We start from the raw sequence: 115343 nt of genomic DNA, 5'->3' as shown, positions 1-115343 counted from the left end.
CAGGAAGAAAGCCGCACTTTGAGTGCGGGAACCTTTAAAGGCGGTCTTGCCGATCACAGCGAGATTACAACCAAATATCACACGGCTACGCATCTTTTGCAGCAGGCCCTCGTCGAAGTTTTAGGCAATCACATTGCCCAAAGGGGCTCGAATATTACGGCGGAACGCATGAGGTTCGATTTTGTTCAGCCGCGGCCGATGACGCAGGAAGAAATTAAAAGGGTTGAAGACATCGTAAACGAAAAGATTAAAGAAGATCTCCCTGTAACTATGGAAGTGATGGATATTGAAGACGCAAAAAAATACGGTGCTAGGGCGCTTTTCGGTGAAAAGTACGACAGCCAGGTAAAAGTTTATTCCATAGGAAATTTCAGCAAGGAAGTTTGCGGCGGCCCGCACGTACAGCACACTGGACAGATAGGCCGGTTTAAAATCGTAAAAGAGCAGTCGTCTTCCGCCGGAGTGCGCCGTATTCGCGCCGTAATCGAAGATTCTGCGCCGTAAAAAAATTGTAACAAATATGAAAAAAAAATGTTTAATTTAAAATGGTCGTGCGTTCTCTTCTTAAAGAAGCCGCCGATGTCTTAAAAATTGAAGTTTACTGCGGCGTTATTTTCCCGCAGCCGGAAAAATTCCCGGGAGATTATATAAAATTGAGAACCTCTAAAAACTGAAGTTTTTAGAGGTAACATTGAAATTTATGAATAAAGGGAGCTTGCTATGAAACGCATTGCTGCTGGCGTTGTTCTTGTTTTGATGACTCTTGCGGGGCTTGCCGCTCAGTCGGATTTGCAGGTACTTGCCGTTGTAAAATTGAATAAAAATGAGACCGTCACTTTAAAAGAACTCAGAAACCGCGTCGAAATTTATCAAAAGCAGAACAACAAGGTTCTTGACATGGAGCAACGAAGAGCGGTGCTTGAAGCGCTTGTTAATGAAAAACTCATTCTTCAAGCGGCTCAAAAAGCTAACGTGACCGTTACGGACAGTCAGGTGGACCAGTCTTTTTTGCAATATATTTCACAACAGCTGGGACAAGCGGTAACGGAGCAGCAGTTTGCCGATTTTATCCGTAAACAGGAAAATCTTTCTTTGGACGATTTTTTTGAAAGACAGTTCGGACTTACGCTTGCCGGGTATAAGGCTCATCTTAAGACGCAGCTCATCGTGCAGCGGTATATTTTAAGCCAAAAACGCGACGAACTTCAGTCCGTAATGCCTACGGACAAGGAGATCCGCTCTTTTTATGAAATGAATAAGGCCACCTTTGTGCAAAGCGATATTCTTAGGATGTTTTTGGCCATGGTGCCGAAAGGGCAGGACAGCGCCGCCGCAAAAAACAAGGCGGAAGGGCTTTTAAACGATTATAAGAATAAAACTCAAACTTTGGATCAGCTTTCAGTCAGATCGAGAATCGAAAATTCGGGTTTTCAGGCGGGAGAACTGACCGTAAGCAAAACCCAGCAGCACGCCCATCAGTTGGGGCTTTCTTATAACGATCTGCTTACGCTTTTTTCAAGAGATCCCGGTTACGTTTCCGACATAACAGAAACGGATAAAGATTTTCAATTCTATGTGATTCAGGAAAAATTTCCGGCTAAAATGCTTGAACTGAGCGACGTCGTTCAGCCGGGAACAACCATAACGGTTTATGATTATATTAAACAAAATCTTACGCAGCAAAAACAAAGCCAGTTCATGTTGAAAGCCGCGCAGGATATTTCGGCTTCTCTTAATACGGATGAAAACGTAGAATGGAAAAAGGCGGGCCCCTCGCTTGACAAATTGCTCGCATGGGAAGGAAAAAACTAGGTGTCAAGGCGAAAAGGGCGCGTCCTTGCTTTTCAGGCGCTTTATTCATGGGACGTAGGTGGAATACCTAAAGATTCTCTTATGTCCTTTTCATGGGCTGAAGCGCAGGGCAAATCCGGCATAGATGAAAGTACCAAAACTTTTGCAGCCTTTATCATAGCGGGAACTCTTGAACACATTGAAGAGATAGATAAGCGCATTAAGGCCAATCTTTCCAAAAATTGGGATTTTTCGCGTTTGGACCGCGTTGCGCTTGCCATATTGCGTATGAGCGTATATTCATTGCTGTTTCAAAACGACATTCCGCCTACCATCGTTATGGATGAAGCGGTCGGTATCGCAAAGGAATTCGGCTCCGACGATTCATACAAATTTATAAACGCCATGCTTGATTCCGTCAGTAAAAACCCCGGATCCGTTGTATAAGGATTGTTTAAAATCCACCGCTGAATGGGCGCGGCGGATTTTAACTGCGAGTTTCCCTCGGAAACTCTTTTATAACTGTGCGCAAGAAGCGCACTAATTGTACTCGGTCGAAAATTGAAATTTTCTCCCTCGTGCAATTTTATAGGATTGTTTAAATTGAACGTCTGAAATAGCGCCGTTCAATTTAGCTTTAAGTTTTCCTTCGGAAAACTTATTTATTGAACTGTGCGCAAAGTGCGCACTAATTGCACTCGGTCGAAAATTGAAATTTTCTCCCTCGTGCAATTTTAAGGAATCTTAAAATGATCTTTCGCCGGCATAATTTTACGGTAGTTTTTATTTTCGCTCTCGTATCGCTTATCGTACCGGCCGTCTCCTGTTCGCTTTATTCCGATGACAAGGCCTTTGTTTCCGAACTTGACGTAGTGGACGCTCTGATCGCGCAAGGCGACGTTAACGGGGCGTTGAAGGGGCTTTCGCTCGCGGAAAAAAAAGCGTTTAATTCTTTTTCGTATTTGGGAATATACCGGCGTTACAGGCAGCTCGGAGAATATAAAAATGCTGAGCGTCTTATTTTAAAGGCTCTTAAAAAAGAACCTTCAAACGCAGAATTGAACGCCGTACGTGCCCACGCTTTACTTCGCGAAGGAAAATTGGAAGACTCTTTTCCGTTCGCATTAAAACTTTTAAGCACCCGCTATGAATCCCTTTATTCCGAAGCCCTCTTGCAAAAAAGAATTTCCGAGTTGCCGGCTCCAACCCCAAATGATTTTATTAACGCGTCATATATTCCCGTGTTTCGCGCTGCATACGAAACTTCAAAAAACACATTATGGCTTAAAAATTGCGCCGTAGCGCTTATTCATGACAATAAGATAAAAGACGCGGCTCTGCTTCAACCGTCACAGATCTATACGGCGGAAGACGCTTTGTTTTGGGGGCTAGTCCAGTATGATTCGTCAAGGTTCATGCAGGCGGCTCAAAATTTTACTCTTGCGCAAAATCTGTTTTTTGCCGCTAGCCGTAAAAATCCGGAAATTTCCCGTGCAAGAATTTCAGCTCTAAAGTCGGATGCCCTGGTCTGTTTGGGGGACTATTTTTCTGCCCAGCAGGAAAGAGAATTTTTGCTCGAGACCGTCGGCTTTGACGCAGAATCCGGCGCCGGCAATAAAACCGATGATTTTATCGCCGTCACCTATGTAAACAGCGCTTTTTGGGCGGCGCAAAACGGCGACGATCGATTATGTTACGATATGCTTTTTAGCGCGGTGAGGGATTTTCCGGATTATATTCCGGGACTCGCAGCTTACGGCAGGTTTGCATATAAAAGCAGTCAGCCTCCTAAAGAAAATTTTTATGAAAACGCACTGCGCAGCTCTGGGGTGAGGACACTCCGCATGCAAAGATACGACGCCTCCCCTAGAGTGAGCGTTTCCGATGCGCTTTACAGGATGGACGAATCCGTAAGGCGGACTCATGATCCGCTTTTGGAAGTTATACGCAGCGATTTGAGGCATCGCGTGGAAAAGACGCCTGAAAATTTGTGCATAGCCGAAGCGTGGCAGATGCTTGAAAATTCGTCACGTGAAAATGCTCTTTGGCCGCCTGTGATAGTCCGTTATGCCGTGCACATTCTTTTGTCTGCAGCAAAGATCAGCGACGCGGAGAATCTGTTTTTTGATTATGAAGAAAAACGCTATTCGTTTGATCCTTCGGAAAATTCTTATTTGCAGCTTTTGTCGCATAAAGATGATTTGGATGCGTGGGAATGCGAATACGGAGCATATTTTGCCATAAATAAAAAGTTCGTGGACATTGCAAGGACATTGTATGAATACGTGGTTTCGGCACGCCCTGAATACCGGACGGAAGAACTTGGAGACGCGAGTTTTTCCGCTGCGATAAATCTTGCCGTGATCTACAGCTCTACGGGGGCAAAACAAAAGGCGCTTGATCTATACGGAAAAAAGGCCGGAGCGGCGGTGGATAATGTAAAAAAGGCCGACATTCTTTACAGGATTGCCTGTATTCAAGACAAGCAAAAGAAAAATGCGGAAGCGCTCCGCACTCTCAGTTATTGTATTTCTCTCGATCCTTTAAATGAAAAAGCGCGGCTTCTTTTATTGCAGCTGCGCACGGCAAAATAAAGGAAAACACGCCGCAACGGCGAGTTTCGGGCAAGCCGAAACATCGCATGGGTGTAGGAATTTTATTTTTCTATTACAGCTATGATGTCGCTGTTTTTTAAAATCAGATAATCTTCTTTGTTTATTTTTATTGCGGTTCCTGCATATTTATCATACATGATGCAATCGCCGGCTTTAACGGTGATTTTTTCGTCATCGGTGCCCGGCCCTACGGCTTCTACGATTGCGGTCTGTGTTTTTTCCTGCGCCGCTTCCGGGATAATTATGCCGGATGCCGTTTTTTCTTCCGCTTTTTCGGGTTTTGCAAGTACTCTGTCTGCCAAAGGTTTGATCTTCATATAAGAACTCCTCAAAATCAAAATGGGTATTTAGTAATTAGAAGTAGAATGCTTCTTTCTCAAATATACGAATTCTAAGGCACTATAGTCAATAAAAAAACGTATTTTATGATACATGTTTTAATATAAGAATAAAAATTGTGTCAAAAACACCCGGTTTGCGTTTTTGGAGGTTTATATGTGTCAAAAAGGATCATTGTTTTTAATAAAAAATCAAATCCGTAAAATTTATTAAAGAAAAAAGTTTTTTTAATAATATACTTACATTCGGTGTTAAAGTTAAATTTTCGTTTAAATTATCGGGGCGCTTTCCCCGTAAAAATCGCTTTGCAAGCTAAATCATTGTATTACTTGTAATTACGCGGATAAAGGAGTTCGAAAATCAAAACGTTCGGCCAAAATTTCCCGCGGTTATGGCGGAATTTATTTTGCCGTAAAGCTGTTCCGTAGAAATTCCAAAAAAATTCCTAATAAAAATGCCGCAAAGGCAAGCGAGTATAAAAGTTGGCATAAAAATTGCTAGTTATTATGTATCAACATAACGGTACAGGATTGCCGTGGGGAGTGCTTGAGATGATTAATGATGAGAATGTTTTATCGCTTTATTTAAAAGATATAAATAAAATCCCGCTTTTAAGCCGTGAAGAAGAGATAGAGCTTGCAAACAGGGCGAAAACCGGCGACAAGCTCGCTAAGGACAAGATCGCCAGGGCAAATCTGCGTTTTGTTGTGAACATTGCAAAGAAATATCAGAATCACGGCCTTGATCTTGTAGATCTCATAAGCGAGGGCAACATAGGACTCATGACGGCGATAGACCGTTTTGACATTGATAAGGGGTTTCATTTTATCTCTTACGCCGTCTGGTGGATCAGACAAGCCATTTTAAAAGCCATCTGTGAAAAGAGCCGTGCGATCCGTCTGCCTTTAAACCGTTCCAATGAATTGGTGAGCATCGAACGGGCAAGCAAGGCTGTGACAGGGGATAAAACGGAAGAGCAGAAGATAACCGAAATTGCGCAGATGCTAGGTATGCAGTCCCGCCATGTGCGCGAAATGCTTGCCATTTCACGTGAAATGATCTCTTTGGATACGCAAGTTCACAATTCCAAGGATGACAGCGCGGTTTTCGGCGATTTTATAGAAGACGACCGCTACGAAGATCCCGATGCGGCTGTAATAAGAGAGTCTATGCACAAGGACATAAACAACGTGCTCGGAACCCTTAAACCCAGCGAAGCCAAGGTTCTGCGTCTGCGCTACGGTTTGAGCGGAGCCAAGCCGATGTCGCTGAAAGAAGTAGGAAATATCTGCAATCTTACAAAGGAGCGCATACGCCAGATTGAAAAAAGCGCGATCATCCGTATGCAGCATCCGGCAAGACTTAACCGCCTTGCAGCTTACGTCGCATAAGGTCAAATGCATCCGCTCGCGCTTGTTCGAGAATTTGACGGTCGCGGACGAGATCCGATATTCCTAATGAAAGGATTCCCGACTGAGCGGTTCCCGTGAGTTCGCCGGGGCCGCGCAGTTTAAGATCTTCTTCCGCGATTATAAATCCGTCGGTATTTTCGCGCAGAGCCTTCATTCTGGCTATTCCCGATTCCGTTATGTTTTTGCCGTATACTAAAAAGCAGTAAGACTGCTCGCTTCCGCGGCCAACCCGTCCCCTTAATTGATGCAGCTGCGCCAACCCGAATCTGTCGGCCTGCTCTATGACCATGCAAGTTGCTGAAGGCACGTCGACGCCGACTTCCACTACCGTAGTCGCAATGAGTATCTTTATCTTTCCGTCCCGGAATTCTTTTAAAACCCTTATCTGCGTATCTTCATCTATTTTAGAGTGGAGCAGGGCACACTTATATTCGGGAAATATTTTTGACGATAAAAGAGAGAACGCTTTTTCAGCCGATGTGTTTTGTTTATCGGACTCTTCGACGGATCCTTCTATTGCCGGATAAATAAAATACGCCTGATGCCCGGCTTTAAGTTCTTTAAGAACTGCGCCGTATACGTTTTTTTCATTTCCTTCGCGTACCAGATAAGTTATTACCGGTTTACGGCCGCTCGGCATTGTCTTTATTACGGAAACATCCAGATCGCCGAAAACCGTGAGCGCCAGCGTCTGAGGAATGGGCGTTGCACTCATCATAAGAAAATGCGGCGAAACGTACCGGTGCGAAGCCAGCTGCAAACCTTTGCCTATAATCGCATTTCTTTGCATTACGCCGAATCTGTGCTGCTCGTCTATCACTACCGTTTGAAGATCTTTGTATACGACCGCGCTTGAAAAAAGAGCGTGCGTCCCGATAACGATATCGATATTGCCTTCTTTAAGCGCTTTCAAAAGCTGTTTCCGCCCGGATGCGTGTACCGACGCGGTTAAAAACGCAATCCGTATTCCCATAAAGCCGAGTAAGCGATCCGCATTTTCCGCGTGCTGACGGGCAAGAATTTCCGTCGGCGCCATGATCGCGCATTGGCCGCCCCAGTTTACGGTGCGAAGGCAGGCAAAGAACGCGACGAGGGTTTTCCCGGATCCTACGTCGCCTTGCAAAAGCCTTGCCATAGTGTATACGGGTTTGTCGACTTTTCCTTCTGCAGTGCCTTTGAGCAATGCGCTTCTTTCCTTGTAACCGCGGTCTATGTCTTCGTTCATCTGCCTTATGACGTTTATTTGGTCGTCCGTAAGCTGAAACGGCAGCCGCTCGAAAAGTTTTTTTTGAAGCGGAGAAAGGTCTTCCCGAAAATCATACGCTTCTGCGGAGTTTACGGACGTCCGCATTGCGCCGCCGCTTATATGATCTGAGACATCTTTCGTGTTTTCAACGTCGGGAAGGCATCCCTTGTGCTCGTAGGCGCGTTCCGCCATAGAATACTGAAAACGGAAAAGCTCTTCATATATAAGATTTCGCCGCGCTTTTTCTATGTCCGAATATTGTGTCGGCTGATGAATGAGGCGGACGGCGTCTTTTTTTGAAAGCAGCTGCCTTTTGTCGATGATCTGCTGAGGAAGCTCGTCGTCGATGCCTGCGCAGCATTGTTTAAGCGCCGCGTTAACCGCCTTTTGCACTGATTTCAGGCTGAGTCCTTCGGTTAACGGGTAGATAGGAATCACGCCGGAATCGGGAAGCGGCTTGCCTTCGTAATCGGCAATGCTTTGGTCGTCCTTTAAGCCATCCGAAAGTTTTATTATTTCAAATGAAGAGCTCTGCAAAGAGTTGTATTTTATAAAAAAACTTCCGCTTACGACTATAATTGAACCGACCGGAAGCATTTTTTCAAAAAAAGGTCTGTTAAAGGCGACGAGTTGAGCTTCCGCGGTCTTATCGTTTATGTAGATTTTAAGCGTTCTCATACGACCGTAGCCGAACCAGTCGTGCGCGGTAACTTCCGCTACGGTATGTACCTTAGCTTTATTGAATTGCGACAGCGTGACGATCTTTGTTCTGTCGTCATAATCTCTCGGATACAATGTAAGCAGATCGGCGACGGTAAATACGTTGAGGTTTGCAAAAAGTTTTACGGCTGCGGGCCCTACGCCGGGAAGAGAACCTACAGGTATCCGTATTTCTTCAAGTTTCATCGATACCGGACACTAAACTAAAACGGAAGGCGGGTTAAAAGCGAAAACAAAATGTTTGCAATATATCGTACTCCGAGGTTAAACGCCAGCAGTGTAAAAATTGAAATGATAAGAGAATTTTTATAGCTTATGGGTCTTCCACCTGAAAACAGGCTTGATATTTTAAAGACCAGAGGATTGATCGAATAATCTATTTGCGACCATATGGATGAGTATGAATCTCTGCGTATTAGAAGGATAATAAGCCGTATGACAAGAAAAAATATAAAAAAAGTTATCAGGGAATTGATAATCTGTAAGAGCATGTTCAGCGCCAAAACTAAAAACAGACCGAACGTGATCGACCTCGACATGGCGAGGTTTCCGAAAATACTTGACGCCACCATGAGCACGCCGAAAGAAATGAGAGGCGAAAAATCAAAAGCGCCGAAGCGTAAGGGCAGTCGTCGGAAAAGATTTAAATACGGATCGCACAGGGACGAAAGTATTTGCGCAAAGCGGCTGTAGGCGAGTCCGGGAAACCATGTGAGCATGATGCGTATGAAGCACAAAAAAGAGTATATACTGATCATGGAAGTAAGAAGTTTAAATATCGATGTCATAAAATCCCCCGGTAAAAATTAGGCCGTCCACACTTCGGACACTCCCGCTTTGGATTCAAGGCTTTGAATAAATTCAGCCGTCGACGGCGCCGTGATTTGGCCGTTTGCTTTTATAATATACGGACCGTTTTCCGTATCTATATGAAAATATACACAACATGAACCCGCAGCGCCAAATAAAAAATCACGTAAATTTTGAATGTGAGATTCAGTGCAAGCGGCCGATTCAAGCTGAATATGAACTTCGCTTATTGCGCGGACTTTTAGACTGTCCGGATCTTCCATGCTGTCCACGATAAACGAAGGAGTATCTCTTGAGCCGTCCACCTTGCCTTTAAATGCATAAATTTTATCCGTTTCTATAGAGCCGCGCACCGATTGCCACGTTTTAGGAAAAAAAGTTATATCGATTGAACCGTTAAAATCCTGTAATTTTGCAAACGCCATCTGTTCGCCTTTTTTAGTATTTATAGTGCGAAGCTCCATAAGCAAACCCATCGCCGTATGAGTTTTGCCCATATTGCGCATCTGCCATGGATTTCCTCCCGACGCGCTTGAGGCATAAGCTTCTTTTTCCGCCATGGATTCCTTCGCTTCGCGTTCTATGTTTTGTGAAGTGACGGTTACGCATTCTTTTATAGCCTTTTTATAATCGTCCAGCGGATGGCCCGAAACGTAACAGCCTATTAGTTCTTTTTCCTGGTTCAGTTTTTCCATCTTTGTAAGATCTTCGCTTTCTTCAAAGATAAAAGGAACGAATTCCTCTTCGCTGTTTTCCCCGAAAAGGCTCGCCTGGCCGTTGTCGGTTCCGCGTTTTTTGCCTTCGGCGTAGGCTACCGCTTTTTCCATGTTCTGCATGAGGGTCGGACGGTTCTGTCCCAGATTGTCAAAAGCGCCCGTTTTTATGAGCACTTCAAGAGCCCTCTTATTTACCGACTTAAGATCTACGCGGTCAAGAAAATCCAAAAAATTTTTGTAATGTCCGTTTTTGGCGCGCTCTTCGACGATTACTTCCGCAGCTTTTTGCCCAAGGCCTTTTATCCCCATAAGACCGAAAACGATCTTTCCGTCCACGACGTCGAAGACCGTGTCGGAGCGGTTTATGTCGGGAGGATCGATCGTAAGCCCCATTGAATTTCCTTCGGCAATGTACATAGGAAGTTTGTCCGTGCTGGTTATTTCGTTTGTCAAGTTCGCCGCAATGAATTCCGCCGGATAATTTGCCTTTAGGTATGCCGTGCGGTATGCCACAACGGAATATGCGGCCGCGTGACTTTTGTTAAAGCCGTAGCCGGCAAACGGAACCATGATTTCAAAAATTTCATCGGCATGCTGTTCGGAAAATCCGTTTTTTATTGCGCCGTCTATGAATTCTTTCTTTTTTTCCATGAGGACGTCTTTTTTCTTTTTCCCCATGGCGCGCCTCAGCATGTCGGCCGCACCCAGTGAAAAGCCCGCAATGCGCTGGGCTACTTGCATTACCTGTTCCTGGTAGACCATAACGCCGTAAGTTTCTTTTAATATATCTTCAAGGCAGGGATCCGGATAGTGAATGGTTTCGGGGTGCCATTTTCCGTCTATGTACTGTTGTATAAATTCCATCGGCCCCGGACGGTAAAGCGCATTCATAGCTACGAGTTCTTCTATGGAATGAGGTTTAAGCTGCTTCATCCATTTTTGCATTCCCGGGCTTTCAAATTGAAATACCGCGACTGTATCTCCGCGGCAGAACAGATCGAAGGTTTTGGAGTCCTCTTCCGAAATTTGATCCGCTTTAAAATTCTCCAAACCGGGACGTTTCCGTATTATATGTTCGGCATGCTTTATTAATGTGAGCGTTTTAAGTCCCAGATAATCCATCTTTACAAGGCCGCACGGCTCGATTATGTCCATAGTGTATTGAACGGCCACCTTTTCGGTTTTTGAATCTTTAAATACGGGAACCCAATCCGACAGCGGCGATTTGCCTATGACAATCCCGGACGCATGCAAGCCCGTATTTCTGTTTATGTTTTCAAGCTTGTAAGCCAGGCGGAAAAGTTGCTGGTACTTAGGATCGTCTTTATATTGTATAAGTTGCCCGTTATCGGAATGTTCCGGCGTCGGCGGAGTAAATGCGTCTTTGAGCGTCGCCTTGGGATCTCCAGGAATACATTTTTTCAGCATGTTTACTTCGGCCAGCGGTATGTCAAGCACTCGGCCCACGTCGGCGATAACTTGTTTTGCCTTTAGAGTACCGAAGGTTACTATGTGTCCTACCTGAGGATCTCCGTAGTGATCGCGCGTATATTGAATTATGTCAGGTCTTCCTTCGAAGCACATGTCGACGTCAAAGTCCGGCATGCTCACGCGTTCGGGGTTTAAAAACCGCTCGAAAATAAGTTTAAAACGGAAAGGGTCTATGTCGGTTATGGACATTGCGTAGGCCACAAGAGAACCGGCGCCCGACCCTCTACCGGGGCCTATGGGAATGTCGTGTTTTTTTGCCCAATCGATAAAATTCCAGACTATCAAAAAATATCCTGAAAATCCCATCTGAAATATTATCTTAAGTTCGTATTCTTTTCGCTGTTCTATTTCAGGTGAAATCACCGCATAACGTTTTTTCAAACCTTCTTCAACTATGTGCCGCATGTAATCGTCTTGCGAATTGAATCCTTCCGGAACCTGGAAGACGGGAAGGCAGTCTTTTAACTGCTGCGTGGAGTACTGGGGAATAGTGAGATTGCACATCGACGCGACTTTTAATGTGTTTGTAAGAAGTTCCGGATGTCCGGGAAAAATCTCGGCCATTTCAGCTTCGCTTTTAAGATAGAATTGGTCGGTCTCGAATTTCATCCTGTTTTTATCGCTGAGAAGAGTTTTCGTTCCTATACAGAGCAGCGCGTCTTGGGCTTCGGCGTCTTCTTTGCGGCAATAGTGAACGTCGTTTGTCGCGACCATGGTTATGCCGAACTTTTGCGCTATTTGCATTAAAAGAGGTTCTATGCGTTTTTGTTCTTCAATGCCGTGGTTTTGAAATTCTATGTAATAGTGATCTTTCCCAAACAGATTTAAATAACGCTGTGCGATTTTTTCGGCTTTAGGTACGTCGCCTGCGATCAAGGCTTGCGGAAGTTCCCCGGCAAGGCAGGAAGACAGACAGATGATTCCCGAATGATATTTTTCAAGCAGCGGCCAGTCTATGCGCGGCTTGTAATAAATTCCTTCCGTATAGGCTATGGAGGATAGGACGGCGAGGTTTTTGTAGCCTTCTACATTGCACGCGATTAAAACGAGATGATAATAGTTTGCTCCGTAAGGAGTTTTGTTTTTTTCAAGGCGGCTCCCTTCCGCCAGATAAAATTCTTCGCCGACAAGGGGATTTATCCCGTTTGCGCGGCACATGTGCTCGAAATTCAAAACTCCGAACATGTTGCCGTGGTCTGTCAGTGCGAGAGCTTTCATGTTCAATTCTTTGGCGCGCGCAATGAGGGTGCCGATTTTGGAAGCTCCGTCAAGCAGAGAATAGTCTGAATGCACGTGAAGGTGAACGAAATTCGATTCGGGCGTATCTTTGTCCGGTTCAGGGAAAATCTTTATGTCTGCCATATAAAGATATTTTATAGGGTTTGTAGTACGACTTCAAGCGGAATTTTAAGACCTCTTTTGTTGAGACGATGTTGAGGCGGCTGCCGTATGAGCCGATAATTCTTATATATGAAAAAGATTTATACGGCGGCTCTCGTAGGTTGCGGCAGAATAGGTTTTTCCCTCGGATTTGACAAAAAAAGAGAACAGCCGGCTTCCCACACTATGGCCTTAAAAAAGAATAAGAGAATTAAACTTGTAGCCGGATGCGACACGGATCCCGTAAAGCTTGAAAGTTGGAAACGTTTTGTAAGATGCGACAAAATATATACCGATGTTTCGGATATGCTGCGCTCCTGTAAGACGGATATTATCGCCGTCGCGGTAAACGAAGAATTTCACCTCTCAGTAACGCTGGACGTAATAAGATCCCGCCCGCGCTTGGTAATACTTGAAAAGCCCGTCGCGCTGAATACCGGCGACGCAAAAAAAATTTACAGGACTGCTAAGGAATTTAACGTTCCCGTGCTGGTAAACCATGAAAGAAGGTTCGCTTTGGATTATAGCGCCGCTGCAAATTATTTGAGCGAAATCGGCGATATTCAGAGTATAAGAGGCGTTTTATGTTCCGGGCTGCGGGTATATTCGCCCGAAGACGAAAAGACCGGAGCTTACAGTCTTTTGCATGACGGTACGCATTTGATAGATATAATACTTTACTTTCTTGAAAAACTTTCCGGAAAAGAAAAAAAATGGTTGCTTTATCGCCCCTCTCTTTCAGGCGTTTATTATGACATGGAAAAACCTGTCGTAGTCAGAAATCTTTGCGCCAATTACAAAACGGACGTCTGTCCCGATGTTTCCGTAACTATTTCAGGACGAAGTAAATTTTTTGCTTTCGAGGTAGAGATCACAGGTACTCAGGGACGCATATGCATAGGCAACGGCTACATGCATTTTTATAAAAGCCGACAATCCAAGCTGTATACGGGGTTTTATTCTTTGGAAGAAGACCGTTTTGTCCGCCGGCCTAAAAGAACGCTTTATTTTTCGAATATGGTACAGAATGCGGTCGATTTTTTAGACGGTAAGGCGCCTTTAGGATCGTCTTTAGAAGACGGAATAAATGTGATGGCCGTGATAGACGAAATAAAAGAAGGGCTTAAAAAAGAAAACGGCACCCTCGGAAATTGAAATTTCCTTGCATGCCGTTTTTCTTAGGAGTTTATTTTATATACGCCAGAGCCGAGTCTGCCGCCATCTTTCCGAAAACTTCAATGTCGGCGATTGCATTGCCGCCCAAGCGGTTACCGCCGTGAACGCCTCCGGTAACTTCTCCCGCTGCAAAGACGCCGGGAATCGGCTGCCCTTTTGTATTTAAAACTTCCGCTTTTGCGTCTATTTTAAGACCGCCCATCGTGTGGTGTACTGCAGGACCTACTTCAACCGCATAATACGGAGCTTTTTCCAAAGGAAGAGGCATTTCGGACGCTTTTCGGCCGATCGGATCCTTACCCGATTTTTGTATTGCCGCATAATCCGAAAGTGTTTTTACCAATGCGTTTTCCGGTATGCCGAGCTTTTTCGCGAGTTCGGCGACTGTCGGAGCTTCGGTCAGGAGACCTTTTTTTGCATAGCCTTCGATTGCCTTAAGCGACTCTCGTACCGCTTGGTCGAATACAAGGAATGCGGTTCCGCCTTTTTGCTCGAGGATGGCTTTTGACATAACATCGCGGGTAGACATTTCGGAACAAAAACGATTGCCGTCGCGGTTTACTATGATGGCGCCGTTGCCGCGTACGGCTTCGGTGATCATTATGCCCTTACCCGGAACTACCGTAGGATGGGTTTGAATTTGATCCATGTCTACAAAGTCTGCGCCGATCGCTTTGCCCCATTCGATTGCGTCGCCGGTAGCGCCGTTGTGATTAGTCGTGCCAAATCCCTTTAACGAAGGAACATAAGAGACGACCAGGTCGGGATTTGCACCAAAGCCTCCCGTAGCGATTATTACAGCTTTAGCCGAAATTTTATAATCGCCCGCTTCGGACGAAACCGTTACTCCTACGGCCTTTCCGTCCTGCATTATAATACCCGTACATTTCGAGTTAAGGCGTAAGTCTACGCCGGCGCTCTCAATTGCCGCGCTTAGCACTTTTACAAGATGCGGGCCTACCGCGGCTCCGCCTTGCGGACGGTGAGTGCGTTTGTTTGTCGAACCTGCCATCTTTCCCACGTCGGTAAGATCGGCTCCTATGTCTATGAGATAATCTACGATAGCGGCGGAATTATTTACCATAGTGCGTACAAGGGTGGGATCGTTTTTATTGTAACCGCCTTTCATGGTATCTTGGAAATACTGTTCGTTGGAATCTTCAATGCCCAGTTTTTTTTGTATTACCGTTTCGCTTGCGTTAAGACCGCCCGTCGCGGAATTGGTATTTCCGCCGACTACGCCTTTTTTCTCAAGAAGGATGACATTTGCCCCTTGCGTTTTGGCTCTGTAAGCGGCTGTCATTCCGGCTCCGCCCGCTCCGATCACTACGATGTCGCAGGATGTGTCTTCCGCCTTTTCGGTTTTGGCAACGGCTCCCTTCGATGCGGCAAGAGCTTGACGTATCGCCTGCGCAGTTCCCTTTGACGTTACCGTCGCTCCTGAAACGATGTCCAAATTATCCGCATTGCCGTTTTTTACGGCCTGCGCCATCACTTTTGCGGCTGCAGGTTTTGCAAAGTCCGTTTCCTGTTCGGAAACGACTTTTCCGTCCACTATTTTTCCGTTATTGACTGTGATTGAAACTTCAATCTTTCCGTTGTTGCCTTCGCCGATGCCGGTAAAGGTTTCTCCTGCCGGTTTTTTCGTGCAGGACAGGACAATCGCTATCGCCATAGCGGAAACTGCCAGAAAAATACAGGATGCAACTGCATTTATCTTTTTGAAATTCATAAGAATTCCCTCCTTGAAATTTAGCAGCCTAATAAAATATCGATTTTTAGAGGCTGTAGAATTCGCGTGTATAACTGTTATTGTATAAGTATAATCTGTCGGGCGGAACCTTGGCAAGGTCTGCCCGACAGACTTTGCAAGACGTTCTTTGCGAGTGCGGCCTGCGAGCCCTTAGTCTTATTCTGCGTGTATGGACGTATTTTTTACTATTACGTCATGAGCGGAACCTTCGCTTATGGACGCCTGTGATATCAGGGTCAGCTTAGCCTTTTCCTGAAGTTCGGGAATGGAAAGGGCGCCGCAGTTGCACATAGTGTGTATTATCTTGCTGGTGGTAATTCCTACGCCGTCATGCAAGCGTCCCGCATAGGGAACATAGCTGTCGACGCCTTCTTCAAATGCAAGTTCTCTTGTCCCGCCCAGATCATAGCGCTGCCAGTTGCGAGCTCTGTTGGATCCTTCTCCCCAATATTCTTTTACGTAGTTTCCATTTACCATAAGTTTGCTCGTAGGGCTTTCGTCAAAACGCGCAAAGTAGCGGCCGAGCATCACAAAGTCGGCTCCCATGGCGAGCGCCAATGTAATATGGTAATCATGAACTATGCCGCCGTCGGAGCATACGGGAATATATTCTCCTGTGCGCCTGTACCATTCATCGCGAGCCTTCGCTACTTCGATGATCGCCGTCGCTTGCCCCCGGCCTATTCCTTTTTGTTCTCTAGTTATGCAGATGGAGCCGCCGCCTATTCCTACTTTTATAAAATCGGCTCCGGCCTCAGCTAAAAAATTAAAACCTTCGGCGTCGACCACGTTTCCGGCTCCGATCTTTATTTTATCGCCGTATTTTTTATGCAGATCACGCAATGCCCTTTTTTGCCATTCGGAAAATCCTTCCGAAGAATCAAGACAAAAGACGTCTGCTCCGGCTTTTATAAGATCGGGAACTCTTTCCATATAGTCGCGCGTATTTATTCCCGCTCCTACAAGATAACGATGTTTTTTGTCCAGAAGTTCCAAAGGATGTTGTTCGTGTGAGGAATAATCTTTTCTGAAAACCAGATATTGCAAGTTTCCTTTTTTATCTATTACCGGCAGTTGGTTTATTTTGTGCTTCCATATAAGATCGTTTGCGTCGCTCAAAGAAATTCCTTCTTCCGCCGTGATCATGTCCTTAAAAGGCGTCATGTAGTCGAGAACTTTCGCATCCGGCGGACAATAATTTATGCGGTAATCGCGGTCGGTGATGATTCCTGCGAGTTTTCCGTTTGACGTTCCGTCTTCGGTGACTGCCACTGTCGAATGGCCCGTGCGTTTTGTCAATTCTTCAAGCTCTTTTAGCGACTGCTCGGGGCGTATGTTTGAATCGGATTTTACAAAACCCGCTTTGTAAGATTTTACTTTCGCAACCATTTCCGCTTGACGCTCGATTGTTTGCGATCCGAATATGAACGAAAGTCCGCCTTCGCGTGCAAGCGCTACGGCCATATTATCGTCCGAAACGGACTGCATTATTGCGGATACCATGGGAATATTCAAATAGAGAGGGCTTTTTTCGCCGGATTTTTTATTGAATTTTACCAAAGGAGTTTGAAGCGAAACGTTTCCGGGAATACAGTCGGCGGAAGAGTACCCGGGAACCAAAAGATATTCGCCGAAGGTGTGGGAAGGTTCTTCAAAATAATGTGCCATGACGTATCCTCCATTATTTAAGCTACAGTATATATTATTCATTTTCTTTTGAAAAGGATCGGAATTTCCGTGTTAGCGCTGTTTTAAACGACATTCATATGGAAAACATATTTGTATTTTTTGATTATGCCGCAGAATTACAGCTGTAGATTTTTTAGATCCGTGTTATAGTTGTGATCGAGGTCACTGTGGAACAAACAATCGATTCGGGAATTTCGGCGGCCGCTCAAGTTTTGGAAAAATTTCTTAAAAGCGTGAAAAATTCCAACGGCGAAGCTTGTAGCGGCAAAGCTTGCTGCAAAAAAAATCCGTCTAACCTTGAGAGCCCTGAAAATTCAGGACATTCAGGTGGGCTTGGCAAGTCCCGCCGGAAGCGTATCTTTTTAGCCGGAGACTCTACCGTAGGTCCATTTAAAGACCCGTTTTTTATTCCGCGTAACGGATACGGGATGAAGATGCAGGACATGATAGACGCTGAAAAAGCGGAGGTCGTAAATTTTGCGATTTCAGGCAGAAGCTCGAAAAGTTTTTTGATTGAAAAAAATTATTCCGCATTGATTAAATATATCGGAAGCGGCGACTACTTATTGATCTGTTTCGGTCATAATGACGAAAAACCGGACAAAGAAAGGTATTCGAATGCCGAGGGGGCTAAAGAAGACGAAGGTTCTTTTAAATATTTTTTATATGAAAAATATATATTGCCCGCCCTCTCTGCTGGTGCGGAGCCCGTTTTGTGCACGCCGATCGTGCGCCGCTCGCCGGAGGGAATTTACGCGGGTGAGAAAATTCATATCACACAAGGCGCGCAAGGTTTTCCCGGCGGAGATTATCCTAAAGCGATCCGTGAACTTGCAGCTCAGACGGGCGTGACACTCATCGACAATACGGCAATGACAAAGTGCCTTTATGAAAGGATCGGCGCCGAGCAGAGCGCAAAATTTCACGCGCAGGAAACCGAAAGTTTTGATACGTTGGATAATACGCATTTGAATTCTTACGGGGCAAAAATTATCGCACGCATGGTAGTAGAGGATCTCGCCCGTAGGGACTCGGTTTTTGCAAATCTTGTGCTCCCGCGAAATTTTACACCTTTTAATTGAATTAATCGGCTTGTTTTGTTATTATTCCTCATAAACTTTTACCGGTGGGCGACCGGAACGTTCGATACCATACCGGATCTTTGGGGGAGGAAATATGCCTACACCTATTGAAAAATATCTTACTTTATGCAAAGGCAAGCCTAATCCTGCAATGCTTGCCTATGTGGCTAACCTTCAGCAGGTTGCCGCCGTCGGGCCTGAAATTGCGTCCGACATCGTAAAAGAGCTTTGCACTCAGCGCGCTCATTTAAAACTTATTGCGAGCGAAAATTATTGTTCTCTTAACGTTCAATCTGCGATGGGAAACGTTTTAACGGATAAATACGCCGAAGGCTACCCCGAACATCGATATTACGGGGGATGCGAAAACGTCGATTCCGTCGAAAGCACCGCTGCGGACGAAGCGGCCGCCTTGTTCAACGCCGATTACGCCTATGTTCAACCCCATTCGGGTTGCGACGCAAATCTTGTCGCTTTTTGGGCTGTTTTAACGCAGAAAATCGAAATGCCCACCCTTGAAACTCTTAAGCTTAAGAGTGTTTCCGAAATGACGGCAAAGCAATGGGAAACCCTGCGTAAAAAACTCGGCAATCAGCGCATAATGGGACTCGATTATTATTCCGGGGGACATTTAACGCACGGTTACCGCATGAATGTTTCAGCCAAAATGTTTGAAAGTCATCCTTACACGGTAGACCCTAAGACGGGATTGCTTGATTACGATGCGATAGAAAAACAGGCAATGGAAGTTAAACCGCTTATACTTCTGGCGGGATTTTCAGCCTATCCCCGCGCTATAAATTTTCACCGTTTCAGAGAAATAGCGGACAAGTGCGGAGCGGTTCTCATGGTGGATATGGCGCACTTTGCGGGGCTCGTCGCCGGAAAAGTATTTACGGGGAATTTCGATCCTGTAAAATGGGCTGATATAGTAACTTCCACGAACCACAAAACCCTTCGCGGTCCGAGAGGCGCTTTTATACTTTGCAAAAAAGAATTTGCCGACGCCGTCAACAAAGGCTGCCCCATGGTTTTGGGAGGCCCCCTTTCCAACATTATGGCTGCGAAGGCCATCGCCTTTAAGGAAGCGCGCACGCCTGCTTACAAAGAATATGCGCATAATGTGAGAAACAACGCGGCCGCCTTGGCTGAAGAATGCAAAAAACTCGGTATGGTTTTACAGACGGGCGGAACGGATAATCATCTTATGCTTATCGATACTACGACGTACGGATTGACGGGAAAACAGGCGGAAGCCGCGCTGTTTAAGTGCGGTGTTACTCTTAACGCCAACGCCTTACCGTTTGATAAAAACGGTCCGTGGTGGACAAGCGGAATACGAGTCGGAACGCCTGCAGTAACAACCTTGGGCATGAAATACACCGACATGAAGGAAATTGCGGCGATAATCGACTTGGTACTTAAAGGAACCAAACCCGGAGTTACAAAAGACGGAAAGCCGGCTAAAGGCAAGATCGTTATTGACGCAAAAGTTGAAGCCGAAGGCAAAAAGCGCGTAAAAAAATTGCTTTCAAAGCATGTCCTGTATCCCGAATTGGATTTGGATTTTTTGATCAAAGAATTTGTCGTATAAGGCGTGCCGCGTCCAGTGGGCAAGTGGACACAATATTTGCTGTCGCGTATAAGGCGTGCCGCCCGGCGTAAACGATATTTGCCTCCGGGGCTGTTTAAAAACTTCACTTTTCGAACGCACCGCGCTTGAAAAAGCTTCGCGCTTAACGGGAAAGCTTATATGAATAGTCGGCAAGTACATGACAAGTGCGACATTTAAATCGACAAAAATTTTACACTGTGGTATTATTGATGTAGTATGCACGGTTCGGGCGGCAAAGCTCGAGCTGTGCCGTTGCCATTATATATGCGCCTAAAAAAGCGCCGATTTTACCAGGAGAGACATTATGACGGAATTACCTGAAATTTTTAAAAAAATTCGCGATATCGGTATTATGCCGGTAATCAAATTGGACAAAGCGGAAGACGCCGTTCCTCTTGCCAAAGCATTGAGCAAAGGCGGCATTCCTATGGCGGAAGTTACGTACCGTTCTTCGGCTGCGGAGGCTTCGATTAAAGCTATGGTAAAGGAATGCCCCGATATGCTCGTAGGAGCCGGTACTGTAACTACAGTGGATCAGGCTAAAAGCGCTATCGCCGCCGGAGCGAAGTTTGTCCTTGCGCCGGGTTTCGATCCTGCCGTAGTGGACTATTGCCTTTCAAAGAAGGTGCCTATGATTCCCGGCATTTCGGACGCATCTCAAGTTGAAGCGGCTATAGCGAAAGGTCTCAAAGTTGTAAAACTTTTTCCCGCTTCCGTCGTAGGCGGAACTAGTATGCTTAAAGCTCTTGCGGGTCCCTTTGCTGATATGATGTTTGTTCCCACCGGAGGAATAAATACCGAAAACGTAGTTGAATATGCGAAGCAGCCCAATGTTCTGGCCGTAGGCGGATCATGGATGGTAAAAACGGACATGATAAATGAAGGTAAATGGGATGAAATTACTGCCGACTGTAAAGAGGCCGTAAAAGTAATGCAGGGATTTAAATTTGCTCATATGGGCATGAACGCTACGGATGAAAATCCTGCGGAAGCCATTTCCGAAAAGATCGCCGTTTTCGGCCTGCCTTCCAAACCGGGCAACAGTTCGATTTTCAACGCTGCCGATATTGAAATAATGCGGAAAAACGGCCGAGGAGTTCACGGCCATGTGGGGATCAGGTGTGCTAACGTAGACCGCTCAGTGGCTTACCTTGCCCAGTTCGGTTTCAAACCTGTCGAAGAAACGATGACGCATATTTCCAAAGACGATCCGAACTCTCCTCTAAAATTCTGCTATCTTTTGCCTGAAATTAACGGATTTGCCTTTCATCTGGTAAGATACTAGACTTTTAATACGTTTGAGCGCGGATTTTGACAGAAGTCTTACAGCACGGCCTATAAGGCTGTGCTGAAAGATTTTAGGGCGGAAAGAAGCTTTTATTCTCCGTGATAGTTTATAAGTGTCGTGACTTTCATGGGCGACAAGATCCTTTCATAGTTAAGGTCCGGAAGGCCTATTACGCCGAAGCATTCGACTACGGAGCCGCCGCCTTGCTCGATAATTTTTTTTGCGGCTTTAAAAGTTCCGCCGGTCGCGATGAGATCGTCGACTAAAAGATATCTTTTTCCGCTTGAAATGTCGGCTACATGGACTTCAATTTCGGCGGTTCCGTATTCCAGTTCGTATTTGCAAGAATATACTTTACCAGGAAGTTTACCTTTTTTGCGGATGAGCACAAGAGGAATGCCCAGCCGCTGTGCAAAAGGCGCCGCAAAGATAAATCCGCGCGATTCGACGGCGGCGACAGCATCAACCTTTGCATTTTTATACAAGTCAACCATCCGGTCGATGCAGAATGAAAATGCGGCGGGATTTACTAAAATGCCGGTTATGTCATAAAACAAAATGCCGGGTTTAGGGAAGTCGGGCACGCGGCGAACGGCTTTGTCCAGATCGTTAATCGAAAACATACTTTAAAATGATACAAAACCTATACGGTACTGTCAATACAAGACATGGCGAGTCGTTTTGAGCGGACGCGGCTGAGTATATTTTCAATCTTATTTCCGTCTCCTTTTTCAATCGCATCTTTTAGATTCGAAAGAGATTTTTCAAAAGCAGTTATGTGGTTTAAAAGCTCTCTCTTATTTGAAAGAAAAAGTTCAGTCCACAAAGGAGCGTTGATCATTGCGATGCGCGTAAGATCTTCATAGCTTCCACCGCCGAAGGCTGTGATTTTGTCGTCTTCCGCACTGTCCACAAGCGACGAGGCGATAATATGGCATAGCTGCGATGTAAAGGCTATTTTATGATCGTGGATAATGTGATCCGTCTCTATTATGTGTTTAAATCCCATAGCGCGGATAAGTTTTCTTATGAGCTCCAGATTTTCAGAACGGTTTTCTTTTTGGGGCATGAGGATGTAGTTGCGGTTTTGAAAAAATGCGCCTGACGAATTGGAAAAGCCTTCTTTTTCACCGCCGGCCATGGGATGCCCCGGAATAAAATCCGTATCGCTTCGTACAAAATCGGCCTTATTTTCAAGTATGAAGGATTTTACTCCGCTTATGTCGGTTATTACGGTTCCCGGTTTAAAATCGTTTTTATGTGTTTTTAAAAAATCAAGGGTTGCGTGCGGATAAAGGCATATGTATACCAAATCGCAGCTTTCAAGCATAGTATCTGCGGCGGATATGTCATACCCCTTGTCTATGATTTTATCCTGCACGGCCAGGTTAAGGGAACCGCTGTTTATGTCTGCGGCGAAGATTTTTCCGTTTGCGTTCGGAACGTTCAGTATTTTTTCCCGCACGGCCTTTGCGAGAGAGCCGCCCATAAGTCCGAGCCCTATAAATCCGTAATTAAGATCTTTAAGTTTTTTCATTTCACACTCCCGTCGAAGCTGGATTGAACGGCGCGCTTTGCGCACAGTTATGATCAGCGATGTTTCGGCTTTATCCGAAACTCGTCGTTTAACGAGACCGCGATGTCTCAGCGGTCGAAGTTAAACCTTCCTATTTTCTATCGCCGCATATTTTTGCAGTTTTTTCATCATATCGTCAAATGCGTCCGGCAAAAGCGCCTGCTCGCCGTCGCTTAACGCCTTGTCTGGATGATTGTGAACTTCAATTTCAAGGCCGTCGCAGCCTGCCGCTACGGCGGTTTGTGAAAGCGTCGGGATCATCCAGCGCGTTCCGCATGCGTGACTGGGGTCTATCACTACGGGAAGATGAGTTACGTGTTTTAAATACGGAATTATGGAAATATCCAGACAGTTGCGCGTGTAGTTGTCGAACGTGCGTATTCCGCGTTCGCATAAGATTATGTTTTCATTTCCGCTGGCCATGATGTATTCCGCCGACATGAGAAACTCTTTTACGGTTGCGCAGAGTCCGCGTTTTAATAAGATCGGTTTATCCGTCTTTCCAAGTTCTTTTAAAAGGTCGAAATTCTGCATGTTGCGCGCCCCGATTTGTATTATGTCTACGTCGTCAAAATACTGAAGCTGGCGTGCATCCATCAATTCCGTAACGACGGGAAGACCCGTTTCCTTTTTTGCGTTTATTAAAAATTCTATTCCCTGTTTGCCGAGTCCCTGAAAGCTGTAAGGCGAAGTTCTCGGTTTAAATGCGCCGCCGCGCAAAAGACGCGCTCCTGATTTTTTTACTTCTTTTGCGATCTCCACGATCTGGTCTTCCGATTCCACCGAGCAGGGACCTGCGATTACGCTTATGATATCGCCGCCTATGGAGCAGGGATCAATTCCTTTTTGTCCGCTGCCAACCTCGATTACGGTATTTTGGGGATGAAAAGAACGGCTTGCCATCTTGTACGGGGCGCTTACCCGCTGTACGGTTTCTACTACGTCGTTTGCGGCGACGGTTTCGGCCTCGATCTTTGAAGTGTCGCCGAGCAAGCCGACTATCGTAGTGCTTTCTCCTTTGGAAAGGTGAATCCCGAAACCCCTGTCCTTCCATGACTGAATAAAGTCGTCAACTTTTTTTTGCGGAACATCTTTTTTTAGTATGATTATCATAATTCCTCCTGATAAAAATTTTTACGGCGATTTTAGCGGCGGCCGTTTAGGCTGCGCCTGGCGCACGCTCCTTTTTTAAACAAAAAAAAGGAACTCCGCAGAGTTCCTTTTACGCATTAAAACGTTCATTTTAAGCATTACGTAGGCGAACCCGCAGCGTTTTTGTAAAGATGGGTATAATAATAGTTAAAATAGGAGTATACCGACATTGTGCCGCGGTTGATTTTAAGAGCTGAAAAAAATTTACGTGTTTTGTCCGTAATGTTCGTCATGGGTAAAACATATACATAAAAGCTAAGACGTGTCAATAGTTTAGTTTTTATCGCTATATAACGCCCCGCACGGCATACGCCTTGCCAACTCGCACTGTATGCCGTATACTTTTTCTCATGATGAGAGAACGCATATTACATCTTTGCTCCTCTTCCCGCGTATGTACGGGTGTCCGCCTGCAAAAACTTTGCGGCAGGTCTCGCAGCAGGGTACTTGACACGCCTGAGCGGGCCGGTGCAAGCTTCTCCGCTTCTCCGCTTCTCCGCTTCTCCGCTTCTCCGCTTCTCCGCTTCTCCGCTTCTCCGCTTCTCCGCTAAGGGCGTTTTCCGCTCATCCGCCGCACACTAGTCCGTTCATAAGGAACATACAATATAAACTCCGCACAATACGCACGAAGGCCGCAGTGTCCCCCGTGCGTTTTTTTATTTTCTCACAGTTTGCCTGTATGGCCGAGTTTGCCGTGCGGCAAACATCGCGGAAATAAAAGTACGCGAGTTTTCGACAGAAAACTCGATGCTCAAGAATGTACAAGGACGTACATTCTTGAGAGGGATTCTTAAGGAATTGCAAGCAAGGCGTAGCAATTCGGAGCCCTTAAGCGTTATTTGGAAGATGGGTTGGGTTTTAGGGAAGGGAGAAACCGGACAGGATGTCCGCCTGAATAAGACCTGCGAGTTTTCGACAGAAAACTCGGGATAAAAAGCATACACGGACGTATGCTTTTTATCGGGTGTCTTTCTCCCTCCCAAAGGAGATCAGTTGAAGCTCACGGCTCAAATAGCGCCGCTCGCTTCAACGCCGAGTTTTAGGCCTCAGCCTAAAACGTCGCATTATCGGTCTGCACTTTCTCAACTAACGTTTGCGAAAGTGCGTAAAAATTGTTTCTCGGCTTTTGATAAAGTCTGCGAAACAATTTTTAGGAGGTCTTTATGCTAAAGTACTCTCTTCGTGAAAACTTACTGACGGCTGCGCCGGACGACTTTATGGCGCAGGCACAGGATGTGCGCTCGTACACGCTTGACGAGATTATCGACTTGATGATGCAAAAAGGTTCCACGCTTACGAGAGCCGACGTCGCGGCGGTGCTGCAAATCTACGGTGAAGTGTGCGCCTCGCTCATTGCCGACGGCTCTGCCTTAAACACGCCGCTCGTGAACACATCTTTGAGCATATCGGGCGTGTTCAACGGAGCAAACGACTCTTTCGATAAAAAGCGGCACACGGTCAATTTGAACATGACGGCGGGAACGGCGCTCAAAGCCGCAGCCGGCAAAATCAGGTGCGAAAAGACCGGAACGGCAAGCACCGACCCGTACATTACCGAAGTAAAAGACGTGGTATCCGGCAAGGTGAACGAGGTTTTGACCAAAGGCGGCGTTGTGCAGATTACGGGAAGCAGGCTCAAGTTCGACCACAAGGACGCGGCGCAGGGCATCTTCTTTGTGCCGGAAACGGGGAATCCCGTGCGGGCAGCGGTTATCGCCGAAAACAAACCCGCGCGTCTTATGGCAATCATTCCTGCCGATTTGGAAGCGGGGACGTACTACATCGAAGTGCGCACGAAGATGGATACCAAAGGAAAAGCTCTTAAAACATTGAAAACGGGCAAATTCAACAAACCGCTTACCGTTACATAACGGGGCACTCCGCCCCGACGGAATGGGGGACAGCGCCTCACGGTAACGGGGGACGCTCCCCCTGCATAATGGGGGACATTGCCCCACAGTAATGGGGCGTCCTCCCCCGCCGTAATCGGTCTATCACCGGCTTAGTGCCGGAATTGATAAAGGATTTTATTTATGAGGAGGTTTTTATGAAACACAAAGTAAAAACATTTTTGTTTATCGGTTTAGCGCTTATTGCGCTCTTTGGCATGACCGCCTGCCCGAACAACGCGGGCGGGAACGGGGGCACCCCGCCCGCTCCCACGCCCAAGCACACCGTAACATTCAGCGTTGAAGGCTCACCGGCGAACGGCACGCTTAAAGCAAAGGCGGACGGCATTGCGGAAACGGCAACAAGCCCCATAAACGTCGAACAAGGCAAAACCGTAACTTTTACCGCGGCGCCTGATTCGGGCTATCGGGTAAAGGGCTGGACGCTTGACGGTACGGCTGTAAACGGCACGAACGATTCTTATATGCTGAGCATTACCAAAGCGGTAAACGTGAAAGTGAGCTTTGAAAGAAATACCACACCGCCGCCCGTGCCCGTATCGTACAGCATAACGTTCAGCGTAGAAGGCGGAAACGGCACGCTTAAAGCAAAGGCGGACGGCATTGCGGAAACGGAGACGAGCCCCATAAACGTCGAGCAGGGCAAAACCGTAACCTTTACGGCAAATCCCGACTCCGGTTACAAAGTAAAGGAGTGGCAGATATTCGGCACGGGAATGGTGTTTGAAGCGGGTACGGGAACTGCGGGAAACAACACGGCGCAGGTAAATCTTCAAGCCGATCTTACCGTAAAGGTGAGCTTTGAAGTGCTTCCGCCCGGCGAAGCTTCGTATACGGTAAAGCACTATCAAGAAGGAACGGACGGGAACTATCCTGCAGAGCCGACGGAAAGCGAAAATAAAAGCGGCACATCGGGAGACCCCGTCGTATACACGCCGAAAATCGGCGGAGCCTACGATGGCTTTACCTACAAATCGAACCTCACCGAAATAAACGGAACCGTACAGGAAAACGGCACGATAGCCGCCGACGGCAGTACCGTTGTAAAACTCTATTACGAGCGCAATACGGTGAACGTAACCTTTAAACTTGCAGGCGGTAACATTGCAGGCAATGCGACCGATGTCGTAAAATCCGGCAAATACGGCACAGCTTTGGAAGTTCCCGCCGATCCCGTAAAAGCGGATTCCGTTTTTAAAGGATGGACACCCGCACTGCCTGCAACTCCGGTCTTCCCCGCTGCAAATGCGGAATATACCGCAAACTGGGCGCTGCTTTATACTATCGATTTCGGCGTGGACGGTGCGAACGGCACACTTACGGCAAAAGTTGACGGCAGCGGAATCGGTTCGGGCAATAAAGTGGAACAGGGCAAAACCGTCGAGTTTACCGCAAAGCCTGGTGCCAATTTTGCCGTAGACAAGTGGACAAACGGCGGCAGCGACATACCCGAAGCGGGAGCGAACGAAACGTACAACCACACGGTAACGGCGAATGCGAACATCAAAGTAAAGTTCAAATATGCGGGAGCAGACCTCACGCTGGACAAGCGGGACGTTACCAAAAATAAGGGGGAAACTTTTCTTTACAGACTGGTAACGGCAGGCTCGGGCAGTTACACGGCTGTTCCCGAACAGGCGGACATCATCTCGCTCGATACGTCGAATTTGAACAGTCACGGCAACATCAAAATAACTTTCAGCAAAGTCGGTACAACGCGCATAAAGGTAACCGACACGCTAAGCGGACAGACCGACTTTTCGGGTACCATTACCGTAAAGCCTTCCGCCTTTATACCCGACTACTTTGCAGAAGCCGGCGTGCGCTACCATGTAACGGATAGAACCGCTCTAAAGGTGAGCGTAACCGCCAATACTGATTCAGGGAATTCTACGGAGTACACGGGAACAACGCTTGCCATACCGAAAGAGGTTATCCACGACGGCGAAACCTACACGGTAACGGATATAGAAGCTCCCTACAGATGGGGAGATACGCTGCAAGAGGTAACGGTCGCAGCCGATAACACCTACCTTTCTTCAGTAGACGGCGTTATCTTTAACGGCGATAAAAGCATACTGCGCTGGTATCCGAAGGGTAAACCGGGCACCGTTTACACCGTTCCTTTAAGCGTAAAGACATTGGCAACCGATTCTTTTAGAAATGTTTCCGCACTGCAAACCATAAGTCTGCCTGACGGCTTAAAGCGTATTGAAGAAAAAGCGATTTTCTACTGCAGAAACGTGCAAAATCTTACGCTGCCTGATTCACTTGAATATCTGGGATTTAACGCGTTGAAAGGTATAGCAATCACTTCGCTTACCGTACCGCAAGGGATAACGGAGATTTCAGGGATTCAGAACTGTTCTCAGCTGCAGACGGTAGATTTGCCGTCACAGCTTACTAAGTTGGGCTGGGCATGCTTTGCCAGCTGTGGTGCCCTGACAACGGTAACGTGCAGAGCGGCAACCCCGCCGACTATTGAGGCACGCGACCACGTGTTTAATAACACGCCCATCAGTTCCGCAACGCTTAAAGTGCCCGCCGGCACCGAAGGCGATTATCGAACCGCAGAAGGCTGGAAAGACTTCGGCACGATTGTGGCAATAACGCCGTAAGGAATTGGTAAAATGTTTGAAAACGGCTCAAAATCCGCAATAGGATTTTGAAAAGCGAGTTTTGGCGGGTTTTTGCCCGTCAAAATATCGCGTACGTCCGTGCGCTCTTTGCGTACCGTTTCATAGGTCTTTCCTTGAACTTATGGATAAAAGACTTTACACTTTATATAAATGCAAAGATCGAATGAAGATGAAATACGGCGCATAAAACACAAAAAGATGACGCAGACGCCGGTTCCTAAACTTGTACTTAAGATGGCCGTTCCGACGATTATAAGCATGATGGTGTCGTCGATATACAATATGGCCGATACGTTTTTTATGGGCAGGATAAGCGCCAGCGCAACGGCGGCCGTAGGTATCATTTTTTCTTTGATGGCCATAATACAGGGAGCCGCTTTTTTTTTCGGACACGGCAGCGGGAATTATATTTCGCGCCGTCTCGGCGCTAAAGATCCTGAAAACGCTTCTAAAATGGCTGCGGACGGCGTTTACTTAGGCATGGTCTTCGGCGTTGTGATATGCGTCGTCGGGTTATGCTTGCTTAAACCGCTGGCGCTTTTTTTCGGAGCGACTCAAACCGTTTTGCCGTATGCGATGGACTATATGGGCATAATTCTCATAGGTTCGCCTTTTATCATAAGCGGCTTTATTTTGAACAATCAGCTGCGTTTTCAGGGGAGCGCTTTTTTTGCGATGCTCGGCATTGCCTCCGGCGCCGTTTTAAATATCGTTTTGGATCCTATTTTTATCTTTGTTTTTAATCTCGGCATCCGTGGAGCCGCATTGGCGACTATAATAAGCCAGTTCATAAGTTTTTGCATACTTGTATTGGGAACCGTAAAAAAATCTTCCGTTTCCATAAGTGTAAAATATTTTTCGCTTTCAAAAGAAAAAATCTTTGCCATGTTTCAAGGGGGCACGCCGAGTCTTGCGCGGAACATCCTTGCAAGCGTTTCAATGATCGTATTGAACCGGGCGGTAAGTGTCTACGGAGATGAAGCCTTAGCCGCCATGTCCATAGTTCAGCGTTTTTCTTTTATGATGCTCGCCGTTGTTTTGGGACTGGGACAGGGTTTTCAGCCCGTATGCGGTTTTAACTACGGCGCGTCTCTTTATTCCCGCGTAAGGCAGGCTTTTTTATTCTGTGTGGGCGTGGGGACCGCTTTTTATGGGGTTGTCTTGATTACGGGTTTTACCGCTGCCGATCTGATTGTAGGGGTGTTTTGCAATAACGATCCGGGAGTTTTGCAACTCGGCGTTAAAATCATGCACATATATTGGAGCACGTGCCTTCTCATACCTTTTGTAGTGATTTCAAGTATGCTGCTTGAAAATATAAATCACTATAAATCGGCTACGTTTGCGGCAATGTCGCGGCAGGGGCTTTTTATGATTCCATGTCTGATGATTTTTCCCCGTTTATTCGGTTTTACGGGAATTATTGTTTGCCAGCCGATTTCGGACATACTGTGTTTTGCAGCGATTTTGTTTTTGGTCGCTCCCGTCCTAAAAAAGTTCAAAGAGACTTAAACCGGTAAAAAGTTACCGCTTGTAAAAGTTCGGCCACGGCATATGCCGGTGAGCGCAACGAACGGTGTTCGGAGTCGCCGTAAAATCTGAAATTTTCAAGAGGATAGTTCACATTCGGCGGCATTCAGGTTTGTCATTTCTTTCAATTTTTCCTATAATTGTAAACATGAATTTTGAGAATGAGCCTTATCTTTCGCGTCTGCCGGAAGACAAGACTCTCTGCGTATATAATTCATCCTCTCTTATTTTTTCAAACAGCGGAAAATGGCTTATGCCGCTTTTCGAACTGGAGAAGTTTTTAAAAATTTATTTAGGGCCAAAGGACAATCTTTGCGCTCACGATACCGCCGTCGGAAAGGCGGCGGCAGTCCTTATGGCACGCATGGGAATTAAAAAAATACATGCGGACATAGGCAGCAGGCTTGCCGAACGGTATATTGCAGAATTGAACGACGGAGTTGATGAAAAAGAAAAAATAAGTTTTTCCTGCGGAATTAAAGTAGATCGGCTTTTATGTGCGACGGAGGATCTGTTTGAAAGTCTGTATGACAGCGACGAAATATACATGCAGCTTCGCCGGAGGGCGAGGCTTGTGCAGGGCGTTGAAGCGCGTGTTGAAAATATTTCATCGAATTACGGTTTTATAAACGATTTGTCGTTTACGGTTCCTGCAGGAGGCCGCCTAATGGTTGCCGGTGAAAACGGAGCGGGAAAGACAACCCTTTTAAAAATTTTGTGCGGCCTCATCCGTCCTAAATCGGGGGAAGTTTTTATTGACGGAAAAACACCTTCGCTTTTACCCAAACGCACGATAGGATATATTCCGCAACAGACGGACAATACGGAATTCAGTCTAAGCGTTGAAGAAGTCGTATCTTTAGGGATCGGCCGCGCTTCCGTGAAAAACCGTGAAGCCGTAATCCGAAGATCGCTTGAAAGAACAGGAGCTTTAGGCCTTATTAATCGAAGCTATTCCAGTTTAAGCGGCGGAGAAAAACAAAAGGTTTCCCTTGCGCGCTGTTTGGCGCAGGACGCGAAATTGCTTTTGCTGGACGAACCTACCGCCGCCTTGGACGCGGAAAACCGTAAAATGGTTACGGACATACTCCATTCGCTTTCCGTCTCCGAAATTCCTACGATAATAATCGTAACGCATGACAAAGAGCTTTTAAAAATGCACGGATGGCAAACTCTCGTGCTGGAGAGGCCCGGAGACTGAGTTCCGGCTGAAACCGTCTGTAAGGTTAGGCCAGCGCTTGCGGATGTGCGCTGACGGCGATAAAATAAGGTGAGATATGAATAAACTGATGCTTTTTTTACTTCCGCCCGTTTTCAGAGGATTTATCGCATTGATAGTTTCAGGTGCGGTATTTCCGCTGTGCGGAGTAACGATCATTCGTCTTAATCTTATTCCGCTCCGCTACATGCTTATGCACGGGGTTATCCTCGGCGGCGCCATAGCCTTGGCTTTTTCTCTTCCGCTTGTGCCGGTTACGATAGCTGTAAATACCATACTTGTGCTTGTGATGATAAAATTCACAAGAAACAGCTCTTTCGGCTTCGGTAGTTCCAGCGCAGCCGTCATGGTATTGGGAATGGCTTTCGCTTCGCTTTTGACGCACATTGCAGACGTTCCGGCAAAGGATACTTTAGATCTTTTATGGGGAAGCCCTTTCGCTCTGACAAACAAAGATTTTGCAGTCCTTTTCATTCTCGCCGTTATTATTGCGGTTTATTTGGCGATCAATTTAAAAAACGTTTTGGCGTTGTTTTATAACGCGGAGGTTGCAAGTTCTTTAGGCATAAACGTGCGTTTTCATTACACGTTGATGGTTTTAATAATCGCTTTTACCGTAGCGCTTGCGATAAAGCTTTTAGGTGCCTTTTTGATCGATGCGCTTTTGATCTTGCCCGTTCTTTTTGCGGCGTCGCTTTTAAAAAAGTCGCACGGAATAAAAAGGCTTTTTGCCTTCAGCAGTGTTTCAGGCCTTGCTTTTGCCGTTGCGGGATATTTTCTTGCAGTCGTACTGGATCTTCCTCCGGGGGCAACGATAGCCGTGATTGCAAGCCTTGCATACGCCGTCAGTTTGACCGTAAAATAAATTGCAGGTCGGCCGAAAACATTGCGCGCCGGCCGTCGCAGTTCTGCGACAAGGAGACTTTATGAAAAAAATTATGCTGATCGCAAGCTTTGTCACAGCCATGTTTTGTGTTTTCGCGGAAGTGAAAACTTCTCAAAATACCCGCACTGCCGTCCCGCGAGTGGTCGCTTCCACATCGTGGACGGCGGCCTTTGCCGATATCGCGGGAGCGGATAACGTTGAAATCATCGCTCCGGCGAACTTGCGCCATCCGCCGGAATACGAAGTTACGGTGAGCGACATTCAAAAGATTTTAGACTGTGATTTTTTTATCTATGCCGGATTTGAAAGAATGATGAAAACGCTCGGCGGCGTAACGGAAAGTTCTAAGATGATAAAAATTTTAAGCGACAATTCCGTTTCGACGGTTACAAGCGAAACAAAAAAGATCGCGGAAATTTTACATACCGAAGGCGAAAATGAAAAACGCCTTAAAGCCTATGTAAAGACGATCGAAGACGGAAAAGCGGAAGTCCAAAAAAAAGATTTGAATAAATTAAAGGTGCTGTGCAATAAACATCAAATTTATCTTGCACGGGAACTCGGATTTGAAGTGGATGATGTGTTCGGCCCCGGCCCGGTAACCGCGATGCAGATTGCAAAGGCAAAGGACGGCGGTTACGCGCTGATAATCGACAATATACATAATCCGCAGGGGAAGGCGCTTGTCGAGGTTTTGCCTAACGCCAAATATGTCGTCTGGCGGAATTTTCCCGAACGGGTAGAAAGAAATGCGCTCCTTAACGTTGTGCAAAAAAACATCGATTCGCTTTTAAAAGCGTTCAAATAGCGCCGCTCAGTTCCAGTCGCGCTTTATATAAGTCGCTTTGGGACGGGCGGTTATGTCGACTCTGCGGTTTTGGGCTCGGCCTTCCGGCGTGGAATTGTCTGCTATGGGCTGAGTGCTTCCGTATCCCTGAAAGCTGAACAGATCTTTCCTAAGTCCGAAATTTAGAAGCGATTCGATCACCGATTTTGCTCTCTCTATGGAAAGCTGCATTTCTCCCAATGGGCGTCCTATGCCCGCAGCGTGGCCTTCCACAAGGATCGTAAATTCGTTGTTTTTGGTTATGTCGCCGAGCATCTGCGCTACCTTTGCGATGCGCTCTTTTTCTTCAGGCAAGAGAACGGGAGAGTCGGGATAAAATTTCAAATCGATTTGAAATAAAATTCCCTTGTAGGTGTCGTAAATTTCAACGTCGGGCACCTTGTCCACGTAAAGAAGCTTTCGAACGGTGTTTAAAGCCGTATAATACAGTTCGTCCTTTACGGGAGCTTTTACGTCGTAGATAAGATTGTCCTTGTCAAGAAGGATCACAACCCTTCCTTCTTCAAGCAGTTTTAGATTTTCCGGAACTGTGAGAATTTTAAGCGCGTCGTTATATGAAATAACGGGATCCGTACGGTTTTGTCCGTAGACCTTTCTGGCGAGTATCCTAAGAGGATCGACCCCGATCCTATCCCTGTAGATTTTTTCATCGTCGGAATAGTTATATGCGACGATACTGTTCTTTTTTGCATTTGAACTGTTCGTCATGTTCCTTTCGTAGACGAGATCCATTTTGTCGTTCCATATTCTTGGGAAAAAACAGGGATGTACGCTGCTTTTTACAAATTCACCGTGGACGGGCAGTTGGCCTCGCGCGTCTATTATTATTCCCGTAAATGCGCGCGACGGAACTTGTACTATGGGCTCTTGCGCAGTGTACGGAATTTTATGGTGTACCATGAGAGAGGATATGGAACGCAAGTCCATAAGGTGATTTGTTCTTATGACGGAAGACGAATCCGTAAAAACGCCCGGAGTTCTTTTTCCGTCTTCGATGATCCTTGTGAGCTGTTCAAGCGTGATATCTTCGTTTAAAACCGTATCTCCCAACTGCAGATAAGAATCCACAAAAATCGATAAGAGCTGATCCTTTATGAGCTTGGGCATTTCCAAGGCTATGCGGTAAAGGGCGGAATTTTTACCCGACGGCATATTTATTCCGGCTTTTTCAACGTTGAACAATACCTGTGAAGAAAATTCTTGTTTAGTCCAGTCTATTGAACAGCTTGAAGAGATGAGAGCGGCGTTTTGCGCTTTAAGAGATAATCCTGCCGATATATATAAAATCAATGCCGAAAAGACAGCCTTAAAAATGCGGTTTTGTTTCATTATTATATTTTCCCTGATTTAATATCGGATAAAAACCCCGTCGAATTCAGCGTTATTTAGCCCGCCCCTTAAGTTTCTCTAATTTTAGGGCGGCCTTTTGCATGTTTTGTTTCGCCTGTGGGCGATTCCATTACATCGCCGGTTTTACGGCTTAGCTTTAGACAAGGCGTTTACGGCGTGTTCTGCAGCCGTTTTCATTCCTGCGGGCAGTCGGATGATGTAGCTTGTTTTCGGAGGTGTAACTCCGTGCAGCAAGGCGGGGTTTAGATTTTTTAAAAGATCTTCGCTCATGCGGAGCTCCGCCGCCAAGGCGCTCAGGTAAATTTGTTTCTGCACCGTTATATAATCGAATTCCCCTGCGCGAGGATTTACGGGCCTGTTGTCTTTCCCGTTTGCGTCGGGTAAATTTATGCCGTAATATTTACTGTTTTGCGCCAGATCCGCAACGGCAAGCAGTTTAGGCACGTAGCGCGCCGTGTGTTCGGGAATGAGCGAATTTTCTGCAACAAACCAAAAAGTCTTTTTTTGAGCTTTTGCGAGAGCGCGGCTCATTGCACCGGCGCCGCAATTATATGCGCCTATAGCCAATGCCCAGTCTTTAAAAACCTTGTAGTTGTCCTGCAATTTTGTTAAGGCGGCGCCGGTGGATTTCCAAGGATCAAGGCGCTCGTCCACCCATTCGTTTACAGTCATAAAAGGCTCAACGCTGTTGAGCATGAATTGCCACATTCCCACGCCGTTTCCGTCTTTTGATCTGGCGGAAGGATTATAGCCGGATTCGATTACCGGAAGATATTCCAAAATCGACGGCATTCCTCTTTTTTTCAGTTCCGAACGGACATAAAGCCTGTAAGGTTCGGCGTCGTCAAGTATTTGAAAGAGTTTTTTTTGCCCGAAAGGCGTCAGGTATTCGTTTCTGAACGCTTGAGTTTCTTTTCGCTCGGCGCCTTCTATGTCGAGTTTTTTATAGACGGCGATTTCAAAGCGCTTTACCGGAGAATTTTGCCGCGAGGCCGTGGAATTGTGCGCGGACGGCGATGTAACCGTAGAGGTCGGCGGAATTGCGGTTGGCAATTCAGCGAGTGGCGATGCCGCCGACATCGATGCGGCCGTACTTTTACATGCGCCCCAAAGTATGAAAAGAAGGAGCGGATAAAACGGTGCGTTCTTTTTTTTCATTACAGTCTTTCACCGAAGTAGATTCCCGCCCATTCCCAGCGCCCGTGAATTTCAGGATCCGCAGGAAAATTGACCTTTCTGAAGCACAGATACCAAACGGAAATATACTGGCTCCATCCTGTAGTCCAAAGGTACGCTTCGTTAGGATTTGAACCGTCATCCAAATTTTCATTATAGCGTATTCTGTTTCCGCGCATAAAATTGCGCATTGAAAAAACTTCCTGAGCGTTGCTTGCGGAGCGGTCCTGATTCCAGTTCATCGTAAAAAAATTCACCTTTGATTTGTATTGATCCAATAAGCGCCAGTCGTAGCGGGAAATCGCTTTTTTTATCGCTTCTTCAAGAGCCGCCAGGCTTTCAAACGTCCAATCTTTAGGAGAATTGTTAAAGTCTACGAGCTGCCGTGCGTTTGCGTAAGCGTCGGGTACGCCCGCTATTTGGATAGTCTGTGCGTCTGGCTGTTCAAGAAACTGGGAATAAGCGCGCATCGCAAGTTCCCATTCGCCTTCCTTTTCATATTCGAGCGCGAGGCGTTCGTATAATTCGGTAATGCTCACATTCATCGGAAATTTTGAAATAAGTTCGTTAAAATATTTTATTCTGTTTGCAGGCGTCGTGCTGATCTTTATGAGCTGCCTTAGGCATTGAAAATGTATGGACTGTCCCTTTACCGTAATATCAGGATAATTTTTTAATATGCGGTCAAAATAGTATTCCGCTATGGGGGCGGCGTTGTTTTGCATGTATACGCTTGCGGTAATAAAAAGCCAGTACGTGTTGTAAATGTCGTCGGAGTGCCGCTCCGTCCAGTCTGTTAAAAACAGTACAAGTCTGTTGTAGTCTTTTTGCGCAAAGAATATGTTTGAAATGCTGTTGATAACCGAATATCGGTTTTGCGTTTCAAGCGACGGATCTTCAAGCAGCTTTAAAAGCTGTTTTTGCATTGTCTGGTTTTTTAAGGAAAAAGAGTCGGCGCTATTGTTTTTATCGCAGGCGAATAAAAGAGCGCAGCACAGGATGACAGCTAGGGTTTTCGAAAAGTGTAAAAACATTTTCAGCTTCATAGCGCAAATTTAACATAGTGATAAGTGATTGGCAAGACGGCCGATGTTGGTGTATTCTATAAAAGAGTTTGCGAACGGATCGATCTTTAACGGCGGCTTTGAAAATCTTATTTTAAAAACCCGTGAGGATATTTTTATCGTCCGGGCTTTGGAGAAAATATGGGTAAAAAACCGACTCCTTTATTATATATATCGCTTGCCTTGGGAATTATTTTTATCCTGCTGGGGCTTGTTTTGTTGATCGTTTTTTTTGCGGAACCGGAAGAGCTTGTTTTTTCCCGTTCTGCGCTGGGGCTGCTCGTTTTCGGGGCGGTTTTTATCTATGTTTCGATAGCGGTCAATCACAGGGCGTTCTTTTTGTACGTAGGATTGAATTTATGTTTTTTCGGAATGCTCGCGCTGGTTTTGACGTTCAATATTTTCAGGCTTTCGCTCGGACAAATTTGGCCGCTGGGCATGGTTTTTTGCGGAATTTCATTGATTCCCGCCGGCTATTACCGTTTTAGACGCTTGCAAACGGTTTATATTTTCCCCTCGTTCGTCTTGATCCTTTTAGGAATTTTTTTCGGACTGTTTTCTTTTGATATTTTATCTGTTTCGTTCTCGTCGTTCGTTTCCGTATGGTGGCCTACGGTTTTTATTATCTTAGGCATTGTCCTGATCGGCATTTTCCAATATCAGCGGAACAACCGGTTTTCTTTTCCGTATATGACCGGTGATGAAACCGACGACGACGAAACAGGAGAGGAATCGTGACCGGTTTTTTTAAAAACAGGTATGTCTTATCAGCGTTTACGATTCTTTCTCTTTTTTTTCTTTCCTGCGCCGGAACGAAGGCCGCCAAAGATTCTGCAGAGCCGGCAGAAATTTCTTCCGATGATCAAAAAGATGATCAAAAATATATTGACGCTTCTTCCGTGCGGCTGACCGTCCTCGGAAAACATGAAATTTCGTTTTTTTATGAGATTCCCAAAGATATAGTTGACGACGTATGCATGGGCACTCCTCAATCCCTTGAACGCGCGGTAGGACGCTTGCGCAGTTTGGGAAGGGAAAATACGGATAAAGAAAAAATCCTTATTTTCGTCGCTTCCGCTATCATGCGCATAGTGTGGCCGCAGGAAAAAATATCTTGGGATACTCCCGGCGTCCCTCAGAATAACGCCTACGTAGGTGTGATAAATTCCGTAGAGCAGGGCGTGTACGATTCCAGCTCCGGCGGAGACGATTTTTTGACGCTTGTTTTACCGTCGTTGGTGCTGCTCACAAACAGATCCAGAAGCGATTATTTTAGCGGATCGCATGCTGCGCTGTCGGAAGCTTTAAAAATCAAGAGCGATTCGGTTTTGGCCGATTATCTTTTCGGCGTTTTGTGCCGCAGGCAATCCCAATACGGCGACGCCGTGATTTATTTTAGAAAAGCCTCCGACGGATCCGCGGGAAATTTTCAAACCTCTTATGCGTTGGCGGACGCCCTTATGAAGAACGGTCAAATTCAAGAAGCGTCGGAAATAGCAAAAGATCTTGTTTTGTCTTATCCTAACGATACGGAACTGCTTAAATTATGCGCTCAGACTTTTTTTGCACTTAAAAATTATAAGGAATCGGAACTGTATGCTGCCCGCGTCTTACAGCAAAACCCTGCGGATGCAGAATATATCTTGTTCCGTGCGCGCATTTTACTCGAAGAAGGTGATTACATAAGGGCAGTTTCATTTTTGGACGTTTACGCCCGTAATGATACTGTTTCCCGCGATTATCTTATGCTGCGCTCCCGTGTACAGCGCGAATGGAATAAGAATTTACGGGGAGCGGTAGAAACGATAGAGCAGGCGATGGCCCGTTATCCCGACGATCCTGAAGTTACGCTCGCCGCCGCCAAACTTGCCTCTTCTACCGGCGAAAGAGTCGCCGGAAAAACCGCCGGAGAACTCGCTTCTGCCGTGCTTTCCACGGACGCCGACAATACCGAAGCTCTTGACGTTTTTATAAAGGATTTGATTTCCCGTAAACTCTGGAACGACGCCTACGTCGTAAGCCTTCGTCTGATAAACAAGCAGGACGTTTCTTTAGAAATGCAGCATACTCATATTGAGATCTGCCTTGCTCTTAACCGCACTAACGAGGCATGGAACATCGCCGAGTCCCTTTACGAAAAATTCCCTAAAGAAGAAATTGCCCTTCGCTCGTACCTCGAAGTTTTGTACGCTTTAGGGCGCCGCACGGAATCGATCGATCTTATCGATAAGCTTTTGCCTTCCGCTTCTTCAAGATTAAAAAGTTTTTTGTATTACAGGCGCAGTTTTTTAGCTTCCGGAGAGACGGCCGTCCTTGCGGATTTGCGTGCAAGCCTCATTTCCAATTCGCGCAACGAAGACGCTTTGTATAAGCTGTATTCCATATATTATGAAAAAAAAGACTACAGGCGTGCTCAATATTACTTAAAACAGGTTGTTGCTCTCCATCCTTCGAACGAAGAATTTTTGCGAAAAAACGAAGAACTTGAAAGTCTCCTCAGACAGTGATTAGTTTAAAATTATGCCGATATAAGGTGCGGATATAGAAGTGCGGCAAAAGACCAAGGGACGGCAAAAGGCTCCGCGTATCAAGCCTGACAGTTAATCGCTCCTTGACGCAACCGATGTTCTTGACTAATATTATTCCATGTTCGTTTATAAGAAGGTAAGAGCGGCTCTTTTTTTTTGTGTTTCACTTTTCGGCGTTTTAAACACAGCGTCTTCCCAATCGATCAAGACTGCGGGCGATTTTTTTAAAGAAGTTTCGGATCAATATGCCGCGTTGACGACCTATGAAGCTCAGATGGAAATCTTGACGGACAAGACTGAAATGAGAGGCAGGGTGTCTTTTAAAAAACCGGATCTGCTTAGAATAGATTTTTCCAATCCGCAGGAACAAGTGATAGTTTTTAACGGAGAACTGTTGACCATATATATTCCCGGGTCTGACGCTATTTTGCAGCAATCCGTGCAGAATTCACCCGGTTCTGCGGGGACGGCGCTCGCCACCCCCCAGGGACTTTCGCTTATGACGCGCTATTATACGATTGCGTACGAAAGCGGCCAGGATCCCGCTCCGCTTGAAAGCGATTCCACGGAGAACGTCGTAAAACTTTTGCTCACGCGCCGCAATTCTTCCGAATCGTTTAGGACGATAAAACTTGCAATTTCGCCGGAGACAAAGCTTATCCGCAGGGTTGAGGCCGTCACTACAAGAGGAGAAACCATTACCTTTAATTTTTCAGATTATGTTTTGAACAGGGCGATCCCGGATCAGCGTTTCATATACGATCCACCGTCTTCCGCAAATAATTACAATAACTTTTTGTTTTCGGAGTAGATCGCATGGAAAGTTACGGGCAGATATTGAAGAACAAGCGTGAAGAAAAAAAACTTGATATCGATAAAATCGCTCATGATATCACCATTTCCAGGCAGTATCTTAAGGCTCTTGAAGATGAAGACGAAAGCGCTTTTCCCGGCGAGCCGTATTTATACGGATTTTTAAAAAGCTACGCCGAATATTTAGGACTCAATCCCGATTCCGTAACCGTTCTGTATAAAAATAAAAAAATTCAGGAAAGCGACATTCCCGAAGGTTTGTTATTTAAAAGAAAAAGGTATCTTTCTTTGCCTCTTATTCTTTGCGGATTGTTAATCCTTTTAGCATTGACAGGATCCGTCGTCTTTTTTACCGTTTTTAGAAAAAATATCAATAAAAATACGGAAACGGTCGCCGTAGGTGAAAAATTTCAAAGCCGAGAGTATGATCTGACGGACGGCGGTTTTTCAAAGAGACTTTACAAGGGCGATAAAATAATTGTTCCTTCGGAGGAAGGCAATGTGATCCTCATGGTTGCAGGAACGCTCGGTTCTCTTAAATTGGACACGCCTGCAGGGCGTCAGAAAATCGATCTGGCGGAAGAATTATTGATCGATATTGCGGGCAATGCAAAGTCCGAATTGGTCGTTTACGTTTCGGATATTTCCGCAAGGGATGAATCGCGCGGGGCTGAAGTTTCCATGATATTAAGAAAAACTTCCGGCGAAATTCCCTCTACCGACGTTTCTTCCGTAGAAGAGACAAAACTTGCGGACACTATGAAGGTGCTGCTCTCAGATACCCGCGCTTATCCTTTTACGATAAATGCCACTTTCCACGGTGCTTGCGTTTTCCGTTCCGTAGTTGACGGCGGAGAGGCTTCCGAAGCTTATTACACAAGAGGCGAAATAGTTACTATGACGCCCAAAAACGGAGTAAGGCTCTGGATGTCTAACGGTAACACGGTTCATCTTCAAATGATCGCGAACGGGCAGACGACGAATCTCGACATAGGTAAGGCGGGAAAAGTTGCCGTACAGGATATTAAGTGGATCAAAGATACCGACGGGCTTTATAAAGTGGTTGTAAGTGAAGTTGACTGATCCTGAGAAACGTTTTTTTTTAGATCAGCACGGATGCGCCAAAAACAAGGTTGACGGCGAGCTTTTGATAGACAGGCTTTGCGCCATGGGCTTTGCACAGAGTTTTGATCCTTCAAAAGCCGATCTCATAATAGTTAATTCCTGCGGATTTATCGAAAGCGCAAAAAAAGAATCTCTTGAAGCGCTGTATTCCGCGCGGAGCCGCTTTCCTGAAGCGAAGATCCTGCTCGCGGGCTGTCTTGCGGAGCGTTATGCGAAGATTTTCGATTCGGAGCTTCCCGAAGCCGACGGCATATTCGGTAACGGCGATCTTTCCAAAATCGACGACACGGTCATAAAAATGTTTTCGGGCGCAAGGCCGGTTATGACGCCCGCTCAAAAAGGCGTATGCTGCGGGGATCGTTCGATGCTTCTTACGTTCCGCGGTTCGGCCTATGTTAAAATCACGGAAGGGTGCGATAACCGCTGTTCTTTTTGCGCCATACCTCTGATCCGCGGAAACCTCAGAAGCCGTCCTGCCGTCGACATAATAAGCGAGATAAAGCGGCTCATCTCAAAAGGCGTGTATGAAATAAATCTTATAGGGCAGGATTCCGCCGCATGGGGTACGGGCGAAGAAGACGACGTATTCGGCAACGGCCCTGAAAATCTTTTCATCGGCGCCGCGTTTGAAAAGCCTGCGTCCGATAAAACCGCATTCTTCGAACAGGGATCTTCTCTTTCCCGCCTTTTAAGAATGATATCTGCGCTTGAAGGGAACTTCCGCCTTAGATTGCTTTACATTCATCCCGATCATTTTAACCGCAACATTTTACCGGTGATCAGGAGCGACAAGAGGATTCTCCCTTATTTTGACATTCCGTTTCAGTCGGGCGACGATGAAATTATACGCTCGATGAACCGGACGGGAAATGCAAAGTCGTATAAAAGACTTATAGAGGATATCCGCCGCGTTTTGCCGGACGCGGTTGTGCGCACGACTTTTTTGACGGGATTCCCCGGCGAAACCGATGAAAAATTTGAAAATACGTGCAAATTCCTAAAAGACATACGCCCGGACTGGTCGGGTTGTTTTTCGTACAGCAGAGAAGAAGACACCCCTTCTTACGGTTATAAAGGACGGGTTTCAAAGAAGATTGCAGAAAAGAGGGCAAAAGACCTTTCGGACATTCAAAAAAAAATTACGGCAGAGTCCCTTTTACGGCGGGTAAACAAAGATTATGACGTTATGGTCGAAGAAGTTTTGGATGCGGCGGACGGCGAGAACTTGGGATTTGCGATAGGGCGGGCGTGGTTTCAGGCTCCCGAAGTGGACGGTTCCGTCGTCATCCGCTATGACAGAAACGACTCCTCCGCCTTAAAAGCTTTGAAGCCCGGACGATTGGTTCGCGTGCGCGCGGTCGCTGCAGGAGATGTAGATCTGGACGCGGTATTTACGGCAGACTCACCCGAAAACAAGGGCATACGGGAACAGAGCAAAACTCTGCTTTTTGCTCCGGAAATAGATGATGAGTCAAAATAACTTTGCGGAGTAAACGGCTATGTCTTTTGAAACTTATCTTTCCGTCTTAAATCCCCAGCAGCGGGAAGCTGTAGAACATTCGGGTTCTCCTCTTTTGATCTTGGCGGGAGCCGGCTCTGGTAAGACTCGCGTGATAACCACAAAGATCGCCTATCTTATCTCTCAAAAAAACATTAACGCGCGCAATATTCTGGCCGTCACTTTTACAAAAAAAGCCGCGCGAGAAATGGCGGAAAGAGCCGTGCGCCTTGAGCCCCTTGCCGCCGACGCTCAGATCAGGACGTTTCACTCGTTCGGGGCGTGGTTTTTACGGAGGTTTGCCGACAGAGCCGGGGTGGACAAGAATTTTACAGTATACGATGACGACGATATGGTCACCCTTGTGTCCAAGGCCGTGCCCAAGCTTAACAGGCAAAGCGCGGCAAAAGCCGCTCATAAGATAGCGCTCGCAAAAGATTATTGCCTTACACCCGACAGCAAAGAGTTAATAGATGTGGAAAGTTCTGCAGAATTCCCTGAGATTTACGCGGCCTACGAAGGGCGCCTTCGGTCTACGGGGAACGTCGACTTTGGCGATCTTATAATGCTGCCTGTCCTGATTTTGCAAAATGACGAAAATATCCGGCGCCAAATTCAGTACAGGTTTAAAGTCATAATGGTAGACGAATATCAGGACTCGAATGTCGCTCAATTTAAATTTCTGGAAGCGCTTTCGGGCATACAAGACAATAATCCAGCCTATCTCTGCGTAGTGGGCGACGACGATCAGTCGATATACCGCTTCCGCGGCGCGGAAGTGCAAAACATTTTGAATTTTCAAGATCATTTTCCCGGAACAAAACTTATACGTCTTGAACAAAATTACCGCTCTACGGTACAAATTTTGGCCGTCGCCGACAAGGTTGTAAAAAAGAATGAGAGCCGATTGGGAAAAACGCTCAAAGCCGACCGCGGTGAAGGATCGAAGCCGATTTTAGTCTTTTGTCCTACGCAGGATGAAGAAACGCAATTCTGCGCAAATCTTATAAAAGAAGCCAAAAAGAAGGGCTGCCCCTACAGCGAATGGGCGGTTTTATACAGAACTAACGCGCAATCGCTCGGCTTTGAAAGCGAATTTTTACGGCAAAAAATCCCTTACGTAGTGGTAGGCTCTCTCAAATTTTACGAGAGGGAAGAAATAAAGGACATACTGGCCTTTTTAGCCTTAACTGCAAATCCCAGGGATGAAATTGCTTTTCGCCGCGTAGTAAACAAACCGTCGCGCGGAATAGGCGAAAAATCCCAAGAGACAATCATAGCCTGTGCGCACGCAAAGGCCGCCGTGTCGCAGGTCGCTTCGGTTCCGGGCGACGACGCTCTTTCAAGCGATACGGGCGAGTCTTCTGCAACAGGCTTAGTCGAAGCCGCCCGCGAGATTGTAAACGGAAAAGACGGTTTTGAAGGCATAAGCAAAAAGGCGAAAGAAGGACTTTCGGACTTTGTAAAGATGATGGATCTTTTTTCGGATTTTGCAGGCATGAATGATGTCGATTCCGAGCCGGATAAAGAAGGCCGTGAAGACGGAACAAAAGGAAATGCTTCGGATGACGCCGAAAAAGAAACCGACGCCGCTTCAAAAAGAATTGCCGCTTCGTCAAACAACGTTCCGCCGTGGAAGAAAAAAGCTGAAAAACTTTCGTCGCTTATTGAAAAGATCGCCGAAATGTCCGGAATCCTCGACTATCATAAAGATCATGATGAAATTTCAGGAACTCAGAGAGCCGCAAACATTCAGGAACTTATAAACAACGCCGTCTTATACCCCTGTTCCCGTAAGGGACTTCTGGATTTTTTGGATACGATAGAACTCGATCGATCCCTTGACGAAGCTTCGAATTCGAATATAGAACAGACGGACTGTGTTACGCTTATAACGCTTCATAATACCAAGGGACTGGAATTTCACCGCGTGATCATTACCGGCCTTGAAAACGGCATTTTCCCGCGCGAAGACAAGACGGGCGCGGATTTGGAAGAAGAAAGACGCTTGTTTTACGTGGGCATAACGCGGGCGCAGGATCAGCTGTACATTACTTCTTGTTCCGTGCGGCGTCTTTACGGAAGAGTGGAGTACATGCAGCCAAGCCGTTTTTTACTTGAAGCGGGAAGCTCTTTGTTTCAGGTTTTGGGCGACGTTCCGCCTTCCTACGCCGCAGCCGTGCGCTCTCAAGACGATGTTTCTTCTTTATCGGGTTTACCGGACGAAGAAAAATTTACCGAAACGGAAAAAGGCGGCGCCTTTTCGGATTGGAAAAAGGGCTCTAAAATTTATCATGACGATTACGGATACGGACAGATCATAAATGCGTTTTCGCGGTCGGGAGAATATGTGATTACGGTTATGTTTGAAGGCGGCGGAATAAAACAGTTCATCCCCAAATACCAAAGCCACAATATGATGATCGTAAAAGACTGAGTTTGCCGTAATATGAAACTTTTCGAGCCGTAAAAACTGCTTGCTCGCTGCCGCAGCGTATTTGATTTCATTTGCAAATAAAGGGTTCCTGCAAACTCATTTTATCCTTTTACAGGCTCCGCGTATCAACCTTGTCATTGAATTTTTATCATAATTATGCTAAATTTTGTGTAAGAGGTCTTCATGAAAACAATACGTCCTGTTTCTGATTTGCGCAATAATTTTACCGATATTTCGGAAATCATACATAAAACGCAGCAGCCGGTATTTCTTACAAAAAACGGTTATGCCGATATGGTTGTGATGAGTATGGAACTTTTTGAGGATATGCAATTTGAAAGTGAAATTTATTATAAATTACAAGAGGCTGAAAAGCAAGCCTCGTTGACAGGAAAACGGTTTTCCTCAAAAGAAGTACTGAAGGAACTGCGAAACGTAATCGTAAAATAATGTACAAAATTGAATATTTGCCGTGCGCTTTGGACGATTTAAAAGAAATAGCCGGTTATATTATGGACAAATTAGATAATCCCATTGCTGCTGAAAATTTAGTAAAAGAAATCGTTGAAAAAGTTGACTTACTTTCCGATTTTCCTTATTCAGCGCCGTGTTACATGCCTATAAAATCGCTGACGCACGAATATCGTAAACTGCTGGTTAAGAATTATTTTATATTTTACAAGGTCAATGAAACTGAAAAAACAGTGACTGTCGCCCGTATAATATACGCGCGAAGAAATATAGGGACTTTGTTGGAGAACACTTGAGCCGGCTCGGTCACTCATTTACTATGCATCTGCTGGAATCCGGCTACGATATACCTAATTTCCTCAAGTAAAAATCTAAGTCAAATGCGGTCTCTGACTTGACATACCGATTTGTGATATACTGTTCCATAAAAGAAAACTGTAAGAAAACTGCAAACTAGGAGCATTTTATGGAAAAGGCGAAGGTTTATTTTACCGATTTTAGAACAAAGGGCAGCGAAGACCTGCTTAAAAAACTTCAGCGGCTCATAAAAACTGCGGGAATAGGCAATATAGATTTTAGCGGAAAATTTACGGCGATAAAGATTCATTTCGGAGAGCCGGGGAATATTTCTTATCTTCGTCCCAATTACGCGAAGGCCGTTGCCGACTCGATCAAGGATTTGGGCGGCGTTCCTTTTTTAACGGACTGCAATACTCTTTATGTAGGACAGCGGAAAAACGCCATAGATCACTTGGAAGCCGCCTATTTGAACGGTTTTAGCCCTTTTTCGACCGGATGTCATGTGATCATTGCCGACGGACTTAAAGGAACCGACGAAGCCTACGTGCCGTTTCCCGAAGGCGAATACGTAAAAGAAGCCAAAGTGGGACGAGCCTTGATGGACGCCGACGTTCTTGTTTCGCTCACGCATTTTAAACTGCATGAACTTACAGGTATCGGAGGCGCAATTAAAAACATAGGAATGGGAGGCGGAAGCCGCGCCGGTAAGATGGAACAGCATAACGCCGGCAAACCTCTTGTAAACGAAGAACTTTGCATAGGCTGCGGGCAGTGCGCAAAAGGCTGCGCTCACGGAGCGATAACTTTTTTCGATTCCGCAGGAGTTGAAGGCAAGGCGGGACGGGGAATGGTAGCGCGCATAAACCATGTGCTTTGCGCCGGTTGCGGACGCTGCATAGGCAATTGCAATCAGGATGCGATATATCCTTCCGAGGATAATTCCATGGAAACGCTCAGCTGTAAAATGGCCGAATACGCGGCTGCGATCGTAAAGAACAGGCCTCAATTTCATATTTCGCTCATAGTCGACGTATCGCCGTACTGTGATTGCCACAGCCAAAATGACGCGCCCGTGATTGCGGACGTGGGAATGTTCGCTTCGTTCGACGCCGTTGCGCTTGACCAAGCCTGCTGCGACGCGATGCTGAGACAGCCGCCGCTTCCCAATACAGTAATGGACAATATAAAGATCATAAATCATGACGTCTCGCGCTCGTTTCATCCTACTACGGATTGGCGCGTCCAACTGCTCCATGCCGAAAAAATAGGCATGGGTACAAGAGAATACGATTTGATAAAAGTGTAAGACTTCGAATGGCCGCTCGGCGGTTTTATGCAGTTTTTACGCCATAGTCTTTGATAAGGCCAATGTGTCAAGAATTTTTTCCATGACGGTAAAACTTTCGGGTGTAAGACTTTCGATGGAATCGTACTCGGTGTGAAAGAGTTTCCAAGTGTCGGGGAGTTTGCTTCTTATTTCAAATTCCTTAAGCAAAACGGAATCTTCATAGTCTGCGGCAAAAGACTTTGGTTTTAAATCCTGAGCGGCTCCTATGTGACGGCGCAGAACGAAATTCTTTAATTCCTTCGATTTTAACAGGTTTTTCATATAGCTTACGGCTTCGTCTTCCGGCAGCATGGTGATCACAAGGGCGGGAATTTGGCATGCCAAAAAGGCTGCGTTGTCGCTGTACGAAATGGGCAGCGTAAGAAATTGCGGAGATACCGAGCGTATGAGCGCCTTTGTGCGATTTTCAAGGTCTGAAAACTGTCTTTTTAATGATTGAGGCGTTCCTTCAGGCAAATCGGTTTCGCCTAAAATCGGGACGGTTCCGCGTCCCGTACAGTCAAAAACGTATACGTCGTCATTTTTAAGTCCCAGTTTTTTTAAATGATTTACGAGAGCGTAAGATCCTATCTGCCTTACGCTTGCCGCCCGCTTTGAAAAAATCTCCTCGTCCGCTGCTTCCCTGAGGCTGCCATTTTTCGACGCATTCTGCCGCTCGGCGTTATTTTGAATTGCTTCAGCGGCCCCGATTTCATGTTCGGTTATTTTTTGGGAAAATTCTTCGCCGTCCGTAAAAAATATCCTTACGTTGTGGACGCCTCCCATTTTTGAAAGCCGCGCTGCAAGGTTCATAACGCTTATGACGGACGAAGAGTTGTCGTTTGCGCCGGGACTTCCGGGCGTTCTGTCGTAATGCGCTATTATCGTTTTTATGCGGAAGAGCGGGCTGTACGCCGTTGATGAAAAACTTACGTGAATGTGTCGTCTTTCGTCGATCGGGATTACGGAACTGTCTACGCCGCGCGATGCAAGGTATTCGCGGATAAAGGCGCAGCGATCGCAATCCATGGCTGTAAATTGCTTGTATGCGTTAAGAAAATCGGTAGAAAATTTTTCCATTTTGTAAATTTAAAATCATCACCGCCGAACTGCCGATTTGAAATTTCCGGTAATGATCGAACGACCTGATAAAGACAAATAAAAAGCCCGCCGCAGACGTTTTGCAGCAGGCTTTTTTTACATCAGAAATGTCCGCCGTCGTCGTGATTAAAACGCGGCTTGCGCGGTTTTTCTTCCGCAACGTTTACGCGTACGCGGCGCCCGTCAACTTCCTTGCCGTTGAGCGTTGCAATCGCAGCGTCTGCGGCGTTTTCATCGGCCATTTCAATAAAGCCGAAGCCCTTTGACTGCTGTGTGTTGCGGTCTTTGATAACAGTAGCGGAAACTACTTCTCCGTACTGAGCAAAAAGATTGCTCAGCGTGTCTTCTGTTGTTGCGTAATTCAGATTACCAACATAAATTTTTTTGGACATAATGTTCCTTTCGCCTTTGTCAGGCCCTCTCTTTTTTTTGCTGTATGCCAGCTGCAAATCATCGTTTTCTTAATACTGTAATCTGAATTAACCACACAACCGCAAGGAAATATAAGTTTTCAGCACCGTCTTAAAGAACACGGATCTAAAAAAAAAATACTATAACCGTAGTTTGCTGTCAAGAGGCCAACACGTTAATTGAAAATATCGAATTTTTATGATAATATTTTTTTGTTTGGCTGAATAAATCTGCGTTTAGCGTCGGAGGCGGTAAATGAACGTTGTTGTTATGGGCGCGCAATGGGGCGACGAAGGAAAGGGCAAGATAGTTGATTTTTTAGCGGAAAAGGCAAAATACGTCGTTCGCTATGCCGGCGGAGCGAATGCAGGGCATACCATAGTTGTGGACGGCAAAAAATATGCTTTGCACCAAATTCCTTCAGGAATTTTGCATCCTCAAAAATCGGTTTTTTTGGGTTCCGGCATGGTTATAGATCCGGAAGCTCTGTTTAAAGAACTGCAAATGCTAAGCGATAACGGCATAAAATGGGAAGGACGCGTGTTTATTTCCGACCGCGCTCATATAGTTCTTCCCTGTTACAGAAAGATGGATAAAGATCGCGACGCTGCGAGAAAACGTCCGATCGGTACAACCGGCCGCGGAATAGGGACGACATATTCGATGAAATCCGAACGCGACGGAATTCGCCTTGCGGATATGGATTGGGACGAAAGAATTGCCGATCTGGACAAGGACGACAGGGATTTCCTTGCGCCGTATACGGAAAGACTTCTTGCCATGCGGGTGGATATCGCCGCAAAGATGTGGGAATACCGTAATGAAAATATATTGTTCGAAGGCGCGCAGGGCGCAATGCTCGATCTTGACAGCGGTACTTACCCCTATGTTTCATCCGGAGCTTCGTGCGCTTCGGGCGCTTCAAGCGGCGCGGGCGTAGGCCCCAGAAGGCTTGACAGAATATTGGGCGTTTTTAAGGCTTATCAAACACGCGTAGGGAACGGCCCTATGCCGACGGAATTTAACGCGTCTACTGAGAGCGAGCTTTGCGAATTTATACGAAATACAGGAAATGAATTCGGCGTTACTACGGGGCGCCCGCGCCGCTGCGGTTATCTTGACCTTGTGGCTCTGCGCTATGCCTGCCATGTGAACTCAATAGATTCCCTTGTTTTGACGCATCTTGACATTTACGACTCGATGGATGAGATCGAAGCCTGTATCGCTTATGAAATTGACGGAAAAATAGTTACCGATTTTCCTGCAAGCATTCCCGCTTTAAACAAAGTGAAGCCCGTCCTTCAAAAATTCAAAGGCTGGAAAACTCCGCTCAGTTCGTCGTCTTCATACAAAAAAATGCCTAAAGAAGCGAAAGATTACGTGGAATTTATCGAATCGTTTACGGGAACGCCTGTGGGGATAGTTTCGGTAGGGGCGGAACGCAGCGCGACTTATTGTCGCATAGATCCTTGGGGAAATAAAATATAGGCTAGGCCTAGCTCTGACGGCATCTAAAAGAAGCGGCTTTGTTTCTGGCTCGGTGCCGCCATTTCAGCGGCCGCTGCGTCTCGTCAATCGGCGCACTATTGCGATCAGCATATTTCGGGCAACCGTCATATTGTTGCAGCCGATGCGTCGCGGTTTTATGTCGCTCGTTTTTCCTGAATATCCAATAAGTTTCCCATAGTCTTTCTGGCAAAAGAGAGCCGCTCTTTCCAGTCTGCTTCTCCCAGGTACCAGAATTCCGTAACATAACGCCGCACGCCCATTTCCCACGCGGTTTTTATGGCTGAAGGAAAGTCTACGATTCCTTGGCCGTACATCATGTCGCGGAATTTCCCGGGCACGGTTTCTTTAAGATGCAATCCCACTATGTGACCTTGCGCTTTCTTAAGGTCATCCAGTACGTCATTTCCGTAAGTTATCGCGGCGTTGTTTATATTTCCTATGTCGGGATAAACCGAAAGAAAGGCGCTGTTTATTTTATTCACGTAGTTCATCGCCTTTTCGGTTGTGTTCATAAAAGGAGTTTCCATTGTTTCGAACGCCAAAATTATTCCGCTGCGGCTGGCCATCTCGACGCATTTTTCAAGGTTGCGGCCGAATCGTAAAACCGTCTCTTCTGTGGAAGTTTCGTAATAAACGTCGTAGCCTGCAAGCATTATCACCCGCACGCCTATTTTCGCCGAAAATTCCAAGGATTTTTCCATGATCTCAAGGCTTTTTGCCTCGATCTTCGGATCGTTACTTCCCAAGGGATATTTCCTATGGGCGGAAAGGCACAGGGATCGTATGGGGAGCTCCGTTTCAAACTGGGCGTCTATTATCCGTCTAAGTTCCGTTTTCGTCATATCCAGCCGGGAAAGTTTTTCATCGGTTTCGTCTATGCTGACTTCCATAAAGTCGTATCTCGCGTCTTTTGCCGCGGTAAGTTTTTCTTTCCATGAAAGATCCGCAGGGACCGCTTTTTCATACATACCGAGCGCATACTTGTGTTTCATAGATGTTCCTCTTGTTTTTTTAGCGCCGCCTGACGGAGCTTTGTGTCCTGACCGAAAATGCCGTGAGCGGCGGTTTCGCTTCATTTGTCAGTTTTTATGATAAAATTATAGCTGTTGCCGTTATAATGTAAAGGGTTTATGAGAATTTTCTTTTAATCTTTTCATAAAACACACGCAAACCGACCGTAAAATGATAAATTCCATACGGTTTCGGCAGAAATTGAGCGGCTGGGGGCGCGGCATGAAAGTAAAATATTTTTTTTGGCTGTTTTTTTTAACTTCTCAATGTTTTACGCTCACAGGTGAAAATCCGCCCGCGTTAAAGCATAATCCGTGGTCGCTCATAATATACAGACCTGAAAATTCCGGCGGTATGAACGACGTGCGCTGCTGGCTTAGGCTGGAAGACGCCGAAACGGGAGAAGATGTTACGTACGTTAAAGCTAGAGCAAACTATGCTTGGATAAACCGCAGCAAGGGAGGCATACCTTACGAGAGAGCATATTATCTTTCAGGCGGAATGGCTATGCATCTTCTAATAAAGCCGGGAAAATATAAGATCGGTTTTTATACGCCGATTGACAGGCAGAATGACTTTTACGTTGAAAACAAAAAGCAGTGGGAATCAAACCTTTTTTATTATAATACGGAAAATCCTATAAAGGTCTTATTTGTGAGCCCTACTTCCGATGAAAACGGATTTTACAACGGCGGCTGGTTTATAGATTATAAAGCGCCGAAGTATTTTAAATTCACGAAGCCTAAACGAAATTAATCAAATCAAGAAAAACCGCACTTTATGAGTTTTTTGTCGAGAGCTTTTTATTGCCTGGCGCACAGTGTTTAAGTAAAAATCTTTTTTACTTCCGTCATAAATTTTTCGCCGCGGTCGAATTCGTTTACAAACATTCCGAAAGATGTCGCTCCCGGTGAAAACACGATGGGAATAAAACCGTATTTTTCATCGCTGTCGTGTCGGGCGCAAGGATCTTCAAGATCCGCTTTCAAAGTTTTAAGCAAATCCGAAAGGGAATCGAAGGGCCCCTTATATTTTGTGCCGTCCGGATAAAGCCGTTTTATGAGTTTGTCGGTGCCGCTTCCTGATAAAAGGTAAAGCGCTCTCACGGGAACGGCCGTTTTTTTCTTTTGCGACAGAACTTTTGAAAGAGCGGAAAAATCAAGATCCTTATCCGTTCCGCCTGCGATTAAAATAATCGGGCGATCGAACGATTGCGTCGCGGCGGCCGCAGCCTCCGGAACCGTAGCGCAGGAATCGTTGTAAAAGCGGTAAGTAAACTTTTGCCCCTCGTCTTTCCGGCCGCCCGCGCCTGAGGCGTTTCGCTTCCATTCATAAAAAAATTGCAGACGATGCGGAATTCCCGGCCAATCTTTGAGTATTTGAGCGGTGCGCTCGCTTGAAATTCCGAAAAGCCTTAGTACCAATGCCGCGTTAAGGACATTCGCTTTCATGTGCGGCCCGGGAACGGAAAGTTCTTTTAGAATGATCTCTTCGCTTACCGAACCGTTAAGCGGAAGTCTCGACTTTCCCGAAAAATTCTTGCCGTATCCTTCCTGCCACACTCCCAAAACGCCTTTAGGCAGAGGAGCTTTGCCGTAGCGCAAAACGGTTCCCTTTGTTTCCGATGCGAATAGATCGCCCCATGTTCCGCCCGTCTTGGGCGCCGCTTCCGGCTCGTCGGCGCCCGCGTCTATGACGGTAAAATCTTCGGACGTCTGATTTTCATAGATCAAACGCTTATCTGCAACATAGCTTTCCATACTGCCGTACCAGTTTTGGTGGTCGGGAACTATCTTTGTTATTATTGCGATTTCAGGTTTAAGAGTTCCCCGTCCGCGCAAATCAGCCAACTGCCAACTTGAAAGTTCCAATACGACGGGAGTTTTTTCCGATGTTTCGTCTAAAAATGTGAGAGGGCTGACGGTAATATTTCCTCCTAAAAAAGCATTAAAACCCGCCCTGCAAAGTCCGTAATGAATTGCGCTTGCCGTCGAAGATTTTCCCTTGCTTCCGGTAACGGCAATTACGGGAGCTTTTGAAAAATACAAAAATATGCTTATGTCGGTTTCAATCGCTCTTGCCGCCGCAAGAAATTTGTTTCCGACTATCTTTACGCCCGGATTTTTTATGACGCAGTCCGCCGATGAAAAATCTTCGATCCTGTGTTCGCCCAGCCGGTAAGTAAGATGCGATTTGTCTATCGACGGATCTTTTTCAAGGCGCTCGACGGAAGGCTTAAGCTCGTCTTCGGTTTTCATATCGGTTACGGTTACGAACGCGCCTTTTTGTAAAAAAAAGCGCACCGAAGCTTCTCCTCCTCCGTTAAGACCGAGCCCCATGACCGTAATGTGCTTACCTTTTATGTTTTTAAGCGTTTTAAAAACGCAGCCTTTCGGATATGAAAAAAAATTTTCAGACATAAAAACTCCGGGAAAAACCTGTTCCGTTGATCGGCTTTGACTATCTTGAAGTTTTCAAAGAGGCCTTTATTTTATACAGACGCAAAGCCTCTTGGATTAACAGTTCCGTAAGATCTTTAAACGGCAAGCCCGCAGCTTCGCACATTTTGGGAAACATGCTTATGCTTGTAAAGCCGGGGATGGAATTCACTTCATTTAAATAAAGTTTGTTTGTGTCTTTGTCAATAAAAAAGTCTATGCGGCTTAAACCCGAAAGATCAAGGGCCTTGTATGCGTTGACTGCGATTTTACGGATCTTTTCTATGTTTTCTTCTTTTAAATCCGCCGGAATAAGCAATGAGGCGCCCGATGGATCGTTGTATTTTGCGTCATAGTCGTAAAACTGATGAGAAGGCAGAATTTCTCCGGGCATGTAAGCCGTTACGGATTCAATGTCGTCTCCTTCCGGTGCGGTTACGGAATTTCCTGTAACGCTGCATTCGATTTCCCTTGCGTTTATTGCTTTTTCGATCAGTACCTTATTGTCCCAATTAAAGGCATCCATGAGCGCTACTGAAAGCTGCTTTTCATTTTCGGCCTTTGAAGCTCCGTCGGAAGATCCGGCGTTGCAGGGTTTTACAAAAAGCGGAAAACCGAATTCTTGTATTATTTGCTTTATGGTCGCGTCGTAACGATCAGAATTCATTAAATCCGAGCGCCTTAAGCATACAAAGGGTACGGTTTTTATTCCTGCCTGCTCAAGAATGAGTTTTGTCTTTTCTTTGTCCATCGTGACGGCGCTCGCCAACACTCCGCATCCGACATAGGGAATATCGGCCATTTCGAAAAGCCCTTGAACCGTTCCATCTTCTCCGAAAGTGCCGTGAAGCACGGGGAATACTACATCGATTTTTAAAGCTTTTCCGTTCACAAAAAACGCCTGTGTTTTTGCGCCCGGAACGACGCTTATCCGGTTGGAATCCTTTTCAGCTATGGAAAGTTTTGCGCTTTCATCGGCGCATATTCTTTTGTATTCGTTTTCGTCCTGCAAAAACCAAAGGCCGTCTTTGTTTATCCCGATAAGGATAATTTTGTGATTCGTTATGTTTCTTGCGACGGCGGCGGCGGAAACGAGAGACACTTCATGTTCTCCTGATCTTCCTCCGTATAAAACAGCTACGGTCATCGTACCTCCAATAAAACGGCGTCAGGTGTTAAAACCCATTTCCGAAAGCGCATTTATTGCTTCTTGAATTTCGTCATACGGCATGACGCGGTCTTTATAGATTATGGAATTTTCATGCGATTTTCCCAACAGCAAAACAATATCGCCCTCTTTTGCCATGGAAAAAGCCTGCCTGATAGCACGGGGTCTGTCAGGCGTAATGAACATATCCTTTCCCGGTATCTTGCCTTCCTCTTTCGCGCCTTCTGCGATCATCTGTAAAAGCTCAACCGGATCTTCGCCGCGAGGATCTTCGTCCGTTAAAATTATGACGTCCGAGAATTTTGCGGCGATTTTTCCCTGCAGGGGGCGTTTTTTTAAATCGCGTTCCCCGCCGCTTCCGAAAAGCGCGAATATTCTTTTTTCACAGCGTTTTCTTATGGGCGGAAAGACGGTTTCAAAGGATGAAGGAGTATGCGCATAGTCTACGATAACTTCAAAGGGCTGCCCCTTTTCTATTGTAGTCATTCTGCCCGTGATGGGAACGAGATCGCTCATTTTCGAACATATTTGTTCAAAGCCCAATCCCGTTAAACCGTTTACCGCAACTGCGGCCGCCATAAGGTTGTATGCGTTGAACGCGCCGGGGAGCCTTGTTTTTACGTGAATAATTTCACCTTCGCCTGAGAAGTTTTTACAGTCGATGTCAAACGACAGAGCGTTTCGCGCAGAAACGATGTTTTTTGCAGCGATGTAGGAAACGCCGGCCGGTATGGGCGGAAGGTTAAAATTGTTTTTTTTTGCGCCGGCTTTTCCTGCAAATCCCGCCGACGTAAAGCCGTAGACAGTCTGTTCTGTGGCGCTTATAAAGTATTTTGCGGAAGGGTCTTCCAAATTCACGATTCCGAATGCGGGAACCTGCGTCGTTTTGCCGTTTATTGTCTTTACGTGATCGTGTTCGTCTAGGCTTCTGAATAAATTTGCCTTGTCGAAGCGGTATTGCTCAAAGGTTTTGTGAAATTCCAAATGTTCGAGAGCGACGTTCATAAAAATACCGCAATCGAACAAAATATTTCCTGTACGGTTAAGCTTTTTTGAAAGTCCGTGCGAAGAAGATTCTATAACTGCGTATTCGCAGCCGTTTTCTACCATCTTGTACAAGGACTCTTGGATTATGGGCGCTTCGGGCGTAGTCTGGTGCTGAGGGTTGTTTACGGCTTCTTCTCCGAGTGAAAACTGTACGGTGGAAATAAATCCCGCTTTTTTTCCGCACAAGCGTAAAAGCTGCCATATGAATGCGACTGTGGAACTTTTTCCTTCGGTGCCCGTTACGCCTATTACAATGAGTTTTTTTGAAGGATGATCGTAAAAAGCGTCGGCTACGGGAGCCATTGCAAAACGGCTGTCGGGAACCTTACAAAAAACGGGAGCGTTCTTTGCTCCCCGTTTTGAAACGGCGTCTTCGATTTTAATTTGCAGATCTTTTTCAAAGTCGCCCTGAAATATTATGACGTTTGCGCCTTTTTCGACGGCCGCCGGAATAAATTCATTTCCGTTTACGTGAGTTCCGGGAAGCGCAAAAAAAAGAGAACCGGGCGCGACGTCGCGTGAATCGAAAAACAGGCCGTCGATCGTGACCGAAAGATCGGATTTGCACGGAGTGAACCCGTCGCTCTTTGTAAAACTGTTTTCAAACGCAGAGATTATATTTGATAATTTTTTTATCATTCAATGATTTTACTGCGAAACGCTTGCAATATACAAGGCGACAAAAAAATACTAAACTCTTTATATGTTTGAAATAAGAGTGGAAACGGACTTTGCGGCGGCACATTTTTTGTGCGATTACCACGGAAAGTGCGAAAATCTGCACGGACACAATTACAAGGTTTTTTCATACGTCCGCGGCGTAGAACTCGGTCAAGGCGGCATGCTTATAGATTTCAGCCTTCTTAAAAAAATTCTTAAGACGGTGATAGACAAACTTGATCATACTAATCTCAACGATATGGAAATTTTTTGCGGGAATCCGAGCGCCGAGCGAATTGCAAAATTTATTTTTGACTCGGTTCTCGTCGAAGCAAAGGCTTTAGGATGTGATTTGGACTACTTTAGCGGAAAAAAAGAACCGTTTTTGTATGCCGTCGATGTTTTTGAAACCGATAGGAACCGCGCCAGATATTGTCCTGATTTATAAAAAGCTCATTTATAAAACAGTTCGCTCTCAAAGCAGACGTTATGATCGGCTTTTCCCGCAACCGTAATCTTTTTTGCTTCGTCATCGAAATGTGCGAACATCGTAAGCGTCTGACCTCTTACGGCCTCTTTTGAATAATTTATTCTAAAATCCGTAAAATCTTTTTTCTGATATTCTTCCGGCAGACAATCTACGGTAAAAGCTCCGTATCGCGAATTGTTCGTATGCCCGTTGCTGTCTATGTCGGTAAAACAAATAGGGCGCCGGTTTAATTCCTGCATGTTTTCAGGCAAAATTATCTTTCCCGTCGGAATTCCCTCGTACGGCACAAGATAATTCGGGACAGGCGACCGGAGGTTAAAATCCTTAGTGCGTATTATTTTCCTTGTGTCGGGGTTTACCAAGAGCCATGTGCTGTGACCTGTGATCAGAACATCTTCCGCGTCCGACAGGATCTTATAACGGCGAACCAGCTGCAAGGGTTCGGGCGTTTCTTCCCACGTCACTATACGAATCCTCTCGTCCGATTGAGGTCTTTTAAAAAAACGAAAGGATTGCCTTGAAAGAAGAATTATAACTTGATTTTCCCAAAGCATTTTCCACGAAAACCCGCGCAGATTGTAATCTTCCGTTGCAGAGTCGGAGCACAGTTTTAAAAGTTCGTAAAGATTCAACTTATTGTCGGCGCTGCATTGGCTGAAATATATCTTAGCTTCTCTATTAAAAATCGGGATTTCGTTTCCGTTATTGTCTTTTACATAGTCAAACCATTCTTTAAATTCTTCCATTTCTTTCTCGCCGTATTTTTAAGGATTTTCAGAGATAACTTTACAATGCCGCTTGTAAAACCTCATATTCTCATAGGAATACCGCATTTTGCAAGTTCCTTTTTTATTTTCGGAACCGTATATTCTCCCGAATGGACCATAGTTGCAATAAGAGCGGCGGCGGCTTTTCCCTCTGTTAGAACTTCTTTAATGTGGTCTACGGCGCCGCCGCCGCCCGAAGCTATTACCGGAACTTCGACGCTTTCCGCAATCATCCGCGTGAGATTTACCTCGTAGCCGGCCTTTGTTCCGTCGGCATCTATGGAATTCAGAACTATTTCACCCGCTCCGAGCGAAACCGCTTTTTGCGCCCATTCGCGCGCGTCAAGTTCCGTTGCGATTCGTCCTCCGTTTATGTATATGCGGTAACCCGAAGGCATCGAGTCGTCTTTTGCGGCGTCCATGCCCAGCGCTATACATTGATTGCCGAAAACGCGGGCGCCTTCTTTTATAAGCGAAGGATTTTTTACCGCCTGTGAATTAAGGCTTACTTTTTCGGCCCCTGCAAGTATGGTGGAGCGAATATCGTCGATCGTGCCTATTCCGCCTCCTACGCAAAAAGGAATAAAAACCTGCGCGGCAACCTTTTCGATCAGTTTAAGGATCGGACCTCGTCCGTGTGCAGACGCCATTATGTCGTAAAAAACAAGTTCGTCTACTCCCTGCCGGTAATATTCCGCCGCCATTTCCACAGGATCGCCTATATCCTTATTGTTTTGGAATTTTATTCCTTTTGTGGTTCGTCCATCTTTTACGTCAAGGCATATGATTATGCGTTTTTTTAACATATTTTACCGCCTTCCAAATCGCATTCGCCGACTAAAAACCGATCTCCGCTGCGGCAAGACGGGCAATCTTTTTTTACGTAATTTTTAAGGATCGCTAATCCCTGCGCGCCTGATTTTTCAGGATGAAATTGGAATGCGGAAATATTACCGCTTTCAATGCATGCGGGAACCGGAAAACCGTAGTCCGATACGGCTTTTATGACGGATTTGTCTTCAGGCTGCATCACATATGAATGCACAAAGTAAAAGTCGCTTTTAGGAGGGATTCCTTCCAAAAGTTTTGAAGATCCGTTTACGGTGTCTATATCGTTCCAGCCCATGTGGGGAACTTTCAGATTTTCGCCTACATTTGCGTTTAATTCCTTCCGGACCGAAGCGAAATGCCGCACGGAACCTTTTACCAGTCCCAGACATTCGGTATTATCTTCTTCCGAATATTCAAATATTATCTGAGCGCCGAGGCAGATCCCCATGAGAAGCTTACCCGATTTAGCCCAGTCTTTAAGAAAGCGGTCAAAGCCCGTGATCCTAAGCTGCTCCATGGCATAAGAGGCGTTGCCCACCCCGGGAAAGATCAGCCTTTCGCAGTTTTCCAGCGCCGAGGGACTTTTTGAAAGGATGAACGGCGCATTTAACGCTGAAAGAGCCCTCTCCACGCTGCTGATATTTCCCGCATTGTAATCGACTATTCCTGTCATAATGATAAAATTTTAGCGAATGAACGGAACAAGGTCAACAACCCGCCGCAGCACAAACGCCCTTTTGCCGCATTCTTTGCACCGTTGCGTGCCCTGAGCTGCCTAGTCCGCGCCGCCTGTGGGACTTTGGAGATCATTGTTTTGTTATTAGGCGCTATTCATCGCTGTTCAACGCTTATTCAACACTATTCAGCGGCGGGGCTTATGCGCCGATAAATAAAGTATGAGTTTTTCAAAAGCACTGCCGATACTTTTACGCGTTATCACCGACAAAAATGTCATTATAATCGTGGTCTCCGTAATCCTGTATTTGAATTTTGTAAGTTATGTGCAGCATTATCATAAAAGACCGCCGCCGGTCAGAAGATCTTTAAAAAGAACCGTCCAAGCGGAAAAATCCGATTCCGCTGCTTCGGAAAACGAAGGCGGGAACGGGAATGCTGATCAGAACGGAAACGGCGACGGTTCCAATGATACAGGCGGGACGGATGCTTCTTCAGAAAATTCCGACCATTAAGGATAACCATGGCGGATGTGTGCGCGGGGCTCTTTGCCGTTCAATGAAATGATGCGTTTTTATTTTGCGGAGGATGAGGGTCATATCCGCGTGATTTTTTAAGTTTTAGGCTTAAAAAATCTTTGATTGTAGAAGTTTTTCAGTGTAAAACATAAAAAGTTACTGTTATATAAAACCTTTTCAGTTAAAAACTTAAAAACTTATTGAAAAATCAAACTTTTTCAGTTATAATCCGAAGCATGGGCGATAAAAAAAATTCGGAAGTTTTCAGAACTTTATTTATAGAAAATCTCAAACGATTTAAAGACGAGCAGCTCATAAAAATACTGTGCGGCATTCGTCGCAGCGGCAAATCTACCATTCTTAAAAGCTATAAAAAAGAATTGCTTTCTCTCGGCATAAAAAATCGGAATATTGCGGATCGGTTATATACTTCGATGGAATTTGAAAAAGGTTTCGATTCAGTAAAAATGCATGCCGAACTTAAAGAATTTATCTCAAAAGCGGATAAAAATCAAAAAGTTTATCTGCTTTTGGATGAAGTGCAGGAAATACAAGGCTGGGAAAAGTGCGTTAATTCGCTTTTTGAAAGCGAAAATGTCGATATATATGTTACGGGTTCCAATTCCAAACTGCTTTCGAGCGAAATTTCGACTTATCTTACCGGACGCTTCGTTCAGATTCCCGTTTACACGCTTTCTTTTGCGGAATTCATTGAGTTTAAAAAATTCTATTGTCCGGTAAAAACCGAACCGCCGTCAGAATCGTATTTCGAACAATACCTTCGATGCGGCGGATTTCCGTTTATCGCAAAAACAAATCACACGCAGGAAGAAAATTATCAAATCATCGACGGAATTTTTTCTACCGTCGTTACGCGGGATATATCCAAGCGACACAATATTTCCAATCTTGAAATGTTCAATCGCGTCGTCAGGTTCATTCTCGAAAATCTCGGCAAGAATTTCAGCGCAAAAACGATCTTCGACTTTTTTAAAAGCCAACACCGCTCAGTCGCTATCGAAACGATTTACAATTATCTTGCATGGCTGGAAGACGCTTTTATCATATACCGCTGCAACCGATATGCAATTCAGGGAAAAGAAGTCTTAAAAACGCAGGAAAAATATTACCTTTCCGATATCGGCTTTAAATACAGTCAACTCGGCTATGAGCCGAAAGCGATTGCATCTGTTTTGGAAAACATCGTATATCTTGAATTGCGACGCCGGGGGTTTACCGTTTACATCGGAAAGTACGGCAACAAGGAAATCGATTTTGTCGCCGTCAAACAGACGCAAAGGTTTTACGCACAGGTTTGCAGAACATTACCCGAAAATTCCGATCGCGAGACGGGCAATTTGAAAGCGATAAAAGACAACTATCCCAAATACGTTATTACCATGGATTCGTCCGTGTGCGGAACTGACGACGGCATACAAATCGTCCACATAAAAGATTTCCTGCTGCAAAAAGAATGGTAGGGTTAGCCGATTTAAACTGCATTGCGACCGTTTCGAACTTGACACTGTAAAGATTCCGCATTATAATCTAGACATTATAAAGATGAGAGGAGGGGTATCTATGTGTAAATCGAATCTGCCGTACCACCGCGAGGGGTTAAAAAATCTTCTAATCGAAAAAGGCATCGAAATCGTCAACACCGACGGCGTACAATCTTTTTCGCTGAGAAAAGCGGCGGCAGCTTGTAAAGTCAGTCACGCAGCTCCGTACAGTCATTTTCGCAACAAAGAGGAATTACTGAACGCGATGCAGCTGCACATCACCGAGCGTTTTTCGAAAACGCTTGAATCGGCTATCGGCGAAAATAAGGAGCCTCGCGAATTGTTAAAAAATTTGGGCATAGCCTATGTTTCTTTTTTTATTGACAATCCCGCCTATTTTCAATTTTTGTATTCCTCGTCCGATATAAAGGTCGATTTAACCTTATCTATACCGGATGAGAAAAATTACAAACCCTATATTCTGTATAAAAATAGCGTCCTTTCATTGTTCAAGAAAAATAAATATTCGAAAGAAAAAGAAAACGATATTTTAATAACGATATGGTCTTTTATACACGGACTTACGGCGTTGGCGACAATGAAAAATGTTCACTACGACAAAAATTGGAAAGAAAAAATTACCGATTTTATGGACTTGCTCGAGCCGTCATTTTTTAAGTAAGGGCGCATGGATTATTGCAGGAGACGATATGAACGGAATTTATTTCAGCGGAACGGGAAACACAAAATACTGTACGGAAGCGCTCGCAAAAGCGACCGGCGGCAGAGCTTGCAGCACGGAATCACGCGAAGCGCTTGAAGTTTTACGCGCGTCGGATGAAATCGCGCTCGGCTACCCGATTTATTTCAGCGACATCCCGCGTATCGTAAAAGCGTTCATTACGGAACACGCCGCTATGTTCCGCGGAAAACGCGTTTTTATTATCGCGACGATGGGGCTTTTCAGCGGAGACGGCGCGGGGCTTGCGGCCCGACTGCTTCGAAAATGCGGAGCTGCCGTTACGGGAGGCTTACACCTGCGTATGCCGGACTGTATTTCCGATGTAAAGCTCTTGAAAAAAACGCCGGAAGAAAACGGGGCGCTCATAGCTGCGGCACAAAAGAAGATTGTACAGGCAGCGGATGCCATAAAGCGGGGAACCTATCCGAAAGACGGCTTATCTTTTTTACATCGAATTGCAGGTTTGTTCGGACAGCGTCTGTGGTTTAAAATGCATGCGAAAAAATTGAGAGAACGGCTTAAAATCCGAACGGAACGCTGCATCGGCTGCGGCATATGCGCGGCAAACTGTCCTTCAAAATCATTATATATCGAAAACAATAAAGCCGTATTCCATCCCGGAAACTGCACGATATGCTACCGCTGCATAAACAACTGTTCGACAAAGGCGATCACGCTTATAGGCAGGGACGTATTCGAGCAGTGCCGCTTTGAAAATTATGCAACGCAATAACAGGAGGCAATATGAAAAAACTATTCGCCGTATTTTTCTGCGCGATGATTTTCAGCTCGTCGTATTCCCTGTATCCTCAAGCGACGGACGGCGAAGCGCTCTGTGACACGGAAATCGTCGTTACCGGTATAAAAGAAAATTCGGGAACGATTGTTATAAGCATCCATGATTCCTCTGAAAGTTTTCGTAAACACATTCCGTATCGAACCGCCGAACTGACAGCGGACGGAGAAAAAGCGGTATACCGCATACGGCTCAAAGCCGGCGATTATGCTTTTTGCGTTTACCACGACGTCAACGGCGACGGAAAATTAAACGCGAATGCGATCGGCATACCCAAAGAGCCGTTCGGCTTCAGCAACTACGACGGCAAGGGGCCGCCCGGCAACTTCAAAAAACACAAGGTCTTTATAGACGGCGCAGCGACGGTAAACATTCCTTTGATAAAAATGAATTAGCGTTTAAAATAATTTGACAGAATGCGTATAAAGTGTGTATACTATGCGGCATTATGACTGTTGTATATCCGGCGATTTTTACACAAACGGGTGATAAAAAAGACACATATCTGGTGAGCATTCCCGACTTGAATGGAGCAACGGAAGGCTACGGTCTTGCCGATGCCATCGGCATGGCCAAAGATTACATAGGTAACGCATTGTACAACAAAGCGGAGCTGCCTGCCGCCCGAACAATTAAAGATATCGATGTGCAAAACAGTGAATTTGCGCAAACGGGACCTTCCTTTGTATCCCTTATAGATGTTGATTTGGAAGCTTTTCGTAGGATGGAAAAAGGCCGAAATGTCCGCCGCAATATTACCCTTCCCGAATGGCTCGACGATATGGCAACGGCGGCAAAAATAAACGTTTCGGCAGTCGCACAATCCGCTCTCAAAGAAAAATTAGGCGTATCGCGCTGAAAAGTCGGCGACTTGATTTTGCCCCGACCTTTCAATTCAGCTCATTTGCGACAGCTTTATAAAGTTCGGCGTCGCAACTTGGCAATTGTAAGAGTCGCGCTTGCATAACCTTTACGTTGCGTACTTCGCTCGCTTGTTTTTGCGGATATGAGCGACGGCTATCTTATTTTTCCACGGCCAGCGGCAAGTATATATTTGCTTTTCTTGTTGCAGTTGTTTTATTATTTCCGCAACGTCGCCGTTTTCCCAAACGTTCATTTTGAATTCCGGCAGCGTCGTATAATTAAGTCTTTGCCCGATCAGAGCTTGCGCTTCTTCTTTTAGCAGTGACTTGCTGTAACGCCTCAGCAACCCGATCGTAAAATTCCTGTCCCATGCGTTTGTGTGATCATATGCCGAAGGCCAAGATTTTTTATTTCCGCTATTTTCCAGCGACTTACAGATGTCGCATCCGGAACAGGCGGCCTGTTCCGCTCCCAGTGCGTCGAGCAAGACTTGTCTTCTGCATGAACGGCTTTCCGCAAAATGAAGCAAGGCTCTTTCTCTGGAGTTTTCCGGAAAAGACGAAAACTTTTTATGATCGTCGTGATTCCATAACAGATACGACTCGGCAATCCCTCCATCGCGGGCGCCCCGTCCGCTTTCCTGTATAAAACTTTCGACGGTATGAGGAACGTCCATGTGTATGACGGTTCTTACGTTTTTTTTATCCACACCCATCCCGAATGCGCAGGTGCAGGAAAGTATCGCATTTTCTTTCGGGAAAAACCATTTTTCGACTTCCGCTTTTTCTTCACGTGAAAGTCCCGCATGATAGAATTTTACGATTTCGGGGGAATTATAAGAATTTTCAGTTTTTTTGCTTAACGCAGAAAAATATGTGCGCAGATTTCTCGCCGTGTTTTCCGCCCCTCGGCGGCTCCCACAGAATATGAGCATCGGACGCTTTTCAGTGAGCGCAAGGCGCAGAATTTCATTTTTTTTTGCATATGCGTAAATTACGTTGTAGTGAATATTCGGCCTGTCGCTTTCGCTTTGCACAAGGTGAGCTTCTCCTTCGAAAAGAATTTCCGACATGCGCTTAAATACTTCGGGCGAAGCCGTCGCCGTAAATGCTGTTATGAGCGGCACTTTTAATTTTTCAAGGATATTGCCTAAAGTAAGATAGGACGGACGGAAGCTGTCGCCCCATTCCGAAACACAGTGCGCTTCGTCAATCGCAGCGTGCGCTATGCCGCATTCGGAAAGTCGTTCGATAAGCGCTTCGTTTTGTAATACTTCAGGATTCGCAAGGATCACCTTTGCGCCGTCTGCGATCTTTTTAAAACATTCTTCTCTTTCTTCTTTGCTCTGGTTACCGCAAAATACGACATTTGAAATTCCGTTTTCATCCATGCGCCGCTTTTGATCCGACATAAGCGCAAGAAGCGGGTATATCACAAGGGTCGCTCCCGGCAAAAGAAGAGCGGGAATTAAAAAGCAAAGCGATTTTCCGGCGCCCGTAGGCAAAAGGACGATCTGTTTTCCTCTTTCCGCTTCGTCGGTGTCGTGCGCCGCAATATCCGGCGTTGAGGCGTTTGTCTTCGCTTCGGCCGCCGCTTCCATAATGTTTGAAATTACAAGCTGCTGCCACGGATATAAATAGTCTATGTGAAAAACCTTTTGCGCCGTAATGAGAGCCGGATTGTCGGTATAAAGGTCTTCGGATTTTGCTTTTTGTATATTTTCCATATATCCGTTAATTGATGTTAAAGTAAAAACACTGCAATAAATAATGTCGGGCAGGGCGCTGCCGGAACTGTACGAGGTGCGGAAAATGTCTTATAGTAATGATCATAGCCCTCAAAACTTTTTTATAAAACCGGGGAATATTAAAGAGGATTGTAAAATGCCTGAAAAAAAAACGGAAGCGTCGCTTGCTTTTTCACGCACCCGCGCAGATCATGCGGTTGAAATTCTGGAAGATTACACTGAAGTCATTGCAAAAATAATTAAAAATAACGGCTCATGCCGAGTCATGGATCTTGCGCGGCATTTCGGGGTGAGTCATGTTTCCGTGATTCAGGTTTTACAGCGGTTAAAATCCAACGGTTTTATATTGAACGAACCTCACAAGCCGATAATCCTTACCGAAAAAGGACGCGTTTTTGCGAATGAATGCGCAAAGCGGCATAGCATAGTGTATAACTTTTTGCTGAAGATCGGCGTAAGCGAAAAGACGGCCGTCATGGATTCGGAAGGTTTGGAACATCACATAAGCCCTGAAACGCTTGAATGTATGAAAAATTTTCTTTCGGAACATTGAAGCCGAGCCGTTTATATGAGTCGACTGCGAGTTTGCAAAGCAAATTCGTTGAGGTCAACTTGCCGACCGACGCTTTTCAGGGTTCCGCTCTGGTATTTTCAAAACTCGATATTCGACCTATGATTTTATCCCGGAAATTTTACGGATAGTTCTTGACATAATAATGTAGTCTGTGCTACATTTGTGTCGAGGATATGTAGTCTTTACTACATATCACAGGGCGCATTGCTGCGGGGTTCCCGCTCATGGCGTCTTAAACTGTGCGCAAAGAGCGCACTAATTGCACTCGGTCGAAAATCGAAATTTTCTCCCTCGTGCAATTTTAAGGAGTGTTTAAATTGAACGTCTGAAATATCGCCGTTCAATTTAATTTCGAGTTTGCCTTTAGGCAAACGTCGTTTATTAACTGTGCGCAAAGAGCGCACGAAAACGGCATTCTCGGAAATCGAAATTTCCTCGCACGCCGTTTTTATAGGAGTGGTTAAATGAAAAAATATATCAGATCTGTTGCTGCAGTCGCTTTGGTCGCCGTTTCGGCCGTTACGACGGGATGCTCAAAAAAAAGCGCGGAGACGGCGAGTGCGCAGGTTTCGGTGCGCCCCAAACGGGTGGTAACTACGTTTACGATTCTTCAGGACATGGCGCAGAATATCGGAGGAGATAAGATTCTCGTAGAATCCATCACCAAGCCGGGAGCTGAAATACACGAGTATGAACCGACTCCGCTCGATATCGTAAAAGCGCAGTCTGCGGATCTTGTATTGAGGAACGGCTTTGGACTTGAGCGCTGGTTTGAAAAATTCATGGGAAGCGTAAAAAACGTGCCGAGCGTAAATTTGAGCGACGGAATAGAACCTCTGGGAATCGGAGAGGGACCGTATGACGGTATGCCTAATCCGCATTCATGGATGTCTCCTAAAAACGCTCTTATATATGTAGAAAATATTCGAAAAGCGTTTACGGACTTGGATCCGGCTAACGCAAAAACATACGACGCCAACGCTGCGTCTTATAGCGAAAACATCAAAAAAGTCGACGTCTTTATGGCTGAAAAACTTTTGGAAATACCTGCCGAACAAAGATGGCTGGTAACATGCGAAGGCGCCTTTTCGTATCTTATTCGCGACTACGATATGAAGGAATTGTATTTATGGCCTGTGAATGCCGACGAAGAGGGAAGTCCCCGGCAAATTCAAAAAGTTGTGGACACTATACGAAAGAATAAGATCCCCGTCGCTTTTTCCGAAAGCACTATCAGCAATAAACCGCAGCTTCAGGTCTGCAAAGAGACCGGCGCTTATTACGGAGGCGTTTTGTATGTTGATTCTTTAACCTATGAGGACGGAGACGCTCCGACGTATTTGAAAATGCTTGAATACAATGCAAATACTATCGTAAAAGGTTTTGAAGGGAACCTCTAAAAACTGCAATTTTTAGAGGTAACTTTAAAAATGCGAGGACAGCTTGTAAAAAGTTGTTACGCAACACGGTGAGGTAAAATTATGGATCCGAGTTTGAACTTTCCCGTTGAGATTGAAGTAAGCGACGTAAGCGCAGCGTATAATAACGGACATGTAGCGCTTTATAATGCGTCATTTAAATTGAGCGCCGGAACAATTACGGCTCTTGTCGGCGTTAACGGCAGCGGCAAATCCACGTTATTTAAAACTATTATGGGCTTTATCAAACCCGTAAAAGGTTTCGTAAAGATTTGCGGAATGCCCGTGAACACGGCGCACAAACAAAACCTTATAGCATATGTTCCGCAGTCGGAAGAAGTGGATTGGTCGTTTCCCGTAAGCGTATGGGATGTCGTAATGATGGGGCGATACGGCCGTATGAATCTTTTTCGTATTCCCGGTAAACGCGATAAAGAAATTGTCGCTCACAGCCTTGAGCGTGTACAAATGCAGGATTTTAAAGATCGACAGATAGGAGAGCTTTCAGGCGGCCAAAAAAAACGGATCTTTCTTGCGAGAGCCTTGGCGCAACAGGGAAAAATCATCCTTCTTGACGAACCGTTTACGGGAGTCGATCTGAAAACGGAGACGGCGATAATAGAGCTCCTTCGGGAACTTAGAGACGACGGCCATCTGATCTTGGTTTCTACGCATGACTTAGGTTCCGTTCCCGAATTCTGCGACCATGTAGTGATTATAAACAGGACGGTTCTTGCATCCGGTCCCACCGAAACGACGTTTACGGCCGATAACCTTATCGAAGCGTTCGGAGGCGCCCTTAGAAGCGTCAGGTTCGATCACACGGACGATCCCAAAGAAAGCCGGCACGAATTTAGAATTCTTACGGATGACGAAGGAGCTCTGATTCTTAAAAACGGAGGCGATCCGGACTTGAGCGGTATAAGAAACACTGATGTTCTTCAAAGGACGAATGATAAATGAGCATAAATTTACTGATTCCTTTTCAATACGAATACATGATAAAGGCGATTTTGGTAAGCGGCGCAATAGGCGGAGCGTGCGCTTTGCTTTCATGCTTTGTTGTCCTAAAAGGTTGGTCGCTGCTCGGAGACGCCCTTTCACATGCGGTAGTCCCCGGTGTCGCAGCCGCCTACATAATAGGAATACCATTTTCGATCGGAGCTTTTATAAGCGGAATGCTTGCCGCATTTGCGATGGATTTTGTAAAAAAAAGAACGAGGATACGCGAAGATGCCGTAATAGGAATAGTATATACGACTTTTTTTGCTGCGGGGGTTTTACTTATATCGCTTTTTCCAAGCAACATAAGCCTAAATACGATCATCATGGGAAACATCCTCGGAATTGCAGACAAAGATATTATTCAGACCCTTATCATTGCGGGAATAAGCCTTTCCGTAATATTGCTCATATGGAAAGACCTCAGATTGTTCTCTTTTGACGCCGCTCATGCCCGTGCGATAGGGCTTAACGTTAATGCGCTGCATTTGCTGCTTCTCACGCTGCTTGCCGCTACGGCGATCGCAGCCTTAGAGACCGTAGGAAGTATTCTTGTGGTGGCAATGCTTGTAACGCCGGGAGCCGTCGCATATCTTTTAACCGATCGATTTTCTACGATGATGAAGCTTTCCGTATTTATAGGCGTCGTTACGTCTTCTTTAGGCGCTTATATAAGCTATTTTTTAAACGGTTCCGCCGGAGGCTGTATCGTGACTTTGCAGTTTTTTGTGTTTACTGCAATTCTTTTTTTTGCTCCGCGGCACGGAATAATAGCGGCGAGAATGCGTGCGATAAAATCCGTAAAAAATTTTTTTACCGAACGGCACGGCAACGGGAGGAAAGACCCATGTTTTTAGCAAAAATTATTGAACCGCTTGTGTACGGATTTATGATTAAAGCTTTGCTCATGGCGGCTCTGATCGGAGCTGTATGCGCCCTTATCTCCTGTTATCTGATTTTAAAAGGCTGGTCGCTTATGGGAGACGCAATTTCACATGCTGTGCTGCCGGGGATTGTCATAGCTTATCTTGCTCACATTCCGCTCGGAGCCGGCGCCTTTTTTGCAGGGCTGCTTAACGCTTTACTGACGGGTTGGATAAAAGACCACAGCCGAATTCACGAAGATTCCGTTATGGGAACGGTGTTTACCGGTATGATGGCGACAGGGCTGATCCTTGTCACAAAGGTTCGCACAAACGTACATCTTATGCATATACTCTTCGGAAGCCTTTTGGGGATCGAAACTCACGATATGGTACAAGCTGTGATATGTGCGGGAATAACTCTTGTCGTAGTGACGGCCAAGCGCAAAGATATTCTTCTTTATCTGTTTGATAAGAACTACGCAAAGGCCGTAGGTTTAAACGTAAAGGGCATTCACTATCTTTTTCTTTCGCTTACGGCTCTTACGATAGTAGCTTCCTTGCAGGCTGCAGGAATTTTGCTTACGGTCGCCATGCTCATTACGCCCGGCTGCATTGCGTATCTCCTTACCGATAAACTTGACCGAATGCTTTTTATTTCGTCTTGTTCGGCAATGCTCAGCGCCCTAATAGGCACATACGTAAGCTATTATTTAAACGGCGCGACGGGGGCCTGTATCATTCTTGTACAAACGCTTTTTTTTGTTTTTGCAATGATCGCCGCTCCCAAATACGGGATTGTTGTGCGCCGAAAAGCTTTTTTAAACTCGCTCCGCACTCCGAGTTGAATTTTGCCCTTGAATTGCCGGTTCGAATCGGTATAAGATCACAGAATGAAAGATACGGACAATAAATTCAATCCTTCCTTATTAAAAAGGGAATTTGCAAAAATTTACGGTGGAACGGAAAATGAAGCCAGAATATTTTCCGCTCCCGCCAGAATAAACATAATAGGCGAGCACATAGACTATAACGGCGGTAAAGTTCTTCCGGCAGCCATAGATAAATATCTTTATGTTGCCGTAAGACTGCGGCCGGACACAAGGGTTTCATACAGAGATTTGAAATTCCCCGGACTTTTCGACTTCGACATAAACGACAAGTTCGTTTTTAAAAAGGAAAACGACTATGCAAATTATCTTAACGGAGTTCTTTCAGTCTTAAAGCGAAAAAGCGGCCTTATTAAGTCGGGTTTTGACGCTCTTATAGCAAGCGACATTCCTCCTGCCGGAGGAATATCATCTTCTTCGGCTCTGGAATGCGGGTTTGCCTACGCCGTAAACTGTCTGTTTAACCTTAACATAAGCCGTACGGACATCGCTCTCGCAGGCCAAGAGAGCGAGCATGAGTTTATGAACGTAAAATGCGGAATTATGGATCAGTTTATAATTTCTACGGCAAAAAAAGATACGGCCGAATTTTTGGACTGCGCAACGCTGGAGTTTGAATACGTTCCGCTTAAATTGGGCGATTACGTGTTTGTGGTTATGAATACGAATAAAAAGCGGCAACTTGCGGATTCCAAATACAATGAAAGGCGATCGCAGTGTGAAGCTGGGCTTAAAACCCTTCAGGAAGCGGGAATTGAAATTCCCAATTTATGCGCTCTTTCCTATGCGGAATTTGAGAAGTGCGCCGGAATCATTAAGGATCCAGTAATCTTTTCGAGAGTCCGTCACTGCGTCACTGAAAACGAGCGCGTCCTTGAAGCGGTAAAGGCGTTTAAAACAGGCGACTTGCATAATGTAGGGGAGCTTTTAAAGGCTTCTCACAAGTCGTTAAAGGAAGATTATGAAGTTACAGGAATAGAGCTCGATACGCTTACCGAAGCGGCGAACGCACAGGAAGGCTGCATAGGATCCAGGATGACGGGAGCGGGATTCGGCGGTTGCGCGATCGCATTAGTCCGTAAAGACAAGACGCCTTCTTTTGTCGAAGCCGTTCAAAAAGCGTATACAGCTGTTACCGGCTACAACGCAGGTTTTTTTATATGCACATCAGGCGACGGCGTAAAAGAAATTACAGACGCTCTATAAGTTCCTTTGCGTTTTTAAAAAATACCGGCTCTATCAGCTGAGGAAATTCGGCCGCGATAAAATCCAGTTGATTTTGCAATTCGCCGGCGGAAGAAGTTCCTCCGAAAATTATTTCGCAAAAACCTTGCGCGCGCCGCTGTGAAGCCGCCGCATCGTGAATTTGATCTATGCGCCTTACAAAGGGAATTTCATAAAGCTTTTCGATTTGGCTTTCGGTTAAAACGGGCATTTTAAAATTGCATACGTATTTTGTTTTTCCCGGTCGTACGGGCCGTTTTGCTTTTGCCGCCGAAAGAATTTCCATAAGTACAAGATACAAGGATTTGTTTTGTGCGGCGGCGTATGAGCGGCTTATGCCTGAAAGACGCGAGTTTATTTCAAGGATATACCATTGGCCGTCTGAAAACACCAAATCGACTTGCATTATTCCTTCAAGGCGTACGGTCTTTGCAAGAGATTTAAGCATCTTCTTTAATTTACCTATCTTATATTTTTTATTCGTAACGGGGCCGACCTTTACGCTCTGTTTAGGGCTCGTAATGCCAAAACTGTTTACCGAAAACATAAACGGCGGCATAACAGTGTATTGTTCGCCGCTTCCGTAAATTTCAGCTCCGAATTGAATACCCGAAACATATTCTTCCACTATCCGGTCAAAAGAGTTTTTACGTGAAAAAAGATAGGATTTTGCGCTCTTATACGTCGGAATAACTTCCGCCTTGTAGGAACTAAGCCCTACCGTGTCTTTTATTATTACGGGAAAATTAAGCTTTTCTATCTGAGAGAGAATATATTCTCTGTAAACGTTTTCTCTTACTTCCTTGCATCCCGCTTCACATCTGAAAAGTCCGTGGTGAACATATACCGCCCTAGGCATTTTAAAGCCCGAATTTTCCAAAAGTACGTGCGTCATATTTTTGTCAAAACATTGAAAGGCGCTCTTTGCGGGGCTGCACACGGTTTTTACGCCGTGCGCCGAAAGTTCTTCGGCGATCATTGAATCCTTTATAGAAAGCCAGTCGTAAGGAGCCGTCCAAAAAGTTACGGCCATGGCGATATCCGGTTTCAGATCAAGGATTTCACGGGCAATATCTTTTACTTCGGTTTTTTCGCTGATTACGTACCGAACGCTCGGAGATTTTTCTCGAATCTCATTTTTTTCAATGTCCAGCAAAAACATTCCCGGCATTTGAGTGACGATAAAAAAATTATGCTCGGGATACTTTTTTGCCAAATCGTCCCATTCGCTTTTACAAGACGGTTTTGTCTTAAAAGAAACGGACGAGCCGTCAAACCTGTTTGAATTGCTGCTGTAAAAAACGATATTCATGCGGATCTTCTGATTTGCAGATTAGTTTTTCCCCTTTGATACTACGATGATTCCTATGCATACCAGCAAAAGTGAAATGATCGCAACGCTTCCCGTTCTGTTCGCTTCATTTAAAAATACTGCCGAAAAAATAACCCCGAATACGGGATTTAAAAATCCGAAGATAACAACCTTTGAAACGTGATTGTATTTTAAAAGTATTCCCCATAAAGAATAGGCGACCGTGCTTATTAGGGCCATGTAGATTAAGAGCGATACGGCCGCGAAAAACATTCCGTCGGCAACGATCATCCTTCCTCCGGCGGAATATCCTGCCGTCGCCATGATCACGCCGCCGAAGAAAAATTGCCAACCGCTCAGCATTACGGGATTATTGTTTTTTGAAAATTTTTTAAGGAGGGCTGCGGCGACCCCGTGCGCAATGGCCGATAAAAACAAAAAACCTTCTCCAATAAACTTAAAAGAAAGATCCGTTTGCAAAATTCCGCCCGTACCGAACAGATTTAGTATTACGACGCCGCAAAAACCGATCAGGCATCCTATGATTTTTCGAAGCGTAAGTTTTTCTTGTCGGAATATTAAGGACGCTACAAGTATTGAAGCGAATACGTTTGTCGCTCCTATGATCGCCGATTTGACGCCTAATGTGTGCGCAAGTCCGCCGTAAAGAAAAAAGTATTGCAAAACCGTTTGGAACGTACAAAGGACAAAAACACGGATCCATGAACTTTTATCTATGGGAATAAGAAACTTTTTTGCTCCGAAACTTCCGCTTAAAATCGTAAGAATTCCGGCTATTATAAAACGCACTCCTGCAAAAAGTATTCGTGCGGGGATGTTGTCGGATCCGATTGAAAAAAGAGCGTAGCCGCCTTTTATGCAGGGCATGGAACTTCCCCAAAACGCGCAGCATATCGCCGCGCACAAAAATACGACAATGGTGCGTTTAAAAAACGGAACTTCGGCTTTTATCGATGATTTCAAAATATTCCTCTTATAAAATTCAAGTGAAGGCGCGAATAAGATCCCGCCTGATTACAAATTGTGCCGAATAATGGCAAGGACGACAGTGATGCCCCGTGCGTGAAGGCACGGGGTTTAAGGATCATCCTAAGATAATTTCATTCATTATGTTTTCGTATAATTCCTGTTTTCCCGATGTGGAAGCGACTTTTTCATAAGGACCGGCAAGATCGGCCAGTTCTTCCATCGTCATCTTGCCGTCGGTAAATTTTTTACCGTTCCCTCTTTTAAAACTCGAATAGCGTTCTTTAAGCATTTCAGGGATTCTGCCGTCGTCCAAGACTGCGAACGCTTTTTCAAGGCCGCGCGCAAAAATATCCATTCCGCCTATATGCGCTATAAACAGATCTTCCGGCGCGTTTGAATTTCGCCGCACCTTCGAATCGAAATTGAGTCCGCCGGTTTTAAAGCCGCCCATGCGGATTATCTGCAGCATTGCGTTTGTCGTTTCATATATGCTTGCGGGAAATTGATCCGTGTCCCAGCCGTTCATGGGATCGCCTCTGTTCGCGTCCACGGAACCTAGCATTCCGTTGTCCACACATACCGTAAGCTCATGCACGAAGTCGTGTCCTGCGAGCTCCGCGTGGTTCGCTTCGATGTTTAATTTAAAGTCTTTGTCAAGACCGTGCGAGCGCAAAAATCCTATGACGGTTTCGCTGTCAAAATCATACTGATGTTTCGAAGGCTCCATAGGTTTGGGTTCGATGTAGAAACAGCCTTTAAATCCGTGTTTGCGAGCATAATCGCGGGCCATGCTTAAAAAAAGCGCGAGGTGTTCTTTTTCGGCCTTCATATCCGTATTTAAAAGGCTCATATAGCCTTCGCGTCCGCCCCAGAACGTATAGCCGGATCCGCCGAGTTTTATGGTCGCGTCGATCGCAGCTTTGACTTGAGACGCCGCCTGCGCCACCAGCTGGAAATCGGGATTCGTCGCTGCGCCGTTCATATACCTGGGGTTCGTAAACACGTTTGCCGTTCCCCAGAGAAGCTTTACGCCCGTAGCTTTTTGGCGTTCCAAAAGCAAGTCGGTAATGTGATCAAGATTTTTAACGCTCTCTTCGGGACTCCCTCCTTCGGGCGAAATGTCGCGGTCATGCCAACAGTAATATCCCGCTCCGAGTTTTGTAAAGAACTCGAACGCCGCGTCGGCTTTTTCTTCGGCGTTCTGCCATGAAAAAATTCTTGTCTTTGAGCCGAAAGGATCCGTTCCGTCGGCGCAGAACGAATGCCAGTAGGCGACGGCAAATCGGAGCCAATCCTTCATCTTTTTGCCGCCCACGGTTTTTTCCGCGTCATAATATTTGAATGCAAGCGGATTTTTTGACTTGGGACACTCGTACTTGATTTCCCCTACGCCGGGGAAAAACTCTTTTGAACCTTTAAAAAACGACATAACAAACCTCCATTAAAATGGCCGCCGCAAAAAGTCTTCAATTTTCGAGGACGGCTTATTCGTGCGCGTTTTGCGCAGTTAGAGCGCATGAGCGCACTGTTCAATTTTATTTATAAAGGCCGCTCAAACAGCCCAGCATGGTTCTGTAATCATCGTACCGCGCGTCGTATGCTTTACGGTTTTGAGGATTCGGAACAGTAGACGCAGTGCCGTTTATCTTTACGTGTTCCGCGCACAAAGAAGCTATTGAAACTTTTTTGCCTTCGGAAAGCTCAAGCACGTAAAGAGCCTGCAATGCCGCTCCTAGGGCGGCGGCTTCGTCGTAAAGCGGCATGACGATAGGAAAACCCATTATGTCCGCCGTTATTTGCCGCCATATTGCGCTTTTTGCGCCGCCGCCTATGAGACGGATTTCCTTTGCTTTAAACCCGAGCTTTTCAAAAAGTTCGATTCCTCCCTTCATTGCGAAGGCCGCGCTTTCCAAAGCGGCGCGACAGATATTTTCTTTCCTGTAGTTTCCTGCGGTAAGGCCTTCTATGCTGCATTTGCCGTGCGGCAGGTGAGGAAAGCGCTCCCCGTTCAAATACGGCATTATAAATACTCCGTCCGCTCCCGGCACGGATTTTGCGGCTTCTTCGTCAAAGTCTTTGACGCTGAGGCCGAAAAGGCTTCGCGTGTATTCGGTTACGACGGTACAATTCATAGTGCATAGGAGAGGAAGGTATCCGCCCGTAGACGAACAGAATCCTGAAATTCCGTTTAAAGGATCGGCTACCAGGTTGTCCGAGTACCCGTAAAGAGTTCCCGAAGTTCCCATGCTCATGGTAAGAATTCCTTCTTCCACCGTTCCCGTCCCTATGGCGCCCATCATATTATCGCCGCCGCCTGAAGACACGACGATTCCCTCGGGAATGCCGAATTCGCCGCTCGCTTTTTTGCAAACTACTCCGGCCGCCTTATCCGGAGAAATCAAAGGCGGAAGTTTTTCATATAAGATAGGATCTATGGCATCGCATATCTTTTTCGACCATATATGTTTTTTGGCGTTTAGCAGCACCGTCCCGGACGCGTCGCCGTATTCCATAACATAATTTCCCGTAAGCAAAAAATTAACATAGTCGTGCGGGAGCATTATGTAACGCATGGCTTTAAACGCTTCTCTTTTGTGCTCTTTGAGCCACAGAATCTTTCCGGCGGTAAAACTCGGTATAATCACGTTTCCCGCTTCCTCTATGACTTTTTCGTCTCCGCCCAGTTTTTTTGTAAGCGCTTTGCACTCTTCGAGTGTTGAAGTGTCGTTCCAAAGTTTAATGTTGTAAACCGGCTCCGCATTTTTATCCAGAGCGACAAAACCGTGCTGCTGGCCTGAAACTCCCAACGCTCTTATGGAAGCTCTTATTTCAGCAGGAATTCGTTCAAAGCAGGACTTTAGGGCGTCCCTGTACCACTGTGTTTTTTGTTCGCGAGTGCCGTCGTTTTCGGCAATCATATCGATTTTTGCCGACGTTTTAATAACTTCCGTCCGTTTAAGATAGTCGTATACGACTATCTTCATGCTCTGTGTGCCGAGATCTATTCCCGCTACTGTTTTCATAGTCCTCTCCATGCCGTAGCATATAATCAAAAAGAAAAAATAAACAGATGCCGGATCAAAATATGATATGTCTGCCGGACATCCTTAAAAGACGGAACCGTCTTTTAATTAAGGAAGAGCTGATTAAAGCGAGGAGCGCATTTAATCAGTGTTTCCTTAATTATCAATTATAAATTCTTTCGCTGACATAGCAAAAATTGATTTTACATATCTATAATTGATATTATATAATACGGTTATGAATATTATCGATGCGGTCTATGTGTATCTCATGTTTATGGGACATAAGGCTTCGTGGAACGGAAGGTATCACTCTCACAAGGAAAGGCAATTTGAAATTCATTTCTTTGTGGAAGGGGCGGGTTCGTTTTTGTCGAATAAAAAAAGAATTCCTATCAGCAATAAGACAATATTTTTGACCTTGCCGCAGGAATTTCATTCCATTTTGCCGGACAGGATCGTAAAGCCCATAACCTATTATGCGATTTTATTTTCGCTCGCTCCTAAAAAGGACCGCCGTATGTACGAGTGTTTGAGCCGCCTTTCAAGCTCTGCGGAAAAAAGGCAGATCGTGGAAGAAAGCAGCGTTCAGTTTATATTTGAAGAAATTTTTCATTACGCAAATTCCAAAGATAAAATTTTGAAAAAATCCGCCGAGCTTTTGACGCAAGGCCTCATATATAGGTTTTTTATGGGAACTAAGGCGCATATTTCGGAGCCGCGGACGGATATTGCTGCGGATGTTCCCGTAAGCGGCGGCAGAGTCGAACAGTCGATAAAAATCATGGAAGACAGGATCTATCAAAATCTTAAAGTTGAAGATCTTGCGGGAGAACTGGGAATTTCACCGGAACATTATATTAGAATCTTTAGAAAGAAGATGAACATTACGCCGTTGCAATACTTTTACAGGCTTAAGATAAAAACGGCCGCGGCAATGATATGCAACACAGATCTTTCCATAAGCGATATTTCAAAAAAAATGTCTTTTGAAAATCCGTTCCATTTTTCAAGAATATTTAAAAAATGCGCGGGACTGTGCCCCAGCGCTTACCGTAAATTATACGGCAGATGAATGTGAGCGGCAACCGCGACGTCTTGCCGTTTTTAAGTAAGGCGACCGCTCGCGAGGAGGGGCTGCAAAAGTCGGTATTTTAGTTTGAAAAGGAATCCAGCGCTTTTTTAAAAATAGAAAGACCCTTGTCCATTTCTTTTTTACCGATCACAAGCGGCGGGAGAAAACGAACGACGGAATTTCCCGCAACGGAAGTACAAAGACCTTCTTTCATACAGGCGACCTCTATGTCGAAAGGTTTTATTGACGGAACGATTTCTACGCCGATCATGAGACCTTTGCCGCGAACGTCTCGTACGATGGGGGAATCCCAGCTGCGTATGGAGCTGCGTATGAAGTCCCCATTTTCGTTTACCTTGTCCATAAAGCCTTCGGATGCGAGCGTGCTCAATACGACGAGGCCGGCGGCGCATGCGAGCGGGTTGCCTGCAAATGTCGACTGATGATCGCCTGCTGAAAAAACGTTTGCAGCCTTTCCCCTGAACAGGCATGCCCCCATAGGCACGCCGCCGGCGATCCCCTTGGCCAGCGTAACGACTTCAGGTTCGAAGCCCAGCGTCTCGCACGCAAGAAAGGTTCCCGTGCGGCCGATTCCGGTTTGAACTTCATCCGCAATCACGATCGCACCTGCTTTACGCGCTTGTTCCGCCGCCGCCTTTGCCCATTTTTCGTCTACAAGGTTTACTCCGCCTTCGCCCTGAACGCATTCGATCATGAGAGCCGCCGTAGTGTCGTCAAACGCGCTCTTTATCGCTTCAAAATCATTTGCCTTTATGGTCTTAAATCCTTCGACATAAGGAGCAAAGTACGGAGGATGGAATTTTTCCTGCCCTGTGGCCGTAAGGGTAGCGATTGTTCTTCCGTGAAAAGAATTTTCAAGCGTATAAATCACGCTGCGTTTTTTACCGCCATTTAAATATCCGTATTTGCGTGCGAGTTTTATCGCCGCTTCGTTTGCTTCTGCGCCGGAATTTCCGAAAAACCCTTTTTCAAAACCCGTGACGGCAAGGAGTCTTTGGGCGAATTTTATTCCGACGTCGCTTAGATAATAGTTTGAAATGTGTATTTCTTTTGAGGCTTGTTTTTTTATCGCTTTGACGAGCGGTTTATAGTTGTGTCCGAGGCAATTAACTCCGATTCCGGACAGAAAATCTATGTATTCTTTGCCGTCCCTGTCGTACAGCCGGGCGCCTTTTCCTTTTACAAAAACCGTGTCGAAACTGCCGTAATTATTTACAATTAATTTTTCCATAATGCACCTTAATTAAAAATCTTTTTATACTCTTATTTCAATATATCATCGTTCCGATTCCTCTGTCGCTGAACATTTCGATCAAAAGCGAATGCGGAACGCGTCCGTCGATTATGTGGGCTCTGGGAACGCCGCCTTTTAGCGCTATCATGCAGCATTCCACCTTGGGAATCATGCCGCCGACTATGATTTTGTTTTCGATAAGATCCGGCACCGACGAGGCGCGTATTCTGTGGATGAGCGACATAGGGTCGTCCGTGTCTTTTAAAACGCCGGGAACGTTCGTAAGCTGCAGAAATTTTTCGGCTTTAAGAGCGACTGCGATCTTTGCGGCTGCGGTGTCGGCGTTTATATTGTAATAGTTGGGATCGCCTTGTTCGCCCAGTGCGACCGTAGATATTACCGGTATAAAACCTTCGTCCAATAAGGATATTATGATTTGGGGATTTACCTGGGTGACTTCTCCAACCAAACCCAAGTCTTCGCCTTTTGAAACTTTTTTTGCGCGAAGCAATGCGGAATCCATACCGCTTAGTCCTACGGCTCTTCCGCCTTCCTGCAGCAGAAGGCCTACTATGTCTTTATTCAACTTGCCGGTCAAAACCATTTGGACTATTTCCATCGTTTCGCTGTCCGTGTAGCGAAGTCCGTTTACGAAGCGGCTTTCTTTTCCTACCCGCTCAAGCATTTTATTGATTTCAGGGCCGCCGCCGTGAACCAGCACTACTTGAACTCCGATCGTATTAAGAAGCACAAGGTCTTTCATGACGGCGGATTTAAGTTCGTCGTTAAGCATTGCATTCCCGCCGTATTTTACGACTACTATTTTGCCCACCCACTGTTTAAAATAGGGCATCGCTTGAATCAGTACGTTTGACCAGTGTTCGTTGTCCAAGGGTTTTTCATTCCCGTTGGCTGTATCTTCCGAGTCTTTGATTCTCACATCCTTTTCCATGGTCACATCCTTAAAATACGGTTTTTATAACACATCACGGCGCGCCAATTTAAATACCGCCGCCTTTATGTGCGATAGTCGCCGTTGATTTTTACATAGTCGTAAGTCAAATCGCAGCCCCACGCCCTCGCTTCCGCGTTTCCGTCTTCCATCGTAACAAGTATTTGGACAACTTCTTCTTTTAATATTTCTTTTGCAAGCTCTTCGTCAAAATTTAGTGGAACTCCCAGTTCGAAGACTTTTATGGCTTTAATTCCGTCTTTTTTCAATATTTCGTTATCAGGAATTTTTTCCGAAAGAAGACCCGCCTCGTCTTCCTTGCCGGGTGTAAAATACCGATGCGCATCGATGCGGCTTATAAAATAAACCGAAGTTTTTTCCGGCGTAAAATATGCGGTCGAATATCCCATTGCGCATAAAATGCGTCCCCAGTTTGCGTCTTTACCGAACATTGCGGCTTTTACAAGATTCGAGCCGATAATTTCTTTTGCAAGATGCCGTGCGCTTTCTATATCTCTCGCTCCTACCGTTCGGCATTCGATCAGGCGGCTTGCGCCTTCTCCGTCCGCTGCAATTTTTTTTGCCATGACGGTGTTAAGAGTGTTCAACGCTTCAAGGAATGTGTCAAAATCTTTTCCTTCCGATGTTATTTGAGCGTTGCCCGCCATACCGTTCGCCATAATCGTAAGGGTGTCGTTCGTGCTTGTGTCGCCGTCGATCGAAACGCAGTTAAAAGTTCCTTCCGCGCTTAGGCGCAAGGCCTTTTCAAGCATCCGCCTGTTTACCGCGCAATCCGTAGTGATAAAGCAGAGCATCGTTCCCAAATTTATGTGGATCATTCCGCTTCCCTTGCACATTGCGCCGATCGTAACGGTTTTGCCGCCGATCACGGTTTTAACGGCGCATTCTTTGTATTGAGTGTCTGTCGTCATGATGGCAATGCGCGCCTGTTCGTGGCCTTTTTTCGAGAGTCCTGATTTTAGACTTTCCATGTTGCGCTCGATCTTTTCTACGGGGAGCTGCTGCCCTATGACTCCTGTCGAACAGACTATGACGTCTTCGGGGCTTATGCCCAGAGCGTCGGCGGCGCTTTTTGCCATCCTGTATGCGTTTTCGGCTCCTTCTTTTCCCGTACAGGCATTGGCGTTGCCGCTGTTGGCTATGACGGCTTGAATTTTTCCATCGGCAATGTTTTTTTGAGTAAGTTTTACGCTTTCGGCTTTGACCCTGTTTTGGGTAAAAAGACCTGCAGCCGTGCAGGGTTTTTCTGAAAATATAAGGGCCGTATCGTTCGTTTTTCGGGAAGGCTTGATTTTACAAAGGATTCCGTTGGCCGTAAATCCTTTCGGCGCCGTAACTCCTCCGTCGATAAAGCATATGTCGCAATGCATAAGTATACACTCCGATTAAATATTTATGCATACGAGTATAACACAAACGCAATACGGCGACAAGCAAAATGCTTAATTTAGAGATCTAAGTTCAAATTCTTAAATTTTGAAAGAATTTTAGGATTTATATCCTGATACAAATAAATTCCTTCCCTGTCATCCTCTTTAAGGCCTTTAAGGGCTCTGAGCTTTTTTATTGAATCAGGGTTTGTACTCTTTTTTGCATATATGGCGCCTATGCTTGCCAGGTTTTTACTTATAATGAGTTCTCCTCCGACTGCAAGGTTTTGAAGACGGCAGGCAAGATTTATTCCGTAACCGACATAATCTCTATATTTCAGCTGGGAAGCTTCCGCCGAAATTTCATATTTATATACTTTATCCAATACCAAGGCTCCGCCTATTGACAGAGTTTTGTAGGATTTAAATAATTCTTCCTTTGCAAATTCTATATATGTTGTAAAAACCGTAATAGCTTCTTTTATAGCAACCCCGTCCAGCTTATCCCATATTACCAAGGCTCCGTCGCCTAAAAGCTTGTAATAAGAGCAGTTGTAGCCGAATTGGTTAAGACATGAAAGAAAATTGGAAGTAAAAGATTTAATCAACCCGAAAACAACAGTTTCCTCATTGTTGCACATAAAATCACTAAAACCGCGTACGTCAATACACAGTATCAAAGAATGGGGTCTTGTTTCTCCGAGATATACATTGTCAAATATATCGATAGGTCCCTTTTTTAAGGCTTCTAGGGTGAGCGAATCAAGTTCTATTGTATCGCTTTCTGATGTTCCAAGCCCTAGTTCCGACATTAGATCATCGCTCATGAATCTATTGTAGTATATATTTGAAAAATAGTAAAATACAATGCAGCGACAAGCAATATGCAAAAACACGTAAAGATCGGCATGGAAAAATCGATGTGTGGAAAAACTGCCGCGTGAAAAAATTGGCGCGCTGGCGTGTAAAATCGCTGTACCGGCGTACTAAAATCGGCACATTTCGCCGCGTTTTGACGCGCACTGTAAGTCGAGATTTGAGTATTTTGAGACATGAAAGTAAAATAAGGTTGTGCGTTATTTTACTTTCGTGTCCAAAGGTAAAATAAGATATTGTGTTATTTTACTTTTGGGTATATTCTATGACAGAGGACTTTATATGCTCATAGAAGAATTTGAATCCGGAACATGGGAACAGGGTTTTAAATATAAATATTTTGTCCCATCGCCTATAAATCATGCATTTTCATACACTGATGATTCTCTAAATACCTTATTGGAAACCGCATCGTTAAGATTGGGGGAACTTAATTCTTTTTCCAGACTTGTGCCGGACATAGACATGTTTATTCGCATGCACGTTTTAAAAGAAGCCGTTGTATCAAGCAGAATCGAAGGTACAAGAACTAATATCGAAGAAGCTCTTGACGACGTATCTTCCGTTGATCCGGAGAGGCGCGACGACTGGCTTGAAGTTAATAATTACGTCAAAGCCATGAATTCGGCGATAGAAGAATTGAAAACTCTGCCGCTTTCATGCAGATTGATTAGAGACACTCATAAAATACTCCTTTCAAGCGGACGCGGAGAAGGTAAAACTCCTGGGGAATTCAGAACATCGCAAAACTGGATCGGCGGCGCAAATATTGTGGATGCGGTCTTTGTTCCGCCTGCAGTGGAAAAGCTTCCCTGCCTTCTTTCCGATTTTGAAAAATTTTTAAATAACGATGAAATAAATGTTCCCAACCTTATAAAAATTGCAATCGCTCACTATCAGTTTGAAACCATCCATCCTTTTTTGGATGGGAACGGGCGGATAGGACGCTTGTTGGTTACACTGTTTTTTGTTGCAAATAAAATTCTTGATAAGCCTTTATTATATTTATCCGCTTTTCTTGAAAAAAATCGTTCACTGTATTACGACAAATTAACGATTACGCGAGAAAAAAACGATTTGGGGCAATGGATAAAATTTTTTCTGCTTGGAATTATAGAGACTGCAGAGGACGGAGCGAATACTCTTCAAAAAATAATGCAGATAAAAGCGCAGGCGGAGAATAAAATAATCAGTTCCGGGCGCAGATCCGGGTCGGCACATAAATTGCTTAACGCCCTTTTTACGTCGCCTGTAGTGTCTATAAAAGCGGTGCAAAAAATTACGGATCTTACGCCTAAAGCGTCCGGGAGTCTTATAAATATGTTCATTGAAAAAGGGATCTTACGGGAAATAACTGAAAGAAAAAGAAATTGTTCTTTTGCCTTCAGCGAATATTTGGACTTGTTTGTAAAATAAATTTTTTACATCCGATTTGCCCGGAAAATTTATTTGCATGTTCACTTGTTTCTTTTATATCGAAAGCATTTTTTGCCTGAGTTTCGGTACGAGGGCGGGGAAGGAAAGCAAAACGGCTTTTAAAACATTGTCCGCTATCATGCAAAACCAGACCGCCTGTAAGTCGAATTTCCAAATTTTTACGCAAAGGAATGTAAATAGAATGCGTACTCCCCACATGGAAACGGTTTCCGAACAAAAGGCGTAGCGAGTGCGTCCGAGTCCGTAATAAAGGCCTTCAAAGACTATCATAAGGCCGAAGAACGGTTCCGAAAAGGCTACGAGTTTTAACATTCTTCCTCCGAGCATGATTACGCGATTGCTTTCGGTAAAAATTCCCATAAGCCGGTGAGAAACCGCAAACAAAATAATACCGCTTAAAACCATTGTTAAAACCGTAGTCGCGACGCTCACTTTTTCTATGCTGTAGAGTTTGTTTTTATTTTTTTCGCCTAAGGAAATTCCTGCGAGTGTTGAAGTGGCCGTGCGAAGGCCGTATCCGGGGATGTAAAACAAAGTTTCCGCAGTGACAGCTATGGAATGCGCCGCGAATATGTAAGTTCCCATTCCCGAAACAAGCGCTGAAAAACACACGTGCCCCAGACAGGAAGTGATGTTTGTCCCCAAGACGGGAAGACCGATTTTTATGCATTCCCGGATTATCGGAATATCGAAGTCGAAAAATCTGTTGCGGCGTGAGGATATGCTTTGTGACGAGGATACCGTTACATCCGTTAATGCGACGGCTTTCAAAGCGGGATTATTCTTATTATCTAATGATGATGAAAGAAGCTTATGTCTTTTCACTGCCGATAGCATAAATATTCCCGATACGGAAAAAGAGATCGCCGTGCCTACGGCGGCTCCCGTTACACCAAGATTTGCAACGTATATCAAAAGATAATTCAGAATCACGTTTAAAATATTTTCGGTAAGGCTTATGAACATGGGCGTACGCGTATCTTTTACCGCTCTGAGAACGTAAGCCAATATGATCTGCATTGAGCGAAAGACCATGGGAATGCTTATTATAAAAAAGTAAACGGAAGCTTGTCTTTGTACCGAAGTTTCGGCGCCCATCCATGCGGGAATAAACGGACTTAGCGACAGCGCTATTATTCCTATAATTGTTCCGCACAAAGTTGATATTTTAAGAGCCTGTCTTGCGGCTCGATGAATGTAAGCATCGTCGCCGCTCCCTACCGCACGCGCGATCAGGGCAAGAAAAGATGTGCCAAACGCAAACGGAATGCTGCCAATAAGCCAGTTTATCGTTGTCGTAACGCTTACGGCGGCGGTGGCTTTTTCGCCCAGATGCCCTACCATGGCCGTGTCTACGTATTGAAGCAAGGTTGAAAACACAAGTTCGATAATTACGGGGATCGAGAGTTTTATGAGCGTCTTAAAAATTTTCCAGTTGCCGGCAAGAGAATTATCGCCGGCGTTTACGGATATTACTTCTGCCATATTATAAGCAAGTTGCCCTTAGGGTTTATTTCTAAAGTCAGCTGTTTTTTTAACAGCCGCTCTTATTCTTTTTTTGTGATATCGCTGCCGAAGTATTTTATCGAGATCTCTGAAAGCTCTCCTGAGGAGCGAAGTTCTTCTATGGCTTTGTTTATGTGAGCTCTCAGTGATTCCGTCGTTCCGTCCTTTCTTAACGGTATGGAAACGAGAGAAGCCGTTTTTGTCACCGCTACGATTTTAAGGTTTGCATCGGGATGAGCCTTCATGTAATCATAGTATGAGACGTCCGCATTCAGCGTTGCGTCTACGCGCCCCGAAAGCACAAGTTCAAGCGTCTGATTCAGATCGTCTACTCCGACCGCCGTAGCTCCGTAGCTTTCGGCAAGGAGAGCATAGGTGCTCGCCAGCGTGTTGGCGGTCTGTTTGCCTTTTAAGTCTTCGAACGAAGCGATTTTATCGTTGTCGCCGCGCACTATGATTGCCGTATGGATGTAGGCGTAAGGTTCCGTAAAATCGTATTTTTCTGCGCGCTCTTCGGTGACTTCAACGCCGTTTAAGGTTATGTCGTAACGCCTTGAATCTATTCCCGCAAAGATCCCGTCCCATTCCACTTCCACGAAATTTGCTTTTACGCCGAGTTTTTCCGCTATCTTTCGACCCACTTCCACGTCAAAACCTACGAGGGTGTTGCTTTCATCGTGGAAAGTCCAAGGAGACCAAGTTCCTTCGGTAGCGATTGTAATTTTATTTTTTTGTTTTATCAGATCGAGCAAGTCGCCGTTATCGGCGGTTTTTTCGGATTTTTTTGTGCATCCGGCAAGAGAAGCGATGCAGATCAAAACTAGCGAAAAAAACGCTGTAAAATTGCATAAAAAAATATTCTTTTTCATATTAAGTTCCGTCCTTACTGTTTTTTTGTATCGTATTGATAAATGTTTTTACACGTTCTTCGTGCGGATCGTTAAAAAACGACTTTGCGTCGCCCCATTCGATAATTTTGCCTTTTTCCATAAAGATCACTTTTGAAGAAACATTTTTTGCAAAATTCATTTCGTGAGTGACTACGAGCATGGTCATGCCGTCGTCGGCGAGCTGTTTCATGACGGAAAGAACTTCGCCGATCAGTTCGGGATCGAGGGCGGAAGTAGGTTCGTCAAAAAATATTATTTCGGGTTCGGTCGCCAAAGCGCGCGCTATCGCTACGCGTTGTTGTTGGCCACCCGACAGTTGAGGGGGATAGGAAGACGCCTTGTCCGAAAGGCCGACTTTTTCAAGCGCTTCCATGGCGATTTTGTCCGCCTCTTTTTTAGGCATCTTTCTTGCGACGATCAAACCTTCGGTAACATTTTGAAGCGCGGTTTTATTGCGGAACAGATTATAGTTTTGAAAGACGAAGGCCGTCTTTTTTCTCAGCCTGAGCACTGTTTTTTTGCTTACCCTGTTAAGATCAAAAGATTCGCCGTCAAAAACCATCTGCCCGCTGTCGGCGGTTTCAAGAAAATTGATACAGCGTAAAAGGGTTGTTTTGCCGGATCCGCTGGGACCTATTATGGCTACGACGTCTCCCTTGTTTACGTTAAGGCTCACGCCTTTTAAAATTTCCAGTTCTCCGAAGGATTTTTTTATATTTTTTATTTCAAGCATTTCATAAGTTTCCTATTAAATTAGTTTGAAGGCATGTTTTTGCCTTCGGTGCAATTTTACCGGATTTGGCAATTTATCGAGCTTGAGCTCTTTTGCCGGTTACCGTCCAGTTTTTTTAAGGTCAATATCCCGCCGCATTTAACTTTTTTTCACCCATATGCTGAAATTTTGTCAGCACGGTAGAAAAAAACAAGTATATCAGTCCCACTTCAAAGTACAAGGCGAGAGGTTCGTACGTGCGCGCGACGATCCGCTGCGTAGCCATAAACATTTCCAAAACAGTTATATTCGCCGCAAGGGACGTTTCCTTTACAAGCGCGATGAGTGAATTTGAAAGCGGAGGAAACGCCGTCTTAAACGCCTGCGGAAGCACGATTCTTCTCATGATTTGAAGATAGGACATGCCTACGCAATATCCCGCTTCAATTTGGCCTTTAGGCACCGATTCGAGCGCAGCCCGCACGGTTTCAGCCATGTAGGCGCCTTCGTTTATTGAAAACACAATGACCGCCGAAGGAAAAGGGTCAAGCACAATGCCTAAACTGGGCAGTCCGTAAAACAGCATATAAAGTTGGACGAGGACGGGAGTTCCGCGAATAACCCAGATGTAAAATCTTGCAAGATCCTTAAGTATGTGAATTTTTGAAAACTGTATCATAGCGGTAATCACCGCGATGACCAATGCGAACGAAAACGACAGGACGGTAAGAGGAATCGTCATCGTAAGCCCGGGAATGAGAATTTTCGTAAAAGAATCCGCTAATATATTTAAAAGCCGCTCGGAGATCATCAGACCAATCCTTGTTTCGTAACCGAATAGTATAGTTTACCGATTATAATCATAATATAATAAAAATTGTGTACAATGGAAACAGGAAAACACATAAATTTATTCCGATCGTCTTTTTATATTGACTATGAGAGCTTTTCGTTGTATTAAGGAAAGCGAAAATTGAGCTGTGCGCAAAACGCGCACTGATTGCACTCGGTCGAAAATTGAAATTTTCCCCCTCGTGCAATTTTATAGGAGGAATTTATGCGGAAAAATTTCGGTGCAAAAGAATACTTATATCCGATGCCGGTTTTTATAATTGCGACTTACGATGAAAACGGAAATCCCGACGCGATGAACGCCGCATGGGGCTCGATCGGCGATACCGCCCAGTTTTTTGCGTGTCTGAGCCCCGAGCACAAAACCGTAAAGAATATTCTTTTAAAAAAAGCGTTTACGGTTAGCATGGGAACGGCCGATTATGTTACGGAATGCGACTATGTGGGAATCGTTTCCGGAAATAAGGTAGGAGACAAACTTAAAAGAGCCGGCTTTCATACCGTAAAGTCGGAATTTGTGGACGCGCCGGTAATCGAAGAACTTCCGATGACGCTGGAGTGTAAGCTCATAAGCTATGACGAAAAATCATGCCACCTGTTCGGAGAAATTGTAAACGTGAGCGCCGATGAAAGAATTTTAAGCGCGAACGGAAAAATTGACGTAGAAAAGCTTTCGCCCATAAGTTTCGATCCTGTAAACAAAACTTATAGAAAGCTGGGTGAAATCGCAGGGGCGGCTTTCAAAGACGGCGCAAAGATAAAGTGATTTTCATAGGCGGCGGACGCTCTAAAACGGACACGGACAGGTAAATTCCACAGTATTCCCAGTTTCCGGATGATCGAAACTGAGATAGTGCGCGTGCAGCAAGAGCCTTTCGCCGTCCATGCATTTTCCGTATAGACTGTCGCCTATGATCGGAGTGTCAAATCCGTGAATGTCGTTGCTTGCGAGACGCAATTGGTGAGTTCTTCCTGTAAGGGGAGTAAATATCACACGGGTAGCTTTTTTTAAAGAACCGTCCGGGGCCGTGTAGTTTTCCAAACCGATGATATCCCACCGAGTTACGGCTTTTTTGCCGTGAATTTCGTCCCATATTTGATGGGGGCGATTATTTATGTCAAGTCTGAAATACAATTCCATCTGGCCATGGTCTTCGACGCGTTTTTCATATAAATTTCCGTCCAAAAGGGCGGTGTAACGCTTTTTTACAAGGCCTTTTTCAAACTGGAGACATAAGTTTCTGTGAGCGTCTTCCGTAAAGGCTAAGACCATGAGGCCGCTTGTTTCCATGTCCAGTCGGTGGACGGACGGCTGAGCTATGCAGTTAGGAAAAAGGCGGCGGAGCCGGTTTACGGCGCAGTCCTGTTTTTGTATGCCGCGTCCGGGAACGCTTAAAAGACCGCTCTGTTTGTTTATGACTATTATGCTGTTGTCGCGGTACAAGATGTTTAAGCCGAGTATGCCGGGAAGGATCAGCGCGCACCGCTTGTCGCACGGCGCATGAGCGACATAAGAATCGCGAATATTAGCGGACAAAGATGAAGGCTGTGACGGAGGTTTGCCTTTATTATCCGCGTCGTAAAAAACTTCACACAAACTCAAGGGAACAAGGCTGTGCATAAAGGCGAAATTTAAAAGTTTAGGAGCGCAGCATTCTCCCGTTCCCGTCGGCGGAAATTTTTCGGCTCCCAGTATACGGGCCGCGCACAATGGGGCGTTTTTGGAGGCGGCGTCTGCCGCCTGAGCCGCATACAAGTGTGCGTCGGTTTGAGCGGCGTCTGCCGCCCGATTTTTTAGGCCGCATATTTCATTCAACGAGCGGATTTTACCGTCCGCACAATGAAAGAAATACAGGTCAAAAACTTTTTGCTGGGACTGGCGGCATAAAAAATTGCGCTTTTCTATGAGCTTTTTTTCTTCACCTTCGGGATCGGCGTATTTTCCGTTTGCGCCTTTTCTAAGCGGTTTTAAGTATTTTATCTTTTCGGTAAGGTCATGGATTTCTTTGTCGTTTTGCAAAAGAGCCGAAGAAATTTTTTGAGGCGGAACTATAGGATCCACGTATACGGTTTTTATTTCCGTTCTCACTCTTTTTCCGGCGGTATCCAAGGGTTTTAACGAGCGGCTTATGCCCGAAAGGGTTCTTAGAACGACGACCTTTCCCGATGCAGAATCTTTACAGACGAGGACGCCGAGCATTATTCCGTGATCGCTTCTTTCTTCGCTCACTTTTGAAATTTGCTTTATCACAAGAGTTTTCGCCTTGAGCTCTTCGATCATGCGGAGACATTCGTCAAACGCTTCTTTTTCGGGAAACGGAGGAAACATAAAAATTTTACTGTTTAGAGCGTGTTTGCCGTTAAAAGTTGATACGCTTCTTTATATTTGTCTATCGTTTTTTTTACGACGTCGTCGGGCAAGAGCAGGTTGTTATCGGGATTTGCTTTAAGCCAGTCGCGGACAAACTGTTTATCGAACGAAGGCTGGCTCTTGCCGGAGCAATATCCTTTTAAAGGCCAAAAACGCGAACTGTCGGGAGTGAGGACTTCGTCGCCTAAAACCACGTCGCCGTTTTTATCAAGACCGAATTCGAATTTGGTATCGGCGATTATTATTCCTCTTTGCAAAGCGTATTCGGCGCATTTTTTGTAGATCGCAAGCGAATATTCTTTAAGTTTTAGAGCGTATTCTTCGCCGCGTTCAGGATATATCTTTTTCAAAATTTCCGCGCTTTTTTCAAAAGAAATGTTTTCGTCGTGGAACCCGTAGTCCGCCTTTGTGCTTGGCGTATAAATCGGTTCGGGAATTTTATCGGATTCTTTAAGGGAGTCTTTAAGCCTTATTCCGCAGACTTTTCCGTCTTTTTTGTAGCTTTCCCAGCCGCTGCCGGTTATATATCCGCGGACTATGCATTCTATGGGAAGCATTTTAAGTTTTTTGCACAGAGTGCTTCTGCCTGCGAATTTTTCATTTTGAAAAAAATCCGGCATGTTCTTTACGTCGGTGGAAATCAAGTGATTAGGAACAAGATCCTTTGTAAAATCGAACCAGAATTCGGACATCTTTGTAAGAATCTTTCCTTTACCGGTGATTTCGTTTTTTAAAATATTGTCAAAGGCTGAAATTCTGTCGGTTGCGACAAGGATCATGTTGTCGCCGCACTCATAAATTTCACGAATTTTTCCTTCTTTTACGGGTTTGAATTTCTGCATAAAACCACAAAGCCTCCATTAATGTTAACGATATTTGGTACAAATCGAAGTAAACATGTCTCAAAGCGGCGCCGGCAACGATCCGGTTTCAGTTTTATATGAGCCGTCCAAATGCCGACTAGACGCCGTCCCGACGCTCGTCTCGATGCCGTGCGTTCCCACTATTCCCACCCGAACGTCGCAGGCGGTTTATTTGTAAGATCAAAGAAGATCGCATCCGTAAACGGAAGTTCTGAAATCTTTTTTACTATGGATAAAAGAATTTCATGCGGGAGTCTTGCGAACCTGGCGGTCATCACGTCTTCGCTGAAAACCGGCCTTAGGACAAAACTTGTGCGATTCTTCGACGAAGCGTAAGGCAGGCTTATGGTAAGGTGCTGGAAAATCCTGTTATACCATCCTGTGTTTTGAAGTTCCGTCAAAACCGCGTCGTCGGCTTGCCTCAGCTGATCAAGGCGGTTTTTATCGCAGTAACCTTCTTGTAATTTAAGATCGCCGTCCGAAACGGCCGGGTTCTGCCACAAGCGGATTATGCAGCGGTTTATATAGGAACAGTTGTTTGTGATCAGGCTCGAAGCCTTTTCAAGTTTGTCGTAGTTTTTAGGTATGTGATAATATCCGCCTTCCTGTTTTTCAAAACTGAGCGCAGCCGGAAATTTGTATGTTCTGAAATCGCCTTGTACGCCTACGGATTTCACCGGCAGAACATATTTTTCCATAGAAGCGCTGCATTTTTCACAGAACATGTCTAAGGCGATCGAAGAAAGTTCTTCGCTCGCTTTTTCAAATTCTTCCTTGTCTTTTTTCGTAAACTTTGCGTCGGAGCAAAGAACGTTTATAGAAAGTCCCGGACCGGGGAAGGGATGGCGCATTACCAGATGATCGCTAAGTCCGATTTTTTTACCTATGGAACGAACTTCGTCCTTATACAGGTCTTTTAAAGGTTCGATGATAAGACCTTTTTCAATAAGCTTTTGGATTCCCGCTACGCGGTTGTGGTGAGTCTTTATTGTTTTTGAATTTTCAGTTCCTCCGCTTTCAATGATGTCCGGATACAGAGTTCCCTGGGCAAGGAGCCATTCGTCTTCGTTTAAATGCTGCTTTGAAACCACTTCGTTCCTGACGGCGATAAAGGTTTCGCCTACGGCCATCCGCTTTTTTTGAGGATCGGTCAGCCCTTGTACGGCTTTTAAAAAGGTCTTGCCGGCGTCTTCAACTATAAAATTATTAAAACCGAAACTGCGATATTGTTTTGCCACTTGTTCGCTTTCGTTCAGGCGCATAAACCCGTTATCTATGTGAAGCCCCAAAACCCTGTCCTGTCCCAGCGCCTTATTTAAAAGCGCGAAGGCCACAGTGCTGTCTACGCCTCCGCTTAAAAACAAAAGGACTTTTTTATCTTTTGCGGCCGACCGGATATCGTTTAAAATTATGTCGAGGACGGTATCGTTATCCCAGTTTTTTTCCATATTGCAGATTTTCGCAAAATTTTCCAGTATTTTATTGCCGTCCGTCGTGTCTTTTACTTCGATATGAAATTGCAAGCCGAATCTTTTTTTTGAAAGGTCTTGCACCGCCGCAAACTTGCAGTCCTTTGTAAAGCCGATCACTTCAAAGTCGGGAGCAGTTTTTGTAACTTCGTCTTGGTGGCTCATCCACACTTGTGCTGGAAACGCAATGTCTTTAAAAAGCGGACTTTGCGGACAGCCTTTATTTTCAAGGCGGGCTATGCCGAATTCTCCCGTGAGTGCTTTTGAAACTTTTCCGCCTGAGGCGCTGCTCATAAGCTGATGTCCGTAGCACAGGCCGAGCATGGGAATCTCAAGCGAAAAGATCTCACTGTTGAATTCTGGGATATTTTTTTCATAAACCGAACTGGGGCCGCCGCTTAAAATAATTCCCGCCGTATTTTCGAAGGCCGAAAGAGGCGACGACGGGAGCGCTATTTCGGAATAATAGCCCGACATGCGAAGGCGTTTGGCGATCAGGTGAGCGTATTGGCTTCCGAAATCCAAAACGGTTATTTTTTTTCTTGACTTATTCATTTCAGCCCTTGTTTTTATGCGCTGCGGCGTAGGCGCAGACTTCCGTAATAAAATCTCTAAAAAGCGGTTGGGCGCGATTGGGGCGGCTTTTGAATTCCGGATGGAATTGAACGCCAACCATCCAAGGATGATCCGGCACTTCGCATATTTCCACAAGATCCCGCTCGGGGTTTATTCCCGCGATTATAAGCCCCGCGTTCTTTAGCTCTTCGCGGAATTTATTGTTAAATTCATACCTGTGGCGGTGCCGTTCCCACACGGTTTTTTCTTTGTACGCTTTTTCAGAAAGCGTGCCGGGCATGACTGCGCATTTGTATTTTCCTAGCCTGAGAGTTCCGCCTAATATAACTCCGTTTTGATCCGGCATAAGGTCGATCACAGGATACTGTGTTTTTTTATCGATTTCCGTGGAATTTGCGCCTTTTAAGCCCAAAACGTTGCGGGCGTATTCGATTACCATGATCTGCATTCCAAGACAAATGCCGAAATAAGGAATTTTATGCGAACGCGCAAATGCGGCGGCGTTTATCATTCCTTCGATGCCGCGGTCGCCGAATCCTCCGGGGACGATGATTCCGTCGGCATTTTTAAGTCGTTCTTCGGCGGCTTTCTTGTCGTTCAAAATTTCAGCGTCTACCCAGTCCACTGCAATATCGGCTTCGTTAAAAATGCCTCCGTGTACCAAGGATTCGACTACGGAAAGATATGCGTCGTGCAAGCCTACGTATTTTCCTACGAGCGCGATATTTACGGATTGTTTGGGGTTTTCATACCTCCAAACCATTTTTGCCCAATCTTCAAGATGTGTCGGAGCGCATTTTAAGCTCAGAGCCTTACATACCGCGTCTCCGATTCCTTCTTTTTCCAGCTGCAGCGGTACTTCGTAAATGGAACGCGCCGTAAAATTTTGAATAAGATCTTCCGTGCCGATGTTGCAAAAGGCTGCAAGTTTTTCACGAGTAGTGTTGCCAAGCGGTTTTTCGGTGCGAACCATGACTATGTTCGGTTTTATTCCCAATTCCTGAAGTTCTTTTACGCTGTGCTGTGTGGGTTTTGTTTTAAGTTCGTCGGCTTTTTTTATGTAGGGAATGAGCGTAAGATGAATATAGCAGCAATTTTCTTCACCTATATCGTATTTCATCTGTCTTATCGCTTCTATGAACGGGAGCGACTCAATGTCTCCTACGGTTCCGCCGATTTCCGTAATAATTATGTCCGGATGAGATTCTTTTTCGGCAAGTTTCATGCGGTAAAGAATTTCTTCGGTGATGTTGGGAATTACTTGAACCGTTCCGCCGTTAAATCCTCCTTCCCGCTCTTTGTTGAGTACGGCAAGATACACTCTCCCTGCGGTAGTGTTGGAACTTTTAGAAAGCGTCGCATCCGTAAACCGCTCGTAATGACCTAAGTCAAGATCCGTTTCGGCTCCGTCGTCGGTAACAAATACTTCTCCGTGCTGATAGGGATTCATCGTTCCCGGATCTATGTTCAGATACGGATCGAATTTTTGATTCACTACTTTCAATCCCCTGGATTTTAAAATCAGTCCAAGCGAGGCGGCGGCAATTCCCTTGCCCAAACCCGAAACGACCCCGCCGGTTATAAAGATGTACTTAGTCATTGCTCCGTCCTACTCAATTAAAAATCCGCCAATTTTGGGGCGCGCGGATACGGGATCACGTCCCTGATATTAGCCATTCCTGTAATGTAGCGTAAGAGTCTTTCGAATCCCAAGCCGAATCCCGAATGAGGAACCGTACCGAAGCGGCGCAGATCCAAATACCACTGATAATTGGACATGTCCATATTACGCTCGTTGCAGGCGGCAAGCAGCTTTTCATAATTTTCTTCACGCTCGGAGCCGCCGATTATTTCACCGAGACCCGGAACGAGAACGTCTACGGCTTTTACGGTCTTTTTGTCGTCGTTTAACTTCATATAAAAGGCCTTTATTTCTTTGGGATAATTGTAGACCATTACCGGACATTTAAAAATATTTTCCGTCAGATAACGCTCATGTTCGGTTTGAAGGTCGCAGCCCCAAAACGGCTTGAATTCGAATTTGTCCTCATGCTTTTTAAGTTCTTCGATAGCTTCCGTGTATGAAATGCGTTTGAACGGGGAATTTACTACGTGCGTAAGGGTTTCGATAATGCCGGATTGTATGCGTAAGTTAAAAAAATCAAGATCTTCGCGGCACTTTGTAAGAGCCCAATTCAAAAGGTATTTTACAAATTCCTCTGCAAGATCCATGTTGTCTTCCAAATCGAAAAAAGCCATTTCGGGTTCTATCATCCAGAATTCGGAAAGGTGACGGGGCGTGTTGGAGTTTTCCGCTCTGAATGTAGGGCCGAATGTGTATATGCGGCTCAACGCCGTAGCGAACGTTTCGCCTTCAAGCTGCCCGCTTACGGTAAGGCTTGCTTTTTTACCGAAAAAGTCTTTGCCGTAGTCTACAAGATCCGCCGCAGTTTCAGGCGACTTTCCTTTGGCGCCGGCTTTTATGCCGGTTTCTGCGATCTTTTCGAGAGAAAGGTTTGTAACTTGGAACATTTCGCCGGCGCCTTCGGCATCGCTGCAAGTGATTATGGGCGTATTTACGTATTGAAATCCTCTTTCCTGAAAAAACGAATGAACGGCGAACGCCATTTGATTTCTTACTCTGAAAACGGCGCCGAAAGTATTGGTTCGCGGGCGAAGATAGGCGACTTCGCGCAAAAATTCCATAGAAGTCGCTTTTTTTTGAAGAGGGTAGGCGTCAGTCGGACATTCGCCTAAAACCGTAAGCGCTTCAAGCGTTACTTCGACGGCCTGTCCGCCGGCAGGAGATTCTATGAGAGTTCCTTCGGCTTTGATCGACGCTCCCGTAGTGATCTTTTTAAGACTGTTTTCAATTGATACAGGATCCGCATTTTTTGAAGGCGCCGTGCGGTCAAACGTAAGCTGGATGGAAGCGAGACACGAACCGTCGTTCACTTGTATAAAGACCAAGTTCTTGGAATCGCGCTTTGTGCGCACCCAGCCGTAGACGGTTACCGTCTGGCCTTCCGGCTTGGACTTTAAAATATCCTTAATAAGTACTGATTTCATAATGGGAATATTCTAGCTTTTTGCGTATGCTGTTTCAAGGGTTTTAAGCCGCAGCGTTAAGACCGCGGCAACCGCGCCGAAATCATAGTGCATTGTCCAAACCCGTAGAATTCGCTAAAATGCAGTTTATGAGCAGTATTCACAGGAAGATTGATAAAACGACGCTCGAGCAGCTTCTTGAACTTTCACGGCTTTCTCCCGAGTCGACGGATATTGAAACTTTAAAAAGGCAAGTTGACGATATTGTAGGTTATTTCGATCTGCTTTCTCAATATGACGACAGCGAAGATCCTTACGACGCCTATCCTTCTACCGAAGTAGGTAAACTCAGGCAGGACACTGTAGTTCCCGGACTTGAAATTTCCGATGTAAAGAAAATCTCCGGTAATTTTATGGACGGTTATTTTCAAGTGCCTAAGGTGTTGGGCGAAGGCACTTGATCATTAAGGCAGGGTTATAATGAAATATACTATAAACGATATCCGTTCCCATCTAAAAGAAGGAAAGATTACCAGTTTTGAATTGGTAAAGAAATCCATCGAAACTTTTGAACAGGATAAAAAATCCGCTCTTGCGCTCAACGCATTCCTTGAAATATACGACGACGCATTGACAAAGGCAAAAAAATGCGACGATGAAATTTCTTCGGCACGTTCTGCCGGCCATGACGCCGTTTGTAAGCTTTTTGCCGAAAAACCGCTTTTAGGACTTCCTTTCGCCGTCAAAGACAATATTTCAGTTAAAGGCAAGCGCCTTACCTGCGCAAGTAAAATTCTTGAAGGTTACGTGGCGCCGTACAGCGCTACGGTTATATCAAGGCTTGAAGCTTCCGGCGCCGTTCCGTTAGGCCGCTGCAATCAGGACGAATTCGCCATGGGGTCTTCTACGGAATATTCGGTTTACGGGCCTACGCGCAATCCCGTTAACAGAGAATATGTTTCAGGCGGGTCTTCAGGCGGACCTGCTGCTGCGGTTGCTTCGGATCAGGCCTTGTTCGGACTCGGAACCGAAACGGGGGGCTCCGTGCGGCTTCCGGCTTCTTACTGCGGAATTTACGGGTTAAAGACAACTTACGGAGTGTTGAGCAGGTGGGGTGTCGTAGCTTACGGCAGTTCTTTGGATCAGGTAGGAATTTTAGGGCACACTCCAGACGATATTGCGCAGCCCTTGTGCGCCATGTGCGGAAAGGATTTCTATGACGACACGAGCGCCGATCTTTCCGGAAAGGAATTTTTATCGGAGCTTACCCCTTACAACGGCGGAGATCTTTCAAAATTGAAGATAGCCATTCCGCGACAATTCCTTGAAAACAAAGGACTTGACGCCGACGTTGAGGCCGTGTTTAAGTCTACCCGCAAATGGTTTGAAGAGCAAGGAGCGAAAATCGCCGATGTGGATATTCCCGTGCTTGACGCTTCCATAGCCAGTTATTATGTAATAGCGCTTGCCGAAGCCGCTTCAAATTTGAGCCGCTTCGACGGCATACGCTACGGACTTCGCGTAGATCCGGGCGAAGGTTACGACGAGCTTTACATAAGAACCCGAAGCGAAGGTTTCGGCCCCGAAGTTAAAAGGCGCATTGTGATCGGCAATTACGTTCTTTCAGAGCAATTTTCAGGCGATACTTACAAAAAAGGAATGACCGTAAGGGCTCGCATACAGCGTGAAATGGCGAAACTTTTTGAAAGTTACGATATTGTCCTTTGCCCCACGTGCCCGACTACGGCTTTTAAGCTCGGCCAAAAGGTGGACGATCCGCTTGAAATGTATTTGAGCGATCTGTACACGACGTTTGTAAATCTTGCAAGAATTCCGTCGCTTTCGGTTCCTGCGGGTAAAGCCGCTTCGAGCGGCATGCCAGTGGGCATTCAGTTTGCGGGGCCAATGTTCAGCGAACTTAAACTGCTAAAGATCGCAAAGTCTTGGGATAACAGCCATACGGGCTGCGGCTTTCCGTGTCAAGGTGCATAATCGGGCTCAATATCGTATTCTTCGTCTATTTCTTCCGCAAAGTCGTCCCATTTTTTGCCTTCGGACAAACGGGTTAAGGCCGTAAGATAGGAATTACCGTACATAAGATAAATCTTTAAAACGCGCCTAAAACTCATTCCCGTATTTTTATCGGTAAGAAGTCCTATTACGGCCTTGCGGCAGTTCAATATGTTTTGAAAATTTAAAAACAAATTTCTGCCGCGGCGGCTCATCTTTTTTAAGACGGAAATAAGAACCGTTCTGGCATGCGGCTGAAAAAGCCAAAAATAAAAGAAATCAAGCGAATCGTACATCATGCTTTTAAAAAGCATTGAATCTTCGTCCTTTACTGTCTTGACCAGCGTTTCCGGAGACCTGAAAAGTTTTACCAAATTTTTTTTAGGAAACATGAATTCAAGACGGGTACATGTTTTTTGCATTTGGTAGAGTTTTTTGCCGTAGTCGGCATTTCTCAGATCTATGTTTTTTTTGCGGGTGCTTAGTCCCTCGATAACGCCCCCTATGGTATCCGAAACCAGCTTTGAAATTATAGCCGCCCATCTTTGAATTATGTCCGCCGCATCAAGGCCTGCCGCCGTAAGTATAACGCCTAACATAGAACTGAGCGCAAGCGCAAACGGGATCGAAATAATGCTTCGGAAAAAATTTGCTATCACGTCGCTTTTGGGAAGCCCGCGCAGAATATTATGAGAGGAAATATAAACTCCGTTTACAAGCGATATAACCGTGTAAGTCAAAAACGGAGCCGTCGCAACCGTTATATTGTATTTTTCTTTTAAAAGCCATGTGGTAACAAAATAATCCAAAAGCGGCACCGACCAGCCCGTATACATAAGGGAATCCGCGATGCGGCTCCAGTCGACGTAGCTTGTCCAGTGCAAAAGGGGAGACCTTTTTCTGCTGTCTCCGCTTACCACCGCTTGAATGATGTTCCGTACGCCTGTTATGGCAAACCATATTACGGCGCCTAAGAATTTTAAAACCCACCAGTCTTTTGTAAGGTAAAACGACAAAAACGCCGGTATAAAACCGCTTAAGATTTTTATCTTGTTTTTTACGCCGGTGTTCATGTATTTCCAAGTATACGACAGCCCCTTGCGTTTTTTTACATAGGAATTTGACTTTTGCTTTTCATACGCGGCGTCGTATTCCCCCAGCGCCACAAGGTTGTTTTCTCCTTTAACACAATTTTGTTCTGTGATCCATTCGCCGCTTATTTTTTTTAACCTCGGCCTAAAATGCGGGATAAAAAACAATCTGCGATCTTCCGCAGGCCGAAAATTTTCACGGTACAAGGTTTGTATGTGCACGGGAAGAAGCCTTCGCTCCTTGTTTTTAAGCACCTGTATTTGCGCTCCGACGGGGAGGGTTTCAAGAAGAGCGAATCCCATTCCGTTATGTTCTTCGCTCGCTTTGCCGACGGAATCGGAACCCCACCTATCGTACAAGGTTTTGTATTCATAGAACAGAAAAAAGTCGCTCAGATGCGAGAGGATCTTATTAAGGTATTTTATGTGATACATAACTTTACCGCTTTGCATTTTCTCTTGAGCGTTCGTCTGCGCCGCCGCTTCGCTTTTATTTTCTTTTGTTTGATTTTTTGCGGCAAAATCGGATTTGAGGCTCTGATACGGAGCTTGCGTTTCTTTAAGTTTGTTCAGCATCTTTTTTATTATGCGTTTGAGTTTTGCGGTGTTTTTTTCATTTATGCAGCAGATTATTTTTTTTATCTTTGCCGCACAGGATTCTTCCTGTGCGTAAAAATTTTTAGTATTGAATATTTCGATATTTGAAATTTTCCCCTTGCATTCAAAAAGAAGTTCAAGAACGTCCGTGTCCGTAAGTCCGCTAAGATTTAAAGTTATGCCGTAGTTGGAAGAAAGTTTGTTTATGCGTTTTATAAGATCCATGGGGGAATTGTATTTTATGCGTGTTGGGGCAGTTTTTTGATTATCCGCAGCGGACATTGCCTTTTTGTTAAAAGCTATGACGTCGCTTCTGTCTAAAAAAGCGCACCAGTGTTCTACGTCAGGAAGATCTTCCGGTATCCATATGAAATTTACAGGCTTACCGTTAAAAAGGACTATGTTTTCTATACCCACTTTTACTTTGATCGACATGTAGGCCGCAGCGCTGAGAAGTTCGCGCACGGCTTCCTTGGGAGCGTATCCGTAATAGATCACGTTAAGCTGTTTTATTCCCTTTATCCATGCGTCCATGATAAGGTGCGTCGGGGTCTTTCTTCCTTCCGTGTAGGAATCGTGTACGTGATAATCGAACGCTATCTGATTCCACGCTTCGGGCATTTCAAGAAGATTGTATTTTTTCAGGTACTTTCTTACCGTGCACGACCTTGCCCTTATGAGCATTGAAAAATCGTGCAAAAGCTCAAGCTGCTCGGTTTCGTCTTCGGAGCGGACCAGCTCTTTCATCATACAGAGAAGGATGCGTGCCGTGTTTATGGGCATGGGATTTTCGCTGCAGAGGAGAACTTCGTCGCGCAGCGAGTGCAGAGCGTTAAGTCTGTCGTCTATAGTACCCTTATCCATGGCGTGCAGCAGCAAAAGAATCAATTTTGCAACGCGGATCTGTTTGCTTTCCAAAAGCTCTTTTATTCCGTGCGGATGAAGATGCGTATTTTGTATCAGTTCGTCGGAATTTGCAGATATGCTGTCTTTTACCGAAGAAAAAAAATCAAGCGTGTTTTTGTCCGATTTATCAAATAAAAATGTTTTTTTCATAACGGACAATAATTATATCACAGAATGTGAGCATGTGCAGCAAAAAAATGCGGAAAATGCGCCAGCGAGATGACTTTAGTGTCAAAAAATACAAAAAATAAATAGCAATGACACTTTTTTGTGAATGTGTTAAAATTACGTTTATACGGATATTTTTATGTTCTAAAAAAGTGCAGATCCCTTTCGTCTGCTGTTGTGTGGCTGCTTGTAATGTGAATGAAAATCAAGGCATTTTATGGGTAAATTGGAAAATCGCGAAGTAAGGTTTGAAAGAGTTATTCAGATTGTAAATGAAAGAAAAAAAATAACTACCAAGGAGCTTTCAGAACTTATAGGAGTTTCTGAAATGACAGTAAGAAGAGACCTTGATATTCTGCAAAAAAGCGGAGCATTGCGTAGAATGCATGGCTTTGCCGCGTCATTAAATAATACATCAGATAACCGGATGAATTCGCTAGAAGACTTCCCGTATGATTTGAGATACGCGAGTATCCAGCACTTAAAGGAAAAGGAGAAGATTGCTAAGTATGCTGCATCCCTAATTAGACCGGATGACTGGATATTTATGGATAATGGGACAACAACCGCTAGAATCCCTTCATTTCTTCCAAATGAAATTGAGTTCACAGTACTTTGCAGCAATCTTGCTCTGATGGAAGGGCTTCTGAAATTCTCTAATATTGAACTCGTTATGTCCGGGGGATATTATAACAAAACGGATCAGACCTTTACATCAGATCAATCTCAAACATTTATTCGTACTTTGCGTGCAAATAAGGCTTTCCTTTCAGCGTCAGGAGTACACGAGTCTCTTGGAATAACGTGCATTAACGCACACAGTGTGGGTAATAAGAGAGCTTTTATTGAGTCTGCCGCTCAGAGAATACTGCTGTTGGATTCGAGTAAATTCGGCGTTGTTACCGCAAATCATTTTTCGGAATTTGATGAAATTGATATGGTTATTACAGATAATGGGATAACCCCTGAATGGATTAAGATCTTGGAAAATCACAATATCGATGTGCGGATTGCATAGATGTTAGTATTGCATAATCGAAGGATTTCAATGGATGACAGTTCCTGACTAAATGTTTAGGAACTGTTTTTTTTGTCGGTTTATATGCATTAAGTCATGTTGGAATAGTTAAAATATTGCCATGTTCATACGAACATCGAATGCACTGTGATATACAAATAATGATGAAACATATTTGGTTTATGTTGACAATTGCTAAAAAGCGAACTAGTATATAGGTGATAAAGAACACATATCAAACATATGAACAAAAACGAATCGAACAAAAATATGGAATTAACAGAGATTACAGATGACTTAACGGGTGCGGCAGATTCGTGTAGTTATTTTACCGCACGGGGTAAAGCCGTTAAAATCTGCATTTCAGGAATAACGGAGTTTGATAGATCAGAAAATGAGATTCTTTCGATTAATCTCTCATCAAGAAATATAACAAAAGAAGAAGCAAGATTACGCCATTTTGAATTATTCCGCAGATTAAGAGTGCAAGATAAATCTTTTGTTTTAAAAAAAATTGGTACAGGTTTCCGCGGCAATGATTCAATGGAGCTTTGCGGGCTGCTGGAAGCGGCAGATGAATATGTCGTTTTTGTGATTGACAATGCGCCGGATTTAGGAACTTTTACTCTATACGGGCACCAGTATTGTGAGGGGGAAATCCTTACTAAATCTCTCTACGCACATGACCCGATTATGCCGCCTACAGAATCCTATATTCCGTCTATTTTAGGGCAAGAGAGCAGGATGCCAATCGGGTTGGTTGATATTGATGCCGTAAAGAGAGGGAAAATTGCACAGGAAACAGAAAAAAACATAAGTAATGGATGTAGGATCATTGTTTTTGATGCCATTACAAAGGAAGATACAATAGAAATAATAAAGACGCTTCATCCCGTATATAAAAAAGTATTCTGGACAGGATCATTAGGGATTGCAGATGGCATCGCTCAATATTTTTTTGGTTCATGGCAGAAACATCATTTTGAAATAAGAAATATCAAGTGTCTTGGATTTTGTGCATCTGCTTATGAAATTGCAAAGAAACAGATAGCCTTAAGCAGCGAGAGGGGATTGCAGATTGCGGAAATCGATATTGATGAGTGTATAGATGGCGATGAGAATTCAGTAATTGATGCAGTGATTTTAAAAGCAAAGAAACAGCTTAGTTATGGGAACGTAATGGTGGTTCCAAATGTAAAAAAGTATTCTTATCAGTTGAAGGCAAGTAAAAAAATCATGGAAGTAATTTCAGCCGTATCTAAGGAATTGTGTAGAGAGAATTTTGATAGGTTGGTAGTTGTGGGAGGAGAGACTTCTCAAAATATATTTAGTGCAATGAATACTAACCATTTAAAATTGGGGCTCCCTTTGCAGGCGGGTGTTGCGCAGGGAACGATTATTGATGGCATGTTGGCGGGCAGAGAGTTTTCTTTAAAAGGCGGCAGCATGGGACAAGCAGATACAATAGAAAAGATGCTGTGCCGCTGCGAGGTTTACTATTGATGGGTGTAATTTATAACATTAAATATGAGAGACAGATCAAAGATATTATTCGGTTTTCAAAACTTGCATATTATAAACAGCTTGTGAGTGCAGCAGGCGGAAACGTCAGCATGAGGTGCGGGGAGAATATTCTTATCACTTCAAGGAATGTTTCGTTAAGGGATGTGAAAGCAGACGATATCGCTTTGGTGAATCCTGAAGGAGAAGTTTTGCATGTTAAAACGGATGGAATGGCTTCAAAAGAAACATTTTTTCATCTAAATGTTTATAGATTAAGGCCAAGCGTAAATTGTGTTATGCATTTACACCCGACTTATGCGACTTTATGGTCGTTGACCGATCAGGAAATGCCTATGCTAACGGAATCAGCAAAACTGAAAATACTAAGGGTTCCTGTTATTCCGGCGGAGAAACCGGGTAGCGAGGCGTTGGCTTCAGCGGTTTGCAGAACAGTTCAGAGTGCATCTCAGGATATTGATACATTTCTCTTGAAGAATCATGGAATACTTGTAATGGGAAAGACAATGGAAGAGTGTTTTAATCAGGCGGAATTGCTTGAAGAAACAGCTAAAATCGCTGTTTTATATAGCATTTTAACGAAGTTAAAGAAATAACCAAACTGCATGCAATTTTGAGCATAACGGTTACACACAGTTAATAAGAGGGCCGTCGAGCCCCAAAGTATTTGTCGTAATTGACAATAGCTATAGGAGGATTTTATGAAGTACGTATGTAAACTTGGAGTGTTGTCACTTTCTGCGGCTATGATTGTAGGAAGTCTGGTAGGATGCGAAAAAAAATCCGGAAGTGCGGCTACATCTGCTAATGCCGTTACTTTCACTGTGACAGCAGATGTTACAGGTGATCGCGCTCCATCTGTAGAGAAGTTTGCCAAATTGGTTCAGGAAAAAACAAATGGACGATATGTCGGTAATGTCATTGCGGCGGGTTCTCTTGGCACTGGTGCAGATGCTGCTCAAATGCTTCAGATGGGGACACTGGATGTTCTTATGAGTGATGATATGACAATGGATGGCGTATTGGATGGGAAGTTGGGCTTTGCATGGCTTCCTGGTTTGGTTGCCGATAACGAAGAGGCACGGAAAGTATATGATTACGGATGGATTGCCGATGAGGTTGCAAATATTATGGCACAAAATCAGCTGATAAGAATATCCTCTTATTGTAATGGATTCCGCCAGGTTGGTAATATTAAGCGCTCTGTAACAGAAATGGCTGATTTAAAGGGAATGAAAATCCGAACTCCTTCTGTTGCCTCTGTTGTAAGCTTCTATGAAAAGTGCGGTGCTCTTCCTGTGATGATTTCCGGTTCTGAAGTATTGAATGCATTGCAAACAGGTACTGTTGACGGTCTTGATAACGCAGTCTTTAATTATACAAATCAGGGTATAACAGATGTCATTAAACACATTACGGAGTTAAATTATTGCTATTCTGGAGGTTGCTTTATCGCCGGGGAGCCATTCTGGAATAAATTGAGCGATTATGATAAGGAGATTTTTAAAAAGTGTGCACAGGAAGTATCCGATGATTTTACGAAATTTTTTAATGATAAGACACAGAAGTTAATGGATGATGGTGTAAAAAGTGGACAGTGGACCGTTGACCAGCCTTCTGATGATATGAAAGCACAATTGCAGAATATATATAAACAGATCTGGAATGAATCTGTCGACAAATATGGACACGATATCATGGACCCTATTATCAGCGGTGATTACAAAAAGGCGAAATAATCCTTATCTGTTTTGAAGCAATGGGTGGTCTGAGGTTTAATTTAAGCGAAGATCACCCTCTTTTAATAAGGAGGGGCAATGTCTTTGTTCATGAAGTTTGCTAAAAAACTTAATGATGGGATGATAGGAATTGAAACCATCATCTTGGGAATAATTACAGCATTTCTTGTTGCGTGCATTTTTATTGAGGTTGTGTGTAGATATTTTTTCTTTATTTCAGTTCCATGGGCTGAAGAACTTACAAGATACTTGTTCATATGGTTAACGTATATCGGATCAGCATATGCGGTATATTACGGACAACATACGGAGATTGACGTATTACAGCAAGTGTTTGATAAGTCTAAAGAGCCTATACGGACTGGTGGAACGAAATTCATTACATATGCAGGAATTATTTCAACTTTTGTTTTTCAGCTTATTTTTGCAAAAATATTCTGGGATTATATGATGAAAATTTTTTCCACAGTACAGACGTCACCGACAATGCATATTCCAATGGGACTGATATATCTCCCGGTGTTTATTGGCACTGTAATGGCTGCGTTACATTGTTTTTATATGTTTTTGGTTGAGTTTACGGATTCGGAAGATAAAAAAAGGCAGCTGGAATCCTCAGACAAATAAGTTGTAGGAAGATAGTTGACAGGGGGTGTAATAGTGTTAGTGTCTGTACTAAATGCATTACTGATTTTTTTGATTTCTTTTATGTTGATTGCGATCTTGTTTAAAATGCCTGTTTCATATGCATTAGGAACATCTTCGCTGCTTGTATTACTTTATGCAGGCATTCAGGTGACTATTGTTCCACAGTTTTCATTTTCAGGAATTGATAGCTTTTCATTTTTAGCAATTCCGTTTTATATTTTTGCCGGTGTGATCATGGAATACAGCGGCATTTCGAGAATGCTGATTAACTGGATTAAGTCTTTTGTTGGAAGAGTAAGAGGCGCTACCGGTCTTATTACGATTTTTGCGTGTATGGCCTTTGGAGTGCTGACCGGCTCGGCGATGGCAACTATTAGCGCTATCGGTAAAATGATGGTTCCTGAATTAAAAAAAGAAAATTATCCGAATGCATATGTATCTGCTCTTTTAGCGGCTACCTGCTTTTTGGGTATTTTGATTCCGCCGTCCGTTCCCGGAATTATGTATTCGTTAGCTTCCGGAGCAAAGATTTCGGAAATTTGGATGGCTACTATTGGACCGGCAATTATTTTTGCAGTTGGATATTGTCTGGTCAATTATTTCAGAATTGCAAGACTTCAGACGAAACCTGAAAAAATTGATGTTACATTTTCGGTTCGACTGAAGGATATTGGGAAAACTACAGTATTTGCATTTCCTGCATTATTGATGCCAATTATAATTTACGGTTCAATATACGGTGGGTTTTGCACGGTCACAGAAGCTGGCGCGGTTAGCTGCGTATATGGCATTATTTATTATATTGCAATTAAATTCATCTTAAAAAAGAAGATTAATATTACATTTTTCAAAATGTGCGCCATTGCAGGAGCCTCTACTGCAGTCATAGGGCTGTTAAACGCGTTTTCACAGGTCGCAGGAAAGGTGATGACTGTCGTAGGTATTTCGAATTTCTTATCGCATATAATAACATCGAATATTTCCAGTAAGGTCGGTTTTTTGGTTATGATTAATATTCTGTTTTTGTTTATGGGAACCTTTATGGATATTAATGCGACAATACTGATTATGACTCCCTTGCTTTTGCCGGTGGCTCAGACGTATGGAATTTCGCCGCTTCATTTTGGGACAATTTTAATTGTAAACATGTGCGTTGGGTTTTTAACACCGCCGTTTGCGGTTGGTATTTTTGTTTCAACCAAAATTGCAAATGCAACTTTTGGAAAAACGGTAAAAGAGGCCATACCGTTTATATTGGTCGGGCTTGTTGCTATCATTGTCACCACAGCATGTCCGGGATTCATTAACTTCTTTGTACAGTTGTTTGCTTAACATAAGACTTTAGGAGAGAAAAATGCTTGGAAAAGAAATAAGGTTAAAGAGATTAATCCCAGGTAAAGATGGAAAATATTTCGGATTGACTGTGGATCATGCTATTGCACGCGGCATTGTCCCGGGATTGGATACAATAGATGATACATTGTCTAAAATGATTGCCGGTCGACCCAACGCGATTACAATGAATAAAGGCATTGCGGACAAATGTTTTACACCTTATGCCGGACAGGTTCCACTGGTACTTAAACTTACAACTTTTGGGATTTATCATTTCACAGAAGATGTACAAATTGCTGATGTAGAAGAAGCTGTGTGTTATGGAGCAGATGCAGTTTCCTGTGGATGTATTGTGGGAGGAGATAATCAGGATCAGCAGATAAATCAATTGGCTAAAATAAGCAAGGAAGCACATAAATATGGGATGCCGTTGATCAGCCATATATATCCGCGAGGAAATAGGATTGATAAAAAGGATCAGTGCACTGTGGATAATGTGATTTATGCAGCAAGAATTGCGGCAGAGTTGGGAGTAGATCTTGTGAAAACAAATTATACAGGAGATCCTTACAGTTTTGCCAAAGTAATAGCGGCAGTTCCTACAAGAGTGGCAATTGCAGGGGGGGCAAAGTGCAATAATGTAGATGAATTTCTGCAGCAAACGAGAGATGTTATTGACTCCGGGGCTGTAGGAGTTACTTATGGACGTTTTGTTTTTCAGTATGCTCATACAACGGCGCTTGTTAAAGCATTGAACCAGTTGATTCATAATGGACTGAGCGTTAAAGAGACCAAGGAACTGCTGAAGGATTTGGAAGAGGAAGAGGATAAATAGATGTATATAAATTTTGATAGGACAAAACCGAAGGATGTGGTAGCCTTTGGCCGTGCAACCATCGATCTTTATGCCAATGAAGTGGGGCCGATGGAAGACGCGAAGACCTTTAGTAAATATGTCGGGGGTTCTCCGGCCAATACATCTGTTGCAATGGCGAGATTGGGCATGAAGGTAGGATATATCGGAAAAGTTTCTGATGATCAGTTTGGAAGATTTATTGTACGTTTTCTGTCAAAAGAAGGAATTGATACATCACACATTGCAGTTGCCGCTCAAGGTATTCTATCCGGCGTAACAATGGGAGAGATCTTGAAGGATCAATGTAATTGTTTTATGTATCGGAATGACTGTGCAGATATCCATATTCTTCCCACAGAGTTGGATGAGAATTATATTGGAAGCCATAAATTACTGTTGATTTCCGGAACATCTCTTTCACATTCTCCTGCGAGAGAATCAGTTTTTCTTGCAATGGAAATGGCCCATAGGAATGGAACAATGGTAGCTATAGATTTGGATTATAGGGCCGGTACATGGGACAATCAGGAGGAAACCAGCATATATCTTACTTTGGCTTCCGAGAAGGCTGACATAGTTGTAGGGACTCGTGATGAATTTGATGCGATGGAATGCTTATATCATATTGGAAATAAGGAAAGCCCCAAAAGCGCTGCATGGCTTCTTAAAAAGGGAGTTAAAATTGTTGTCATAAAGAATGGAAAAAAAGGATCGCTGGTTTTTACGGAAAATGAACAGTATACGGGAGGAATTTATCCGACTGAAGTGTTGAAGAGTTTTGGAGCAGGAGATGCGTATTCTTCAGCATTTAATTACGGATTATTACATGATCTGACAATAGAGGAGGCATTAAAATATGCGGCAGCAGCCTCATCTATTACAATTACCGGACACAGTTGTTCTGATGCGATGCCTAGTCTGTTAGCGGTACAAAATTATGTAGCAACACATGACTATATAATCCAAAATCCCTAAAGTAAATTAGATTCAAAATGCGACGATATCCGCGACAAAAGGATGTAGACTTGGCGCCTCTCGTCTTGTGTAAAATCCTTGTAGAATTTTTCGATCAATTCCGTTGAAAGCTTTGCCGTAATTTTGTTGTATTCCCTTCCTTTCGCCGTCAGCATTATAAATTTGCTTCGGCCGTCGTCTTTGTTTGCAAGCGTTTCCACAAGTCCGCTGTTTTTAAGTTTTTGAACGAGTGCTGTTGCCGTAGACTTGTCGCGGTTTATGCGCTTTGCCACTTGGCTCATGGTAAGTTTTTCTTCCTTAGAAAGCAAAAACAGTATAAATCCGTGCGACGAGCTCAAATTCGGCAGACCGTGCTGATTAAGCCTCACGCGTAAAAAGTCCGCCGCTGCCGAGTGTATATGTGAAACCAACGAAATCGTTGAAGAAATATCATATTCCATAAGAAAAAAGTATATTGGTTTTTTTCTTGAATGACAAATATAAAACGGTTATACTTTTTGCATGTACGGATTTTACTTAAAAAAGAATTTTTGCGACGGCTGGGACAACGCGGGCCAGCTTATAATAGTGAACCTTGTGATAATCTTATATGCGGTTCTGGCGTTTTTCGTGTTGACCCTTGTCGCTCCGCTAAACAGCGCGCTCGGAATGTCCGCCTTTATCGTCGCCTGCGGCGGCGCGGCGATCCTTGTGACGGCTTATTCCGAACATGCCTACCGCATAGCCTGTTTTGAAACCATACCTATAAGCGATTTTTTTTCCGCAATACCCAAATGCGCTAAAGACGGTTTTTTGTTCGGCGTTTTGTGCGGAACTCTCTGTTCTGCCTGTTTTATAGGAATTCCCGGCTATCTTTCTATGAAAAACCCTGTGGGTTTGGCTTTGGGCGCAATGCTTTTTTGGCTTGGAATTATAGGCGCTCTTTCGCTTCAATGGTTTATTCCTTTGCGCGCCGCCATGCACGACGATTTTAAAAAATGCTTAAAAAAATGTTTTTTGATCTTTTTCGACAACACTTTTTTTTCGATCTTTATAGGAATTTATACATTTTTGCTGTTTTTGCTTTCGTTTTTTTTGTTTTTTCTTATTCCCTCTGCGTCGGGCATACTTTTGGCTCAAACAAATGCTCTTCGATTGAGGCTTTACAAGTACGACTATCTTGAACAGCATCCCGAACTTAAAACAAGGTCGGAGCGCAAAAATATTCCGTGGGACGAACTTATAGCTCAAGATAAAGAAACCTTGGGGCCGCGCCGGTTCCGTTCTTTTATTTTTCCGTGGAAGGACTGAAAACCCGCCGTGTGCCGCGATCTTCGCTTTTATCGCCGCCCCGACGAAACCCCGGCAAATTAAACAGGCGGATTTTAGTTTTTATTCTCTGTTCCATTTTCCGCGGCTGGCATAGTAGCCCCAAAGCCCTATATTTTTAAAAACCGCAGAAGTTGAAGATGAACTTCCCGAATAGTCCAATGCCGCATATATGGAATTTCCGGCTTCCGTTGCCGAAGGATCTACCGCAAGGATTGCCCACACTTCGTAATAAGCGGACAATGTTGACGATGCATTTGAAAAATCATTGTTTATACTTCCCGTCGGCACATTTGAAGAAAGGGCGCATCTTTGGTAGCCCCTGCTGGTTCCTAAAACCAAGTAGTCGGCGGTATACGACATGGAATAAATTGTAGCGCTTCCCACATCAAGTCCCGTCCAGAAAACGGAAGCTGTGGACGTGTGATATATGTGGTCGCCTTCGGCATAGTACATATGGGTTGCAGCTAAAGTAGAAGTTTCATTTGTTACGGATGCGGACGAATTAAAAAAATAGGTGTTGCCGTCGGAAGGGTTAAAAACAGCAGACTGCGTGCTTGTTGTAGGAACTGTAGATGCGTTAGTCGATCCCGTCGCCACAATAGAAGGAGCCGATGTTCCGTTAAGAGAATAGACGGAAGTTCCTATCCGCACATAGGCCCTTCTGTTTGCATTTTGTGCGGCGTTTGTGCAAAAAAGGATGACAGTTGTGTTGCCGTCTATTTCATGAACGGTAGTCCATGCACCGCTTATGCCGTTTTTGCAAACAACGGAGGATCCGACTCTTACCCATTTGCCTTCAGTCTCATCGTTTGCCCACTTTGCTAAAAGTGCGTAAATATATGTGCCGTCCGCCGCCAATTTTACCGCGGTGCCTTTTAAAGTCGGGTCCTTTGTCCAATCGGTGTGGTAGCCTATCGATGAATCTTTATAGTAGACGTTCCCGTTTTGGGTGAAGATGTACTCCGCCCCGCCGGTCGTGTAGCGAACTATGGAATTTATATGCCCTCTTACGGTAAGATCTTCAAGTTTTATTTCGTCCCGAATCGTATTAAAAATCTCGTCCTGACAACCTGTAAAAAAAACAACAACCGCTGTTACAAAAAACGCAATTACGGCTAGGTTCTTATTTTTCATCTTCAATTTCCTTAAGAATAGTTAAAAGTGGTATCTGGCGATAAGACCGACCGTAAGAAAAAGGCCGTAATCGTTCCATTCAGGGTGCTCTACGTACCATTGCGGCATGTAAATATATTCGGATTCAATGCCGAACGACCAGTTTTCCATTACGCGGTAAAAAGCTCCGGCCTGCGCCTTCAGTATTAGACCCGGAAAATAATTTCTGTTGAGATAGCTTTCAAGCGCGGCGCCTACACCCAGTGTGAGCGGGAATTCAAATTTTCCGAAGTACGGCTGGAATGTTCCGGTAAAAGTCATGGGCACGTAAGTGAACATATTGCTCCCTATCGTCGGGTTGTATCCGAACTGCACGTCAAACCCCAGCGCAAACAGCTCCGTCAAAAATCTGTGATAACCTATCTCGGCCGCTCCGCCCGTGGACAATTTATCGCTGAAATTCTGCGGAAAAACGCCCATAAGGGCGATTTTTATGTATTGGTCGCCGCTTCCGTTCATTTTATAGTCATAGGACGGTTCGTAATAGTCCCCGCCGTCGTCTTCGTCGCCGGACTTTTGCGCGTACATAAACGACGCGCTTAAAAAAATGAGCAGCAGCGAATACAAAAATCGTTTCATGCTTAAGGTATCCTTTATTTTCAGTTAAAGATCTTCAAGATCTCATTCCGCCGCCGGAACTCTATGCGTCATAGAAGATGCGCGCCTTAAAGCTGCGGATAGAATTTTTCACAAAGATCGGGTATATTTTGCTTATATTATATTTTTTTAAGCCTTTTATCAACTTGTAAACCTTTATGTTTTCGGCAGGTTACACAACGGAGAAATAATGAGCGCGACTGTTATAGACGGAAAAAAAATTGCAGAGGATATCAGAGCGGATATCGGTAAAAAAGTTCTTGAACTTAAGAAGAGAGGAATTATTCCCTGTCTTGCGGTCATCCTTGTGGGTTCGGATCCTGCAAGCGTCTCTTATGTTACGGGGAAAAAGAAGGCGCTCGTCGAAGCGGGAATGAAAGATCTTTCCTTTCGGCTTCAGGAGGACGTTCCCGAGCACGAGCTTTTGCGTCTTATAAAAAAGCTGAACGAGGAAAAAAGCGTTCACGGCATTCTTGTTCAGCTTCCGCTGCCTGTTCATATAAGCGAAGAAAAAGTTCTTCTTGAAATTTCACCTGAAAAAGACGTCGACGGTTTTCATCCTTTGAACGTCGGCAAGATGATGATAGGGAAAAAGGCTTTTTTGCCTTGTACGCCGCACGGAATTCTTGTTCTTTTAAAAAAAAGCGGTATTAAGACCGACGGAGCTCATGCCGTAGTTATAGGCCGCTCGAATATCGTAGGGAAGCCCGTTTCCGTTTTACTTACGCAAAAAGAATATAATTGCACGGTAACGATTTGCCATACGGGAACGAAAAACCTTTCTGAAATTACTCGCAGCGCGGACATACTGATTGCCGCGGCGGGAAAACCTTTGACGGTAACGGCGGACATGGTTAAAAGCGGCGCAGCCGTAATAGACGTGGGAGTCAACAGAATTCCCGACGGCTCTAAAAAATCAGGCTTTCGCCTTACCGGAGACGTTGATTTTGAGCGGGTAAAAGAAGTCGCTTCGTATATTACTCCCGTTCCCGGCGGAGTAGGGCCCATGACTATTGCGATGCTTCTTTCCAACACGCTTGAAGCGGCACAAAATGTTGCGGTCGGCACTCGTGAAACAGCTCAAAACGCTGCGGCCGGCGCCGATTTAAAAAAAACGCCGCCCGCCTCGCCTGAAACCCTGTAAAGACGGCGGCAACGGCGCACAAGGATAATATGACGAATAAAAATTCAATGCCGGACATACAAAATGAAAGCGACTTTCGTAAAATCCCGCTGCAAAAAGTGGGGGTAAAGGGCGTAAAATATCCCATTCAGGTTTTGGATAAAAGCAAAAACACTCAGCACACTACTGCCGACGTGGAACTTTATGTAAATCTTCCTCAGCATTTTAAAGGCACTCATATGAGCCGTTTTATTGAAATTTTCCATAAGTACCATAAAGACTTAAGCTTAACCCACTTTCTTTCAATGCTCGAGGAGATGAGAAAAAAACTTGAAGCCGAGCGAGCTTACGGCGTAGTTACCTTTCCCTATTTTATTGAAAAACACGCACCCGTTACAAAAGAGAGCGCAATAATGTGCTATAAGTGTTCTTACGAGGGCATAGCAGGCAAAGATTTCCATAATTTTTTTATTTCGGTAGACGTTCCCGTTACAACTCTTTGCCCGTGTTCCAAGGCGATCAGCGCCAGAGGAGCTCACAACCAGAGGGGACACGTACGCGTAAAGCTTTTGTATTCGGATTTTTTTTGGATCGAAGATTTGATTTTTGCCGTTGAACAATGCGCTTCGTCCGCGCTATATTCTTTGCTTAAACGCCCCGATGAAAAATTCGTTACAGAAAGAGCCTACGACAACCCTCGCTTTGTTGAAGATATCGTGCGCGAAGTCTATCTGGCTTTAAAGAAATTTCCCGTGGAAAGGCCCTTCGCTTGGTTTCGAGTAGAAGCGGAAAATGAAGAGAGCATACATGCTCACAACGCATACGCCTGCGCCGAATACGGAAGCTGCGATCCGTTTTAAACTTGAAAGAATCGACCCTTCGGCAAACGCCGCAGGATTAAAATTTTATTAGGATATTTAATGACTTATTATTTTGAAACATACGGCTGCCAGATGAATTTTGCCGAATCCTCCGCTGTGGAACAGCTTTTTCTTGCCCGAGGATGGACAAAGGCGGATTCGGCGCAGACAGCCGACTGCGCAATAATAAACACCTGTTCCGTAAGAGCTACGGCCGAAAACCGTATTTTCGGCAGATTGGGCTGGTTTCAAGGCCTGAAATCTTTACGCAGCTGCGAACCCGGCGCAAAATCCAAAAGCCTTGAAGACGCCGCGCGCTTGGTTAAGGGATGCCCTAAGCCGATAACTGTCATAGTTATGGGCTGCATGGCCGAGCGTTTGCTTCATTCTTTAAAGCAAGACTATCCGGTAATAGACTATGTTGTAGGAACCTTCGCCAAGTCGCAGTTCGGTCGCATAATAAGCGAAATTGAAGAAAGAGATCTTCCCACCGACCTTGACAATTCGGCTAAGTACAAGTTCGCTCCTCTTTCTTACGAGCCGGGCGCCTTTACCGCCTTTGTTCCGATAATGCACGGCTGCGATCATTTTTGCACTTTTTGCATAGTTCCATATGTTCGCGGCCGAGAAGTTTCCCGCCCTGTAGAAGAAATAATCAAAGAAATAGATGTGCTTTCTTCCTACAAGGTAAAGGAAATAACGCTTTTAGGTCAGACCGTAAACGCATACCGCCACGAAGGATGCGATTTTGCGTCTCTCTTACAGCGCATAGCGGATCACCTTAAGCAAACTTCCTCTTCAATCGAGTGGGTAAGATTTGTGTCAAGTCATCCTAAAAATCTTTCTCCTGAAATACTCGACGTTATCGCGGCGAATCCTGTCTTGTGCCGTCACATACACCTTGCGGTTCAGCACGGATCAAGCAGAATTTTACAGAAGATGAACCGCGGTCATACCCGCGAAGAATATCTGGAATTGGTAAGCCTCATGCGTAAAAAACTTCCCGATGTGTCTTTGACTACGGATATAATGATAGGCTTTCCCGGCGAAGCCGAAGAAGATTTTGAAGCGACGCTTTCTTTGATGCGAGAAGTCCGTTATGAAGCGGCTTTTATGTATTATTTTAATCCGCGGGAAGGAACGCCTGCGGCGATGTTTCCCGATCAGATTCCTCTAAAGGTAAAAAAAGAACGCCTTCAAAAAGTGATCGATTTGCAGCTTGAAATCACCAGAAAAGAAATGGAACTGCGCGTCGGTAAAACCGTAAAGGTTCTTGTTGAAAGCGTTTCGCGCGACGATAAGAATGAACTTTTAGGGAAAACCGAACAAGACGAACGCATAGCTTTTGCCGCGCGTCAATCGCTCATAGGAAAATTCGCTCAAGTGCATATAGACGGACTTTCGGGCAATACGTTCCGAGGGACGCTTTTGTCAGGCGGCGGCTGCGCAAAATGCAGCACAATCGAATCGTCTACGACATAACCTCAAAACCGCCTGCTACGATTGAGTGGGAGTAGAGTAACAAAAATGTTTCTTCCGTAAAATCGTTGAAAATACAATATTACAACGGTTTACGGAAGCAAAAAGCTCCTTAGTGA

General features: G+C 44.9%; 100 protein-coding genes (1 of these 100 cut by a window edge). 57 read left to right on the top strand and 43 right to left on the bottom strand.

Going from position 1 to position 115343, the window contains the following annotated elements; all coding sequences use genetic code 11:
• The 4 genes from HRQ91_RS09890 to HRQ91_RS09875 form a co-directional block, all read left to right on the top strand.
• Positions 1-504, top strand: the final stretch of a protein-coding gene (locus HRQ91_RS09890) for an alanine--tRNA ligase (protein WP_210119390.1). Its footprint begins 1296 nt before the window's first position; 504 of the gene's 1800 nt are visible here — the last part of the coding sequence; the start codon falls outside the window, past its left edge; its stop codon occupies positions 502-504.
• A 216-nt stretch (positions 505-720) separates the two neighbouring features.
• Positions 721-1812, top strand: a complete 1092-nt coding sequence (locus tag HRQ91_RS09885) for an MOSP complex formation periplasmic protein, TDE1658 family (protein WP_210119389.1) — start codon at positions 721-723, stop codon at positions 1810-1812.
• A complete protein-coding gene (nusB, locus tag HRQ91_RS09880) occupies positions 1813-2238 on the top strand; it encodes a transcription antitermination factor NusB (RefSeq protein WP_210119388.1) in 426 nt (141 codons plus the stop codon).
• A 302-nt stretch (positions 2239-2540) separates the two neighbouring features.
• Complete coding sequence (locus HRQ91_RS09875) at positions 2541-4385, top strand: tetratricopeptide repeat protein (RefSeq protein WP_210119387.1); 1845 nt, start codon at positions 2541-2543, stop codon at positions 4383-4385.
• 62 nt (positions 4386-4447) lie between these two features.
• Here the strand turns inward: HRQ91_RS09875 and HRQ91_RS09870 are convergent, their stop codons facing one another.
• On the bottom strand, positions 4448-4723 hold the full coding sequence (locus tag HRQ91_RS09870) for a co-chaperone GroES (RefSeq protein ID WP_210117893.1): 276 nt from the start codon (positions 4721-4723) through the stop codon (positions 4448-4450).
• 528 nt (positions 4724-5251) lie between these two features.
• Here HRQ91_RS09870 and HRQ91_RS09865 point away from each other — a divergent pair.
• Positions 5252-6136 carry a sigma-70 family RNA polymerase sigma factor gene (locus HRQ91_RS09865; protein ID WP_246473214.1) on the top strand — a complete coding sequence of 295 codons (885 nt, stop codon included), beginning with the start codon at positions 5252-5254 and terminating at the stop codon, positions 6134-6136.
• Here the strand turns inward: HRQ91_RS09865 and recG are convergent.
• The 3 genes from recG to dnaE are packed head-to-tail and all read right to left on the bottom strand — an operon-like array spanning position 6108 to position 12502.
• Complete coding sequence (gene recG / locus HRQ91_RS09860) at positions 6108-8309, bottom strand: ATP-dependent DNA helicase RecG (protein WP_210119386.1); 2202 nt, start codon at positions 8307-8309, stop codon at positions 6108-6110. The genes HRQ91_RS09865 and recG overlap by 29 nt on opposite strands.
• A gap of 17 nt (positions 8310-8326) precedes the next feature.
• Positions 8327-8911: a YggT family protein gene (locus HRQ91_RS09855; RefSeq protein ID WP_210119385.1), complete on the bottom strand. Its 585-nt coding sequence runs from the start codon at positions 8909-8911 to the stop codon at positions 8327-8329.
• A gap of 18 nt (positions 8912-8929) precedes the next feature.
• The gene (gene dnaE / locus HRQ91_RS09850) at positions 8930-12502 is read right to left on the bottom strand and encodes a DNA polymerase III subunit alpha (RefSeq protein WP_210119384.1); all 3573 of its coding nucleotides are present in this window, start codon (positions 12500-12502) and stop codon (positions 8930-8932) included.
• A 108-nt stretch (positions 12503-12610) separates the two neighbouring features.
• Here dnaE and HRQ91_RS09845 point away from each other — a divergent pair, with 108 nt between their 5' ends.
• Positions 12611-13675, top strand: a complete 1065-nt coding sequence (locus tag HRQ91_RS09845; RefSeq protein WP_210119383.1) for a Gfo/Idh/MocA family protein — start codon at positions 12611-12613, stop codon at positions 13673-13675.
• A gap of 31 nt (positions 13676-13706) precedes the next feature.
• Here the strand turns inward: HRQ91_RS09845 and HRQ91_RS09840 are convergent, their stop codons facing one another.
• Positions 13707-15428, bottom strand: a complete 1722-nt coding sequence (locus HRQ91_RS09840; RefSeq protein WP_210119382.1) for a flavocytochrome c — start codon at positions 15426-15428, stop codon at positions 13707-13709.
• A gap of 177 nt (positions 15429-15605) precedes the next feature.
• On the bottom strand, positions 15606-17117 hold the full coding sequence (locus tag HRQ91_RS09835; RefSeq protein WP_210119381.1) for an IMP dehydrogenase: 1512 nt from the start codon (positions 17115-17117) through the stop codon (positions 15606-15608).
• A 188-nt stretch (positions 17118-17305) separates the two neighbouring features.
• Here HRQ91_RS09835 and HRQ91_RS09830 point away from each other — a divergent pair, with 188 nt between their 5' ends.
• The 3 genes from HRQ91_RS09830 (at position 17306) to eda (ending at position 21120) form a co-directional block, all read left to right on the top strand.
• Positions 17306-18220, top strand: a complete 915-nt coding sequence (locus HRQ91_RS09830) for a rhamnogalacturonan acetylesterase (protein WP_210119380.1) — start codon at positions 17306-17308, stop codon at positions 18218-18220.
• A gap of 94 nt (positions 18221-18314) precedes the next feature.
• Complete coding sequence (locus HRQ91_RS09825; protein ID WP_210119379.1) at positions 18315-19814, top strand: glycine hydroxymethyltransferase; 1500 nt, start codon at positions 18315-18317, stop codon at positions 19812-19814.
• A 325-nt stretch (positions 19815-20139) separates the two neighbouring features.
• Complete coding sequence (eda, locus tag HRQ91_RS09820) at positions 20140-21120, top strand: bifunctional 4-hydroxy-2-oxoglutarate aldolase/2-dehydro-3-deoxy-phosphogluconate aldolase (RefSeq protein ID WP_210119378.1); 981 nt, start codon at positions 20140-20142, stop codon at positions 21118-21120.
• Positions 21121-21212: 92 nt separating this feature from the next.
• Here eda and HRQ91_RS09815 read toward each other — a convergent pair whose 3' ends face one another.
• The 3 genes from HRQ91_RS09815 to aroF form a co-directional block, all read right to left on the bottom strand.
• A complete protein-coding gene (locus tag HRQ91_RS09815; RefSeq protein ID WP_210119377.1) occupies positions 21213-21746 on the bottom strand; it encodes an adenine phosphoribosyltransferase in 534 nt (177 codons plus the stop codon).
• A 20-nt stretch (positions 21747-21766) separates the two neighbouring features.
• A complete protein-coding gene (locus HRQ91_RS09810) occupies positions 21767-22660 on the bottom strand; it encodes a prephenate dehydrogenase (RefSeq protein WP_210119376.1) in 894 nt (297 codons plus the stop codon).
• Between the two features lie 120 nt (positions 22661-22780).
• Complete coding sequence (gene aroF / locus HRQ91_RS09805; protein ID WP_210119375.1) at positions 22781-23812, bottom strand: 3-deoxy-7-phosphoheptulonate synthase; 1032 nt, start codon at positions 23810-23812, stop codon at positions 22781-22783.
• Between the two features lie 1202 nt (positions 23813-25014).
• On the opposite strand from aroF, the gene HRQ91_RS09800 reads away from it, so the two are divergent.
• From HRQ91_RS09800 to HRQ91_RS09775, 6 genes are all read left to right on the top strand, one after another.
• Positions 25015-25722 carry a DNA-binding domain-containing protein gene (locus tag HRQ91_RS09800; protein ID WP_210119374.1) on the top strand — a complete coding sequence of 236 codons (708 nt, stop codon included), beginning with the start codon at positions 25015-25017 and terminating at the stop codon, positions 25720-25722.
• A gap of 176 nt (positions 25723-25898) precedes the next feature.
• Positions 25899-28379 carry a leucine-rich repeat protein gene (locus tag HRQ91_RS09795; protein WP_210119373.1) on the top strand — a complete coding sequence of 827 codons (2481 nt, stop codon included), beginning with the start codon at positions 25899-25901 and terminating at the stop codon, positions 28377-28379.
• A 171-nt stretch (positions 28380-28550) separates the two neighbouring features.
• Positions 28551-29912, top strand: coding sequence for an MATE family efflux transporter (locus HRQ91_RS09790; protein ID WP_210119372.1), 1362 nt, complete (start codon positions 28551-28553; stop codon positions 29910-29912).
• A 166-nt stretch (positions 29913-30078) separates the two neighbouring features.
• Positions 30079-31131: a DUF1893 domain-containing protein gene (locus HRQ91_RS09785; RefSeq protein ID WP_210119371.1), complete on the top strand. Its 1053-nt coding sequence runs from the start codon at positions 30079-30081 to the stop codon at positions 31129-31131.
• A 76-nt stretch (positions 31132-31207) separates the two neighbouring features.
• Positions 31208-32014 (top strand): metal ABC transporter permease, encoded by an 807-nt coding sequence (locus tag HRQ91_RS09780; RefSeq protein ID WP_246473213.1) that lies wholly within the window; start codon positions 31208-31210, stop codon positions 32012-32014.
• A 61-nt stretch (positions 32015-32075) separates the two neighbouring features.
• Positions 32076-32843, top strand: a complete 768-nt coding sequence (locus HRQ91_RS09775; protein WP_210119370.1) for a metal ABC transporter substrate-binding protein — start codon at positions 32076-32078, stop codon at positions 32841-32843.
• Positions 32844-32849: 6 nt separating this feature from the next.
• Here the strand turns inward: HRQ91_RS09775 and HRQ91_RS09770 are convergent, their stop codons facing one another.
• The 3 genes from HRQ91_RS09770 to HRQ91_RS09760 form a co-directional block, all read right to left on the bottom strand.
• The gene (locus HRQ91_RS09770; protein WP_210119369.1) at positions 32850-34211 is read right to left on the bottom strand and encodes an OmpA family protein; all 1362 of its coding nucleotides are present in this window, start codon (positions 34209-34211) and stop codon (positions 32850-32852) included.
• A gap of 144 nt (positions 34212-34355) precedes the next feature.
• Positions 34356-35390 (bottom strand): lytic transglycosylase domain-containing protein, encoded by a 1035-nt coding sequence (locus tag HRQ91_RS09765; RefSeq protein WP_210119368.1) that lies wholly within the window; start codon positions 35388-35390, stop codon positions 34356-34358.
• Entirely contained in the window at positions 35390-36454 is a 1065-nt protein-coding gene (locus HRQ91_RS09760; RefSeq protein WP_210117913.1) for a tetratricopeptide repeat protein, read from the bottom strand. The genes HRQ91_RS09765 and HRQ91_RS09760 overlap by 1 nt, the downstream gene beginning before the upstream one ends.
• 159 nt (positions 36455-36613) lie before the next feature.
• On the opposite strand from HRQ91_RS09760, the gene HRQ91_RS09755 reads away from it, so the two are divergent.
• The 9 genes from HRQ91_RS09755 to HRQ91_RS09715 all read left to right on the top strand — a co-directional run bounded on the left by HRQ91_RS09755 (position 36614) and on the right by HRQ91_RS09715 (position 46950).
• Positions 36614-37210 carry a hypothetical protein gene (locus HRQ91_RS09755; RefSeq protein WP_210117914.1) on the top strand — a complete coding sequence of 199 codons (597 nt, stop codon included), beginning with the start codon at positions 36614-36616 and terminating at the stop codon, positions 37208-37210.
• Positions 37207-38979 carry a tetratricopeptide repeat protein gene (locus tag HRQ91_RS09750; RefSeq protein WP_210119367.1) on the top strand — a complete coding sequence of 591 codons (1773 nt, stop codon included), beginning with the start codon at positions 37207-37209 and terminating at the stop codon, positions 38977-38979. Before HRQ91_RS09755 ends, HRQ91_RS09750 begins: the two co-directional genes overlap by 4 nt.
• 139 nt (positions 38980-39118) lie before the next feature.
• Positions 39119-39811 (top strand): LolA family protein, encoded by a 693-nt coding sequence (locus HRQ91_RS09745; RefSeq protein ID WP_210119366.1) that lies wholly within the window; start codon positions 39119-39121, stop codon positions 39809-39811.
• A 5-nt stretch (positions 39812-39816) separates the two neighbouring features.
• The gene (locus tag HRQ91_RS09740; RefSeq protein ID WP_210119365.1) at positions 39817-40896 is read left to right on the top strand and encodes a helix-turn-helix domain-containing protein; all 1080 of its coding nucleotides are present in this window, start codon (positions 39817-39819) and stop codon (positions 40894-40896) included.
• The gene (rimO, locus tag HRQ91_RS09735; protein WP_246473212.1) at positions 40883-42418 is read left to right on the top strand and encodes a 30S ribosomal protein S12 methylthiotransferase RimO; all 1536 of its coding nucleotides are present in this window, start codon (positions 40883-40885) and stop codon (positions 42416-42418) included. The genes HRQ91_RS09740 and rimO overlap by 14 nt, the downstream gene beginning before the upstream one ends.
• Before the next feature lie 19 nt (positions 42419-42437).
• Positions 42438-44873, top strand: coding sequence for an ATP-dependent helicase (locus HRQ91_RS09730; protein ID WP_210119364.1), 2436 nt, complete (start codon positions 42438-42440; stop codon positions 44871-44873).
• Positions 44874-45056: 183 nt separating this feature from the next.
• The gene (locus HRQ91_RS09725) at positions 45057-45323 is read left to right on the top strand and encodes a type II toxin-antitoxin system Phd/YefM family antitoxin (protein WP_210119363.1); all 267 of its coding nucleotides are present in this window, start codon (positions 45057-45059) and stop codon (positions 45321-45323) included.
• Positions 45323-45640: a type II toxin-antitoxin system RelE/ParE family toxin gene (locus HRQ91_RS09720; protein ID WP_210119362.1), complete on the top strand. Its 318-nt coding sequence runs from the start codon at positions 45323-45325 to the stop codon at positions 45638-45640. Before HRQ91_RS09725 ends, HRQ91_RS09720 begins: the two co-directional genes overlap by 1 nt.
• Positions 45641-45810: 170 nt before the next feature.
• A complete protein-coding gene (locus tag HRQ91_RS09715) occupies positions 45811-46950 on the top strand; it encodes a DUF362 domain-containing protein (protein WP_210119361.1) in 1140 nt (379 codons plus the stop codon).
• 36 nt (positions 46951-46986) lie between these two features.
• Here the strand turns inward: HRQ91_RS09715 and HRQ91_RS09710 are convergent, their stop codons facing one another.
• Both HRQ91_RS09710 and HRQ91_RS09705 read right to left on the bottom strand, forming a co-directional pair.
• Complete coding sequence (locus HRQ91_RS09710; protein WP_210119360.1) at positions 46987-48051, bottom strand: M28 family peptidase; 1065 nt, start codon at positions 48049-48051, stop codon at positions 46987-46989.
• 122 nt (positions 48052-48173) lie between these two features.
• Positions 48174-48464, bottom strand: a complete 291-nt coding sequence (locus tag HRQ91_RS09705; RefSeq protein ID WP_210119359.1) for an RNA-binding regulator — start codon at positions 48462-48464, stop codon at positions 48174-48176.
• 274 nt (positions 48465-48738) lie between these two features.
• On the opposite strand from HRQ91_RS09705, the gene purA reads away from it, so the two are divergent.
• Entirely contained in the window at positions 48739-49971 is a 1233-nt protein-coding gene (gene purA / locus HRQ91_RS09700) for an adenylosuccinate synthase (RefSeq protein WP_210119358.1), read from the top strand.
• Between the two features lie 155 nt (positions 49972-50126).
• Here purA and HRQ91_RS09695 read toward each other — a convergent pair whose 3' ends face one another.
• Positions 50127-50984 (bottom strand): L-ribulose-5-phosphate 3-epimerase, encoded by an 858-nt coding sequence (locus HRQ91_RS09695; RefSeq protein WP_210119357.1) that lies wholly within the window; start codon positions 50982-50984, stop codon positions 50127-50129.
• 241 nt (positions 50985-51225) lie between these two features.
• Here HRQ91_RS09695 and HRQ91_RS09690 point away from each other — a divergent pair, with 241 nt between their 5' ends.
• Entirely contained in the window at positions 51226-51759 is a 534-nt protein-coding gene (locus HRQ91_RS09690) for a hypothetical protein (RefSeq protein ID WP_210119356.1), read from the top strand.
• 68 nt (positions 51760-51827) lie between these two features.
• Here the strand turns inward: HRQ91_RS09690 and murD are convergent, their stop codons facing one another.
• From murD to HRQ91_RS09675, 3 genes are read right to left on the bottom strand one after another with little or no spacing between them, the layout of a single operon-like run.
• Positions 51828-53423, bottom strand: coding sequence for a UDP-N-acetylmuramoyl-L-alanine--D-glutamate ligase (gene murD, locus HRQ91_RS09685; protein ID WP_210119355.1), 1596 nt, complete (start codon positions 53421-53423; stop codon positions 51828-51830).
• Between the two features lie 40 nt (positions 53424-53463).
• Positions 53464-54588, bottom strand: coding sequence for a D-alanine--D-alanine ligase family protein (locus tag HRQ91_RS09680; RefSeq protein WP_210119354.1), 1125 nt, complete (start codon positions 54586-54588; stop codon positions 53464-53466).
• A gap of 21 nt (positions 54589-54609) precedes the next feature.
• The gene (locus HRQ91_RS09675) at positions 54610-56295 is read right to left on the bottom strand and encodes a UDP-N-acetylmuramoyl-L-alanyl-D-glutamate--2,6-diaminopimelate ligase (protein ID WP_210119353.1); all 1686 of its coding nucleotides are present in this window, start codon (positions 56293-56295) and stop codon (positions 54610-54612) included.
• Between the two features lie 64 nt (positions 56296-56359).
• Here HRQ91_RS09675 and queD point away from each other — a divergent pair, with 64 nt between their 5' ends.
• Positions 56360-56764: a 6-carboxytetrahydropterin synthase QueD gene (queD, locus tag HRQ91_RS09670; RefSeq protein WP_210119352.1), complete on the top strand. Its 405-nt coding sequence runs from the start codon at positions 56360-56362 to the stop codon at positions 56762-56764.
• Positions 56765-56769: 5 nt separating this feature from the next.
• Here queD and HRQ91_RS09665 read toward each other — a convergent pair whose 3' ends face one another.
• The 3 genes from HRQ91_RS09665 to hisH form a co-directional block, all read right to left on the bottom strand.
• Positions 56770-57552 carry an acyl-[acyl-carrier-protein] thioesterase gene (locus tag HRQ91_RS09665; RefSeq protein ID WP_210119351.1) on the bottom strand — a complete coding sequence of 261 codons (783 nt, stop codon included), beginning with the start codon at positions 57550-57552 and terminating at the stop codon, positions 56770-56772.
• 62 nt (positions 57553-57614) lie between these two features.
• Entirely contained in the window at positions 57615-58379 is a 765-nt protein-coding gene (gene hisF, locus HRQ91_RS09660; RefSeq protein ID WP_210119350.1) for an imidazole glycerol phosphate synthase subunit HisF, read from the bottom strand.
• Entirely contained in the window at positions 58373-59077 is a 705-nt protein-coding gene (gene hisH / locus HRQ91_RS09655; RefSeq protein WP_210119349.1) for an imidazole glycerol phosphate synthase subunit HisH, read from the bottom strand. The genes hisF and hisH overlap by 7 nt, the downstream gene beginning before the upstream one ends.
• A 223-nt stretch (positions 59078-59300) precedes the next feature.
• On the opposite strand from hisH, the gene HRQ91_RS09650 reads away from it, so the two are divergent.
• The 6 genes from HRQ91_RS09650 to HRQ91_RS09625 all read left to right on the top strand — a co-directional run bounded on the left by HRQ91_RS09650 (position 59301) and on the right by HRQ91_RS09625 (position 63496).
• Positions 59301-59594, top strand: a complete 294-nt coding sequence (locus tag HRQ91_RS09650; protein ID WP_210119348.1) for a hypothetical protein — start codon at positions 59301-59303, stop codon at positions 59592-59594.
• A 239-nt stretch (positions 59595-59833) separates the two neighbouring features.
• Positions 59834-61078: an ATP-binding protein gene (locus tag HRQ91_RS09645; RefSeq protein ID WP_210119347.1), complete on the top strand. Its 1245-nt coding sequence runs from the start codon at positions 59834-59836 to the stop codon at positions 61076-61078.
• A gap of 100 nt (positions 61079-61178) precedes the next feature.
• Positions 61179-61781, top strand: coding sequence for a TetR/AcrR family transcriptional regulator (locus tag HRQ91_RS09640; RefSeq protein ID WP_210119346.1), 603 nt, complete (start codon positions 61179-61181; stop codon positions 61779-61781).
• 28 nt (positions 61782-61809) lie between these two features.
• Entirely contained in the window at positions 61810-62574 is a 765-nt protein-coding gene (locus HRQ91_RS09635) for an EFR1 family ferrodoxin (RefSeq protein ID WP_210119345.1), read from the top strand.
• An 11-nt stretch (positions 62575-62585) separates the two neighbouring features.
• Complete coding sequence (locus HRQ91_RS09630) at positions 62586-63032, top strand: DUF2141 domain-containing protein (protein ID WP_210119344.1); 447 nt, start codon at positions 62586-62588, stop codon at positions 63030-63032.
• 53 nt (positions 63033-63085) lie between these two features.
• A complete protein-coding gene (locus HRQ91_RS09625) occupies positions 63086-63496 on the top strand; it encodes a type II toxin-antitoxin system HicB family antitoxin (protein ID WP_210119343.1) in 411 nt (136 codons plus the stop codon).
• A 111-nt stretch (positions 63497-63607) separates the two neighbouring features.
• Here the strand turns inward: HRQ91_RS09625 and HRQ91_RS09620 are convergent, their stop codons facing one another.
• Positions 63608-65227 (bottom strand): RecQ family ATP-dependent DNA helicase, encoded by a 1620-nt coding sequence (locus HRQ91_RS09620; RefSeq protein WP_210119342.1) that lies wholly within the window; start codon positions 65225-65227, stop codon positions 63608-63610.
• Positions 65228-65384: 157 nt separating this feature from the next.
• On the opposite strand from HRQ91_RS09620, the gene mntR reads away from it, so the two are divergent.
• From mntR to HRQ91_RS09590, 6 genes are all read left to right on the top strand, one after another.
• Complete coding sequence (gene mntR, locus HRQ91_RS09615) at positions 65385-65801, top strand: manganese-binding transcriptional regulator MntR (protein WP_210119341.1); 417 nt, start codon at positions 65385-65387, stop codon at positions 65799-65801.
• Positions 65802-66286: 485 nt separating this feature from the next.
• Positions 66287-67222 carry a metal ABC transporter substrate-binding protein gene (locus HRQ91_RS09610; protein WP_210119340.1) on the top strand — a complete coding sequence of 312 codons (936 nt, stop codon included), beginning with the start codon at positions 66287-66289 and terminating at the stop codon, positions 67220-67222.
• Positions 67223-67303: 81 nt separating this feature from the next.
• Positions 67304-68203 (top strand): manganese/iron ABC transporter ATP-binding protein, encoded by a 900-nt coding sequence (locus HRQ91_RS09605; protein WP_210119339.1) that lies wholly within the window; start codon positions 67304-67306, stop codon positions 68201-68203.
• Entirely contained in the window at positions 68200-69099 is a 900-nt protein-coding gene (locus tag HRQ91_RS09600; protein ID WP_210119338.1) for a metal ABC transporter permease, read from the top strand. The genes HRQ91_RS09605 and HRQ91_RS09600 overlap by 4 nt, the downstream gene beginning before the upstream one ends.
• Positions 69090-69953, top strand: coding sequence for a metal ABC transporter permease (locus tag HRQ91_RS09595; RefSeq protein WP_210119337.1), 864 nt, complete (start codon positions 69090-69092; stop codon positions 69951-69953). The genes HRQ91_RS09600 and HRQ91_RS09595 overlap by 10 nt, the downstream gene beginning before the upstream one ends.
• Before the next feature lie 45 nt (positions 69954-69998).
• Complete coding sequence (locus HRQ91_RS09590) at positions 69999-71201, top strand: galactokinase (RefSeq protein WP_210119336.1); 1203 nt, start codon at positions 69999-70001, stop codon at positions 71199-71201.
• Here HRQ91_RS09590 and HRQ91_RS09585 read toward each other — a convergent pair.
• The 4 genes from HRQ91_RS09585 to xylB all read right to left on the bottom strand — a co-directional run bounded on the left by HRQ91_RS09585 (position 71185) and on the right by xylB (position 76544).
• The gene (locus HRQ91_RS09585) at positions 71185-72531 is read right to left on the bottom strand and encodes an ATP-grasp domain-containing protein (RefSeq protein ID WP_210119335.1); all 1347 of its coding nucleotides are present in this window, start codon (positions 72529-72531) and stop codon (positions 71185-71187) included. The genes HRQ91_RS09590 and HRQ91_RS09585 overlap by 17 nt on opposite strands.
• Before the next feature lie 21 nt (positions 72532-72552).
• The gene (locus HRQ91_RS09580) at positions 72553-73515 is read right to left on the bottom strand and encodes a DMT family transporter (protein WP_210119334.1); all 963 of its coding nucleotides are present in this window, start codon (positions 73513-73515) and stop codon (positions 72553-72555) included.
• Positions 73516-73636: 121 nt separating this feature from the next.
• The gene (gene xylA, locus HRQ91_RS09575) at positions 73637-74950 is read right to left on the bottom strand and encodes a xylose isomerase (RefSeq protein WP_210119333.1); all 1314 of its coding nucleotides are present in this window, start codon (positions 74948-74950) and stop codon (positions 73637-73639) included.
• Positions 74951-75056: 106 nt separating this feature from the next.
• Complete coding sequence (gene xylB / locus HRQ91_RS09570) at positions 75057-76544, bottom strand: xylulokinase (RefSeq protein ID WP_210119332.1); 1488 nt, start codon at positions 76542-76544, stop codon at positions 75057-75059.
• 238 nt (positions 76545-76782) lie between these two features.
• Between xylB and HRQ91_RS09565 the strand changes: the two genes are divergently transcribed.
• Positions 76783-77619: a helix-turn-helix transcriptional regulator gene (locus HRQ91_RS09565; RefSeq protein WP_210119331.1), complete on the top strand. Its 837-nt coding sequence runs from the start codon at positions 76783-76785 to the stop codon at positions 77617-77619.
• A 79-nt stretch (positions 77620-77698) separates the two neighbouring features.
• Here the strand turns inward: HRQ91_RS09565 and HRQ91_RS09560 are convergent, their stop codons facing one another.
• The 4 genes from HRQ91_RS09560 to HRQ91_RS09545 all read right to left on the bottom strand — a co-directional run bounded on the left by HRQ91_RS09560 (position 77699) and on the right by HRQ91_RS09545 (position 82044).
• Positions 77699-78871, bottom strand: coding sequence for an aspartate aminotransferase family protein (locus HRQ91_RS09560; RefSeq protein WP_210119330.1), 1173 nt, complete (start codon positions 78869-78871; stop codon positions 77699-77701).
• Positions 78872-78908: 37 nt separating this feature from the next.
• Positions 78909-79826 carry an acetylglutamate kinase gene (gene argB / locus HRQ91_RS09555; protein WP_210119329.1) on the bottom strand — a complete coding sequence of 306 codons (918 nt, stop codon included), beginning with the start codon at positions 79824-79826 and terminating at the stop codon, positions 78909-78911.
• 65 nt (positions 79827-79891) lie between these two features.
• A complete protein-coding gene (gene argJ / locus HRQ91_RS09550) occupies positions 79892-81217 on the bottom strand; it encodes a bifunctional glutamate N-acetyltransferase/amino-acid acetyltransferase ArgJ (protein ID WP_210119328.1) in 1326 nt (441 codons plus the stop codon).
• Positions 81218-81294: 77 nt separating this feature from the next.
• On the bottom strand, positions 81295-82044 hold the full coding sequence (locus tag HRQ91_RS09545) for a nucleotidyl cyclase domain-containing protein (protein WP_210119327.1): 750 nt from the start codon (positions 82042-82044) through the stop codon (positions 81295-81297).
• 244 nt (positions 82045-82288) lie between these two features.
• Here HRQ91_RS09545 and HRQ91_RS09540 point away from each other — a divergent pair, with 244 nt between their 5' ends.
• Positions 82289-83509: a Fic family protein gene (locus tag HRQ91_RS09540; RefSeq protein ID WP_246473210.1), complete on the top strand. Its 1221-nt coding sequence runs from the start codon at positions 82289-82291 to the stop codon at positions 83507-83509.
• A gap of 54 nt (positions 83510-83563) precedes the next feature.
• Here HRQ91_RS09540 and HRQ91_RS09535 read toward each other — a convergent pair whose 3' ends face one another.
• The 4 genes from HRQ91_RS09535 to HRQ91_RS09520 all read right to left on the bottom strand — a co-directional run bounded on the left by HRQ91_RS09535 (position 83564) and on the right by HRQ91_RS09520 (position 87449).
• Positions 83564-85015 carry an MATE family efflux transporter gene (locus tag HRQ91_RS09535; RefSeq protein WP_210119326.1) on the bottom strand — a complete coding sequence of 484 codons (1452 nt, stop codon included), beginning with the start codon at positions 85013-85015 and terminating at the stop codon, positions 83564-83566.
• 62 nt (positions 85016-85077) lie between these two features.
• Positions 85078-85905 (bottom strand): transporter substrate-binding domain-containing protein, encoded by an 828-nt coding sequence (locus tag HRQ91_RS09530; protein WP_210119325.1) that lies wholly within the window; start codon positions 85903-85905, stop codon positions 85078-85080.
• Position 85906: 1 nt separating this feature from the next.
• Positions 85907-86659, bottom strand: a complete 753-nt coding sequence (locus tag HRQ91_RS09525) for an amino acid ABC transporter ATP-binding protein (RefSeq protein ID WP_210119324.1) — start codon at positions 86657-86659, stop codon at positions 85907-85909.
• A gap of 121 nt (positions 86660-86780) precedes the next feature.
• Positions 86781-87449, bottom strand: a complete 669-nt coding sequence (locus tag HRQ91_RS09520; RefSeq protein WP_210119323.1) for an amino acid ABC transporter permease — start codon at positions 87447-87449, stop codon at positions 86781-86783.
• Between the two features lie 246 nt (positions 87450-87695).
• Between HRQ91_RS09520 and HRQ91_RS09515 the strand changes: the two genes are divergently transcribed.
• A complete protein-coding gene (locus HRQ91_RS09515; protein WP_210119322.1) occupies positions 87696-88256 on the top strand; it encodes a flavin reductase family protein in 561 nt (186 codons plus the stop codon).
• A gap of 21 nt (positions 88257-88277) precedes the next feature.
• Here the strand turns inward: HRQ91_RS09515 and HRQ91_RS09510 are convergent, their stop codons facing one another.
• The 5 genes from HRQ91_RS09510 to asnS all read right to left on the bottom strand — a co-directional run bounded on the left by HRQ91_RS09510 (position 88278) and on the right by asnS (position 95838).
• Complete coding sequence (locus HRQ91_RS09510) at positions 88278-89819, bottom strand: RluA family pseudouridine synthase (RefSeq protein WP_210119321.1); 1542 nt, start codon at positions 89817-89819, stop codon at positions 88278-88280.
• Positions 89820-89833: 14 nt separating this feature from the next.
• A complete protein-coding gene (locus HRQ91_RS09505) occupies positions 89834-90703 on the bottom strand; it encodes a phosphoribosylaminoimidazolesuccinocarboxamide synthase (RefSeq protein ID WP_210119320.1) in 870 nt (289 codons plus the stop codon).
• Between the two features lie 161 nt (positions 90704-90864).
• Positions 90865-92748, bottom strand: a complete 1884-nt coding sequence (gene guaA / locus HRQ91_RS09500) for a glutamine-hydrolyzing GMP synthase (RefSeq protein WP_210119319.1) — start codon at positions 92746-92748, stop codon at positions 90865-90867.
• Between the two features lies 1 nt (position 92749).
• Positions 92750-94369 (bottom strand): CTP synthase, encoded by a 1620-nt coding sequence (locus tag HRQ91_RS09495; RefSeq protein WP_210119318.1) that lies wholly within the window; start codon positions 94367-94369, stop codon positions 92750-92752.
• 17 nt (positions 94370-94386) lie between these two features.
• On the bottom strand, positions 94387-95838 hold the full coding sequence (gene asnS / locus HRQ91_RS09490; protein ID WP_210117963.1) for an asparagine--tRNA ligase: 1452 nt from the start codon (positions 95836-95838) through the stop codon (positions 94387-94389).
• Positions 95839-95966: 128 nt separating this feature from the next.
• Here asnS and gatC point away from each other — a divergent pair, with 128 nt between their 5' ends.
• Positions 95967-96278, top strand: coding sequence for an Asp-tRNA(Asn)/Glu-tRNA(Gln) amidotransferase subunit GatC (gene gatC / locus HRQ91_RS09485; protein WP_210117964.1), 312 nt, complete (start codon positions 95967-95969; stop codon positions 96276-96278).
• Positions 96279-96297: 19 nt separating this feature from the next.
• Positions 96298-97809, top strand: a complete 1512-nt coding sequence (gatA, locus tag HRQ91_RS09480) for an Asp-tRNA(Asn)/Glu-tRNA(Gln) amidotransferase subunit GatA (protein ID WP_210119317.1) — start codon at positions 96298-96300, stop codon at positions 97807-97809.
• On the opposite strand, the gene HRQ91_RS09475 is transcribed toward gatA, so the two are convergent.
• Positions 97797-100571, bottom strand: a complete 2775-nt coding sequence (locus tag HRQ91_RS09475) for a hypothetical protein (RefSeq protein WP_210119316.1) — start codon at positions 100569-100571, stop codon at positions 97797-97799. The genes gatA and HRQ91_RS09475 overlap by 13 nt on opposite strands.
• A 235-nt stretch (positions 100572-100806) precedes the next feature.
• On the opposite strand from HRQ91_RS09475, the gene HRQ91_RS09470 reads away from it, so the two are divergent.
• From HRQ91_RS09470 to iolC, 8 genes are all read left to right on the top strand, one after another.
• Entirely contained in the window at positions 100807-101607 is an 801-nt protein-coding gene (locus tag HRQ91_RS09470; RefSeq protein ID WP_210119315.1) for a DeoR/GlpR family DNA-binding transcription regulator, read from the top strand.
• A 243-nt stretch (positions 101608-101850) separates the two neighbouring features.
• Positions 101851-103110 carry a four-carbon acid sugar kinase family protein gene (locus tag HRQ91_RS09465; RefSeq protein ID WP_210119314.1) on the top strand — a complete coding sequence of 420 codons (1260 nt, stop codon included), beginning with the start codon at positions 101851-101853 and terminating at the stop codon, positions 103108-103110.
• A complete protein-coding gene (locus HRQ91_RS09460; protein ID WP_210119313.1) occupies positions 103110-103724 on the top strand; it encodes a class II aldolase/adducin family protein in 615 nt (204 codons plus the stop codon). Before HRQ91_RS09465 ends, HRQ91_RS09460 begins: the two co-directional genes overlap by 1 nt.
• 105 nt (positions 103725-103829) lie before the next feature.
• Entirely contained in the window at positions 103830-104867 is a 1038-nt protein-coding gene (locus tag HRQ91_RS09455; RefSeq protein ID WP_210119312.1) for a TRAP transporter substrate-binding protein, read from the top strand.
• A gap of 78 nt (positions 104868-104945) precedes the next feature.
• A complete protein-coding gene (locus tag HRQ91_RS09450) occupies positions 104946-105494 on the top strand; it encodes a TRAP transporter small permease (protein WP_210119311.1) in 549 nt (182 codons plus the stop codon).
• Between the two features lie 39 nt (positions 105495-105533).
• Entirely contained in the window at positions 105534-106847 is a 1314-nt protein-coding gene (locus tag HRQ91_RS09445; RefSeq protein WP_210119310.1) for a TRAP transporter large permease, read from the top strand.
• 22 nt (positions 106848-106869) lie between these two features.
• Entirely contained in the window at positions 106870-107685 is an 816-nt protein-coding gene (locus tag HRQ91_RS09440) for a class I fructose-bisphosphate aldolase (protein WP_210119309.1), read from the top strand.
• Positions 107686-108681 (top strand): 5-dehydro-2-deoxygluconokinase, encoded by a 996-nt coding sequence (iolC, locus tag HRQ91_RS09435; protein ID WP_210119308.1) that lies wholly within the window; start codon positions 107686-107688, stop codon positions 108679-108681.
• On the opposite strand, the gene HRQ91_RS09430 is transcribed toward iolC, so the two are convergent.
• On the bottom strand, positions 108678-109121 hold the full coding sequence (locus HRQ91_RS09430) for a MarR family winged helix-turn-helix transcriptional regulator (protein ID WP_246473209.1): 444 nt from the start codon (positions 109119-109121) through the stop codon (positions 108678-108680). The genes iolC and HRQ91_RS09430 overlap by 4 nt on opposite strands.
• A 61-nt stretch (positions 109122-109182) precedes the next feature.
• Here HRQ91_RS09430 and HRQ91_RS09425 point away from each other — a divergent pair, with 61 nt between their 5' ends.
• A complete protein-coding gene (locus HRQ91_RS09425; RefSeq protein ID WP_210119307.1) occupies positions 109183-109971 on the top strand; it encodes a hypothetical protein in 789 nt (262 codons plus the stop codon).
• An 81-nt stretch (positions 109972-110052) separates the two neighbouring features.
• Here the strand turns inward: HRQ91_RS09425 and HRQ91_RS09420 are convergent, their stop codons facing one another.
• Positions 110053-111126 (bottom strand): hypothetical protein, encoded by a 1074-nt coding sequence (locus HRQ91_RS09420; RefSeq protein WP_210119306.1) that lies wholly within the window; start codon positions 111124-111126, stop codon positions 110053-110055.
• A 21-nt stretch (positions 111127-111147) separates the two neighbouring features.
• Positions 111148-111744, bottom strand: a complete 597-nt coding sequence (locus tag HRQ91_RS09415) for a TP0733 family outer membrane beta-barrel protein (protein WP_210119305.1) — start codon at positions 111742-111744, stop codon at positions 111148-111150.
• Positions 111745-111952: 208 nt separating this feature from the next.
• Here HRQ91_RS09415 and HRQ91_RS09410 point away from each other — a divergent pair, with 208 nt between their 5' ends.
• The 4 genes from HRQ91_RS09410 to HRQ91_RS11860 are packed head-to-tail and all read left to right on the top strand — an operon-like array spanning position 111953 to position 115262.
• Positions 111953-112906, top strand: coding sequence for a bifunctional 5,10-methylenetetrahydrofolate dehydrogenase/5,10-methenyltetrahydrofolate cyclohydrolase (locus HRQ91_RS09410; protein ID WP_210119304.1), 954 nt, complete (start codon positions 111953-111955; stop codon positions 112904-112906).
• Positions 112907-112935: 29 nt separating this feature from the next.
• Positions 112936-113745, top strand: a complete 810-nt coding sequence (gene folE2 / locus HRQ91_RS09405) for a GTP cyclohydrolase FolE2 (RefSeq protein WP_246473208.1) — start codon at positions 112936-112938, stop codon at positions 113743-113745.
• Positions 113746-113805: 60 nt separating this feature from the next.
• A complete protein-coding gene (gene miaB / locus HRQ91_RS09400; protein WP_210119303.1) occupies positions 113806-115227 on the top strand; it encodes a tRNA (N6-isopentenyl adenosine(37)-C2)-methylthiotransferase MiaB in 1422 nt (473 codons plus the stop codon).
• Positions 115212-115262, top strand: a complete 51-nt coding sequence (locus HRQ91_RS11860) for a GMP synthase (glutamine-hydrolyzing) (protein ID WP_077855962.1) — start codon at positions 115212-115214, stop codon at positions 115260-115262. The genes miaB and HRQ91_RS11860 overlap by 16 nt, the downstream gene beginning before the upstream one ends.
• Positions 115263-115343 lie beyond the last annotated feature (81 nt).

The sequence above is a fragment of the Treponema parvum genome, assembly GCF_017893965.1.
Classification (GTDB): domain Bacteria; phylum Spirochaetota; class Spirochaetia; order Treponematales; family Treponemataceae; genus Treponema_D; species Treponema_D parvum.
The sequence above is the reverse complement of the archived record's forward strand: the minus strand, read 5'-3'. Positions and strand labels throughout refer to the sequence as shown.

Excerpts from the sequence above, each read along its gene's own strand:
- HRQ91_RS09885 (WP_210119389.1), top strand. The coding sequence starts at position 721 with ATGAAACGCATTGCTGCTGGCGTTGTTCTTGTTTTGATGACTCTTGCG.
- HRQ91_RS09875 (WP_210119387.1), top strand. The coding sequence starts at position 2,541 with ATGATCTTTCGCCGGCATAATTTTACGGTAGTTTTTATTTTCGCTCTC.
- HRQ91_RS09870 (WP_210117893.1), bottom strand. The coding sequence starts at position 4,723 with ATGAAGATCAAACCTTTGGCAGACAGAGTACTTGCAAAACCCGAAAAA.
- HRQ91_RS09865 (WP_246473214.1), top strand. The coding sequence starts at position 5,252 with ATGTATCAACATAACGGTACAGGATTGCCGTGGGGAGTGCTTGAGATG.
- recG (WP_210119386.1), bottom strand. The coding sequence starts at position 8,309 with ATGAAACTTGAAGAAATACGGATACCTGTAGGTTCTCTTCCCGGCGTA.
- HRQ91_RS09855 (WP_210119385.1), bottom strand. The coding sequence starts at position 8,911 with ATGACATCGATATTTAAACTTCTTACTTCCATGATCAGTATATACTCT.
- dnaE (WP_210119384.1), bottom strand. The coding sequence starts at position 12,502 with ATGGCAGACATAAAGATTTTCCCTGAACCGGACAAAGATACGCCCGAA.
- HRQ91_RS09845 (WP_210119383.1), top strand. The coding sequence starts at position 12,611 with ATGAAAAAGATTTATACGGCGGCTCTCGTAGGTTGCGGCAGAATAGGT.
- HRQ91_RS09840 (WP_210119382.1), bottom strand. The coding sequence starts at position 15,428 with ATGAATTTCAAAAAGATAAATGCAGTTGCATCCTGTATTTTTCTGGCA.
- HRQ91_RS09835 (WP_210119381.1), bottom strand. The coding sequence starts at position 17,117 with ATGGCACATTATTTTGAAGAACCTTCCCACACCTTCGGCGAATATCTT.
- HRQ91_RS09825 (WP_210119379.1), top strand. The coding sequence starts at position 18,315 with ATGCCTACACCTATTGAAAAATATCTTACTTTATGCAAAGGCAAGCCT.
- eda (WP_210119378.1), top strand. The coding sequence starts at position 20,140 with ATGACGGAATTACCTGAAATTTTTAAAAAAATTCGCGATATCGGTATT.
- HRQ91_RS09815 (WP_210119377.1), bottom strand. The coding sequence starts at position 21,746 with ATGTTTTCGATTAACGATCTGGACAAAGCCGTTCGCCGCGTGCCCGAC.
- HRQ91_RS09810 (WP_210119376.1), bottom strand. The coding sequence starts at position 22,660 with ATGAAAAAACTTAAAGATCTTAATTACGGATTTATAGGGCTCGGACTT.
- aroF (WP_210119375.1), bottom strand. The coding sequence starts at position 23,812 with ATGATAATCATACTAAAAAAAGATGTTCCGCAAAAAAAAGTTGACGAC.
- HRQ91_RS09800 (WP_210119374.1), top strand. The coding sequence starts at position 25,015 with ATGCTAAAGTACTCTCTTCGTGAAAACTTACTGACGGCTGCGCCGGAC.
- HRQ91_RS09795 (WP_210119373.1), top strand. The coding sequence starts at position 25,899 with ATGAAACACAAAGTAAAAACATTTTTGTTTATCGGTTTAGCGCTTATT.
- HRQ91_RS09790 (WP_210119372.1), top strand. The coding sequence starts at position 28,551 with ATGCAAAGATCGAATGAAGATGAAATACGGCGCATAAAACACAAAAAG.
- HRQ91_RS09785 (WP_210119371.1), top strand. The coding sequence starts at position 30,079 with ATGAATTTTGAGAATGAGCCTTATCTTTCGCGTCTGCCGGAAGACAAG.
- HRQ91_RS09780 (WP_246473213.1), top strand. The coding sequence starts at position 31,208 with ATGAATAAACTGATGCTTTTTTTACTTCCGCCCGTTTTCAGAGGATTT.
- HRQ91_RS09775 (WP_210119370.1), top strand. The coding sequence starts at position 32,076 with ATGAAAAAAATTATGCTGATCGCAAGCTTTGTCACAGCCATGTTTTGT.
- HRQ91_RS09770 (WP_210119369.1), bottom strand. The coding sequence starts at position 34,211 with ATGAAACAAAACCGCATTTTTAAGGCTGTCTTTTCGGCATTGATTTTA.
- HRQ91_RS09765 (WP_210119368.1), bottom strand. The coding sequence starts at position 35,390 with ATGAAAAAAAAGAACGCACCGTTTTATCCGCTCCTTCTTTTCATACTT.
- HRQ91_RS09760 (WP_210117913.1), bottom strand. The coding sequence starts at position 36,454 with ATGAAGCTGAAAATGTTTTTACACTTTTCGAAAACCCTAGCTGTCATC.
- HRQ91_RS09755 (WP_210117914.1), top strand. The coding sequence starts at position 36,614 with ATGGGTAAAAAACCGACTCCTTTATTATATATATCGCTTGCCTTGGGA.
- HRQ91_RS09745 (WP_210119366.1), top strand. The coding sequence starts at position 39,119 with ATGTTCGTTTATAAGAAGGTAAGAGCGGCTCTTTTTTTTTGTGTTTCA.
- HRQ91_RS09740 (WP_210119365.1), top strand. The coding sequence starts at position 39,817 with ATGGAAAGTTACGGGCAGATATTGAAGAACAAGCGTGAAGAAAAAAAA.
- HRQ91_RS09730 (WP_210119364.1), top strand. The coding sequence starts at position 42,438 with ATGTCTTTTGAAACTTATCTTTCCGTCTTAAATCCCCAGCAGCGGGAA.
- HRQ91_RS09725 (WP_210119363.1), top strand. The coding sequence starts at position 45,057 with ATGAAAACAATACGTCCTGTTTCTGATTTGCGCAATAATTTTACCGAT.
- HRQ91_RS09720 (WP_210119362.1), top strand. The coding sequence starts at position 45,323 with ATGTACAAAATTGAATATTTGCCGTGCGCTTTGGACGATTTAAAAGAA.
- HRQ91_RS09715 (WP_210119361.1), top strand. The coding sequence starts at position 45,811 with ATGGAAAAGGCGAAGGTTTATTTTACCGATTTTAGAACAAAGGGCAGC.
- HRQ91_RS09710 (WP_210119360.1), bottom strand. The coding sequence starts at position 48,051 with ATGGAAAAATTTTCTACCGATTTTCTTAACGCATACAAGCAATTTACA.
- HRQ91_RS09705 (WP_210119359.1), bottom strand. The coding sequence starts at position 48,464 with ATGTCCAAAAAAATTTATGTTGGTAATCTGAATTACGCAACAACAGAA.
- purA (WP_210119358.1), top strand. The coding sequence starts at position 48,739 with ATGAACGTTGTTGTTATGGGCGCGCAATGGGGCGACGAAGGAAAGGGC.
- HRQ91_RS09695 (WP_210119357.1), bottom strand. The coding sequence starts at position 50,984 with ATGAAACACAAGTATGCGCTCGGTATGTATGAAAAAGCGGTCCCTGCG.
- HRQ91_RS09690 (WP_210119356.1), top strand. The coding sequence starts at position 51,226 with ATGAAAGTAAAATATTTTTTTTGGCTGTTTTTTTTAACTTCTCAATGT.
- murD (WP_210119355.1), bottom strand. The coding sequence starts at position 53,423 with ATGTCTGAAAATTTTTTTTCATATCCGAAAGGCTGCGTTTTTAAAACG.
- HRQ91_RS09680 (WP_210119354.1), bottom strand. The coding sequence starts at position 54,588 with ATGACCGTAGCTGTTTTATACGGAGGAAGATCAGGAGAACATGAAGTG.
- HRQ91_RS09675 (WP_210119353.1), bottom strand. The coding sequence starts at position 56,295 with ATGATAAAAAAATTATCAAATATAATCTCTGCGTTTGAAAACAGTTTT.
- queD (WP_210119352.1), top strand. The coding sequence starts at position 56,360 with ATGTTTGAAATAAGAGTGGAAACGGACTTTGCGGCGGCACATTTTTTG.
- HRQ91_RS09665 (WP_210119351.1), bottom strand. The coding sequence starts at position 57,552 with ATGGAAGAATTTAAAGAATGGTTTGACTATGTAAAAGACAATAACGGA.
- hisF (WP_210119350.1), bottom strand. The coding sequence starts at position 58,379 with ATGTTAAAAAAACGCATAATCATATGCCTTGACGTAAAAGATGGACGA.
- hisH (WP_210119349.1), bottom strand. The coding sequence starts at position 59,077 with ATGACAGGAATAGTCGATTACAATGCGGGAAATATCAGCAGCGTGGAG.
- HRQ91_RS09650 (WP_210119348.1), top strand. The coding sequence starts at position 59,301 with ATGAGTTTTTCAAAAGCACTGCCGATACTTTTACGCGTTATCACCGAC.
- HRQ91_RS09645 (WP_210119347.1), top strand. The coding sequence starts at position 59,834 with ATGGGCGATAAAAAAAATTCGGAAGTTTTCAGAACTTTATTTATAGAA.
- HRQ91_RS09640 (WP_210119346.1), top strand. The coding sequence starts at position 61,179 with ATGTGTAAATCGAATCTGCCGTACCACCGCGAGGGGTTAAAAAATCTT.
- HRQ91_RS09635 (WP_210119345.1), top strand. The coding sequence starts at position 61,810 with ATGAACGGAATTTATTTCAGCGGAACGGGAAACACAAAATACTGTACG.
- HRQ91_RS09630 (WP_210119344.1), top strand. The coding sequence starts at position 62,586 with ATGAAAAAACTATTCGCCGTATTTTTCTGCGCGATGATTTTCAGCTCG.
- HRQ91_RS09625 (WP_210119343.1), top strand. The coding sequence starts at position 63,086 with ATGACTGTTGTATATCCGGCGATTTTTACACAAACGGGTGATAAAAAA.
- HRQ91_RS09620 (WP_210119342.1), bottom strand. The coding sequence starts at position 65,227 with ATGGAAAATATACAAAAAGCAAAATCCGAAGACCTTTATACCGACAAT.
- mntR (WP_210119341.1), top strand. The coding sequence starts at position 65,385 with ATGCCTGAAAAAAAAACGGAAGCGTCGCTTGCTTTTTCACGCACCCGC.
- HRQ91_RS09610 (WP_210119340.1), top strand. The coding sequence starts at position 66,287 with ATGAAAAAATATATCAGATCTGTTGCTGCAGTCGCTTTGGTCGCCGTT.
- HRQ91_RS09605 (WP_210119339.1), top strand. The coding sequence starts at position 67,304 with ATGGATCCGAGTTTGAACTTTCCCGTTGAGATTGAAGTAAGCGACGTA.
- HRQ91_RS09600 (WP_210119338.1), top strand. The coding sequence starts at position 68,200 with ATGAGCATAAATTTACTGATTCCTTTTCAATACGAATACATGATAAAG.
- HRQ91_RS09595 (WP_210119337.1), top strand. The coding sequence starts at position 69,090 with ATGTTTTTAGCAAAAATTATTGAACCGCTTGTGTACGGATTTATGATT.
- HRQ91_RS09590 (WP_210119336.1), top strand. The coding sequence starts at position 69,999 with ATGAAAGATACGGACAATAAATTCAATCCTTCCTTATTAAAAAGGGAA.
- HRQ91_RS09585 (WP_210119335.1), bottom strand. The coding sequence starts at position 72,531 with ATGAATATCGTTTTTTACAGCAGCAATTCAAACAGGTTTGACGGCTCG.
- xylA (WP_210119333.1), bottom strand. The coding sequence starts at position 74,950 with ATGTCGTTTTTTAAAGGTTCAAAAGAGTTTTTCCCCGGCGTAGGGGAA.
- xylB (WP_210119332.1), bottom strand. The coding sequence starts at position 76,544 with ATGAAAACAGTAGCGGGAATAGATCTCGGCACACAGAGCATGAAGATA.
- HRQ91_RS09565 (WP_210119331.1), top strand. The coding sequence starts at position 76,783 with ATGAATATTATCGATGCGGTCTATGTGTATCTCATGTTTATGGGACAT.
- HRQ91_RS09560 (WP_210119330.1), bottom strand. The coding sequence starts at position 78,871 with ATGGAAAAATTAATTGTAAATAATTACGGCAGTTTCGACACGGTTTTT.
- argB (WP_210119329.1), bottom strand. The coding sequence starts at position 79,826 with ATGGAAAAGGATGTGAGAATCAAAGACTCGGAAGATACAGCCAACGGG.
- argJ (WP_210119328.1), bottom strand. The coding sequence starts at position 81,217 with ATGCATTGCGACATATGCTTTATCGACGGAGGAGTTACGGCGCCGAAA.
- HRQ91_RS09545 (WP_210119327.1), bottom strand. The coding sequence starts at position 82,044 with ATGAGCGATGATCTAATGTCGGAACTAGGGCTTGGAACATCAGAAAGC.
- HRQ91_RS09535 (WP_210119326.1), bottom strand. The coding sequence starts at position 85,015 with ATGGCAGAAGTAATATCCGTAAACGCCGGCGATAATTCTCTTGCCGGC.
- HRQ91_RS09530 (WP_210119325.1), bottom strand. The coding sequence starts at position 85,905 with ATGAAAAAGAATATTTTTTTATGCAATTTTACAGCGTTTTTTTCGCTA.
- HRQ91_RS09525 (WP_210119324.1), bottom strand. The coding sequence starts at position 86,659 with ATGCTTGAAATAAAAAATATAAAAAAATCCTTCGGAGAACTGGAAATT.
- HRQ91_RS09520 (WP_210119323.1), bottom strand. The coding sequence starts at position 87,449 with ATGATCTCCGAGCGGCTTTTAAATATATTAGCGGATTCTTTTACGAAA.
- HRQ91_RS09515 (WP_210119322.1), top strand. The coding sequence starts at position 87,696 with ATGCGGAAAAATTTCGGTGCAAAAGAATACTTATATCCGATGCCGGTT.
- HRQ91_RS09510 (WP_210119321.1), bottom strand. The coding sequence starts at position 89,819 with ATGTTTCCTCCGTTTCCCGAAAAAGAAGCGTTTGACGAATGTCTCCGC.
- HRQ91_RS09505 (WP_210119320.1), bottom strand. The coding sequence starts at position 90,703 with ATGCAGAAATTCAAACCCGTAAAAGAAGGAAAAATTCGTGAAATTTAT.
- guaA (WP_210119319.1), bottom strand. The coding sequence starts at position 92,748 with ATGAATAAGTCAAGAAAAAAAATAACCGTTTTGGATTTCGGAAGCCAA.
- HRQ91_RS09495 (WP_210119318.1), bottom strand. The coding sequence starts at position 94,369 with ATGACTAAGTACATCTTTATAACCGGCGGGGTCGTTTCGGGTTTGGGC.
- asnS (WP_210117963.1), bottom strand. The coding sequence starts at position 95,838 with ATGAAATCAGTACTTATTAAGGATATTTTAAAGTCCAAGCCGGAAGGC.
- gatC (WP_210117964.1), top strand. The coding sequence starts at position 95,967 with ATGAGCAGTATTCACAGGAAGATTGATAAAACGACGCTCGAGCAGCTT.
- gatA (WP_210119317.1), top strand. The coding sequence starts at position 96,298 with ATGAAATATACTATAAACGATATCCGTTCCCATCTAAAAGAAGGAAAG.
- HRQ91_RS09475 (WP_210119316.1), bottom strand. The coding sequence starts at position 100,571 with ATGAAAAAAACATTTTTATTTGATAAATCGGACAAAAACACGCTTGAT.
- HRQ91_RS09470 (WP_210119315.1), top strand. The coding sequence starts at position 100,807 with ATGGGTAAATTGGAAAATCGCGAAGTAAGGTTTGAAAGAGTTATTCAG.
- HRQ91_RS09465 (WP_210119314.1), top strand. The coding sequence starts at position 101,851 with ATGAACAAAAACGAATCGAACAAAAATATGGAATTAACAGAGATTACA.
- HRQ91_RS09460 (WP_210119313.1), top strand. The coding sequence starts at position 103,110 with ATGGGTGTAATTTATAACATTAAATATGAGAGACAGATCAAAGATATT.
- HRQ91_RS09455 (WP_210119312.1), top strand. The coding sequence starts at position 103,830 with ATGAAGTACGTATGTAAACTTGGAGTGTTGTCACTTTCTGCGGCTATG.
- HRQ91_RS09450 (WP_210119311.1), top strand. The coding sequence starts at position 104,946 with ATGTCTTTGTTCATGAAGTTTGCTAAAAAACTTAATGATGGGATGATA.
- HRQ91_RS09440 (WP_210119309.1), top strand. The coding sequence starts at position 106,870 with ATGCTTGGAAAAGAAATAAGGTTAAAGAGATTAATCCCAGGTAAAGAT.
- iolC (WP_210119308.1), top strand. The coding sequence starts at position 107,686 with ATGTATATAAATTTTGATAGGACAAAACCGAAGGATGTGGTAGCCTTT.
- HRQ91_RS09430 (WP_246473209.1), bottom strand. The coding sequence starts at position 109,121 with ATGGAATATGATATTTCTTCAACGATTTCGTTGGTTTCACATATACAC.
- HRQ91_RS09425 (WP_210119307.1), top strand. The coding sequence starts at position 109,183 with ATGTACGGATTTTACTTAAAAAAGAATTTTTGCGACGGCTGGGACAAC.
- HRQ91_RS09420 (WP_210119306.1), bottom strand. The coding sequence starts at position 111,126 with ATGAAAAATAAGAACCTAGCCGTAATTGCGTTTTTTGTAACAGCGGTT.
- HRQ91_RS09415 (WP_210119305.1), bottom strand. The coding sequence starts at position 111,744 with ATGAAACGATTTTTGTATTCGCTGCTGCTCATTTTTTTAAGCGCGTCG.
- HRQ91_RS09410 (WP_210119304.1), top strand. The coding sequence starts at position 111,953 with ATGAGCGCGACTGTTATAGACGGAAAAAAAATTGCAGAGGATATCAGA.
- folE2 (WP_246473208.1), top strand. The coding sequence starts at position 112,936 with ATGACGAATAAAAATTCAATGCCGGACATACAAAATGAAAGCGACTTT.
- miaB (WP_210119303.1), top strand. The coding sequence starts at position 113,806 with ATGACTTATTATTTTGAAACATACGGCTGCCAGATGAATTTTGCCGAA.